Origin of the sequence: Paenibacillus sp. PastF-3 (genome assembly GCF_029893135.1) — a bacterium.
Lineage (GTDB): Bacteria > Bacillota > Bacilli > Paenibacillales > Paenibacillaceae > Paenibacillus_AQ > Paenibacillus_AQ nitricinens.
The window spans coordinates 57,672-173,014 of the sequence record NZ_JARXWM010000004.1 but is presented as its reverse complement, the minus strand read 5'-3'; the positions used below and the strand labels follow the sequence as shown (position 1 = coordinate 173,014).

The window sequence follows — 115,343 nt, the reverse complement described above, 5'->3', positions numbered from 1 at the left end:
CAAGTAGATACCTTAGGTGATTTATATGCTTATTTAAGTAGAACGTGAAGCGGGGCATGAGATAGTTCAGGGAATGGTATTCCTTGTTCATTTAGCGACCGCTCAATATAAAATCCATTCAGCAATGGAGAACAATCATCTTCAGTTCTCGGAGAACCAATAAGGTAGACCTTAAATTCAGATCCTAGTGCTGCTAGTCCTATATAATCAGCGACCGAAGGGATAGGTTCTGAATTAGGATGGGAATGAAATAAACCGATGAGTGTCGGCTCATTATAAAGCACATGAATCCACTCTTCAGGGTGGGGAATAAATGTGTGCAGCGGGTCTGGCGCTACGTTGCGCATAGGTACGTAAGTATCGATGAGCATGCCACCCGCTGCGGCAGCACCCAGCAGGACTCCACATGCTTCATGTGGATAACTGGACAGCAGGTGCTTCCCCAGTGCTTGCTGTACGGAATATTTCAGTCTTATAGGCTGGACATTTCCCTGTAATGCTGCCATTTGTTCACCCCTCTCTCTTCATTAGGGTTTCGTCGCTGACGAAACTCTCTTTTTTATTATAATCCATATATTTTTCCATAAAAATTGGATGGTTTGAAATTTAACCTGATGAGGGTACAATAGTAGAAAACTATTCCAATTGCAAAGGAACAGAGCGCTATGAAACCAAGCAACAAATTAAATATAACCGTATTACTCTTAGTTGTGTGTATTGCAGGTTTTGCTGTATGGCATAATCGTGAGCCGAAGGCTGAAGCTGTTTTTGGACAACAAGATGAGTCGCCGATGAAAGTAGGACCTAAAGCTGGACTGCTCGCGCCTTCATTTTCACTCCAAGGTACGGATGGGACTACCTATGTAGTAGATGGGCCAAGAGAGAAAGCAGTCATTGTTAATTTCTGGGCATCTTGGTGTGATCCCTGCAAGCTGGAAGCTCCAGAGCTCAACGCCATGGCTACTAAGTATAAGGATGTTCTAGATATTTACGGTATTAATGTGAGTAGTCAAGATTATAAACCCAATGCAGAACGTTTTATCAAGAAATACGGTCTTGTGTTCCCGGTGATGTTTGATATGAAAGATGAGGTGTATAGCAAATATAACGGAGCTGTATTTCCTACCAACGTACTTATTGACAAGAATGGAGTGATCTCTGAGATCATTCTGGGCGTTCTTAGTCCGGAAGAGCTGGAGGAGAAAATTATCAAGCTTACCGAATCGTAAAATTGATTCACGCTATCAAAATCGCAAAGGTTAACAAAATGGTTGTGTTGTACAAGGGTTGATGGAGGCTAAAATAAAATAATCAGGGAAATTCTCCCTAAAATACAGAGATTCTTCGTCATCCAACTCATAATTAGGGAAAACATCCCTATAATTTAGTTGTTTTGGTTGAAAATAACGAAATCACCCTGACTTTTAGGGAGGAATTCCCTGTTTCTGTTCATTTAGAGCGAAAATCAGCTATTTTTAGGGAGTTTTTCCCTGATCGCTTTAACGCCCACCGTACATAATCTATGGCTTTAAGTCAGACGTCGTTATACAGCCTATTTGATAAAAAAAGAAGCCACCCCATACGTAGAATACTACTTTTGGGAAGCTTCTTTTTTGTCTTACAAAAGTCTATAAGGGATTAATTAATGATTGACCAGGCCTCTTGGCTCGTTGCTGGTCGTCTTCTCATTCTCCAACGAGAGCTCATTGAGAAGTGCGTAACGCATACTGTCCACAAGCGCTTCCCAGCTGGCTTCAATGACGTTACCGGAGACGCCAACCGTACTCCAAGTGTCTGTGAAGTTCTTGGATTCAATCAATACCCGTACTTTGGCAGCAGTCTGATCCTGTTCGTCTATAACACGGACTTTATAGTCGGACAGATGCATTTCCTTCAGTTGCGGGAAGTAGGTCTGCAGCGCTTTACGCAGCGCGTTGTCGAGTGCATTGACCGGACCGTTACCTTCAGCAGCGGTATAAAGGTTCTCATTGCCAACCTTCAGTTTAACGAAGGCTTCAGATACAACTGGATGCTCTGCGGTTTTTTCGACTAACATCTTGAAGGATTCAAAGGTAAAGGTTTCATTCATCTCGCCTGTAGCTTCCCGAAGCAATAGCTCCAGCGAGGCATCGGCACCTTCGAATTGATACCCCTGATGCTCCATCGTTTTGATCTTCTCGATCACCCGGCGAGCTTGCTCGCTGCTTGGATCCAAATTCAAACCCATATCTTGCGCCTTGGAGAGCACATTGCTCTGTCCAGCCAGTTCAGAGACCAGCACACGTTGTTTATTCCCGACAAGCTCAGGAGCAATGTGCTCATAGGTCCGTGAATCACGCATGATAGCGGAGACATGGATTCCACCTTTGTGTGCGAAAGCTGCATTTCCGACATAAGGTTGATTTACCGGCAGATTAACATTGGCAACTTCACTAATATAACGTGCTGTGTTCGTAAGCTGCGGTAAAGAATCATCAGGAATACAGTGGTATCCCATTTTAAGCTGAAGGGTAGGGATGATGGAACATAGGTTGGCATTGCCGCATCGTTCGCCGTAACCATTAATGGTACCTTGAACTTGCCGTGCTCCGGCACCGATGGCGCTAAGGGTATTAGCTACCGCCAGCTCACAGTCATTGTGAGTGTGAATTCCGAGGTTTGCTCCAGGTAGCTGCCCAGCCAGAGCGGTAACAATCTCATGAATCTCAAAAGGCAATGTTCCACCATTGGTGTCGCACATGACAAGCCAATCTGCTCCGGCTTCCCGGGCTTTGGACAGAACGGCTGCTGCATACTCAGGATTGTTCTTGTATCCGTCGAAGAAATGCTCGGCATCAAAAATCACTTCAAGGCCTTGGCGTTTCAAGTAGGATATGGAGTCGCCAATCATGGCGAGATTCTCCTCAAGCGTAGTCTGTAATGCAGTGTGTACATGAAAATCCCAAGATTTTCCGACGAGTGTAGCAGCAGGAACCCCTGCATCAATCATACGTTTTAAATTGTCATCGTTTTCGGCCAAGGAATTCTTCCGCCGAGTGCTGCCGAACGCTGTGATTTTGGCGTTCAGATGAAGCTCCTTGACTCTTTTGAAAAATTCAATGTCTTTATTGTTGCTTCCCGGGATGCCACCTTCAATATAGTGCACACCCAGATCATCGAGCTTCTTGGCAATCTTCAGCTTGTCGTCAGCCGACAGACTGATGCCTTCACCTTGGGTGCCGTCGCGTAATGTAGTATCGAAGATGGAGATGGACTTAGACATGAGTGTCCTCCTAAAAGTTTTGTAAGCTTCGTCTTCCGGATTCACTTCGTGCAAAACTCACATCGGAAGCATTGGCAAGGGAAATGAATTTATATATTATAGCATTTTTACGCGGGAATGTAACAAAGAACTTTACAGCCTCTTAAGTTGACCTAACCGCAGCGGAGAGGTATTCTAAATTGGACAATAGAGACCCTGAGGATAAGAAGGTAGATATTGTGCAGAATGTTGATCAGTATTATCCAACGAGTGGCAGGGTCATCCTGCATGTGGATATGAATGCTTTTTATTGCTCGGTACATGAGGCAGAGGATCCTGACCAATTCAGAGGTAAGGCTACTGCGGTTGCGGGTAGCGTTGAATTGCGGAAAGGGATTATTGTTACTTGTTCCTATGTCGCCCGCAGATTGGGGATCTCGACGGGTATGCAGGTTCAGAAGGCGCTTCGTATTTGTCCATCGCTTATCGTTATTAAGCCGGACTTCCATTTATACCGCAAATATTCTAATGCGTTTATGCAGATTGCTTATAGCTATACACCATTATTGGAGGCAGTGTCGATAGATGAATGTTACTTAGATATAACTGGCTCTCGACAATTCGGTACGCCTATGGAAATTGCGGAAACTATTCAGCGCCGTATAATGGAAGAATTGGGCTTGCCATGCTCCATTGGTATTGCTCCAAATAAGCTCCTGGCGAAGATGGCTTCGGATTTAAAAAAGCCAAATGGTATTTCGGTGCTGCGGCTGCGTGATGTACCTAAGATTTTATGGAACAAGCCATGTAATGAAATGTTCGGTATCGGTGGAAAAACGGCAGAGAAGCTCCGTAAGCTGGGAATTTACAGCATTGGTCAATTAGCGGCGTCTGATGAGAAAATGCTGGTTGAGAACTTTGGAGTTATGGGCTCATGGCTAAAGCGTGCAGGGAACGGCATCGATCATGGGATAGTAAATCCTGAGCGAGAACAAAGTAAGTCGATCGGACACACCACTACACTGCCTCGGGATGTTATTGGCCTCGCTGAGGTACGCCCCATTTTGCTGAATCTAAGTGATCAGGTAGCGCGGCGCTTGCGAAAGCAAGGGCTTGTGGCTTCAGGTGTGCAGCTTACCATTCGGACGCCGGATATGAAGACCATTACTCGTTCGCGTCAGCTTGAGGCACCTTCAGAGAGTGGAGAAGATATTTACAAGTCTGTCTGTGATCTTTATGTTCGACATTGGAATGGCGAGAAACCAGTCCGACTGCTTGGTGTGACCTTGCAAGGATTAATCGCAAAAGAGGATTCTGCCATTCAGCTGGATTTGTTCGATTACGAACAGCAGCCTAAGAAAGAGTCACTGACCAAGGCTATGGATATGCTTCGCAATAAATTTGGTGAAAATGCAGTTTTGACCGCTGGGATGTTAAGTGACACCCATTCTGCAAGACTCCGTAATCATAAGGAACGAGGCACCTCACTGCAAAAGGATAATCTGTTGTCTGTTGAGTCAGATAAAGATTGAAAAAACGTGTCGAAATTGATACTATAGAATGCGTCAGAAATGCAAACGTATTGAAAATCAATTGAAATTGTATTCTTTTTATATTAATATGAGAAAAATAAGACGCTGGTTCAACAGCGCAGCATTGCTTAACGGGAGGCAGAGAAAAAATGGCTAAGTACACTTGGGTCGAAAAAGACACTTGTATCGCTTGTGGTGCATGTGGCGCAACGGCTCCTGATATTTTTGATTACGATGATGAAGGTTTGGCAGAAGTTATTTACGAAAATGACAGAAACTGCGGTGTGACAGCGATTCCGGACGATTTGTTTGATGATCTCCAAGATTCCTGTGATGGTTGCCCAACCGACTCCATTAAAATTGCGGACGAACCTTTTAACAAAGAAGGTTAATTACTCGATAAAGAGTAACGTGCGACACCAGATAAAGACATCTTCTGCGAACATTTTGTTCGGCTAGGGATGTCTTTTTTGCTGTGTCTGACCGATATTAATAAAGTAGGAATTATAAACTCTCGGAGGTTCCGATGAAGAACTCACAGCACCTCAAAGCATATGTACAGATGCACCCAGATAACAAAATGGCATGGTACTTGCTGGGGAAGGAATACTATAAGAACGGTCAACATGGAAAAGCTAATTATTGCTTCAATCAGGCTGGTGAAGTGTATGAGGCTTTCGAGCATAGTAAGGTACCTGCTGAAATGCTGCGCGAATACGAAGATGGATTGCTGCAAGCGAGTCGCCAGCGTGAGCGCGGCCAACAAAGATTGAGATACATATCACTGGCGCTAATGCTTCTTATACTGTTAATGGTACCTTCAGCAGTGGCTCCGGGTATTGGTGTTACAGAAGAGCAAGAAGTCCTTCAAGACACGGCGGCTCCAGAAGTCAAAGATCTGTCAGATCCAAAAGACTCCGTCCAAGAGCCAGTTATTGAGGCGAAAAAAGTGATGTATACAGCGCAGGAAAATGCAACTGAGGCTTCGCAAGGGAAGTTAATGGCGAAAATGCTAATACGTAAAGAACCTTTTGAAGCTGCTGCGTTAGGGATGGAGCGAGAGGGAAAGTGGCTACTCTGGAAAGAAAAGCTTCCGCTAAATTTCACACTGCAAAAGAATGGAAAGGGCCGGATGGTATATCAGTCTTACGATCCTAAGGTATGTGCATGTGAGCCGCCAGAGCAAGGGCAACTCGCCAAGGATGGAGCAGAATGGCAGGGTGAACAAGAGGAGCTTGCCACACTATGGAGTGCAATCCGGGCTTATCAAGATGCTAAAGGGAAGCTTCCAGATACATTAGCGGATTTGACGGGATCTTTTCCTGAGAACTGGATAGGTGGGACGACAACCGTCATGAAGCGGGAATTCAGCCCTCTTAAAGCGGTGGCTAAGAACAAGATGGCACCGGGAACAGAAGACATAGCGCAGCCTTCAAGCTCATCTAACGATGGTGTGAGGATTATACCGACAGCATTAAGTGTGAGTGGAAGTGTTGCGAGTGACGTTCCTTTTTTTGATCAGCCGCTAAGGGTCGTTGTAGATAAACAAAATCACCGATTGGCGGTAGTCAGCGGTTCTATTATTCTAAGAAATTATGAGGTAGGACTTGGCGGAGATAAGACACCAGAGGGCAATTTCGTGATTACAGATAAAGTAGTCAATCCAAATGGCCGAGATGATGGGGATTTCGGTAGCAGAGGGCTTCAGCTTTCAGACAGTAATTATGCTATTCATGGCACGAATGAGCCTGACAGTGTGGGGAAGGATGAATCCCTTGGATGTATTCGAATGGGCAGAGGAGATGTGGAGGAGCTCTTCGCGCTGATTCCTAAAGGTACAACAGTAGTGATTAGTAAAGGGGTTTTGCCTGAAAAGCAGCTTGTGCCGGCTAAACGCTTCAGCTCTACTGCTAAGCATGATCAGACCAACCCCCATAAAGTATACCACTGGCTGAATTAGTTTCCTGCAACGATAAACAGAACGATGATTAGAAGAATTAGTAAAGTTAAACTGACGCCGATCCACATTAGCGCTTTACGGTTAACTTCTTCTTTCTTTTGCTGCAAAGTTGGTGGTTTACGTTTAGTAGACATACTGGGCATACCTTCTTTCTCTCTTAATCGCTGATTACACCTATATTGTAATGCGTTTACAAGAAAATTACTATACTCTGCGTTATGTACGCAACATACTCGCACTGTAAAATACTTTTCTTTTGTTCAAGAAAAGGCTAAAATTAAGAAGAAACCTACAGAAACGGGTAGACACGTGGATTAGTGAAGTACCCCTTAAGGAGCGAGAACGGTGTTGTATCGTAATTTTGGTAAACCAATTTTTTTCAAGATTGATCCCGAGAAGGCTCACCATCTCGTCATAGGTGGATTGGATAAATCGTCATCCGTGCCAGGTGGAAGCGCGGCGCTACGTTTAATGTACGGAGTTCCTGAAACGGCGGATTTAGCGGTTGATCTGTTTGGCACGCATTTCCCGACGCCAGTTGGTCTTGCTGCAGGTTTAGATAAAAATGCCGATGCGGTAGTCGGATTCTCTTCGATCGGGTTTGGATTTATGGAAGTGGGCACGGTTACCCCTAAGGGTCAACCGGGTAATGATAGCCCTCGATTGTTCCGTCTTCCTTCGGATGAAGCGCTGATTAATCGAATGGGCTTCAATAATGAAGGGGCTGATGCTATGGCACAGCGTCTGAAGAAATTAAAGAATCGGAGAATTCCTATAGCAGTTAATATTGGCCGGAATAAGATAACTAGTAATGAAGCGGCTCATGAAGACTATCGTCAGTGCATCCGTACGCTTTATCCGTACGGTGATTTTTTTGTGGTCAATATCAGCTCGCCGAATACACCTGGTCTTCGCAATCTCCAGCATGGCAGTGAATTATCGTTCCTGCTGGCGCAAGTGAAGGAAGAAATGGAGATTCAGCGTAAAGCGACCGGGATTACCAAAAGCTTGTTGGTTAAAATAGCACCAGACGTAAGTGATGGAGAGCTGGAGTATATGGTTCAGACGCTGACAGAAGCTGGTATGGATGGTATTATTGCTACGAATACTACATTGAACCGTGATGGACTTAGTCATGAAAAGGCTAATGAGACGGGGGGCTTAAGCGGCAAACCGCTGCGGGACCGCTCAACGGAGATCATTCGCAGTATTTATAGCCAGACGGAAGGGAAGATGCCGATCATAGGATCAGGCGGCATTTTCACCAGTCAGGATGCGTATGACAAGATAAGAGCAGGTGCGAGTCTGGTCGAAATTTATACAGCTCTCATCTACGAAGGACCGGAGGTTAACCGCAAATTGCATGCCGGATTACGGCAGCTATTACGGCGGGATGGATTCAGTCATATCTCTGAAGCAGTGGGTGCTGATCATCACTGAAGGAGACGAAAGGACAGGAGGACGAAGGCGATGGACGGCAGGGACTGGGGAACTTTTTTGCTTCCATATGAACAGACTGTGGAAGAATTGAAAGTTAAATTCAAAACAATGCGTTCGGAGTTGAAGAAAAGAGAGGAATACACGCCGATAGAATTCGTAACAGGGCGTGTAAAGCGGCTGTCAAGCATTCTGGAAAAGGCGAAACGGCTGAATGTGAAGATGGAAGATCTGGAGACGGGGATTGAAGACATTGCAGGAATTCGGATCATGTGCCAATTCGTGGAGGATATCCGCAGAGTGGCCGAATATATCCGGGCCCGTAAGGACCTTGAAGTACTCTATGAGAAGGATTACATCACTAATTATAAAGAAAGCGGCTACCGCAGCTTCCATATGATTATTAAATATCCTGTGCAAACAGCGCTTGGCCAGAAAATTGTGCTCGCGGAGATCCAAATTCGTACGCTAGCTATGAATTTCTGGGCTACCATAGAGCATTCCCTGAACTATAAATATCGTGAGAGTCTGCCCGATGAAATGCGTGTTCGACTAAAGACGGCAGCCGAAGCAGCATCGATCCTCGACAGTGAAATGTCCAGTATTCGGGAAGAGATTCTGGAAGCACAGAAGACATTTGAGGAAAACTCGAATATGACCACTCAGATTCTCAAGGCTATTCATCAATTGTATTTCTATCACTTGGTGAATGAGGCTATAGATACGCAGGCTCGCTTTAACGAAATATGGCAGGTTCAGGATATGGAAGCGATGAAGGAACTTCTAGATCATGTGCGGGGACTTCTTTCCGCAGCTAAAAAGGATAGTTTGCCGGATGGCTTATGAACCATTGTACTTGGAATACCTAGTGTACTTTAATCGTGACAGGGATTATTTCGAATGTCACGAGGTACTCGAAGAACTGTGGCTTGCCCAGGAACGAGATCCTTTGTACAAAGCACTTCTCCAAGTAGCGGTAGGGTTATACCATTTTCGCAATCAGAATGTGCGCGGTGCAGCTATTATGCTGAGTGGTGCTTCTGCCAAACTGGAAGAATATCCAGCAGCGACACTCGGGATTAATCTGGCGAAACTCGTGGAGGAAGTGAAAGATTATGTTCGGCGCTTAGCATCATATGATGAGCGGCCATTTTCTTATTACGATCTAACCATAGAGATTATTGATCCAAGTCTAGCGGACCAAGTGGAGAATGCAGCTGTAGCTATCACACCAAATAACCCTCAACGACGTGGTCCTCAGAGACCGACATCCTTTCATCGTAAGTAAAAGATCCTCTATATATGAGTATTGTATAAGGGACACCCGTAAGGGTGTTCCTTGAATCTTTAAACACCTAAATTTTTGCAATACTATCAGGAGGACGGCATCATGGCGGCACAATTGCCCAGTTCTTTCAGCGAGCGTATGATGGCCATGCTGGGAACAGATTATAATCAATTTGCGGATTCTTATAAGGAAACCCCATACGGAGGCGTCCGTGTTAACACCTTGAAGATTTCCGTGGAGAGCTTAAAGGCTCTTTCTACTTTAGGACTGGAACCCATTCCTTGGTGTCCGACAGGATTTTATACAGAGAACGGGGCTAGACCTGGTAAACATCCTCACTACCACGCAGGTTTGTATTACATTCAAGAGCCGAGTGCGATGGCACCTGTGGAATTGCTTAATATTGAACCAGGTGATCGTGTACTTGATTTATGTGCCGCTCCTGGAGGTAAATCTACGCAGATTTCTGCCAAGCTGTTAGGTGAAGGATTCCTGGTTAGTAATGACCTTCATCCAGAACGGACTAAAGCCCTAGCCAAAAATCTGGAGCTTTACGGGGTTCGTAATGGTATTGTACTGAACGAAAGTCCAGATCATATCGCGGCTGCATTCCCGCTTTTTTTTGACAAGATCTTGATTGATGCTCCTTGCTCTGGTGAAGGGATGTTCCGTAAAGATGAAGACATGGTGAAGCAGTGGGATTCAGGTACACCTGCCAAATATGCTTCCATGCAGCGGGATATTTTACGTTCTGCTGCAACAGCATTGGCACCGGGAGGTACCCTTGTCTATTCCACCTGTACGTTTGCCACAGAAGAAAATGAAGAAATTATAGCGGAGTTTATTTCTGAACATCCACAATTCTCAGTGGTAACGGTAGGAGGTACAGGCTCATTCGCTCCTGGCTTTGGAGCACTCTCAGGTACAGCTAGACTGTGGCCGCATAAGGTGAAAGGCGAAGGACATTTCATGGCTGTACTGCAACATGGAGGAACGAAGCTTTCAATGGAGGAACGTGATCACTTAGAGGTCAAGTTTAAGGAATCTGCAAGAACTACTACTCCAAAAGGTGTAGCACATGTTAAATCATCCAATAAATCAGAAGGAAGACGGGGGAAAGAAGGGAGACCTTCTCACAAACCTACTGGGGGAGCTGACCGTGGTCGGCAAGGCTCTGTTGAGGAGCAAGCTTTGGCTCTGTATGGGAATTTTGTACGAGATCAGCTTGGGTGGGAACCTAAAGGATATCCGGTTCTGTTCGGTGACCATCTGTACATTTCTCCACTTCCTAAGGAAAGACTAAATGGATTAAAGACGATTCGTCCAGGATGGTATGTAGGACAAATCCGTAACGGAAGATTTATCCCGGGACATCCGATGGCTACAGCTTTGCATCCGGAAGAAAGCTGCCGAAGTGTCTCACTCTCCAGTACGAATCATGAAGCTATTTCCTATCTTAAAGGAGAGACGTTGTCGATTTCTCAAGAACGTCTCTCTATTAGAATAGGAAGTGCCCAAAAGGGATATGTTCTGGTCTGCATTGATGGCTACAGCGCAGGCTGGGGTAAGTGGCAGGATGGCATACTCAAGAACGAATATCCCGCAGGCTGGAGGTGGATGTAACAATGAGCCAATCAGGTAAGCCCGCCAAAAAACAACGATTAGATAAAGTGTTGTCCCATATTGGAGTGGGGTCGCGCAGTGATATCCGTAAACAAGCTAAACAAGGCTTAATATTGGTGAACGGGACAGTGGTAAAAGATAGTGGGTTTCATGTGGATCCTTATGCCGATAAAATAGAGGTAGGGGGAGAGGTTGTTACCTACCGTGAATTCGTATATCTTATGATGAACAAACCCCCGGGTGTCCTGTCAGCTACGGAGGACAAGCGGGATCGGACAGTTTTGGATCTATTAAAGCACGAATATGCACAGTTTGAGCCGTTTCCAGTAGGAAGGCTAGATAAGGATACTGTAGGACTGCTGCTGATCACTAATGATGGGAAGCTTGCCCATGAATTGCTGTCGCCACGTAAGCATGTCCCGAAAACGTACGAGGCAACCATCGAGGGCGATGTAGACGCGGATGATGTCGCGGCTTTTGCAGCAGGGGTGGAGCTAGAAGATGGCTACGTTACTTTACCTGCACACTTAACCATTCTTGGTAGAGAGCGTGGCGGCAAAGTGATTTCTCATATTTCACTTATCATCACTGAGGGGAAATTTCATCAGGTGAAGCGTATGTTTCAGGCGGTTGGCAAAAAAGTCACTTTTCTGAAACGTGTATCTATGGGAGAATTGAAGCTGGATGAAAGTCTGCCGCTGGGAGCTTGTCGGGAACTGACGTTAGAGGAACTGGCACTCTTAGGTACAGAATCATCTCAAGGATAATATAGAAAAAGAAAGACAAGGATGGTGGAGTATGAGATACAAACTGATTGCACTAGATGTGGACGGTACGCTATTAAATGATGATCACCACTTAAGCTCTGAGAATAAGGAAGCTATTGCTGAGGTTACACGTCTTGGCGGTCAAATCGTATTGTGTACGGGACGCAGTCCACAGAACTCGATTCCTTTCATGGAGGAAATGGGGCTGACCGGTTACGTGCTTGGTCACAATGGAGCAGCGACGGTACGAGTGGAAGATCGAGAAGTGCTGCATCAATATGGTATGGATGCACGTGGTCTTGACCCCTATATTGACTATTGCCGTAAGCACAATATTCATTATGATGTGAATACTGCTTTTGATATGTATGTTGATAATGTAGAGAATCTGACTAAAGAAGCTAATTATATGTATGAGCACTTCCGCATTGTGCCAGCGACGCTACCAGCCTGGGAAGATTTCCGTGAACCGGTTGTTAAGTTTACTGTATTTACACAGCCAGAAATCCTTGACGAAGCTGAACGTGAATGGCGTACTTGGGCTCCTGAGTACAATATTTTGCGGAGTGGTGAATTTTTCGTTGATTTGATGCATCCCGAATCTTCTAAGGGCAACGCATTAAGAAATCTCGCTGTGAAGCTGGGAATTCCGCAAGAAGAAGTCCTCTCTATCGGTAATTATTTTAATGATATTTCTATGCTTACTTATGCGGGGATGGGCGTGGCGATGGATAATTCTCCTATAGAGGTAAAAGCGGCAGCGAATGCTGTTACGGGTTCGAACAACGAGCATGGTGTGCGTGATGCACTGGTTAAATACTGTTTATCCTAAGTTCTTTTGAATTTGAAGAATAAGTTTAGATGCAAAGCATAAAGCGGGCTTAAATCCGTTTTATGCTTTTTTGTTATTGAAAAAGTCGGTTGTTCCACTACTCTTTGATTTGCAAATTTCATTTTCTCCTTCAATCTCTAATCATATTTGATATAATTGATAGATATTAATTCCAATATTTAGTTGATATGTAATTAGTAACATGATGGGATACGGACTCCGATAAGTTGTTAGCTTTTACTGATATGAATACGAAGGAGGGAAAGGATGAGGCGTACTTCTTATTATGTGTTATTAATTTTGATTATTCTAATAAGTGGATGTAGCGGTGGTAATCCAGATAGAAATTTAACAATGAATTATGATTTCGCTGAACCGTTTAGATTTCCATTTGAAGTGAATGAAGTTCGTACGGAAGTAGAAATGGATGATCCATATGCACTCCAACAATATGTATTTCATTATAAAAATAAGCAGACTACACAGGAAATAAAGTTAATTCTTAGTAAGGTTATTGATGATCCAGAGAATATATCAGAGGTAGGTAAGTCACCTTTTACACTAAAAAATGGTAAGCAAGCCTATTACGAGGAGGATGAGAATAGTCAATCCATTTGGTGGGAAAGTAAAGATGGTTTCTTGGCCCGCTTTGTTTATTATATCAACGGGTATCTTGATCCGTTAGGTGATTACAAATTGAATGATTCTGATTTAATAGACTTAGCTAATCAGGTTCAGTAATTTTATGAATGCACATCCGTCTAGGATTAAGCTATTGGAACCCATAGTAAAGCTTAAAGGGGTGAAATGTTATTCGAAGTTCTTTAATACATGTACTCCCGTTAATTCTCCTTATATTTCTGTTGGGATGTAATAATGACGGATATATGCTAAAAGGGGAAAGTGAAAGTTGGAAAGGTGACTATAGAGTTAGTGTTACAGGAAATAGCAGGAGTGGAAAATATACCTTTAACTATCAGAAAGATGATTGGAAAGATGTTGGTAAATACACTGTAACCGTCGGTAAGAACGAGCTCATTTTAGAAGAAGATGGTTTGTTAAACCGCTCAATAATAATCACGGATGATCAAATTAGTTCAATTCACGATCAAGAAAGTACTAAAGATGTAAGCATTGAATGGGACGGGAAAAAAGAAAAAATTGAATTAAGCAGGTAGGCGTAACATACGCCATTACTATCCCCAGGCACCATAGGATGTTTTATGGATCATAAGGCTTAGCTGATGGAGAGACTGTTCAACCCAAAAGCGTAACATGGAAATTATTCGTTAATACTAAGGTAGAACAGCGTTTTCAGCTCGATTCATGGCAGCAGCCAACTGGAAGCGAGGCCGTATAGAATATTTAAATATAAAGTTGACCTTCCAGTTTGGTGGCTTTTGTTGTAAGAATAGTAGTGTAAGGGTATTATTGGTAAGGTGCATATTTACATTTTTGAGAATTGATATTGCAATTCGTAGAATGATAGGGGGAGTGCGAATCATGTTATCATCCACAGAGCTAAGCAAGCTGAATGAGGCGAATTACAGGGAGGACCGTTTAGAGGCACTTAATCATTTTTATGAGGATCTCTGTGATCAGAAAGTGGCTGATGGTTATATTTATTCTCTTAGTCGTTATGGAAAAATATTTGTTAATGGAGCGGGGGGACGCTTCAGTTACGAAGAAGATAGCACCCAAGGAATGAAAACGGATACAATCTTTCGGATCGCTTCAATTACTAAGCTCTTTACGGCAACAGCGATCTGGCAGCTAGCAGATGACGGTAAGATTTTCATGGGGCAGCCAGTTAGTTCTATTCTTCCTGAGTTTGATGCCGATCCTTTTAAGCCGATTACAATTGCTCATTTACTGACGCATACCTCCGGCATCGCACCTGATCATGGCACTATAAGTGATACCTACTATAAAAGTGCATGGTGGTATATTTATGAATCAGAGCTCGGAAAAGAAAACTGGATAAAAGCCGGACTTTCTTATGGTATTCGTTTTCCGGTAGGCACGCAATGGATGTATTCCTCGTTCGGATACGTGGTTCTTGGTGCAATTATCGAGAAAATAACAGGTGTGTTTGCAGAAGATTACATAATGGACAACATTGTAAAACCGTTAGGCATGACAGATACTTTCTTTGATATACCGCCTGAGAAAGCTGGTAGGATCGCCATTCGTTCGGAAGAGGCTAAGGAATATCTTCAGAAACTTCAAGCAGGCGATCTAACCGATGAAGAAAGAAAGTCTGATGAGGAAATCAAGACTCCCGGGACTGGTGGGGGACTGTATTCAACCGTTAATGATCTACAAAAGTTCGGAATCATGCTGCTTAACCAAGGGGAATACGAAGGTGGTCATATCTTAAGCCGGATGGCTGTTCAGAAAATGACCAAGCGGTTTAATTCTGAGAAGCTTCCAAATTACGCATGGGGAGATGGAGGAGCAGATAGACCCTACGGTCTTGGGCCAGACCTTCGATATAATGAAAGTACATCTTATTCTGAAGGCACTTTTTTTCACGAAGGATGGGGGTCTTGTTCTTTGGTCGTTGATCCGGTAGAAAAGCTGATTGCCGTTTGGTATATCCCTTTTCATAAAAATATATGGGACGGTAGAGGGATTTTCGGCTCAAACAATGTGATCTGGTCCGGACTCGAATAAGAAAAAGATTATATGTTGTGAGATATCAAAGATAGGCAGGATGTGACTTATGTTTGAGAAGATAAAGCACCGCTTTCACGTTATGAGAGCGGTTGCTTTTGTTACTTATAAGGAATGGAGTGCGTACAGAACGCATTCGATGGTTTCTATTTTTGTAGGCCCGGTATATTTTCTAGTGCAGTATTATATATGGAGCGCTGTTTATAGCGGAGAATCCTCTATTAATGGGATGTCGCTCTCTCAGATGCTCTCTTATTTTTGCGCCACGATGTTGATCAACTACTTGACCATGGATTTTGCCGATTGGAACTTACAAATGCTCATTCGCACCGGGAAGTTCATTACGTTCTCTTTAAGACCAATGAATCATATGTTCTATGCATTGTCTCAGAAGGCAGGGCATAGGGTACTTGGGCTTCTATTTGAATTTATACCCTGCTTTATGATCTTCTTCTTTATTTTTCATATTGATGTTATACCCGCAAATTTACTATACGCAATTCTTTCTATAGCGATGGCGTTCATGATGAATTTTTTCATTCATTATAGTATTGGAATGGTCGCCTTTTGGATGGTGCAATCCTCCAGTATTCGTAACTTTTTCAGTCTTTGTGAGGGGATATTCTCAGGATCACTGATTCCATTAGTCTTTTTCCCAAAATCCTTACAGATGGCTTCCTTTTTCTTACCGTTTCAATATACGACCTTTCTGCCTGCAATGGTCTATACTGGTAGCTATACTTTAGCTGATATAACCTTACCTATTCCTCAAGTTTTGTTGTTACAGTTCATAGCTGTTATTATTGCCGGAATAGTCTGCCGGGTGCTGTATGCGGTATCGCTTAAGCATTTTACGGGGGTGGGCGCATGAAACGTATGTATCTAATCTACAAAACTTGTATGAAGGCGAATATTGCTTCTGCGATCACCTATCGTGTTAATTTTATTCTTAATAGTTTGATCATGCTCATAGGGAATGTGTTGTTTCCCTTAGTAACGGTGTTCATCTATAATTCGAATGCTTCATTTGAAGGATGGACCTTTAAAGAGGCACTATTAATTCAATCTGTGTTTATTCTGTCTACGGCTTGTGCCGGGATTTTTTTTAACGGAATTATGTGGAATACGATGTCCCATGTAGTCGAGGGTACGCTGGAAGTGGTATTAATTAAACCGACCTCGAGCTTATTTTTACTGTTGGCTAGATCTTTTGAATTCGAAAGTATCGGGCTTTTGGGTGGTGGGGTAATTATGTTCGCGTACGCTCTTAGTGGAATCGAAGGGGTGACTTTCAGCTCTTGGTTATTATTCCTGTTGTTGTTTGGAGCTGGGCTGCTGGTCATGTTCGGCGTGGCGCTTATCGTTGCAGCGATTTCCTTCAAATGGGTGGCGAATTCCCGCTTGCCGGAGATGTTTGAAAGTATTAAGTCTTTTGGGCGGTATCCAGGGACGATTTTCCCTAAAGCAGTCGTAGCCGTAAGTTCTTTTCTATTTCCGGTTTCCATGATTGCTTACTTTCCAGCATCTACTCTGATTGGACGATGGGATGCTTATTTTTTTATAGCGATTATCCCTTGTGTGTTATTTGCTGCCTTCGGAATTTGGCTCTATACGTACATGCTTCGTAGTTACAAAAGTGCCGGAGGATGAATTTGTATGAAGGAGAATTACATTGGACATTATTACCGTCAAAAACTTAACTAAGCAATATGAAACCTATCACCGTGGACAAGATGCAAAAAGCGTATTTAAAAGTCTGTTTCACCGTGAAAAATCGATAATTACCTCTGTAGAGGATCTTTCGTTCAGTGTTGGAAAAGGAGAGATCATTGGCATTCTAGGTCCAAACGGTGCGGGGAAATCAACGACGATTAAAATGCTGACAGGCGTTCTCTATCCCACATCGGGAGAAATAAATGTTCTTGGGTACAACCCTCATAAGCAGAAAAATCAATATGTAAAACAAATCGGGGTATTGTTCGGACAGAAATCGCAGTTAATTTGGGACATTCCTCCTTTGGATAGCTTTTATATGAACAAGGAAATATATGATATTCCCATGAATGATTTTCGTACAAGACTAGACCGGTTTGTAAGTATGTTCGAAATTGGCGATATTATCACTAAACCTACGCGAACCCTCTCTCTGGGGGAACGAATGAAATGTGAGTTTATTATGGCCATGCTTCATTCTCCGCCAGTGGTTTTTTTGGATGAGCCGACGATCGGGCTGGATGTTATAGCTAAACAAAGAATCAGAGAATTCATTAAGCAAATGAATCAGGAAGGCACCACATTTATTCTAACGACACATGATTTGGAAGACGTTGAGCGTTTGGTGCAAAGAGTACTAATTATTCATCAAGGTAAAAAAGTTTATGACGATAAGTTCTCCGAACTTCGACTTCATCTGGGCGCTAAAAAAGTGGTCAGGCTTTCTGCAGCTACAACGATTGGAGATATTGACCTGCCTGGGACTCTGATATCGGATAGAATATCGGATTACGAAGTGGAATTAGAAATCGATACTGAGCAGTGTAAAATGGGTGAGTTTCTTCATATTCTTAGCGAAAAGGTAGAGATTCTTGATATATCCATTAAGGAAATCCCGATTGAAAAGATTATTAGCTCTATTTATGAGATAGACAATGACAGTCTCAAGACTGAGTACGGATCATCTGCAGATTAAGTTCAAGCATGGACCATAACTTTTCGGTGATCTCTTTTGCAGAACAAGGATTGTTATGAGTAAACCACCATTCAATTACGCCGACAGTCGCCGAACTCAAAAATTGCACGGATATATCCTTACTTAACTCATCTAGGTTTAAATTGTTTTCTAAGAATTGTAATTTGATCTGATTATTTATCATATCTTGTAATTGGTTTCTAAAGGAGAGCAGCGTTTTGTTTCTTAATAAAGTCTTATAAAAGAGAGCATTCTCCTCCAATTGTTCCAGCGTGCGGAGTAATGATGACTTAGAGGGATTAGGTTCGGTTTCATCCTCCACTGCGGAGCAGCTTTCGATTAGTTGTTGGAGCTGAGCCGCCAGGCATTTATCCATCAGATCGTATTTATCCGCATAATGGGAATAAATCGTTCCGCGGTTTACATCAGCGCGCTCTGCGATTTCGTTAATTGTTATTTTTTCAAAATCTTTTTCAGCCATCAGTTGAATGAATGCATTCATGATGGCTGTTTGGTTTTTTTTAATTCTTCTATCCATGGTAATACTCCCTTTTTATTAAACAATATGTTGTGATCTGTTGAAAAACCAACAAAACCGATAAATCTAGCGATTGATACATACTGGAGATGTGCTAATCTGATTTTATCGAACAGTTGATTGTAAATCAACAAATGTCTAAAAAGGGATAGAGGGGTTACTATTATGAGAGTATTAGTTTTTGGAGCGGGAGTTTTAGGCAGCTATCTTGCGCATGTCCTAGTGCGTGGGGGAAACGATGTTACGGTGCTTGCCAGAGGGAAGCGTGCGGAACAATTGACGAAAGACGGACTTGTACTTCGTCATTATTTTCAATATAAAAACACTGTTGATGCTGTAAAAGTCATCTCTGAGCTTCAAACGGATGATCGCTATGATCTAATTTTTGTTGTTATGAAATACAATGATTTTCCAGCCGTCTTACCTACTTTAGCTAATAATCAGAGTCTGAATATAATTCTTGTGGGGAATAATGGCGATGCCCATGGGATGCAACAAGATTTACAGGAAATGAGCAATGTGAGGAAAAATATAGTCTTCGGATTTCAGCTTAGTGCAGGAATTCGTGAAGCTAGCGGTCGCGTTATCAAAATACACGCAGGAGGGCAAATGGTACTTGGCAGTCTAGACGGTGAGATTCCAATAAAGCCTTTACTGGAAAATGCGTTTAACAATGTTAAGTATAAGCTAACTTATCATGAGGATATGGATGCTTGGCTTAAAAGCCATATCGTGCCGATCGTGGCATTAAACTCTCTTAGTTATCTTCATGACGGGGATTTGAAAAAAGTATCCAAGGACAAAAAGTTATTAAAACAAGCTATTTCAGTCATGGATGAGGGATTTCAGATCATGGAGGCATTAGGGTATACGATCACGCCTGCAGGTCAAGTTAACGTTATTCGAAAACATAAACAGGCTGTATACTATGGCCTAAAAATCATTCATAAATTACCGTTTATGAAATTAGTAGATGGTTCTTTCAGCGAAATTGTTGCGATGTTTGATTCGTTCGATATTTTGAAGCAACAAGCAAAGGTTGCGACGCCCCATTGGGATCAACTTCAAAAACAAGCGATCTCGAAGTATAATGGATAGTCTATACGAATTGGCAGTAGGAATAAATACTCAGCTTAAAGGGCTACCGATGAGACGGTGGCTTTTTTAGCTGGGAGGATAGAAATGTTTAGCAAAAATGGAGGATTAATAAAGTGTGTTATGGAAATGTATAACAATCTTTGATCTGGAGGTATACATTCAATGGCTATATATTTTATGAGGCATGGAATAGATGATGAGGGCTTTCGTGGGGGGTGGAGTCAACGCGGACTTGTAGTAGAGGGATATAGACAAGCTGAACGGCTTGGTTGTTATCTTAAAGAGAATCAATCGAACTTAAACATCACTCGTATCCTTAGCAGTGATTTGCAACGTGCATTAGATACAGCAAATGAGATCGCCCGAGAGCTTAGCTTGCCTGTTGAAAGCAGTTCAAATTGGAGAGAAACAAACAATGGTGTAATCGCTGGAATGCCCCATGAAATCGCAAATGAACGATACCCGGGTCTTTATTTCTCGGCTTTAAGAATGGATGAAAGATTTCCAGGAGGAGAAAGTCCTCAGGAGTTTTTTACGCGAATAAGTTCAAGTCTCTCAAATTTATGTATTGAACTGGAGAGTACTGATCCAAATGAAAATGTAATTGTGGTCACTCATGGTGGCGTAATCAATGTTATATACCATATTTTAAAAGGGCTAACATGGACGAATAAGAATGCCCATTTCCCGACTTCATATACTAGTATTCATAAAATAGAGTATCAAGTAGATAAGTGGTTAGTTACAGCTGAAAATCTTACGGAACATATATCAAGTGATCAGGCTGCTGGTATGGGCAATTGATAGGGAGGTACAGATATGGGATTATTGAATACGCTGATCGATCAAGCTAAGAACCCGAGAGGGTTTGTGGGGAATATCATGATCAAGATCATGAACCAGGCGCATACTAGCATAACAGCGTGGGGGCTTAAAAAAATTCAGATTATAAACAACGCACCTATTCTGGACATAGGCTGTGGTGGCGGTCAAACTATACATATGCTTTCAAACCAAAATAAACATCAGGAAATCTACGGAATAGATTATTCACAACAAGCTGTGGAGACATCCATTCAAAAAAACAATAAGGCTGTAGCTGCGGGTAGGGTAAAGATTAGTCGGGGAGACGTATCAGCGTTACCATTCAACGATGGATTTTTCGGGACGATTACGGCTATTCAAACGCATTATTTCTGGCCCGATCTTGAACATGATATAAGTGAAGTATTTAGGGTGCTGAAGGCAGGCGGAACGTTTGTTATGATTTCCGAAATCTATAAAATCAATTATCACATGAAAAAATATACAAAAAATGATGAGATCGATCAGTTATTTCGGCAATTCGGCTTTCAAACGGTGAATATTCACGAGAACAATAAATGGAGATGCTATATCGGAAAGAAATAAAGCGGCCGCACCGCCCTAAAAAGGACGACACAGCCGCTTTAATTTCACCGTCTATTTAGTCGGGTTGGTATTAAACGAACAACGAACGGGAGATGATTACAAGCAAGATAAAAAGTACCAAGATCGCACCAGTCGAAGTGAAGCCTCCTCCAAATTCACCCATGATATATTCCTCCTTAACGTATGACTTATTCTCATTGCTGCAGCGGGTGTCGCAGCTTTCTGAGATAATGACATCATATGCCAAAGTGGACTAGATGAACTGGTCAATGGCCTATTGCTCGTCAATATGGGCTTTTAAGATGCGGAGTCCTTTAGGAAGATGATTCTTAAGTTGGCCTGCACTCGCTTTGCCCCAACTAATTGGCAAACCATCTAAAGTTACAAGTGTCCAACCATGTAATTCCACGGGCACAGGTAAGCTTTCGCCCCATAGCCAAGCATGAATTTCCAGCCCCCCACTACTGAGATCAAAACTACGAGTTACTTGTGTGTGTTGAATCGCCATTGCAAGGGCGTGAGCAGGCTCAATCCGATTTTTCTTCAAATGGGCAATATGTAGCCCGGCTCGTGGAATACGCAAACCATCCAGCAGCCCCGTATGGAGGTTGCCTTTAAAGGATTCAGGCAGCAAATAAAGGGATTCTCCGAACAGCAGAGGGACGCCTTGATATGAGAAACCAGGCAGTTCTACCGCTGCCCAGTCTTGGAATAACTGATACGCATCGCGAACGGAAGAATTAATTTTTAGGTTGCTTTTGCCTCGACGTTTATTGGTGCTGCGTTTGGCATCATCATTAACGTCGTTTTCGATGACACTTTGTTTACGTAGGAGTGCAACAAAGTGGCCTTCGCCTTTTTCTAAATGTGGCCAAAGGCGCTTGTGGGCAAGAAGTTCCATATCGGGGTATCGATCCGTCATTCGGGAAATGGTCTCTTCATTCTCTTGGCGGTTAAAGGTACAAGTAGAGTAGGCTAGAGTCCCCCCAGGCTTAAGCATCAGGTAGGCGTCTTGCAGAATGTCCCATTGTCTCGCTGCACACATAACCACATGATCAGGAGACCACTCTTGAACGGCTTTTGGGTCTTTTCGGAACATGCCTTCTCCTGAGCAAGGTGCGTCTAACATAATTCGATCAAAAACTTGCGGGAAGCGCGAAGACAGCTGTTCTGGCGTTGCACAGGTTACGAGGGTATTCATTATGCCTAAACGTTCTACGTTCTCTGCAAGGATTTTTGCGCGCTCTGGATGAATTTCATTAGAGATTAAGAGGCCTTGTCCTTGCATTAAACCAGCGATATGCGTAGTTTTACCCCCAGGGGCTGCTGCAAGGTCGAGAACGGTTTCACCGGGTTTAGGTGCCAGCATTTCAGCTGCGGACATTGCGGAAGGCTCCTGAATATAATATAGTCCAGCAGCATGGTAAGGGTGTCGACCTGGGCGAGCGGGTTCTTCATAATAATAACCATCAGGGCACCATGGGATAGGTTTTAAATCAAATTGTGAGACTGTGCGCTCTACTGCGACTTGACCTGCATCAGAGATACTTTTCAGTGGATTAAAACGAAGTCCCTGCGTTCGTGGTGCTGAATAACTTTCTAGAAAAGCATTTGCCTCTTCCCCCAGCATTTCTTGTATATATGCGGTGTAAGAGGCAGGCAGCTGTTCTTCCTTCATAGTTCATTCTCCTTTTTCTTAGTTGCTGTTTCATGTTTATACCGATAAAATCAAGGTATGGGGAACGTAATCGTACCTGAAATTCTACATATACACAACTATATCATAATTGCCAAGTCTTACTGTACGTAAGGCAATTGTAAAGGGGATGTACCATATGAATTTGCTGCAAGCGCTCTTCTTCCCGCCGGAGCAACCCGGTGGTGTATCATCCATGATCCCTTATCTTCAGGAGAGGTTCCGTTCAAGCCGCTGGGAAATGGATTTGTTTTGGTTACCTAAGCGGATTCGCAACAAGGGACATGAAGAAGTCATATTCGAGACCTTTGATTGGACCCAGTTTGGGGAAAGTCAGATCGTTCAGAAATATATTCAGACCTATCGTGATTATCTATGGTGGACTAAACTGCGAATGAGCAAGGCCTATGATCTAATCCATTCCCATCATCCAATTGCTGGTTTAGCGATGAAAAAAATATTTCCAGATACTCCGTTAATTCAAACCTTACACTCGAGTTATGAGCGAGAGCTGATTCTTAATGGAGCTATTTCTGAGGGTGGGCTTGAGCATCAGTTTCTTGTTTCGCTTTATCGTGAACTTGAGCATGTTAGTGATCGCTTAATGACCGTGTCACAAGCTTTTGCAGAGTATGTGGCACCTTATATTCTAGATCCTTCTAATATAGGAGTAATACCGAATGGTTTTGATGAAAAAAGGTTTAAGCCAGTTCCGCATGACAATGCTGTACCGCAGCTAGTAACTGTGACGCGCCTAGTTCCAGCCAAAGGCATTGATACTTTACTTAAGGCCTGTGCTGAGCTTAAAGATCGCGGCCATGAGTATGTCCTGCATATTATTGGTGATGGGCCTTCCCGTACGGATTTGGAAAATATGGCTAAACAATTAGGGATTTATAATGAAACGATTTTTTATGGATACACCCTTCATCCAGAAGAATTTATGCCATTCTTTGATATTTTCGTGCTGCCTTCTCGGGCCGAAGCCTTCGGATCGGTGTTTGCAGAAGCGGCGCTTAGCTGCCTGGCTTTAGTGGGGACGAATGTCGGCGGGATACCAGAGCAGATTGAAGATGGTGTGAATGGTCTGCTGGTCAGTCCGGATGATGAGATTGCTCTTGCTGACGCTTTAGAGAAGGTGATCTCCGATCCGGCTTATCGTTACGAGCTTTCTCGTTCAGCTTGGGATAAAGCGAAAAGCTTGTATTCGCTGACTCGTGTCGCGAATGAACTTAAAAAAACATACTTACAGTATCCCTCAGGAACGAAAGGGTGAGCAGCTATGATTCCATTTCGATTTCTACATGCTGCTGACTTACATCTGGATAGCCGTTTTGCTGGGCTGGCGCATATTTCGCCAGCCATTCGTTCTTATTTACGTGAGTCAACCTTCGCCGCCCTCGGGCGGCTTGTCCGCGTTGCCATCCAAGAGAACGTTGATTTTATTGTCATCAGTGGAGATGTGTACGATGTTTCTGACGCTTCCTTACAGGGTCAGCTACGATTTCAGGAAGCACTCAAGGAACTGGGTCAGCAAGGAATACACGTGTTTCTGATCCATGGCAACCATGATCCACTTGACGGATTGCGTCTGACTACAGAAATGCCAAAGCATGTTACCGTGTTTGGAGGAGAGAAGCCAGATCTCGCTACGGCTTACCGACGAAAAGATGGACAAGAAGTGGCTATTGTTAGTGGAATCTCCTATCCGACAGCGAAAGTTACGGACAACACTGCAGTGACCTTTTCTCGAAAGCCTGGCAGCCTTCTGTTTCATATTGCTATGCTGCATGGGAATGTAGACGGTGATTTGCTGCACGAGACGTATTCTCCATGCAGTCGTAGGGACCTTATCGAACGGGGGTTTGATTATTGGGCACTTGGACATATCCATAAACGAAGTGTATTGCATGAGAAACCAGCGATTGTGTATCCAGGCAATATACAAGGGCGCAGCATCAAGGAAACCGGAGCAAAAGGTTGTTATGTTGTGGATGTTGATGAAGCTGGAAGTACACTGTTAGAGTTTCATGAGCTTGATTATGTTCGCTGGCAGGTACGGGATCTGTCCATTGAGGGATTGAGTAATGAAGCAGAATGGATACAAAGGGTAGAGCAGGTGATTGACGATATCAGAGAGGAACTCCCGGAGCTGATGTCAGTGGTCAGACTTCGTCTGATCGGACGGGGGGACGTACATAAAGTATTAGCAGAAAAAGGAGCGGCAGAGGATCTGCTGTCTGAACTCCAGCGCCGTGAGACGATTCGGGCGGAACGTAAGGATTATAAGGGACTTGTCTGGGTGGAAGGATTTGCTGTAGAGTCCGGGTTAGCTATTGACCGGGAAAGGTTATTAGAGGAGGATAGCTTTCTTGGAGAAATGCTGCGAATTACAGAGCGTACGGAACATTCAGCAGAAGCGCTTGAAGAATTAATAAACAGTGCGCTTAAGCCGCTCATGGAGAATCAGGAGCTGCGACTGCTACTCTCGGTGACAAGTCAAGAGGAGAAGTTAAGTTGGCTTCGTAGTGCAGCGGAACAGGGGATTACCCTGCTCGGTGGAATGGAGGGTGCTCCCGAAGATGAGAATTGAACATTTGCAAATCCATGGCTTCGGACGTTTGTATAACCGAGAGATTGATCTATCGGAAGGAGTTACTATACTCTATGGACGGAATGAAGCAGGAAAAAGCACTACGTTACAGTTTATTCGTTCCATGCTGTTCGGAATTCCAAGTCGTGGTAACCCTACGGAGAGATATGAACCTATGCAAGGCGGATTACATGGGGGAATACTAAAGGCACGTGATAGTAATGGTGCCCTGTGGACCATTCGTCGCCATATAGCTGGTGGTGAGGGCTCAGGAAGAAATGAGAAGCTGAACATCACGGTTAACCATCCGAATGGAACCACGCAAGAGCTAGGGCAAGCTGAAATGGAGCGGTTTCTGCTTGGTGGTATCTCTCGGAGCATGTTCCATCAATTGTTCGCGGTTTCTCTCGATGAGCTGCAGGAGCTTGCTGCGCTTCAATCAGAAGAGATGGGCAGCTTTCTCTTTCACGCGGGTATGGGCGGTGGAGGAACGATCATGCGGGCGGAACGTCGATTGGTACAGGAAGCTGAGAAGCTGTATAAACCTCGGGGCAAGCTGCAGGAAGCTGCTAAAATCGTTCAGGCTATTGAGAAACTAGAGCGCCAGATGGCGGAGAGCCGCTCTTATCTTCCGCGCTATAACGGTAATATAGCTGCCTTAAAGGTTACGGAATCTGAGCTGGATCAACTGGAACAACAACGTAAGCTTACTGGAGACAAGCTTGTGATGCTTCGCAAAGCTCAGGATGTTCGTGAATTGTGGTTAAAATGGAGCGATGCGCAGCTCGAACTGCAGGACCTGCCAGTGATTACAACCTTTCCTGAAGATGGAGCGATTCGCTATCAGGCACTTGAAGGTGAGATTCGGAATGCCCAGGGAGCAGTAACTCGTGATGAACGTCTGCAAAGTGAGCTTACGGCTGAGCTGGCGCAGAATCCGCCGGATTCGTTGTTAACAGCGCAAGGGCCTGCCCTGGAGCGGCTGGACCGTCATCGGAGCAGCTATGAGAACCTGCGAGCGGAAAGACAGCGGCTAGAAGGTGAATTGACCGCGCTGAAAGAGCATTTGCAGCGAATTCTGCGAGGGATTGATGCCAGCTGGAGCGCGGCAGAGCTGACTTCATTTTCGGGTGCAGCGGCGGATCGTGAAGCTGGACGGAGGTTTGCGGCAGCGTTCGCGAGTTATGATCGCCGCATGGAAGCGGAGGGCGCAGCGCGGCAGACGCTTCGATCCCGCTTGGCCGCTGCCTCAGCTTCGCTGCAGGCAGCGGAACGGGCGCTGGCGCGTGAACACGCCACCGGCGCCGAATCCTTTGCGCAGCTGGCTCCGCGCAGCGCTAGAGAATTGCTGCAGCTGTGGGACGAGCTGCAGCAGGCGGCCGAGCGCTGGCGCGAAGCGCAGCTCAGCGCAGGGCCGCAGCGCGGCCCCGGCGCCGGAAGTGACGGCCCTGGCGCGCAGCGCATGGCCGCGCTCTACCGGCGCCTGCTGTGGGCTGGGGCAGCACTAACCGTGCTGCTGCCCACAGCGCTGTGGCTGACCGGTGCACCGCCGGTCAGCGCCGTGCTTGCGATCGGCCTGCTTGGTGCGGCCGATCTGGCCCTTTGGGCCGGCCTCAGCGGAGCGCGCCGGCCGGAAGCATCCCCGCCAGGGCATGGCGGGGATGTGGGCACTGCCGCAGCCGAGATGCTGCGGCTGCGGGGGCAGCTGCTCTCCGGTGCAGAGCCGGAGAGCACTATGCCGCCGGGCCGGCGATCGGCCGCCCCGGGGTCCAGCCCTGACGCAGGCGGGCTGGAGGCCTCCATGAGGGAGCTTCGCAGGCTCATGGAGGCTTGGTCAGCTTGGCGGCAGCGCATTGAACGCTATGCCGCCGAGCGGGATGCCTGCCGCACAGAGCTGGAGACGCTGGCAGCGCAAGAGAAGGTGCTCGAGGAAGAAATGAGCCGAGCGGAGCTGGCTTTCACGCAAACCGCTGAGCAATATGAAGAATGGCTGCGTGAGCGCAGATTGCCCGAAGGCTTGTCCCCGGAAGGGCTGACGGATATCTTCGCTATGGTGGAGCAGGGGAACGAACTGCTGCGCCAAGAGCATAAGCTCTCTTTACGACTGAAGGAGCTTGAAGAGGAGTGTACTGTGTTCGAGGAGGAACTGCTTGCTCTTATTCATGACTCAGGTACCGATCCTCTGGACGAGTCTGGCGTGGCGGCAACTAGCTTTGAGATGGATCCGCAGGATGGACAGCGACGATCTGCACTAACTTTACTAAGTTGGCTGGAACTTCGAAAAAGAGCTTGGGATGAGCTGAAAAAGGATCTGATTCGGCGGGAAGGTATTCATTCCCGGTTACAAGAACTACTGGAAGAGCTTAAAGAGAGCCATAGGGTATTAGATGAACTTAGAGAACAGCGTGACCAATTGCTACATGAAGGCGGAGCAATTGGTGGTGAGGATTTCCTACGCAGATCGGCTGGTGTACAGCGGCGTAGTGAGCTGAATAAATCCATTCGCCAGTGGGAGCTTGCTATGTTTGGAGGCTGGGAGGAAGAGCGAGTTACCGCTCTGCAAGTATTATTAGCTCATCATGATGCCTCAGCACTCCAGAAAGAGCGAACAGCAGCAGAAGAGCTAGCTGAACGGGAGGAAGAAATGTGGAACACCCTGCTGGAGCAACGAGGGAAGCTGCTACAGGAAAGGGAGTATTTGAAAGAACGCTGTATGGAGGACTCTGTTATTCAGCAATTGGAAGAGCAGAGAGCTGCTCTGCGAATCGTGGCTGATAAGTATGCGGTAGCTGCATTAACTGCTGAATTAATTGGAAGAACCCGCCGTATTTATGAACAGGAGAAGCAACCGCAGGTACTTTTGCTTGCATCTGACTATTTCTCCAAGCTGACCGAAGGGGAATACAAGAGAGTAGTTATAACTCTAGGTCATAAAGAACTAAAAGCGGAACACAAAGATGCTGGACTGCTGGACAGCGGTCTGCTCAGCCGTGGGACGGCAGAACAGTTGTACCTTTCCATCCGCTTGGCACTTGCTGAGACGATGTCTCGGCAAGTAACGCTGCCACTGCTGTTCGATGATCTATTCGTCAATTTTGACGACGCTCGTCTTCATGCTGCGCTTTCACTGCTTGGTGAACTGTCGGTCTCCCGCCAGATTGTGATGATGACCTGTCACAAGCATGTGGCGGAAGCGGCAGCACGAATCATTCCAACAGCAGCAGTTATTTCCGTGTAACTGGTTTTATGGATACAAGGCTGTTCCCTTTTCCGTTCGAACCCGATGAGGAATCGCTACGTGGTGGGGTAGACCATGGCGTACGTAGTAGCATGACAGCCCAGACCATCGACAAAGCTCCGAAGATCGGGTAGAAGATGGAGAGAAGTGAGCTAAAGCCAAACTGGCTCAGTAAATAACAGACCAACATTAGAATCGGCGTAATTAATGTGGGTTTAACAGGAATTCGTTGTTTAAGCTGCATAGTAACACCATAAATGTCGGCTACAAACGTACTGAAGATCTCACAAAAGATCAGAAGCAAATATATAGTTTGTACTACAGTACCCAACCGGATAGCTATGTTGCCCATAGGGATTTCAAATTGGAGAATACCCGGCATCTGTGAGCTCATCGCGAAATGTGCGGCGATCAACATAAAGCCGATTCCGGCACCACCAATAATACCGCCCCAGACAAGCGATTTTTCTTCATCAGTATGTCGCGCCATGGGCACTAATACGGCTTGAGCCATACCTAAATTGAAGGCGGTGTAGAGCAGCGGCGACATCCAAGCGCCAAATATAGTCCGATCTGTTTCTAGGAATAAGAACCGCTGAGCTCCTGGAATTTGAAAGGTATTAAAAATAATGATGAGTGACAGCGTAAGCATTAATGGGACGATCAGACTGTTCATTTGCAGAATACCGGAAATTCCCCGTTTAAGCAGAAAATAAGAACCAACCAGCGTCAGTATTAGCCCTGTTTGATAATGAAGTCCAAGATGCTCTTGAAATATAGCGCCCGCGCCTGCAAGCATAATACTGTTGACACCGATTAAGATGACCATCGTGAACAAACTAATGGTGCTTCCGACTTGGTCGCCGAAGAGGTGTCGGTTAAAGTCTTCATAAGACTCTGCTTCTATGCGCCGAGCGATGACCATCATTTTCGTACCCAGCCATATGAACAGTATAGTAGAGAGCAGGATGGTCAGGACTGCCCAGTGTCCGTAACGAGTGAAGAATTTTAATATTTCTTGTCCGGTGGCGAATCCGGCTCCTACAATGGTGCCAATGTAAGTGAATGCGATCTGTAATGTTCGGACATGTGATTTCATGGCTCCCCTCCTAATAGTTTTAAGAACAAAAGAAAAATCATAATGCGTGCTATGCAGGATTGCCTTGTGTACTCTGTATAGTACAGGTTATGATGAGGATCAGTAGGACATGACTTCCGTGATTCATTTGTACGGAACGTCTGCGATTATAAAGGGTATTGGAGGTTCAAAGTCATGGAAGTGTTGAAACAGCGGATTTTGGAGGAAGGTGTCGTCGTTTCAGATGAAGTGCTGAAGCTGGATGCACTGTTGAATCATCAGGTAGATCCACAGCTTACGATGGAAATGGGACGGGAGTTTGCCGGGAGGTTTGCGGACTGCGGAATTACACGTATTGTGACCGTGGAATCCTCGGGCATTGCCGTGGCATTTGCCACCGCATATGAGTTAAAGGTGCCGTTAGTTTTTGCACGTCGCAAAAAAACACTGTTAGCAGATCCGGACGCACTTTGTGAAAGAGTTCCTTCTTTTACGAAAGGTATTGTCACCGACATTATGTTGTCTCGGCAATTCATCTCTCCAGAGGATAAAATCCTCTTTATCGATGATATCATTGCTAATGGTGATGCTGCACGTGGATTGATTAAGATCATCGAGCGCTCTGGCGCTGAGCTGGTAGGTCTTGGCGTTGTAGTGGAAAAAAGCTTTCAGGCTGGAGCTCGGACAATCAAAGAACAAGGCATCCGACTGGAGTCACTCGTAAGAATTACTTCTCTGAGTGGTGGCACCATTGAATTTGGGGAATAACCCGTTTTAGAGATAAGAACAGGCCTAAACAGGCCTATTTTTCAAACAACTGCTTTTCACCCTATAGATTTTCCTTTATAATAAAATCAGACATAGGGAGGAGGCGTCACAATGGGGAAAGAACCGGTGACTGAGCAATTTTTTATTGATAAATTAACCGAGGCCAAGGATCACTTCGAGCGTGCGCTGGATTGCAAACACACGGAATTCGACGATCTGTATCCCTATATGATTGAACATCCTCAGTTTTTTTGGTACAAACGCTATGTAGCTTGGTCAGAGCTTCTGACAATTAAAGGTTTATGTGAGGAACTTTCCTTCCCTTGGAGGGAGAAATTCACTACAAACCAAGTGGAGTATCTGGAGCAACGTGTGATGTCCGCTAAAGTTCTTGATTTCTGGTTCGAGAAGAATGAAGCGCTGATATAAGAATGCTTTAGTAGACATGCAATTGGTCAATTACTTATACGAGGCCCAGATGATTTTTCATTTGGGTCTTTTTTCTTAATGAAAATAGGATAAGCTATACAGAGGGAGGGATTCATGATGATTAGCGATGAACAATTGGATGCGTACCGAATTTCCGGCGAGAAAATTCGTGTGGTCCGGGATGGCATAGAAAGTAACGATGTAAAAGGGATTGTTCTGGCTTGGGATGATTCGCAGGTAATGATACGTCGTCAGAATAGACGAGTAGTAAAGCTAGATCGGAATTATTTATTCCAACCCTTCAGCGAACCAAGGAAAGAACTTGATAATATATAGTTTCCGCAGCAGAACAGCTCCTTACCCAAATTGGGTGGGGGCTGTTCTGCTAACATCTATGCCTCTGACGGATTATATACTTAGAGCTAGCTGGGTGTCACTTTCTTCTCTGGAGAGTATAGAGAGCTCTGTGGACAGTCCCAGATATGCACGCATTCGCAGCATCATCTCTCTACGGAATCCTGGCCATAATATATTCAGTTCACCTTGATATCCTCTACAGGAGTACAAGGCCTCAACTCCTCGTTGATCTTGGCGAACGGTTGTGATCTTCAGATCATGCGAACTCAATTCGCGCGTAACCTCTTGGAGCATTAATGAGGTTTTCTTAGTGGCACCAGACACGAGCTCCATATAAAGCTGAGGGGTCTTAAACAGGCCGCTCTTGCTGATTACACGGCAGTCACGCTCGAAAACTTTATGAATAAACGTTAGCAGCAAATAGCTTCTGACAAGGGACAGTTCTTCTTTAGTAATATCTTCATCAACAATGGATGTCTTTAACTTCGTAGTCGCCATTATAAATCACCTCATTTATATTATGCGAACTTTTGTTCTCATTATACCTTATAATCGGAAGTAAAAGCAATAATTATCCATAAAATAATGATCGACAAGAAAATCTATAAAATATATTGACGCTTTAATCTCAGCATGATATGATATTTCTTGTGACCGCAAGATTGATATGTAGTCATTACGATGTGCGGTCGTGGCGGAATTGGCAGACGCGCACGGTTCAGGTCCGTGTGGTAGCAATACCGTGGAGGTTCGAGTCCTCTCGACCGCATCACTAGAAACTCCCTTGAGAAATCAAGGGAGTTTCTTTTTTGTGAATATAAGGTTGACTAACCAGTAACCCTAGATAAGGGAATAACATTTTCATTCTGGATGGAGCCTAGGTTCATAAGAGTTTTGTATAATACAGTGAACATACAGGTATATAAATAGGTATGTATCTGAGGGAAAGTCAGGGAGCATTGGAGTTGGATTTATTAAAGGAGAATTCAAGATTATAGGGAATTTCTCCCTATAATTATTAGAATTCAGTTATTTTCAATGAGTATAAGGAATTACTCCCTATAAATTCGGATAAAACCCCAAATACGATAAAATCCAATGAATTAAAGGGAGGAATTCCCTATATCCATCGATTTATGGACAAAAGCGTAAATTTAAAGGGAGGAATTCCCTATATCCGTGATTGAGACTGAGAAAAAGTAGAAAGTGAGGCATATATGCACCAGAATTGCCCCCGGAAATTCCCATAGTCGCCTCAGCCTACAAAATTACATTTATAAATAATACGGGGGTGGCTAACACCTTGATTTCTGCAAATTTGCATTAATTCTTACTTCAGAAGAAATCTTCGAGCCATCCGTGAGGATATACCTGTACATTCTCAGTTTTTGAACTTAATGAGGAAGATATCATGTACAAAAAGCTGATCATTTGCAGGCTTTCTCTAGTTCGGTGAAGGGTATGGGTGAATAAAGGTATATCATTTTGATTCTGAGATGTGAGCGGATGGTTCATGAAAGTTCTGATGATCATGGTATGACTTAGCTTAATAAATATCGAATTAACCCTAATAAAGCGAAGGCGAACAAAACTGTCCCAGCACCAATGCCTGTAATTGCACTGTTTGCGACCTTAAGTTTTTTAGATATGAACAGTGATACGATAGAGATTGCAACAAGAAGTGCTGCTAAAAGGTATAAACTGAAATCGTTAAACACACTTTTTAAGCCAATAAAATGAATCCCTACTATAAAAGAAATCCAAGGAGCAACGTAATCATTATACTTACATTTCATCAATATAGAAGCGCCAGCGCCAGCCAAAAATAATTCAACATAGACAGAAATTAGATAATTATCAAAAGAGGTCTTGTCATTTAATACGGAGGGAGCATCCCAGTTCGTCACACTTAAATAGACACCAATCAAGCAGATGAGAAGGGATACACCAGAAGCTACGCCAATATATTTTCGCCAGCTGGATCTGGGATTTTCTTGTGCCCAACCAAACCAACTAAAACTAAACATACCGAATATAGAAGCATACATGGCGTAATCCCTCACATAATCCATACAGTACCTCCTATAATGTTTAGATATTCGAGGCAGTGCCTTATACTGTAGACTTCCGAAGCATCCAAAACGATAAGAGTGCATACAAGACCGTCAAAGGCATGCTCCACAAGGCAATTTCAAATGCGGTATGGCTAACGAACCAATTAAATAGATCTCCCCACCAGTGATAATACGTCATTAACAATCCAGCGACGCTGTACACAATAAACATGACTGCTGCGAAAATGAATAGGCCACTTCTGCCGAATCTGCGGAAGATGCTGGAGATAACAAATCCCCAATAAAACATATGCAACATGATCACGAAATAGATCCACAGCTGCTCTAGGACAGTACCGTCATTCAAGTATGGCATATGAAAATAATGTAGCTGCACACCCCATCCAGGTGTTAATTTGGTTTCTACAATAGATAGCAGGAACAGAAGAAGTGAGAAGCCGGCACTTGTTATAACGGCCATTAAGGAGGTGCCGAAGAAATAATCTGTCCTCCGTATGCTTAAGCCCAAGGCAAAGGGGAAGGTCTGAACCAAAATGATGATACCTATGACAAACATATAAATAAAGATAGAGACTAGGCCACCGGTATACATTGGTTCTTGCATGAAACAAGCTATGACGAGATTGACGAGAAAACTGGACAATAATATGATCCAAGGCATAAATAACCAAAACCATTTATCCTTGTAGTGCATTTTTAATATCCCTGTCATATGGTTCATTGTGCTGCCACTTCCTTTCCTTGAGATCTTCTATTTGTGAGATGAACAATTAACTGTTGTAAAGAGATAGGGGAGATCTCCAGACCTAGCATCTCAGCGCGTGTTAGATCTGTTGAGTTTAAGCCAATAACAGTGGCAGAAAGTAATCCGCCAAAGGATTCACGAGAGATAACCTCTTTACCGGAGATTAAATCTTCCACCTTCGCAGTCGCACCGATCACCTTAGCGGCTCGCCCGCGAAGCGCTTCAGCGTCCTCATTGATAATCAGCTTACCGTTGTCGATAACAATGACATGCTCTAACAGCTGGCTTACCTCATCAATTAAATGGGTAGACAAGACAACTGTTCGTGGATATTCTGAATAATCCTCAATTAATCGATTGTAAAACAGGCTTCTAGCCACAGCATCCAGACCTAAATAGGGCTCGTCAAATATAGTTAGGGGAGCTCGGCTAGCTAGACCTACTACAATACCCACCGCCGAGAGCATACCTCTGGACAGCTTCTTTATTCTTCTTTTTAAGGGTAGATTGAAGTCTCTGATTAAAGAGTGGGCATAGTCCCGATCAAAGTTAGGGAAAAATAACGCAGAAACCTCTAGAACATCGATAATACGGTACGTATCTGGGTACTTTTGGCTTTCCTTAATGAAGCAAATCTGATTGAGTACGCGGTTATTCTCGTAGGGATGTTCCCCGAACACCTTCAGATCACCACTTGTAGCAAATAACTGTGCTGTAATCATGTGCATGATTGTTGTTTTCCCCGCACCATTTCTGCCAAGCAGACCATAGATTTTGTTCTTTTCTAAAGAAAAATTAATGTCTTGGATGACGGTTACCTTTCCGTACGACTTGGTCAGTCCCTTGATCTCAACGACTTCATTCATGACCGATTATCTCCCCTCTGAATCATCTTCGTTAATTGATCCAACGTAATTCCTAATTTCTCTGCTTCACGGATCATAGTTACAACATATTGCTCATAAAATTGTTCTTTTCTCTTTTCCATCAATACTGTGCGCGCTCCAGAAGCTACAAACATGCCGATACCTCGCTTTTTGTATAAAATTCCTTGGTCGACAAGCAAATTCACACCTTTCGCAGCCGTAGCCGGATTGATCTGGTAAAAAATAGCAAATTGATTTGTAGAAGGAACCTTTGATTCCTCCAGGAGTGTTTCTTCGATGATGTCATTTTCTATGCGTTCGGCGATCTGCATAAATATTGGTCGAGTATCATCCATTAAGCTTCCCATGTATTCACCGCCATGTTCATTGGTTAGTTAGTTATGTAATTAACCATATATGTAATGGACTTATTTGTCAATCATTTCTATGTGGATTTTTTGATCCTTTGAGCCCAAATCCAGCGAATTGCCGTATCAGCATAAATAAAAGGCAGTTCGGTCAAACCGAACTGCCTTTTATTTTAGTTGGATGTCTGCTATGATTTTGTCCTATTAGAAAACAAGAGAAGGGTGAACCTATGAATGGATATGGTCCGGATTTATTTAAAGGTACGGCAGTGTACTATTCAGAATATCGGCCGCAGTATCCTTCATCCCTTATTCGGTACTTAATTCAGAAGTTTTCGCTTAACGGAGAAGGCCGTCTGCTTGATTTAGGGTGTGGTACGGGTCAGCTGGGACTAAGATTTAGTGATTGGTTTGAAGAAATGATAGGTGTAGATACGGAAAGTGAAATGTTGGAAGAGGCTAATCGTCTATCAACACTCCATAGGGTAGATAACGTTAGTTGGATACTTGGTAGAGCAGAAGAGTTGCAGAACGACTGGGGTTCCTTCCGTCTTACCATCCTGGCCAAAGCCTTTCATTGGATGGATAGGACAGCCCTTCTTGAAATTCTACATCATAGTTTGATCGATAATGGTGGATTAGCGATTATTGATACTTTTAATGTAGGGCATGAGCCATTATCTTGGCAGCTTAAGGTAAATGAAGTAGTAAAACGCTGGTTAGGTAACGAAAGAATAGCAGGAGACAGCATCTATACTCATCCTAAAGAAAGACATGAGGATATTGTTGCGCGATCTAGTTTTAAGGATGTGGAAAGATTGATTTTACCGAGTTATTCAGTGACATGGACGGTGGATTCTATTCTTGGAAATTTGTATTCCACATCCTATGCTTCAAAGCGTTTATTTGGAGATCACTTAGAACAATTTGAAGCGGATTTGAAATCTTCTTTATTAGAAATTGAGCCTATGGGTAAATTTACTGAAGTGTTGTCAGTTTCTGTTATCACAGCTTTAAAGAAGGAAGCAAAATCACAATAAGAATCTCGCATTAATCTCACCAGAGCCAGCTGTGTTAGGTTTTAGTTTAAGAGAGAATATGTTCTTTTTCAGTATGCATTTTACTTGCTTAGGGGATAGAGATGGATTTCTCTGCAACAATTGAGCGATCACACCGGAGACTATTGGAGTTGAGACGCTGGTACCGGACAGTACAAAATAATTTTTAGCGATCCGCAAGTAAGGAAGCTCGCGATCTAGCTTGGAGTGAGGCGCACGAAGAGAAATAATGGTCTCGCCAGGAGCTACGAGGTCTGGTTTCTTTCGCCCTCCAGGTGCAGGTCCGCGGCTTGAATATGAAGTAATCCGGTCGTCCTTTTGTGTGAGTGTGCGGCGATCATCCACTGCACCTACGGTAATTGCAGAAGGACTAATACCAGGAGATTCTATCGTCCTGCGTCCAGGGCCGCTATTTCCAGCTGCAATCACAATAGTGAGTCCAGCCTTTATTGCTTTTTCTACGGCTTGGCACAGCGGATCGTCAGAACAAGGTGAATTTACCGTACCCCCTAATGACATCGAAAGGATACGTAGTTTTAGTCGCTTTCGATTCGCAATACACCACTCGATTCCTTTAATAATCGTGGAGTCATATCCGTCACCATTTTTATCGAGTACTTTAACACCGACGATCCCTGCCTCTGGAGCAGGGCTTTTGTATTTTCCTTTGCTCATCCATCCGTTGCCTGCCGCATCGCCTGCGATATGTGTTCCATGACCGTTATCGTCGTAGGGAAGTTTTCTGTGATTGATAAAATCTTTAAAAGCTACGATACGGTTACAGGGCTGAATCAGATCAGGGTGTCTATACACTCCTGTGTCAAGAATGGCAATGTTGATTCCTTTTCCGGTAAGTCCCTGTTTCTTTTGGACGGATGTAGAACCGATGGATGGTGTCGCTATATAAAGTGATGTTTTTTTAATTCCGTCTACATAGATTTTATCGATTCCATGCCAACTGCACATCTGTTTCAGACAGTTCATCGAAACTCGTGATGATACAGAATTTAGTATAGGAAGATGATGTTTGATAGGAAAGTCGTGTGATTCTAGATGTTTTTGTAATGACTTCAGCTGTGCCGGGGTCATTTTTTGTTTGAATTTAATAATGATAGGGATTTTAGCGGATGTACCGCGACGGACTTGGGAGTGTTGAATTCTTTTTCTTAGCGCCCTATGGATTCTTGAATTGTATTGCTCTAGCCACAATTGTCGGCTCATTTATTAATGGATCACCTCACAAGTGCATTATATGCACCACTGATCCAGTGGGTACGAATCTACGAATCTACGAAACTAGGAATAGATCATGCAGATTTTAACAATACTTGAATCTCATAAACCCACTGAAACATTCCGGTGAAAATTACTGACTGGATGACGAATGGAATTTCCGTATATTCGGCTTTAGCATACGCAGTGATATTCTGCATCGTTTCCATTCTCTGCTGCTCTGAGCAATAACCATTGAGATAAGTTCCTTTTGGTAAATCAAAAGCAAATGCATCTTTTGGCTCATCTCCAAGCTGTTGATGCAATGCATTCTGCAGTTGATGGAAACTTTCGAGGCTGGGTTTCTGTAGTGACGGAATTTTGACGATTGCTCTTTGTCCCGAGACTTTGGTTGAAAAATGGGTAGAGGATAGGGGAACATCAGATAAATAAGCATGGTTTTCGTATTGTTCTCGTAAAATTCCAAGTTGTAATTTCGTCTTTTTGAGCTGCTTAATTTCCTGTTCTATTTCCTCCTCCTTTGTTTTTAGAAAACTAATCATATAATCAAGATTATCATTCGTAAAAACATCTTTAATCTTATGAAGTGGCATATTCTTTTTTTTTGCAGAAGTTAATGACATCCAGATAAATTAGCTCTTTATCTGAATAATAGCGATAACCAGAGGAGGGATCTACTTTTGCAGGCTTCAGCAGGTCGATTCGGTCATAATGCCGCAAGGTCTCGATAGTTGTGTATCAGAACTGATAGCGGTAGCCATTAGAATAGTTACATTGGTTGGTGTGGTTTGTACTGTAATACTGATTATTTTTAAATCTCCCTTTATTTCTCTTTTTGTAAAAGACAATCTTCAGGTCATGAATACATCCAGTGAGATCATCACATTTTATAGCTTTAATTTTATCTTTGTGGGGGCCAATATTATTATTAATGCTCTGTATACAGCTATTAACATCCTAGAACATCCGCGATTTTGGCGATTTTACGATATGTCTTGTTGATAGGGAATTTCTTTATCCTTCCTTTAATATTGGGTAATATCGGCTTATGGCTTTCTTTATGTAGTGGCAGAAATAATCTGCGTCGTGGTAAGCTATGTTTGTTTGAACAAGACAAAGCAAAAGTGGAGTATCAACTAGTTATTCAGAGTGAAGAAGAGAGCAATAGATGATCCTTGAATTACCGTATCATGCAGGAGAGCGACTAGTGTTACGTTCCTCCTGCTGCCTCTATTATTGCCTTGAGGATGGCGAGAAGTGTTATGTATGTCCAAGGCTAACGGAAGAAGAACGAGAAGAGAAATAAGTGAAGATTCACTCCATTCTATAATTAAATATTTAGGTTTATTATGCATATTGACCACGTCCTTTAGATGTGGTTTTTTTGTTAATTTAAAAAAGTGAAAATTTCATTCAATACTGAATTCCTATTTATCTACAAGAAAGGTTGTCCTTTTTAATTGGGATGTTTAAGGCGTTTTTGCTGGTTTAAAATTTAAATAAAATTCTTGACACTTCCCAATGATAACCATTATCATAGGAATGGTAGATGAAAATGAAAATCATTATCACTACATGAAACGTATAATTATACATACTCGGAGGGATAGATTTTGAAGAAATTATTAGTACTTCTGGTGGTTGCAGCGCTTACTGCAATGACTGCATGTTCGTCCACCAATACAGCGGACAATCAAACCAAGAATGAAGCTGTAACGAATACAGCTGCTAATGAAACGAAAGAAGCAAATGCAGCGAATGCAACAGAAGCAGCGAAAACAGCGGATGCTGGAAAGGTGTACAGTCTGGAGAATGATGGTGTAGATGAAGCATTGTTCAATGAAGCATTAAGCCAGTTTCCAGCCACAGCTCCACAGCGAATTGTAACTACATCTGTCCCATTAACAGAAATGCTCTATTTGCTTGGAATCACACCAGTTGGGGTGCCAACCTCCACCAATCCAATCCCTGCTGACTTTGAATCGATAGATAAAATTGGCTCGCCAATGGCACCGGATCTTGAAGTAGTAACAAAGCTTGAGCCAGACTTGCTGCTGGGGGCAGAATCGCTTCGAAGCACGCTGGATAAGACACTGGAAGGCATGGACTTGCAAAAAGCATATCTACGCACAGAATCCTTTGAGGATTTAAAGCTTAGCCTTAAAGTATTAGGCACTTATTTTAATAAAAAAGATGAAATGAATACGGCTTTGAGTAAGATTTTGGATAAAGAGAATGAGCTAAGCAAATTAGCCGAAGGAAAAGAACTGCCGAGCGTGATGCTCGTTATTGGAACCGCTGATTCCTTCATGGTTATGAGTGAGAAATCTTATCTGGGTAGCTTGGTTAAGAAGCTTGGCGCTGATAATATCGCTACTTCTGTACTTAAAGTTACAGATACTTACTCTCCTATAAACATGGAAAACGTCGTAGCCGCTGATCCTGACGTTATTCTCGTATTGGCTTCAGGTGACCACGGAGCGACCAAGGACAAAGTTAAAAAAGAAATAGAGAAAAATGAAACTTGGACGAAGCTGTCCGCTTATAAAAACGACAAAATCCAGATTTTAGATTACAGTGTGTTCGGTGTAACTTCGATCATTAACGCAGAAACAGCCCTAACTGAAATCGCAAAATACTTCTATGAATAATTAAAGGAGACAGCAAGTGATAAATACATCTCGTAGCAGAATAGTTGTTATTGTAACGGTTCTATTAGCGCTCGTAGCCGCGATTATTGCTATCGGATTAGGCTCTGTATTCATTCCGGTATCAGACATACTAAGTACGATCTTTGGTTCATCGTCTAAGGCGGTGAATGCCACCATCATTTGGGATATTCGATTGCCGCGTGTGTTACTGGCGATGATCATCGGAGCGAATATAGCGATCTCGGGCGCACTGCTGCAAGCTGTGATGGGTAACCCACTTGCTGATCCTGGATTGACGGGTGTAACTAGTGGCGCGGCTGCATGTGTTCTTGTCATAATGCTTGCTGCACCACAGTATACTGAGTTCATTCCGATTGCCGCTTTTGTTGGAGGGCTGATTGCTGCCGGTATTGTATATGCATTAGCGTGGAGACGAACCGGTATTTCACCGATTACTATTATTTTATCTGGCGTTGCTGTGAATGCACTTTGCGGAGGACTCATTGGGCTATTAACAATCATGTACAGTGATAGACTTCCTGCAGCGGTTCAATGGCTTAACGGCAGTCTTGCGGCAAAAGGGAATAATGCGTTGATGATGGTCTTCCCATATGCGATTGCAGGTTGGATCTTATCGTTCTTTGCCATTCGTAAGGCAAATATCATTCGTCTGGGTGATCAGGTGGCTTCGAATCTGGGTGAAAATGTGAACCGAATTCGTATCCTGCTCTCCTTGCTGGCAGTATTTCTAGCGGCTATTTCTGTAGCAGCCATTGGAATGATCGGATTTGTCGGTCTAGTTGTACCTCATATGGCGAGATTGCTCGTGGGTTCAGATTACAAATATCTTTTGCCGATGAGTATGGCTCTTGGTGCGTTGGTTCTGTTAATTGCGGATACAGGTGGACGTACCCTGTTTGCACCCCTAGATATCCCTGCGGGTATCCTTATGGCTGTGATTGGCGGACCCTATTTTCTATACCTGATGAGAAAGAAGGCGTTCTAACATGTTTACTGTCGATTCCATTTCGATTCGGTATGAGCAGAAAAGCGTGATTAACAACTTCTCTTTTTCCGTAAAAAAAGGTGAGATCGTCTCCATTATAGGACCGAACGGCTCCGGTAAATCCACTTTGCTCAAAGCGGTATCACGGCTAATTCCTTATCACACGGGTACGGTCATACTCGATGGTACGGATCTGAAGACCATGAGCGCCAAACAAGTCGCACGAAAAATGTGCATGCTGAGCCAGAAAAATCAAGCACCGAGTGATATGACTGTGATCGATCTGGTCTCGTATGGCAGATATCCACACAAAAAGTGGTTTGAAAGATTAAACCAAGAGGATATGGACATTGTTCATTGGGCCCTTGAAAAGACACATTTGATAGAGTATAAGGACCGAGCAGTGGCTTCATTGTCAGGTGGAGAATCACAGCGAGCCTGGATTGCAATGGCTTTAGCACAACGCCCTTTGATCATGTTGCTTGATGAACCCACCACGTACTTGGATATTTCGCATCAGCATGAAGTGCTTGAGCTTGTTCGCGAGTTAAATCAAGATATGGGCATGACCGTAGTGATGGTGCTGCATGATCTCAATCAAGCTTCTGCTTATAGCGATAGTATTGTTGTAGTGCAGGCGGGTGAGAAGGCGATGTATGGCACACCCAATGAAGTCATGACAACCGATATGATAAGGGATATATACCGGATGGATGCGGAAGTCCAGTATGTGCCTACAGAGAAGAAACCTCGTATTCATTTGTTGAGTACCGTTCGATAGATTCATAGTGTCATTACACAACCTATTCATGGAGGGATTTTTGTATGAAGAAGCCAGTAGATGTAGAAAAAAATAAAGAAAACTACTTACAATTTATTAATAAACGCAAGAATCTGATTCTGAGTTTAATTGATGATGAAGGCAAGCCCTTTATTAGCTATGCGCCTTTCGTAAAGAAAGACGGCAAGCTGTATATTTATATTAGTAAGATTGCAGAGCACTATGGCTATATGGAAAATAATGATTTTGTGGATGCTTTTCTAATTGCGGATGAGTCTGAAACAAACAATAAATTTGCAACTGAGCGTGTGCGCTGGAGCTGTACCTCAAACAATATCGGCAATGATGGACATGAGGATATCTTTGAATTGTTTAATGCTGATCATGGTGAAGCTATGCTGAAATTGCTGCGCGGACTGGATTTTTCCCTTTTCGAACTGAATCCGTTAAAGGGTCGTTATGTTGTAGGTTTTGGATTGGCCTTCGATATTGATGTAGATGCAAATATATTTAATCACGTTGTTATTGATAAGAAGAAAGATGAAGAAGCAACAGTACAAGGGAGAAAATAGCCGATGACTATAACTTCAGTACTGCCCATCTGGCAAGCGGTTCAAGAGCGGTTTCATAAAATGGTGAAGGCATTGCCGGAAGAAGATTTAAATCTTAAATTAGGGAATTCATCCATCGGAGGATTGATTTCTCATAATGCCGAGGTAGAATTTATGTTTGCAGAGTGGTTCTTTGGCAGACCTAAACCTCAAGCCGACGATGCAGCATATACTACATTAAGTGAGCTGGTGGACCTGCTGACGTCTTCTAATGAGAATCTAATTGCAGCGATGCGGGAGCTTCCGGAAGATGCTTGGCATGAAAGCGTAGAGTCGTCTTTTGGCACATCAACTCCGCTTGAAGCAATAGGCAGACTTATGTATCACACAGGTATTCATGCTGGACAGATTTCTATGATTCAGAAAAATGCGGTTCGAAGTGAAGTGCTGTAAGGTAAAAGAGTAGAGTAGACATCGGGAAACGGCAGAAATGCCGTTTTTTTTGTGTGTGATACCCTCTGTATGATCTCGATTATCTAGATTTTGATATAATATAGGGAATCCAAGGGGGCGTAGATCATGACGGAGTACTTGCGAGGACAAATGGCCAAGATGGCAAATGTGAATATGGAAACACTGAGGTATTATGAGGAACTCGGACTAATTAGATCACCTTTGCGTTCAGAAGCTGGATACCGTCTTTATTCTGAAGAGGCGCTAAACCGACTAACGTTTATCCAAAATGCAAAGCTATGCGGGTTCACCCTAAAGGAAATTAAAAAGGCACTGTTAAAATCGGAAAGTAGTGGCATTAGCATAGATGATTTTGTAAACGTTGTAGATAAAAAAATAGAACGAGTCCGTAGTGAAATTGCAAAACAGGAAATAAAGCTCACCGCACTTGCAGAGTTGAGGAAAAATTTATTAGCCACGGATAAGCATCCAGGCGTGCAATCGACGCTAGAAATACTAAAAATGGAATCTTAACTTGACCTTGTAGTCTCCTACAGGCTTTACAATTCGAGAGGAAGAGATCTGTAGGAGGGATAATGAATATGGACAAAACGAGTATAGAACAGCTTGCAGCGATCAAAGACTACCTGAAACAAACCAATCGGTTTGAAAGTAAGTCTGTAGAGCATATCCGGCAAGAAATGGTTGAGGCGGCTGCGAATATGCCTAGTCATACGGATGTTACAGTCGAGCGGGTCAAGGTTGGGCCATTAAGCGGAGAGTGGATCATTCCTGTGGAAGCAGGTCCACCTGATGATAAAGTGATTCTTTATTTTCATGGTGGTGGTTTGATTGCAGGCACTTGTGAATTTTATCGGGATCTGGTATCACGAATTGCAAAAGCTAGTGGTATGAAAGTACTAATGATTGAGTATCGTCTTGCACCCGAGTATATCTATCCCGCTGCTAATGAAGATTGTATAGGGGCTTACCGGTGGTTGCTTGCGAATGGATATTCTGCCCGTGACATCCTGTTTGGGGGAGATTCTGTGGGAGCCAGCCTTGCGCTGATGACTCTGATTTCGTTGAGGGATGAGGGGAGGGAGTTACCAGCGGGTGCTTTTTTAATCTCACCTCATACGGATCTTGTCCATCTAGACGGAGAATCGTATCAGAGTCGTGCATCGCTTGATCCGACAGGTAGCTTAGAGGGAAATAAACGTATACTCGATGCATATGTAGGTAGTCGAACCGAGAGGGCTTCAATATTATCGCCGTTAAGAATGAATTTGCAGGGATTGCCTGATTTACTCGTTCAAGTAGGCGACCATGAGGTGCTTTTAAGTGATTCAACGAGATTGGCTGAACAGGCGAGAGTAGCGGGGGTTCATGTGGAACTGGAAATATGGGAGAAGATGTGGAGTGTTTTTCATTTCTTAGCGTACATGCTCCCAGAAGCAGAGCAGGCGATTTCGAAGATTGGCAAGTTTGTTAGGGCGAAGCTGGACGAGTGAGAAAGTAGATGAAAGTAATGAACCTTCTTGAGAAATCAGGGAGGTTTTTTGTTGTTGGGATATGGTAGGTACTCAGCGGCTGATGAGAATTGGATTGATTCAACAAATGACAAAGTAACGTTATTGTCAGTTCGTTTTTGAATATTATATGCTATGATAAGTACCATCAGAAATAGAGCGAGGGGAAATACCAATGTCGAATGATCTTCCATTATCTAAAGAAAACATTCTGGATGCGGCTGAACAAGTGCTCCGGCGTTTTGGCCCGGATAAGACTTCAGTTGTTGATGTAGCGAGGGTACTGAAGGTTAGTCATGGTACGCTATATAGACATTTTTCCAGTAAAGCAGCTTTGCGCGAATCGGTAACCGAAAGATGGTTGCATCAAAATATTTTAGCCCCATTGAAGGACGTTACGGAGCAATTTGATGGGAATGCCAAAGTGCAGCTACGTCTGTGGTTAGATACTTTAGTCCGCAGTAAACGAAGCTATGCTGTAGATGATTCCGAAATGTTTGCTATGTACGCCTCTGTAACTTTAGAAGCCGTAGATATGATTACCCAACACGTAGATCAATTAATTGGGCAACTCGCACGCATTCTTGAAAAAGGTATACAAACCGGGGAGTTTAAAGCATTGGAATCAGAGGTTACGGCAAGAGCTATTTTTAATGCAACATCACGATTTCATCATCCTGCTCACGCGAAAGAGTGGCAGTCGGGTTCGATTGATCAGGAGTTTGCCTCCGTTTGGGATTTGATGCTTTCCGGAATTTCGTCATAAATTGTTATAGCATAATTCATAATAGAAAAATGATGGACTAAACCTTTTGATGAAGATCGGAAGGTTTTTTTGCGTCTGGAGAACAATTATATTGAATGACAAAAAATAATAATTGTCACTTGTTATTTGCGGGTGTTCGATTTATAATCAGACCAACAAGAAAGACAAACGAATAGGGGGAATAAATGATGGAACAAAATTTGGTTGGAAAAGTTGCATTAGTGACTGGAGCTTCAAGAGGTATGGGACGAGAAATTGCGGTGAACTTGGCGTTGCATGGTGCGAAGGTTGTTGTTAATTATGCAAGCAGTTCAAGTAAGGCAGAGGAAGTTGTGAACGAAATTAAGCAAAAGGGTGGAGAAGCTATCGCTATCCGGGCGGATATCAGCCAAGTGACAGAGCTGGAACAATTATTCCAAGCCACATTGGAAGCTTATGGACAAATCGATATTCTCGTTAACAACGCAGGCATTATGATCACAAAGCCGATTGCGAGTATGACGGAAGAAGACTTCGACAAACAGTTCGCCATCAATGTGAAGGGTACCTTTTTTGCTTGCCAGCAAGCGGCTAAACATATGGGTGAGAACGGACGGATCATTAATTTCTCGACATCAGTGACAGGTCAGATGTTCCCAACCTACAGCGTTTATGCGGGAACAAAGGGAGCTGTGGAACAATTCACTCGTCAGTTAGCTAAAGAATTTGGACGAAAAGGAATCACCATTAATGCGGTTTCACCAGGTCCTGTTAATACGGAACTTTTTACAGTAGGGAAGTCAGCTGAAGAGATTGCAAATGTTGGGAGTATGAATTCTTTTGGACGGTTGGGTGAGCCTGAGGATATTTCAAGTGTAGTGCTGTTTCTAGCCAGTAAAGAATCACAGTGGGTTACGGGCCAGACGATTCGTGTGAACGGGGGATTTATTTAAGACAAAAGTCGATAGCATCTTTTTTTATAGCCAGTCTGAAGCAACACTCCTTAGAATAAAAGAATATACAAAAAGAGGAGTGAAACCATGACGCAGATCATATGTTCACCGACTAAATATATTCAGGGGTATGGCGAGATTCGTAAGCTGGGAGATTATTGTTTGCAGCTAGGATCGAACAGAGCTTTTGCGATTATAGATCCTTTTATTTTTTCCATGTACAAGGAGGATATCTTACACAGCTTTGAAGTGAACGATATTCCCCTTATGATGCGCGAATTCAAGGGTGAGTGCAGCCGTAATCAGGTGGATGAGATAGTGCTAGAACTTGGCCTGAAGGACGCTGAAGTTATCTTAGGAATCGGTGGCGGCAAGACCTTAGATACGGCAAAAGCAGTAAGCCACATGGCGGATCTCCCGGTAGTTATTGTACCCACAGTGGCCTCGACGGATGCACCTTGCAGCGCTATATCAGTGTTGTATACGGACGAAGGTGACTTCGACTGTTACCTTCCATTAAAAAGAAATCCTGATATGGTGATCGCAGATATCGATATCATCGCTAAAGCTCCTGCAAGATTGCTGGTGGCTGGAATGGGTGATGCTTTGTCCACCTATTACGAAGCAAGAGCTTGCCGTCAATCAGGAGCGGTTACTCATGCAGGCGGGACTAGCACAATCGCAGCGTTCTCTTTAGCACGTGCTTGTCTGGACACACTTCTTGCTGAAGGTGAATCCGCACTCCTGGATGTTAAACAGGGGATCATCTCTTCTGCAGTGGAACATATTGTTGAAGCTAATATTTACTTGAGCGGCGTTGGGTTTGAGAGTGGTGGGCTTGCTGCAGCCCATGCTATTCATAACGGACTGACCCTGCATGAGGGATGCAGGAATGTGCTACATGGTGAGAAGGTTGCCTTTGCTACGATCGTGCAGTTGGTCTTGGAGAAGGCTTCAGAAGATGAGATCGCTCAGGTCATTGCTTTCTGCAAAAAAGTCGGCCTTCCCGTTACACTTAAGGAGCTTGGGATTACCAGTAGCGAGATCGATAAATTAATGGTGGTGGCAGAAGCTAGCTGCTCCCAGGATAGCCCAATGAAGAATATGCCATTTGAAGTTCAATCTTTGGATGTGCTGGAAGCAATCCTTGCCACAGACGAGCGCGGGCATTAGCAACAGCTCGATTGTAAATTATTGCGAACCCTCCTCGTACATATTTAACCTTCGTGAACCAAACAATGAGAACAATTGTTTAAGACGAAGGAGGCGTTCCTCTTGATGAAGGACAGTCGAAAGGTTAAACGTTACTTACTGAATTGGCTTGCTGTTGCTGCAGTATTGATTACCACAATTGTTCCGGCTACGCCGGCTGTCTCTGCTGCCACGTCTAAAGACAACGCTACAACTACGCAGCTTGAAGAGAGTGCACCAAAACGTGATAAGGTCGCTATCATTATTGACGATTTCGGCAATGGCATGAAGGGGACAGATGAAATGTTCTCGTTACCGATAAAGCTTACTGTAGCCGTCATGCCTTTTTTACCTACATCCGTAAAGGATGCGACCCGCGCCCATGAACGCGGAGATGATGTTCTGGTTCATTTGCCGATGGAGCCGCGCCAAGGTAATCCTAAATGGCTTGGACCGGGAGCCATATTGGCCAAAATGTCCGATGAGGAAGTGCGACAAAAGGTTGAGGCAGCACTCGATAATGTTCCTTATGCGATCGGGATAAATAACCATATGGGTTCGAAAATTACCGGAGATGAGCGGATTATGGCAGTGATCTTATCTGTATGCAAAGAACGAGGATTATTTTTTGTAGACAGCAAGACCAACTACCGTTCCGTTGCTGGCAATATGGCTTATCGGATGGGATTGCCACGCGTAGAGAACCATATCTTTTTAGATGATACACATACAGCAAGTCATGTTCTGAAACAAATGGGTCTCGTCAAAGACATGGCGAAGGATCAACGATTTTGTGTAACGATTGGTCATGTAGGTGTATTTGGGAAAGAGACCGCCGCAGGAATCCGCAGCGGTATTGAACAGATGAAAGACAATGTTGAGTTTATAGGGATCTCTGATCTGGTTAAAAACGAGATGAAATGGAGCTCCCAACTTAAACTTCCATAAGATAAGCTACAATACCATCAGCGATGGCTTCAGCGATTTGTTGCTGCCCTTTAGGGGTGCATAACTTTGCGCGGTCAGTCGGACTGCTTACAAAACCCGCCTCAACGATAACCGTTGTGGCGGTTATTTTGTTGAGTAAATAAAAGGGCTTACCTGGTCGTGGATGAGCTTCGACATCATAAAGATTATTTAGCTGATGCTGAATGGACTTAGCAAGGATGAAGCTACGGCCCTCTTGACGGTACAATACAAGTGGACCATGTTTGGATGGGGAAGGCGCCCAGTTAATATGGATGCTTACCACTACAGTAGCAGGTAATGTCTCAGCAAGTTCTTTACGCTGTGCAAGATCCCGCAGATGTCGAGATTTACTACGCAGCCAGCGGTTCTCATCACTTGGGGCATAATCTCCATTGCGGTTTAAAGCAACGTCAAAGCCATCGCTACCCAGAAGTAGAAATAATCGACGTGAGATATCTAACGTGATATCTTTTTCAAGAATATTACCGTAGGAAGTTCCACCGTCGATGCCTCCGTGTCCCGCATCAATTAGAATCATACGGTGACCGTGACCTAATAAATGCTGACGGTCATCCTTCATCACGGGTTTCTCTGGTGTCGCAGAGGCTAAGGAGCTGCCCATAAACAACATTAGTAGTCCTAGGGTAGTTAAAGTGATTCGAAAGCCAAATATAGCAGCTGCTGTTCTGGGAAAGGGTTGTTTTCTCCAGTTGTTCAAGTGAAACGCCTCCTTGCAAGTGAATAACGTCTTCTGGATTCTTTGTTAGATTGTGCTTTAATAGGTAAACCTATTCGACAAATCAGAAGTCTGTAGTTTAGATCCAAGTGGAGTGGTGCACACTAAGACCATGGAACGGATGCTGATAATCTGAATTTACGTACATTTTAGGAGGTGTTAAAATGGCTTCCGGTGGCGATGAGCTTGTAAAGTATATAACGGAGAAGGTAGTCGTATATATCGAGGATCCGCGTGCCATTCATGCTCGCAGAGCGGCTACGAAGCAGCCGTGGTCACAGAAATGGTTCGGCATGCTCCCGCTTGGGTGGTCTATCTGGCGAAGCAAGTGGAGTCATGGCAAAAAAGAATAAACGTTTAAATAGCAAATAACCCTCCAGTGCCATTATTCATGGGTGGCAGTGGAAGGTTATTTGCGTTTGTTTAAATATAAGAATTTATATGCTTACGTTATAAATTATCCTTCTATTTCTCGCATAAACACTTACCGTCCTCATAAGGACGCCGAAGGCGTTTATGCTTGTGTTAACGATTATATCCGAGTGCTTTGGTCGTTCTGTTTGGGAGCTTATGCAGTGTTCCATTATTTTGTAGTGAAGCGAGTGGCAAGTATCGTTTTCCTTCAGGGCCTGAGGCCGCATATACGGTAGTTTTATTGTTCTCAGCTTGACCTTGAGAAGACTGCCAGCTCTGATAGCCTGTAATCATAAACGGTCCTCCGACTAGGTCATTTCGTCCGGCAGCCTGATAAGCGATGCTTTCCTTGGGTCTAATCAGAAGCGCGATATTGTCGCCGCTCACTGTAGTTAGTTTAGGAGCCGTCAGCCATAGGATATCTTCGTAAGGATCATCTGACCCTCCACTATTGAAGGCCGATAGCGGTGATACGTCAGGATTAAGATTAGTAATTACATCTGTTGCAGGAGGCTGCTCTTTAAGAACTTCTTCCGCCTTGCTTAGTGTCCAAGGTAAAATTTGCGGCACGGAAGCATTAATGTAAACCGTCTTTTCGTCAATGGTTATTTTCCAGACCGGTAGAAGCGGTGCATATAAAGCAGTAAGTTTTATTTGTCCTGAAAAAGATGATGTAATGAGACCCTTCTGCACCAAAAACTGGCGCAGATCATTTAAACTGTATGGGAGTCCATAAGTGCCGGCTCCATATTCACTTAGCATATATCCGCCTGTATCGGTGGCGGAAATGATCATGTATCCGATCCGCTCTTCGCCCTTCATCACATTTACAAGCCAGCCATGAGTACCTGGACCAAGGGGATAATATTCTATCCCTGCATCCTTCCAGGCTGTAAATGGAGCTTCTGCAGCGAGCTTGTTCAGTGTAGCCTTAGCGAATTCTTGGACCGTACTGGGAGAAGGTAAGGTACTCATCTTCAATACAGGAATTACATCCTGTGTGACTGACTGGATCACACTTACTCTGGCCAGCGCCAGCGCTGAAGGGGAACCAGAACTGGATACAAACAGTCCAAAGCTTAGAAGCAGGAGGAGGCATCCTTGTCCCGCAAGTTTCAGCCTCCGACGCAAACTTATTTTCATGGCGTCGATCACCTTTCTTTGTTAAGAAATGTCAGGAAAGTTAAGCTTTACTCTATTGTAGTGGACAGGCTATAAAAAGGCTGTTGCTTGCTGTCGCGCCTCAAGGCAAAAGTTCTCTTGTTTTTTTGCCTGCTTTTAGCGAGTAGGGTCGCATTCTATAGGCTTCGCAGATGAAACAGTCCGTAGGTTATCGCAGAAACTGCAATTTGGGGCTCATATTGCCAGATGGTCTCCTGCCGACGACGGTTATACTGCTCCTGAGTGCCTAAACGCTTTTCTTCATCAGGCTCTTTCAGCAGCTCTCCGTAATAAATATCAATGATAGCCAGCTCGATTCTAAGACGCTCACGTGCCTGTTCTGCCCAAGTGTAATCGAGTTCGGCCAGATGTGAGGTAAGATGAGCCTCTAATAAATCTGTAGCGACTGTCACTGTTAATTCATAAGGCTGAATATGGACGTTTTCTGGTAAACGGGGGATCATCTCCAGAGAGGCTATCTTAGCGTTGAAGTCATCAATGATGGTCCCTTTTGTCAGAGAGATTCCAAGATAATGCAGTTCTTCCCGTTTCAAATCGCAGCTCATCTCCACTTTATAGCAGACGCCGAGCCATGGTTCATAGGCTGCAGAGAAGAGTGTATTCCGCTGCCTGCTACCGGGATCTTCAAATAAGTAAAGGCATTTCCCTTCATCTTGGGCCGCACTCCAAATTTGCTGCAGGCGCTTGCTACCATAGATGATATCTTCACGTCTTATCATGCCAGGTCCAATGCGAGGCAGCGCTGGAACAATACCGAAGTAGCGGGCTAGGATGCTATCCTCTGGATTTGAGGAAGGGACATGAACCACATTATTTTCAGGTGTTGCTGAATCTAATAGATCCGCGCTGGCCTCAATATCGGTTGACGCATCTACCACTGGACTTCCGGTAATTGGCGGGTTCAATGCTCCGATGCTGCGATTTACCGCTGGCGGAACTTCTATAGCTGCCTGATTATCGTATTTTTCCGGATCAAAAACAAAGGTGAAAGAGAGTGTCTCCGGATCAACACCAGTACGCTCCACGAATCCCCAATAATAAGGTCGATCTGTAAGCATTTTGTCAGCTCTTGGTGATAGCTTTACAGTTACGTGAATGGGCGATACTTCAATAATGGAACATTCTGTAGCCTCCAGATAATCCATTACATGTTTACGTACTTCCTGTGAGTTGAGGGTCATGTCGCAGTCTCACTTTCCTTTTTGATACCCTGAGTCAACTCACTTAGGGATTCACCGATATGATCAAGCTCATTTCGCAGCTCTTCATCGGAGCGGGATTCGAGCATGATTTTGTATAAACTTTTCTCCAGCGATTCTTTCTTCTCAAAACGCTCCAGAATCACATCCAGCCCGCCAATGACCATTTCGAACATATTGATCTTCTCGTGTAGCAGATGAAGGATATGTTCTTCAATCGTACCTTGTGTGGATAAATTATAGATAACCACGTCATTTTCCTGACCTAACCGGTGCACCCGCCCAATCCGTTGTTCTACTCTCATGGGATTCCAAGGCAGATCGAAGTTGATCATATGGTGACAGAACTGCAGGTTAATGCCCTCACCACCAGCCTCAGTAGCGATCATGACTTGAGCACGACCGCGGAAGAGGTCCATCATCCAGTCCTTTTTACCACGATTCATCCCGCCGGAATAAGAAACACACATTAGCCCATGTTCGCGGAAATACTGAAGCAAATATTCTTGAGTCGCGCGATACTCCGTAAAAACGATGACCTTTTCATTCATTTCTTGAATGAGAGATAGTGTTGTTTCGGCTTTGGTATTGGTCTTAACCGTACGAAGTGTCTGCAATAGCTCCATCATCCGATCGCGTTTCGGCGAATCAGCGGGCAGCTTCTTGATCAGATTAACTAAAGTGATGAAGACGGCATCCCTACTGCTGCACACCTCACGCTGAAGCGTTACCAAGGAAAGCATGCTGCTAAGATTGCCGCCTGATTCCTGATACTGATCTTTAACAAAAGAAGTGACAGCGTCATATAATACTCTCTCTTCCTGTGAAAGAACTAGCGGGATATTACGGACTTTTCGTTTCGTAAAGTTAACTGGACCTTCGCCACGCCGATTACGGATCATCACCTTCGATAGCTCGTCCCTTAGCTGACCTTCATTCTTAGGTTGACGTTTATCAACGACGAAATTCGAAGCAAAATCACCCTGATTTCCTAATTGCCCCGGTTTCAGTAAAGTGATCAAATTAAATAGCTCGCCCAGATCATTCTGAACGGGAGTAGCGGTTAGGAGCAGGCAATATTTTTTGCGTAATTGCTGCACAAATAGATAATTGGTCGATTTCTTATTCTTCAGCTTATGGGCCTCATCAATAATCAACATGTCATATTCATTTTCCAGCAGCATTTCTTTATGAGGATCGCGCTTCGCGGTATCCATAGATGCGACGACAATCGCATTCCCCCAGGAATATGCTTTTTTCTGTGCAACAGCAGAGATGCCAAACTTGGCATTCAGCTCGCGGACCCACTGCAATACGAGGGAAGCGGGTACCAGAATAAGTACTTTAGAGACTAGACCGCGGACAAGATATTCCTTGAGTACAAGTCCTGCTTCAATCGTCTTTCCTAGTCCAACCTCGTCTGCAAGAATCGCGCGGCCCGACATCTCAAACAGAACCTTATGCGCGGTATCGAGCTGATGAGGAAGCGGGGATAATCCGGATAAATGCTTCATGCATTGCAGCTCATCGAAGCTTGTTACTAGACCCGTTTGTTCACCCTGCAAGGCAAGCTTGGACAGACGGTAGTCTCCCCACGGACCACCTTTATCTAGTTTAAGTTCTAGATCCTGCAGCCAATTCCGGTCAAAAGAAAGAGGAACAGGCAGTATAGGCGCTGACTTTCCACCTTTGTGAGGTAGAGAATTACGGAATAATTGCGTCATGGTACAGCCTCCTCAGATGCTAATTTATATCATCATTCGTAGGAGTAGTATGCTCTTAAACAAGAGAATTCATAACCTTCTATTTTTCTTGATAGCCTTTAAAAAAGAGAGTAAAAGCGAGAAAACGCGGCAAGGTTTGCGATATTTCGGCTGCTTGACTCTATTTTCGAAAAAGACCTTCGATACAATATGTGGTATAGTTTAAAAGCTGACGCACACAATATATTGTGACAAAAGCATGAAAATGTGATTTTTTTAAAGTGCATAGCTGCTATTTGTTATTGACAAGATGAACTTCCTACATACACCCGTAAGACGGAAGATAAGTGTAAGGAAGTTTTTGTTGTGGGTCACAAAATGTACGCCCACACCTGAACTGGAACTAATATTTACTACATTGCGGGAGGTTTTTCTATTGGGTAAAGTGGAACGTAAGCAACGCCTTGAAGGGCTAAGTGAAAAAATATTTTTGGATCGTTATGCTTGGAAGGATGCCGACAGCAATAATGCTAAAGTGGGCGATGTTGTACTCGTTCTGACAAAAGATGATCCGAAGTTTCCCACGAAGGAAGTCGGAGAGATCGTAGAACGTAACGAGAGAATCGTAACCGTGAAGACACGGAGCGGCGAACTTGTAAAATCAGATGTTGAAAAGCTGACGCTTAATATAGAAAAAACACCAGAGGAAATGTGGGATCGTCTATCTACAGCTATGGCTTCTGTGGAGAAGACGCCTGAGCTTCAAGAAGAATGGGCGGGTAAATTCCGCTCGATTCTGGATGATTGGAAGCTCGTACCGGGTGGGCGGATTGCGGCTGGTGCAGGCGCTAGTGAAGAATTAACATTGTTCAACTGTTATGTAATCCCTTCTCCAAAAGATAGCCGTGGCGGCATTATGGAGACGTTGGCTGAAATGACGGAGATTATGGCGCGAGGTGGCGGTGTAGGAATTAACCTATCCTCACTTCGTCCACGCCGTGCAATTGTGCGAGGTGTCAATGGCTCATCTAGTGGTTCTGTATCTTGGGGCGGTCTGTTCAGCTATACCACTGGACTAATTGAACAAGGCGGCAGCCGCCGTGGTGCACTCATGCTAATGATTAATGACTGGCATCCAGATGTAGAGGATTTCATTACCGTGAAGCAAACGATGGGTCAAGTGACGAACGCCAACCTTTCGGTATGTGTGAGTAATAGCTTTATGAAGGCTGTAAAAGAAGATCTAGATTGGGATTTAGTGTTCCCGGATACCACAGACCCAGATTACAACGATGTGTGGGACGGCGATCTAGACAAGTGGAAGGCTGCGGGCAAAAATGTTATTCATTATCGCACCGTTAAAGCGCGTGATGTGTGGCGCACTATTATTGAATCCGCTTGGAAATCCGCTGAGCCAGGCGTTGTGTTCATGGAATACTATAATCAGATGTCCAACAGCTGGTATTTTAATCCGATCATTTGTACGAACCCGTGCGGGGAGCAAGGACTGCCAGGCTGGGGAGTTTGCAATTTGTCCGCTGTGAACCTGTCCAAATTCTACGATGAGAAGAATCATGATGTAGACTGGGAAGATCTCGCGACTACAACGCGTTATTCTGTACGTTTCTTGGACAATGTTATTGATAAGACCCCTTATCATTTCCCGGAAAATGAAGCGAATCAGAAAAACGAACGCCGTGTGGGTCTCGGAACGATGGGTCTTGCTGAGCTGATGATCAAATTGAACATCCGTTACGGTAGTCCGGAATCTTTGGCGTTTCTGGACAAGCTTTACGGCTTTATGGCTCGTGAAGCATACCTTGCTTCTGCAGAGATTGCTGGTGAGAAGGGAGCTTTCCTAGCTTTTGACACAGAGAAATATTTAATGAGCGGGTTTATGAAAAATATGCTCAAAACGTATCCAGAGGTTGGTGAAGCGATTCGTAAACATGGCATGCGTAACGTTACAGTGATAACACAAGCACCTACAGGCAGCACAGGTACAATGGTAGGTACTTCGACAGGTATTGAGCCTTATTTCGCCTTCAAATATTTCCGTCAAAGCCGCCTTGGATACGATGAGCAGTTCGTTCCAATCGCTCAAGAATGGCTTGAAGCTCATCCAGGTGAAGAGCTGCCAGATTACTTCGTGACCTCGATGGATTTGTCAGCTAAGGATCATATCCGTGCGCAAGCAGCGATTCAACGCTGGGTGGATAGCTCGATTTCCAAAACTGCAAACTGCCCGTCTGACTTCACAGTAGAAGAGACGGCTGAGCTCTATGAAATGGCCTTCGATCTGGGTTGCAAAGGCGTTACGATCTACCGTGATGGTAGCCGTGATGTGCAAGTTCTGCAAACCTCGAAGAAAGAAGACAAAAAAGAAGCCGCTCTGGTTGCGGCAGAGGAAGCTACAACTACTGTAGAAGCAAGCACAAGTGTTGTAGCAGCAAGTCCAACGTCTCAAGTGACTACAAAAGAGGCAGATAAACAATACAAAAAACGTCCGCAGGTTCTGCGCGGCGCTACCTATAAAATCAACACACCTTTCGGCATGGCATATATTACGATCAATGATCTAGATGGTACGCCGGCAGAAATCTTCCTGAATGTGGGTAAAGCAGGCTCTGACGTCTTTGCGATGGCAGAAGCACTTGGACGTGTCTGCTCATTGTTCCTCCGTTATGGAGATCATGGCGAGAAGGTAGAACTGTTGATCAAACATCTGAAAGGGATCGGTGGGTCAGGCGCTATCGGATTCGGAGCGAACCGAGTTGAATCCATTGCTGACGCTGTAGCTAAGGCACTGGAATCACATGTGCTGAACAATGCTCATGATGATCATGTGCCTGCACCTATCGCAGCGACTCTGGAGCTGGAGGATTTCCATGAAGCGTTGAACGCGGAGTTGAAGGCGAGTGTTCCTGCGGCAGCTTCTATTGAAGATGGTCAAGGCGGACATGGCGCGCATAACCATACTTCTGCTTCCCGTGACCTTTGTCCTTCTTGTGGCGGTGCTTCGCTGATTAATATTGAGGGTTGTAAGACTTGCGGAAATTGTGGGTATAGTCGTTGCGGGTAAGTAATTGACATAGAATAATTTGAATAACTTAGTGTGATTTTTTATTTTAAATGAGAAAAATTCGTTTTAAACGAGAAAAATTTTGTATTAGAACTAAGTTTTTAAGCCGGTAAGCCTTTCTGTTAAGGTTTATCGGCTTTTTTATAATAAGCCAAACAGAAACATGAGTTGTTGTTGGTTTGTCACTGAATATAAAGTACGAAACGGATAACCTGCTCTTAGTTGCAAGATTTAATACATCTAGAATAATATTTGGAGAATTGCTTTTGAAAGACCTTCTAATGGCAATCCCTTTGCCAATGGTGAAAAGGCTATGGATACTATTCCTTCCTCCTTCAATACATCCTGCAACCCATTTTCTATCCATCTATCGAGCATTTCTACATTGCTGACCGAGCCAACCTCGTCACTGCCATATTTAGCCGTACAGATGAGGATCGGAGCCGTCTTAAATTGGCCGGAGGTACCATTATTAAAGATTTTTTCTGTACGAATGTCGATAAAATGAATATCGTCCCATACGCCATTCCCTTGGTCATGATCCACGCTGTCACCCCGATAGTCCTGAATCACGTCAATATTGATAAATCAATATCGCTGACCGCAGCTCGTCCTTGTGTGCCTACCTAGCTACTCTTTCAAAAGGTCTTTGCACGAACCGCGTGACCACTACCATGAAGATTAGAGGTTATGCTTCGTGCAGCACCTACTCTTGCGGCCATTCCCGTTAGCTCCCAGCCCCCTTGCCCATTCTTCTAAACAAGCATACGGTAATCATGAAAACATCCGCCAAGTAATTGCAGTGGAATGCCCTGCTGAATGAGGAAGCTTCCTCCGATACAACATTGACGAATAATCGATTCCAGTCGTGAGGCTGAGACCTTCCGAGGGGCTATGATACGGCGATCCTGCCGACGGCCTTGGATATCAAAGACGCCTTGTTTATTCTTCATTTTCTCGATTCTAAGAAAACCACGTCCACCCGTACCGTTAGCCGGTTTGATATAGACTACTGGTGTCTGTTTTAGCGGTACTATATAGATGTGGAAAAATATTCAAAAGATTCTCACCGCAGTAATAACCAAACTATCGTGTTGTTTATTACATGTGTTTGTAACCAGCTTTACGATCTATACAGCTTTTCTAAGTAATTTGAACTCAAAAGGTCTAATGAAAAGGGTTGTACTTAACTTCTACTTTGTTCTTTGGTCATAAACTTTAAATCAGTTCAAATAAATTATCTAATCTTGACTTGGAAGAGGGGTTTTCTATTAGTTTTCGCCTTGAAATTCCCGATGATTACATTATAAGGATATTTAGTGTTTTAATTTAAATTAATCTACATAATTTCAGGGGTGGAATATAGGTGCTTGAAGTAAGAAGAAAATCTCGATGAAGGGTGATGATACCATTAGAGCATTAAGTGAACGAATGGAAAAGGGGGACGAAAGATGAAATCATTCAAGACAGGACTACAAGCCATTCTTTATGTACTACTGGTGGTTGGAATGCATCTGATCTTAATCTATTTTTTAAAGATAAGAATAGAGGGATGGGGAACGGAGTTATTAAATATCTCATTTAAGGTATACTTCATACCTCTTTTATTATGTTTAATTAATTCTTTTTTATTTATAAGGACTCAGAGGATAAAGTACAATACCATTTGGTTTTTGGTAACTATGTTATCCAGCCTCTTACTTCTTTTATTATTCAATGCAATGCAAGATGACAGTGATAGTGAAGATGGAGTTGTCGTTTCTATTGAATGGTTTCCAAAATATCAAGTGGAAATGCTCTTTCTGCTTCCTTGGAGTATTTCTATTATACAATTTATCTTAACTCTATATTATCTAATCAAAATAAGAAAAAATCTAATCGTAAGAAATAAAAAAGGGGGAATGTAATAGGAAAAGAATATTTTCATTAAGTAATCAGCTTTAACTACATTTAAACGAATGTATATTATACATAAATGATGTATGAACCACAAAAGTGCCTTTTCTCGCCTAAAATGAAATATTAGTGGTGTTCGACTAAGCTTTTAAACACAAAAACACGCGTACTTGTCTAACACAGGTACGCGTGTTTTTGATATTCCACTATGATAGGTATTATTTTTACATATCTAAATTTTTGAATGCGTAAGGCAATAAATCCCTTAAACTCAGCTCTAAGATTTCTTTTTTCTCATTGGTTAAATAGACAGGCATGTCGGGCAAACAGAATTCCGATAATACTTGTCTGCAGATACTGCATGGCGGCAGAAAATCCATTGTGTCACCTGCTACAGCTATAGCCTGAAAATCACCTTTAGTATAGCCCTTTGTAATAGCTGTGAAGATTGCTGTTCTCTCTGCACAATTAGTAGCACCAAAAGATACATTTTCTACGTTGACTCCATTAATAACATTTCCATCTTTAAGTAATAAGGCTGCTCCAACTGGAAATTTAGAATAAGGGGCATAAGCAGCTTTCATTGTGTTACGTGCGCTTTCCATTAATTCTTCTTTATTCATAATACTCACCCTTTTTAAATAAGAATGAACCTTTCGGTCCCCTTATCGCCAACTTTAAGGTTGGCAGGACTTCTAATATTATAGTCAGACCCAATGGTTGTCAACATTAAAATCTAGAAGTTTCGCCTCCATGATGTACTACTCGATAAGTACCAATAGGGAATTATAGCTTTAAAATATAACTAGATATAGTAAATATAAGTTATACATATTAAGCCTGCCATGGTAGCCTTAACTTAAAAGAGACGTGTAGAGGAGTTTTTTAATTTGGGAGCGGCAGGGAGTACATTTAAACAAAAAATATTGAGCAAGAAACCTGGTATTTTAACATATGGGATGACACCACCGAAGGCAAGCCATTCACCAGAAAAGATATCAGAAATTGCACAGAAACAGGTTGAAAGACTTCAAAACGTTGATTTAGATGCTTTAATTCTTTACGACGTCCAGGAGGAAGCAGAAAGAGTTGATCATGAAAGACCTTACCCATATTTACCAACGATTGATCCGGCTATCTATGGTGATAAATATCTAAGACAAGTAGAGGTCCCAAAAATAATTTATCGGTGCGTCGGTAATGATACAAGAGCTTCGTTCGCGGATTGGATTAAGACTAACGAAAGTGAAGACAGATTTTCCGTGTATGTGGGCGCTTCATCAAGTAAGCAAGAGGTGAAATTGAATTTACCAGATGCTTATAAGCTAAGCAAACAGTTAAATAGTAATTTGAATTTTGGAGGAGTTGTCATTCCTGAAAGACATATAAAAAAGAATGATGAGCATATACGGGTTGTCGAAAAGATTAACAATGGATGCAACTTTTTTATCACTCAGGCAACTTATAATGTAGAGGCATCAAAGAATTTATTGTCTGATTTATATTATTACTATACAAATAAGGGTTTTGAAATGGTTCCTATTTTATTTAATCTTGCACCATGTGGCACAGCGAAAACATTACAATTTATGAAATGGTTGGGGATCAGTATCCCGGGATGGTTAGAAAACGAGTTGAAATACTCGAACGACATTTTGGATAAATCCATTCAGCTATCTCAAAAAATATTTGAAGAACTATTTGAGTTCGGGCTGGAGAAGGGAATTCCAATTGGATGCAGCATTGAAAGTGTTTCAACAACTAAGTTGGAAATTGAAGCATCCATTCAGCTTGCTAAAGATGTAAAGGCATTTCTAGATAAAAAGCTGTTGAGTCCAGAGAGTAGATGATTTATTGTTTTAAGGAAATTAGAAATATTAACGTTATCGCATTGAATAAACTACTAATGAGGAGCTTACGAAGGGTTTTTAACTATTCATTGAGCCGGTAATCCTTTCTGTTAAGGGTTACCGGTTTTTTATTAGTTAATAGGGACATAATCATCATCTCAATAGCTGGTCTAGTGCCTTTCTTGCATTATTGTACTGTCGGTGGTGAGAGATTCTGTACAAGCTACTAGATTTCGGCTACGATTCTTATATAACAGACTGACTGAATGGATGGTAGAAATATGTATTATAAACTGTCAGAAGCATCACCAATCACCATCGGACTGCTAGCACATGTTGATGCCGGCAAAACCACCTTCGCAGAGCAGCTCCTATACCATGCTTCCGGAATTAAGACTCGGGGGAGAGTCGATCATCAGGATGCCTTTTTGGATAGTCATGAGATGGAGCGGGCACGGGGCATAACGATTTTTGCTGACCAGGCGGTGATGAAATATAACGAACAATCGTATCAGCTCATTGACACACCGGGGCATGTCGATTTTTCAGCTGAGATGGAGCGCGCTTTACAGGTCATGAATTATGCGGTAGTCATCTTAAGTGCTGTGGAGGGCATTGAAGGGCATACCGAGACGGTCTGGCAATTGCTACAGGAATATGGCATACCCACTTTTATATTTATTAACAAAATAGATCGTACCGGTGCTGACGTCCAGCGTGTACTAAAAGCGTTAAGGCAGCAATTTTCGCCGGATATGTTGTATTTGGCAAAAGGTCTAGAACAGAGCATGCTGCCTGAAGAGGTCATTACCGCCGTTGCTGAGCGAGATGAAGCCTTGATGGAGGCATATCTCGAAGACAACATTTATCCTGAGCAGGTATTGGCTACGCTGAAACAAATGGTTAAAGAACGGGTGGTTTTTCCCGTTATGAGTGGAGCAGCTCTATTGGATCAGGGGATTGCGGAATGGATGCAGACGATGCAACTACTAATGGAATCGACTTATGAAGTTAACGCAGTGTTCGGGGCACGAGTATATAAGGTGCGTCATGAGCTGCAAGGCACGCGACTGACTTTTATGAAGATATTAGCTGGAAAGTTACGGGTACGGGAGGATCTCTGCTATAGAACTTCAGAACATGAGGAGTTAAGCCAGAAAATCACTTCTATTCGTATCTATCATGGGGGGAAATATACTTCATGCGATGAAGCCTCCGCGGGACAGCTTGTTGCCGTTACGGGCCTAACTGATGCAGCCATTGGACTGGGTATAGGTAATCATTCAGATCAAGTAGAATCCCGTCTTGTGTCAGCGTTGAAATCCAAAGTTGTATTCAATTTGGGGATATCATCCAGAGAAGTGCTGCGCTATTTCATGATCCTGCAAGCCGAAGACCCTACGCTGCAAGTGACATGGGAGGACAAGCTGGAGGAGATTCATGTTCATGTGATGGGAATGATCCAGCTAGAGGTACTTCAGCAGGTGGTGTTAGACCGTTTCCAGTTCAAGGTATCGTTCTCCAAGCCAGAGATATTATACAAAGAGACGATCGCAGACATTGTGATTGGTTGTGGGCATTTCGAACCTCTTAAGCATTATGCAGAGGTGCATCTCCGGCTTGCGCCTGCGAAACGTGGTGAGGGAATTACCTATCGCAGTACATGCCATGTTGAGCAGCTCAGCACAGGGTATCAGCATCTCGTCGGTCAGCATTTACTTGAAAAGGACCATCGTGGAGTTCTTACCGGCTCTCCCGTCACCGATCTGCATGTAACGCTTTTAACCGGGGCAGCGCATCAGAAGCATACGCATGGCGGTGACTTTCGGGAGGCGACACTGCGGGCACTGCGGCAGGGATTGGAGCATGCGAACAAGATTCTACTGGAACCTTATTATCAATTCAAAATCAAAGTCGATGCGGAGCTTATCGGACGCGTAATGTCTGATATACAGCTGGCTCATGGTGAATTTGACCCGCCAGAAATGCTAGGTGAATCGATGTTTATTCAGGGACGTGCGCCTGTCGCGACGTTCATGCATTATGCAGTAGAGCTTGCTTCATTCACGAAGGGCAAGGGAGCAATCTCGATGAAGTTAGGCGGTTATCAGCCATGTCATAACCCAGAACAGGTCATCGCAAGAATTGGATACGACCGCAGCGCTGATCCTGAGTACACCTCCAGCTCTATGTTCTGTGCAAAGGGAGCGGGATATAGCGTTCCTTGGGATGAAGCGCCTTCGTATATGCATTTGGAGATTCAGGAATAGGAATGCGCAGTCTAGGAATTATCCTTCATCCCAATATTTCTTTGTCCCCATTCAACAACGGATTCAATTAAAGGCACTAATTCTCTTCCAGATGAAGTCAGAGAATACTCAACTCTTGGTGGCACTTCGTTATACTGCTCCCGATGAATGATTCTATATTCTATAAGATCCCTCAGTGCGTTGGTTAAGGTAGTCCCTGTTATTCCATGCAGTCTTCTTTTTAACTCGTTATAGCGTATGTTGTCGTTCTCACTAAGAATGGCTAGGATCGGGAGGTTCCACTTTCCGCTGATTACATGGAATGCGAAGGTTGCAGGACATAATTGATCAAGTCTAAATTCGTATTTCATACATAACTCCTCTCCAATAGTATTATTTAAGATACTTAGTATTAAAAATGAACGTACTTGTTTGAATTTGTATTGGTATTATAATACTCCCATACAAAGAACTTCTACAAGAGGGCACTTTCTTTGATTCTCCAGCGAAAGGTGATTGATATATGAATAATTCAAATATGATGTGTGACCTTAAAACCGGTGTCTGTGGGCCAGGGGATGAAGAGCAAATGGAAATGATCGACTTTAATCTACAGTCCCCCAAAATCACACTTTACTATGCAACAGATCCGATCTGTTCCCACTGTTGGGCACTTGAGCCGGTACTCAATCGTTTTATTCTGCAGTATGGTCAATATTTTAACGTGAAGACGATTATGGGTGGTTTGCTTTCTAGCTGGCATGGTTTTACAGATGTCTCCAATGGCATTCAACAGCCTTCAGATGTTGCGGAGCATTGGAGAGAAGTCGGTTTACATTCACGTATGCCTATCGATGGTTCTTTGTGGAAAAACAATCCGATTCTTTCTTCGTATCCGCCATCTAGAGTATACAAGGTTATACAAAATATATATCCGGGTAAAGAAAATGAGTTTTTGCGTCAGGCAAGAGAAGCTGTATTCGCCTTCAATCAGAATATTGGAGAGGAAAAAACATTAGTTGATATAGTCCACAACATTGGGCTAAATGGCGAAGAAATAGTGGCGGATGCTGCTCTTGGATCGGCACAAGATTTGTTAGAGCAGGATTTTGAGTTAGCAGGCAGACTTGGTGTACGTGGATTTCCAACCATTATCATGGTGAATGAAGAAAATAAAGGTGTTAAAATTGTGGGGGCACGATCATTAGAAGCCTATGTCGAAGGACTTCAACAAGTTTACAATGGAGATGTAAAAGCTGAAAATGTTCCATCTCTCTCTGAACTTATCAAAGAAGGAAACATTTTGTTCTATAAGGAAATTGAAGTGTTGTATGATATTGAATCTGGTGATATGGAGTCATTTATAGCCACGGAAATGATAGAGGGGTCATACAGTATTAAGCGTATTTTAGGTGAATCATACGTTGTATCTTAATGATAATGAAAGAAGCCAGTAACCCAAAGAACTTTGGATTTACTGGCTTCTTTGGCATTCGCGAGGGTGGATTTGAGATCGCGAGTGCCAAACCGAAAAATAAGCTATTAATTACAACATAAAAAATAGAATTTGATAAGCCAAGCAGGAGGATAAAATAATGGAAAATGATTAATAAAATAACGGAATTATATTGGGAAGCACCCGTCAACAAGCTAATGGGAAGGTATTCGAGATTTCTTCCGGTAATTCTGAGGCGTCAATCCAGTCTCATTACGAAAAACTGATGAAAAATAGCTCGCACTTTGAAATCCGCAGTTCATTGCAATTTCACTAATCGATCGATTAGTTCCCATCAGCATCTCGGAGCTCTTTTGAATACGATATCGCATCAGATAAGTATTAGGCGTTTGGCCAATGTACGTGCCAAACAACTCGCAACATTTGCTCCTGCAAACAGACCCAGCGGTAGCGATGTCATTCAGGGTCACTTTAAGGTCAAAATGATGATGAATAAATCCCGTCATTTTCCAAACGGCAATCCATGACTGGTCATCATTTATCTGCCCAGGAACCCTCTGTATATGATCTCCGACGTCTGCACAAAGTGAAGTAGCCAGTGAAAGAAGACGTAGTGGCTTGCAAGGAGTGCTGTTCATTTCTTCATAAATCCGATGTAAGGAATGCAGGATTTCCTTTCCCCACGTGCTTTGTGGAGTAATCATAATATAGTCTTCAGTATTAGAACCGAATTTCTCATCCCAATATACTTTGCCTACATGTGTGCTTATTCCGAGTAGTGAAGGATGGACAGCAACGACTATGAATGTACAATCCAATTTTTTAGTGGAAAAACCGTAATGCATACGCTTGCTATTAACGAATATTCCGTTACCACGTTCAATCAGCACAATTTCTCCGTTTACAAAATACTCCATCTTCCCATCTAGCACTAAAATAAATTCCAGGTCCGGATGCCAATGGCATGCTGCTGCATATTTATCGAAATGATTCAGTGCTCCTTTTCGTACGTATAGCGGAAAATCAGGAAGATTATAATTTAGTTCTTCCGATAAATCGGAGAATACTTCCAGTTCTACACTCACAATCACATCTCCCTCAAACAAAATACGATTTTAATAGAATTATATTTGATTTCGGTGGATAGGACTATATAGAAAATATACAATTTTGATATTGCTCGACAATAACACAAAATCCAATAGATTTTATAAGGAGCCAGAAACATGACAATGAGAGAACGTATTGCCTCCGGGAAACTATTTACTGATTACTGTGAAGGACTGCCTGAAGACAGATTAAAGGCAAAAAGAAAAATGCATGCCTTTAATTTAACAACGCCAGATGATCTAGATAAGCGTACACAACTCATGCAAGAGATATTTGGAAGAGAAACGAAGGCGTGGATCGAACCACCCTTTTATTTTTGCTATGGTACAAACATTGAGATTGGTGATGGAACGTACATTAATTTTAATTGTAACTTTGTGGACGACACTAAAATTATTATCGGAAAAAATGTTATGTTCGGTCCATCTGTAACGATTGCTACAGTGGGACATCCAATCCATCCAGACTACAGAGGATATATGTATGCTGATCCGGTGAAAATTGAGAATAATTGTTGGATCGGGGCGAATGTTACAATTTGTCCTGGGGTCACGATTGGAGAAAATACCGTTATTGGTGCCGGCAGTGTTGTGACAAAAGATATTCCGGCTAACTCCATTGCAGTGGGCAATCCATGCAGGGTGATGCGTACCATTAATGAACATGACCTAAAATACTATTACAAGGACAAAGAGATCACTAAAGAAGATCTGGATGAAGAAGCACGCTTGAGATGAGAGATAAGCAATTCAATCGCCAATTACTAAATTTGGTCATTCCGATTGCTTTACAAAACCTCATTTCATCGTTAGCCGTTACAATAGATATATTCATGTTAGGTTTTGTAAACCAGTCTACAATGTCTGCCGTATCGCTGGCTGGGCAAATTACATTTGTTTTAACACTGTTTTATATGGGATTGGCTGCAGGAGTGGGGATTTTGACTGCTCAGTATTGGGGAAAGAAAGATTTGATGACCATTGAACGGGTTTTTAATATCGGATGTACGATGTCTATTATTATATCCGCTATCTTTTTTGCAATATCATTGTTGGTGCCGGATCAATTAATGAGTTTTTTCACAAATGACGACATGTTAATTCGATATGGATCGAGTTTCTTGCGAGTGATCTCGTTCTCCTATCTAATAAGCGGAATATCCCAAATGTACTTTAGTGTAATTAGAAGCATGGAAAATGCCCGTGTGAGTGCCTGGATCAGTTCTATGTGCCTTATATTGAACATTCTCTTGAATGTAATAAGTATTTTCATACTTTATCCGGGTCATTCAGAAAAGGCTATAGTGGCAGTTGCTTTCTCTACAGTTTTGGCACGTATCGTTGAATTTGGTTGCTGTATCATCCACTCGATCAAATCAAATATAAAGTTTAGGTTACCTTTACGTGACATGGTTCAGCGTAATTTGATTAAGGATTTTTTGAGGTATACACTACCTGTCCAAGGAAATTATATGGTTTGGGGATGCGCATTAACTGTGACATCTGCAATTATTGGACATGTCAATGCAGATATGGTCGCTGCAAATTCAGTAGCCTCGGTCGTTAAGAATCTGGTTATTGTATTATGTGGAGGTATTGCAAGTGGTGGTTCCGTGCTTGTTGGTAAATATCTGGGCAATGGCGAAATTGAAATGGCTAAAAAAGCTGGAAAAATATTAAATGTATATGCTATCTTGTTTGGCATCGTTGCAGGTATCACTTTGCTAATACTGAAGCCTATAGTGTTTGTGCTTGTCAATTTGGATGATCAAGCACAAATTTATTTAAGTGGAATGCTTCTTGTCTGTGCTTATTGTTGTCTTCCGAAATCGATAAACTCCACGACAATTGGAGGAATATTTGTTGCTGGAGGGGATTCTAGATTTGGCTTTTGGTGTGACACGATTGTAATGTGGGGCATCATATTACCATTAGGATATATGAGTGCGTTTGTGTGGCATCTCTCCCCTATAACGATATTTATTATCCTCAATTTAGACGAGGTTATTAAAGCCCCGATTGCCTTAATGCGTTATTTTAAATTTAAATGGCTTAACGATATTACGAGGGATTATGTTCGAAACTAAAACATATAGTGACGGAAGGGAGATTTATATGAAAATTGAACATATTGCTATGTATGTTCAAGATTTAGAGAGCTGTAGACAATTTTATAGTCAATTTTTTAATGCTGAGTCAAATAGACAATACCATAATCCCAAAACGGGATTAAGAACCTATTTCCTCACGTTTGAGGGCGGCGCGAGATTGGAGATTATGAGCAGACCGGATATGGTAGAAGGAGTTCATGATCTCTTGCGGACGGGCTTAACTCATTTAGCTTTCAGCTTAGGCAGTAAGGAACAAGTCGATCTGCTAACCAAAGAATTGGCAGAGGCGGGCTTTAGAACGTTAAGTGGGCCACGCACCACAGGTGACGGATATTATGAAAGCAGTATTTTAGGGCCGGAAAACATTCAAATTGAACTTACTCTCTAAAAACTAAAAGAGGTGAACCTTTTGACAGAAGAAGAGCGAATATTCAAAGGGATATTATACAATCCAGGTAACACAGAACTAAAGCGTATAAAGCTTCTCGCCCACAATTTGAGCAGCCAATATAGTCGAACATTTGAGGATGAGACAGAGGAGCGGGAAGCGATATTGTCACGGTTACTTGATAGCATAGGTGAACATAGTTTTATCCAGGGTCCCATTTTTTTTCATTATGGTGTTCATACAAAAATTGGTGATCATTTTTTTGGAAACTATAACCTTACAGTCCAGGATGATGCACAGGTTACAATAGGTGATCATGTGAGTTTTGGACCTAATGTAACCATCGTTACACCTGTTCACCCATTCGTTGCCTCCGAGCGCAGGCAAATGCTTGATCAAAATGGTGATGCTGCGTCTTTATGCTATGCTAAGCCTGTTAGCATTGGTAACGATGTTTGGCTCTCAGCAAATGTAACGGTATGTGGAGGTGTTACGATTGGTGATCGATGCGTAATCGGTGCAGGTAGTGTCGTGACCCAGGACATCCCAGAAAATTCTTTTGCTGCAGGTGTACCGTGTAAAGTAATCCGTAAAATAACCAATTTGGATAGCATGCGCCATAAACCGGAAATACTTTCAGATTGCGATATAATCGAGTAGAAATGTAACATCCTGAACCATAGACCAGATTTTTGATTATTTGTAACAAGACATGTGACAGGTTATAATTTAATTGGTATGACTAAGTAATCGTTGCTTAACGACTAATAAAGGAGTTTTAAAATGTACAGAACAGTTCAAGATTTTCTAGGAGATTGGGCAAGTGCTTCTGCAGGGACAATTCGTGTTCTTGAATCGCTTACCGATGATAAATTAGATCAGGTAATTGTGGAAGGTCACAGCTCATTGGGATGGTTAGGTTGGCATTTGGCAACCTGTCCGATGTTCTTTGGGGGTCAGGTAGGATTAACACTTACTCCAGTAGGCAATCCGAAGGAAGTTCCAGCTCAAGCGAGTGTGATTGTTGAGGCTTATAAGAATATTGCGGCTAATATTGCTTCTGAAGTAGAGAAATTAACGGACGAACAAATGGTTGAGAGTGTGCAGACCTTTGCTGGATTAACGCCTCGTGGTGCTATGCTTAGATCGCTGATTGATCATCAGACACATCATCGTGGTCAAATGACAGTTCTCTTACGTCAAGCAGGTCTTCCTGTACCAGGCGTAATTGGTCCTACTAGAGAAGAACAAGCTCAAATGAAATAATTACGGGTACTTGCCTCTGGTGATAGCTTACCGAATAGGGCTGGTATTACGAACAAAAAATCTCGTTCCCCAGACCTTTGTCTCGGAAACGAGATTTTTTGTTGCCGGATGGAGTCGTATCTATTATTGCGTAGGATTGCAGCTTCCTTTGCTGGGTTCGGTGATCACTTAGTGACCTGTTTCAATTTGTTGCATGTATTCTCTGGGAGAACTCCCCGTCACTTTCTTGAAGACCTTACTGAAATAGAAGGCACTTTCATAACCAAGTTTTTGTGAAATTTCGTAAATACGCCCATCTCCTCGTGCCATCATTTCCTTGGCTGCAGTGATTTTGGTTTCCGTGATATATTCCACATAGTTGACCTTAGCGACTTTGGAGAACAGATGGCTCAAATAGTTGGGACTGAAATTAAAGACATCTGCCACTTGGTTCAGTGAAAGCTTAGTGCCGAGATTTCTTTTGATGTATTCCTGGACATTTTTGACGATTTGTTCTTTATAGCTTTGTCTTCGAGTAGAGAGAATTTCCGAGCAGCCGTCACGGAACTTAACCAACCAGCCGGCGATTTCTTCAATTGTATGCATCTGATAGATGGACCGGTAACCTTCCGGCTCATTTTCGAAGATATGCTCGACAATGTTTTCTCCATCCGCAAGAAGCGAAGTAGCCATATATAGAATATTGCAGGCAGCATCGGTAGCGGGTACCAATAAGTCAGGCCGGTCTTCGAAGATTTCGATCATTTTGGAGATGATGGTGTACAAAGCAAGGGTATCTAGTTCTTCAAAAGCACGGCGGATCTCCGAACGAGATTCGGAGAAATCAAAGAGTGAATGCTCCTGCTCAAGTGATTCACCTTCTGCAAAGAAAACAAAAGACCGTTCTTTCACGGCAATCGGCAATGCCTTTCGGGCTGCTAGATAGCTCTCCCGCAGCAAATAAGGGTCTTCGACTGCAAACCCTATTGCACCAATAATCGTTACATTGAAATAGTTATGTAGTACAGATGCCATGTCTTTAAGTTGCTTCTCAATGTCAGACATCCAGTTACGGGGATCTACTCCGGGGACAGGCAGAGCAACGGCAAAATTGCGCAAGTCCAGACTGGTTACATAGCAGGGCTTTATAGAAGCCAGTGTGTCCTTTGCCATTTGTACTGTACTTGAACATAAGGCGACCAGCTTATCCCCACGGGGTGGGACAGTGTCCGGTCCTAGAATCCGGCAAGTGCATACGAGGTAGGCGGGCTCGGACAAATCTAACGCCAAATCCTCAATCTGCAGAAGGTACTGGTTCTTATTCTCGAACAGGTTGTTGAATAGACGAATGAAGAATTTATCACGTTGCGCCTGAAGATTGCTGCGGTGAACAAGTTTAGGGTAGCTTTCCATCGTCTGGTAGCTTTCAAGAAAGGAGATCGCCTTTCGAATGGATTCGGCCAGTGCTTCCGGTGTGAGTTCCAGCTTTACCAGATAATCGGTGGCCTGTACCTCTATGGCTGCGCGCGCGTATGGAAATTCTTCATAACTGGTCAACATAATGAACAATGGAAGACGACCATATTTTTGGCGTACTGAAGCGGCAACCTCCAAACCGCTTTTTATTGGCATTTTAATATCGCTGATTACAATGTCCGGGCGGAGGGTGTCAATCATTTCTTCTTCTTGGGCACCATTGTGCGCGATGCCTACAATCTCTATATGATATTGCTCCCATTTCAGCATAGACTGCAAGCCGATACAGACTAGAGCTTCGTCGTCGGCGATTAATAATTTGATCAATATGACCACATCCTTGCTAGATTTGCCAATCTACTCTTTTTGCATATAGGGTAGAAGGATTTTCATTCGGGTATATCGGCCCAACGCACTCTCAATCGAAAGACCGTAATTCTCCCCAAAGGCTAGCCGTAAACGCTCATTTACACTACGGAGTCCAACGTTCTCGAACACACCCTTAGCTTCATCCTCCGCATCACACAGAATGGTAGAGATTTGTTCTTCTTTCATGCCAATACCGTTGTCTTCAATTGTGACCAGGATATCGGCAAAACCGCTTTTCTTCACCGTGATCAGTATATCTCCTCTACCTTTGGGCTCGATGCCATGGAAGATAGCATTCTCAACCAGGGGCTGTAGCGTGAAACGGGGAATCAGGCCGGAGAGCAGTCCCTCATTCTCAATTTCCATCACCATCGAGACCGTACTGCCATACCGGTATTTTTGAATCAGAAAATAGTCATCAAGAAGGCTTAGCTCATCTTTTAACGGCATTAGCCTCCGGTTGTCTTTGGCAATGCTGCGCAGCAATCTGGAGAGTGAGGTAGTCATTTCTGCAATGCCGGTTGCATTCTGAATCGTAGCCATCCATTTGATCGAATTCAGTGTATTGTATAAAAAGTGGGGATTAATCTGACTCTGTAACATCCGGTATTCCAACTCCTGTTTCTGCTTCTCGTCTGCAAGTTGACTATCCATGAGTGCAACAATGTCCTGAGACAGTCGGTTGATCCCCCGTCCGACATCACCGAGCTCACTATTCCATTCAATATTGCGGTCCAGTAGGAAATTGCCCTGGGCAATCTTATCAATTCGCTTCTTTAATTTCTCTACCGGGAGACTGATGGTACGGGTTAAGTACAAGGTAATAATGCCGCTTAAGACGATAACCAATAAACAAACGCCGAGCATGACTAGAATCCATATATTTGTTTTGGGTGCGAACAAGTCATTAGGTAATGTCTGAGACAGAATCACACCGCTGCGTACGGGATAAGAGACCAGGATTTGGCTTTCTTCCTCCTCCAGCTTAATCATGGACAGCTCGGTTTGTGGTCCAACAGGTTTCTCATTGGTATAGGATACCGGTTCATAAGGTTGTGTAATGGAAATTACTTTATCGCCAATGATCTGATAATGATGGTTGCCGAGCGTTAGCAGCATTCGGGAATTCTCTGGCAGGGAATAACCCTTCAGTTTGTCGGTAATTAAGGAAGTATTAGCGAGTAAATAAACCGTTCCAATCCGGGCAGCACCATCTCCGTAAATCGGTAGAATAAATGGGATTCCGTTCGTGGTGGAGAGCGGGTCCTTGATCACTTGTTCCCACTGCTCCACAGCATCTTTGTTAAGACCGGGAATTTGACCGATATTGTGAACAGTAAGTGGAATAGAAGTACTGACGGAATTATCCAACTGGAGGAACTTTCCATTGTTACCCGTCACAATCAAGCGGCGGACATAGCTATTGGAGCGGTTGATCCGAAAATCCTCCTGCATGGCGTTAAAGACATTAACAGCATCCTTGGCACTTGCCTTTGGAGATACAAAATAATCAGTAAGTAATGTATTGGTGGACGAGTTGGTGCTGCTGGTCATCGCCAAAGAGGACAGATTAATCAAATCTTGTTCAATAATATGGGAAACCAGCTGAAGGTTGAACTCGGTCGCCTGAATGGTTGTTTTACGCTGATAATAGGTGATCAATTCATAGCTGAAAAAAGACAGCAGAGCGGCGATTAGTAGCGCGAATAGAGTCATGATGAGAATAATACGGCTTTTAATAGTGGATTTTCTTACCGTTGTGAACACTCCTCTACGAAATGCGGAAATATATAAAGCGGTTTCAAAAATATCCTTGAATAAATGCATGTGTAAAGTGAATCTTCTATTTATAATTTATAATATGCTTAACTAGTTTACCGATATCCATATTAACAACATAGCATATTCCTGCAATTCCATACAGTGGACGGCAGAGGAGCTGAGAAATTTACATGTTTTAAATAGGATTTTACAGGTTTGAAGCAAGGAGGAAAAGAAGAACAAAGAAAAGTGAATGAACTGAGTTTGAAAATACATGCCATTCTAGATGGGAAAGTCTTAAACTTTGAAATAGATCGGATGAGCCGATCAGTGTAAACAATCAGAAGGAAAAGGGGATTTTTATATGAAATTGAAAAGATTCTATGGCATGACTTTCGCCACAATACTCTCCCTAAGTGCGCTGGCCGGATGTTCCGGTAATAACAACACCGAAGGTAGTGCTGCAACAGCTGCTCCACAAACGAGCAATTCTGCAAACGCTTCCGCTGAACCGAAACAGGATCCTGTGACCTTGAAATGGGCATTGTGGGATTGGGAAGCCACAGCATACTACCAGCCGTTGATCGAAGCCTATAAAGCTGAGCATCCGAATGTAACAATCGAATATGTCGATCTTGGTTCCACGGACTATATGACCATGCTAAGTACACAGTTGTCCGGCGGTGCCGATCTGGATGTTCTTACGATTAAGGATATTCCTGGATACTCAAACCTCGTGAAACAAAATCACTTGGAGCCGCTCAAGGGTTTTATGGGCGACAAAAGCATTGATCCATCCGTTTACGGCGGTACCGTAGAACAGATCGAAGTGAACGACGAAGTGTATGCGCTTCCTTTCCGTAGTGATTTCTGGGTCATTTACTACAATAAGGATTTGTTCGACAAAGCAGGAGTGGAGTACCCGAGCAACGATATGACATTTGACCAATATGATGAACTAGCTAGAAAAATGACCTCCGGCAGTGGTGCTGAAAAAGTATATGGAGCCCACTACCATACTTGGCGGAGTGCAGTTCAATTGTTCGGTATTCTAGACGGCAAGAACAACGTTGTTGGTGGCAACTATGATTTCCTGAAGCCAACCTATGAACGGATCTTGAAAGAACAGGAAGATGGAATCGTTATGGATTACGCCACACTGAAGACTTCAAGTACGCATTATTCTGGTGTATTCTACAACAATTCCGTTGCGATGATGAACATGGGCAGCTGGTTTATAGCGACTCAAATTGAAAAGGTGAAGAGCGGCGAGTCTCAATCAACCCACTGGGGGATTGTGAAATATCCTCACCCGGATGGTGTAGAAGCAGGCACAACCCTAGGTACAATTACTTCCCTGGCTGTAAATCAGAAATCTAAAAATAAAGAAGCTGCCCTTGATTTCATGAACTTTGTGACGGGTGAAGAAGGTGCCAAAGTCATTGCTTCCACCGGAACCATTCCAGCGATTAAGAACGATGAAGTTATCCAATCCATCACATCCATTGACGGTTTCCCTGCGGATGAGAACAGTAAAGCAGCACTGACTACGGTTCAGACGTATCTGGAAATGCCAATGCATGAAAAGAGTGCAGATATTGAAGTCATCCTGAACGAAGCCCACGATAACATTATGACCAAGAACGCTTCGATCGACGAAGGTTTAAAGGATATGAATACTCGCGTACAGCAGCTCTTGAACAATTAACCTGAAGAGAGTTGGTGAATTCTAAGGGCGGGTGTATGCCCGCCTTTTATAGAAGGTTTGGAGGAGAAAGCATGCAGAACGAAACCATATTGGGTACAAAAAAGATCCCTAAACGACATTTGTCTAAAGGTGTCCGGGAAAACCTGGTAGCTTACAGCTTCATTGCGCCAAACTTTATCGGATTTGCCGTGTTTACGCTGGTACCCATGTTCTTTGCCTTTATTCTTGCTTTTGTGAAATGGGACGGGGCCAATCCAATGAAGTATATCGGACTGGACAATTTCACCCGGCTTATCAAAGATACAACATTTCACAAAGCATTATGGAATACCATTGTTTACACTATTGGCGTAGTACCGTTCACTATGATTGTGGCGCTCGCGCTGGCCATTCTGCTTAATCAGAAGATAATGGCCCGTAATTTCATGAGAACCGTATTCTTTTTCCCATATGTAGCTTCATTGGTAGCTGTTGCTGCCGTATGGAACTTTATCTTTAGCCCTACGATGGGTCCGATCAACAATATTCTGCATACCCTTACCGGCATCCCACTGGAGGAGCTTCCCCGCTGGGCAGCGGATAAACACTGGGCGATGTTCACCGTAATACTGTTTACGGTATGGAAAAACATGGGGTATTACATGGTCATTTACTTGGCAGGTCTTCAGGGGATCAACCCTGAATTGTACGAGGCTGCTGAACTTGATGGAGCCAATGCATGGAGAAGATTCCGCAATGTGACGGTCCCTCAGCTGGCGCCTACCTCCTTCTTTGTGCTGATGATTCTAGTCATCAATTCATTCAAAGTCTACGATATCTTTATCAACCTATTTGCCGGCGCTGATAACCAGCTGAACGATTCTACAAGGGTTATGGTTTATCAAATCTACAATACGGCGTTCCGTTCGCTTGATTACGGATATGCCAGCGCCATGGCCATTGTATTGTTTCTGCTGGTACTTGGCATCACCATCGTCCAGTTCCGCGGCGAGAAGAAATACGGACAATAGGAGGATTCAAAAGATATGGTGGGTACAAATAAAGGAATTAGAATCGGCACAATGGTGCTAGTGTATATTTTGTTATTTGCGACAGTGCTCTGTATGCTTGTTCCATATATATGGATGTTGTCTTCTTCACTCAAGCTGAACAAGGATGTGTTCTCGTTTCCGATGCAATGGATTCCGGCAAATCCGCGCTGGGAGAATTTCGTGGATATCTGGACCCGAATTCCGCTGGACCGCTTCATTTATAACACAGCGAAATTATCAATTATCGTAACGATATTGCAGCTACTGACTTCAAGCTTTGCTGCTTATGCGTTCTCCAAACTGCAATTCAGAGGGAAAAATGTATTATTCCTTGGATATATCGCTACGATTGCGATTCCTTGGCAGGCATATATGGTGCCGCAATTTATCTTGATGCGTTACATGGGACTTAATAATACCCATCTGGCAATCATTCTATTGCAGGCATTCTCGGCTTTCGGAGTATTTCTGATGCGCCAGTTCTATCAGGGAGTCCCAGATGAATTATGCGAGGCGGCCCGAATCGATGGCTTGAGCGAATATGGGATTTGGGCGAGAATCATGCTGCCGTTATCTAAGCCAGCCTTGTCCACATTGACGATCTTCACCTTTGTTGCCACATGGAATGACTTTTTGGGACCAATGATTTATTTGACGGATACAAAGCTTAAGACCATTCAAATTGGACTCCGAATGTTTATTTCGCAATATTCCGCCGAATACGGTCTAATTATGGCTGCAAGTGTGGTTTCCATTATTCCGGTTGTGATTGTTTTCTTGGCACTTCAGAAGTATTTCGTGCAAGGCGTCGCAGCATCTGGTATTAAAGGCTAGATAGGTTGAACCTGGCAGTTGCAGTCTTCGCATGCTGCCAGTTTTTTTAGCTTACCTATGAAATGAATGCGCTTTCTCGTTGTCTTTGCCGTTGACAAATTCCAGCATGGAGTATACCGAAAAGCTATTTGCAGCAAAAAGGAGGATTAGAGAATGAACAGAAAGTACGCCATTGGAAAAAAGTTAATCTCAATAATGATGACCACTGCGCTCGTAGTAGGAATGTTTCCGGCATTCCATATGCCAACTGTATTTGCGGCAACAATGGATCCGATCTTCGCAGCTGCCCATATGGGCGTGCAGACATCTGCAGAAACTACTTTGCCTGCTAGCATTGATATTGGAGGCCAGTCTGCAACTGTGAAATGGAATATTGGCGAAGATACCTTTGCCGTACCTTATGACACAGTGTCAGTAACTGGTACAGCGAACGGAGAACCGGTTGTTGCCAGCGTAGAAGTTATCCCATCTTCAAACCATCCATTGGTTTACTTTGTGGATAGCGGCAGGGGGGGAGATTCCGTAGGAAATGTCCCTACTGCTTCGCCGCTGTACGAAGCAGTCAAAACGCTGACAGGTAGCTTGCTAATCAACCAGTCACCGGATCAGAAATATGTCAGCGGAACGACAATCTGGGGATTTGATGATTCCATAAACAAAGTGAAAAACTCCAAAGACGGGGGACTTGCCGATCCTGCAACTGATCCATCTATATGGACAGTAGGACTTCGTGCCGACCCTACTAGCAATCATATTGTATATAAATTAATGGCTCCAGAAGCTGGAACCTATACACTCAGTAGTGGTTTTCATGATTGGTATGGCAGCCGCACTCGAGTAATACAGCCTCAGATCGAATATAAGGATACAAATGGGGTAACAAAGACGATATCGTTTGCACCATTCAATACTAATGTCACTCAGCTTATTTCCGGCGAATTCACTATTCCCGGTGATATCGACGCTAGCAGTCCTATGACATTAACCTATGCCTATGTTTCCGGTGAGAAATCTATCTTGAGCTGGTTCGCCATTGCTAAGGGCGGGATTCAGAAAGAGATCGAAGAGGCTCGGCAGACCGCAGCTTCTATGGTCAAGGTTCTGCTCGACGGCAACGATATTAAAGCAGACAATGTCAACGGCCTCACGTTCAAGGGATTTGGCGTACTGAGTGCCAACAGCACCAGTGCCCTATTGATGGATTATAAGGCAGAGCATCCGGATGCATACATGGAGATGCTGCGGATTCTGTTCGGTGGAGATCATCCCATTATGACGCATGTAAAAATCGAGATGGGCAATGACCGCAACAATTCTACCGGTCCGGACCCGGCTACCATGCGTACGGCCGATGAAGAAGCCAATGTCACCCGGCATCCCGGATTCCAGCTTGCGGCAGACGCCAAGGCTACTAATCCGAGTCTCAAGGTCAGCATTCTGCGATGGAGTGCTCCGGCCTGGGCAAGCAACAACGATAAAATCTATACCTGGTATAAAAAGACGATTCTTGCCGCTTACCGAGAGTATGGTTATATGGTCGACTACGTGAATCCTCATATCAACGAGCATTCGCCGGATTTGACATGGACCAAACAGTACGCTGAGCGAGTTAAAACAGATAACGAAGGTTTTGCAAGTCCAGAGGAGCAAGCGCTCTATAACCAGATCAAGGTTGTGATCTCTGATGAAGTAGGGATCGGTTCCTTTGGCGGCAGTATGGTAAGCGACGCTTCACTAAGGGATGCGGCTCCGATCGCCGGATATCACTATAACACTGACGACGACAGCGCAGGGAATTTCAAAAAGCTCGCGGAACAATATGATATTGAAGTATGGAACAGTGAGGCGCAGTCAACCTTCAGTAACTCTGCTTTCCGTCCCAACAATAATGTGAAAGACCCTACAGTGGAAGGAACCGGCATCGGCGGTGTTGGCAGTCCGCTGGAGATGAGCAATACGATTATTAAAGGATTCGTCAATTCCCGCCGGACGCATTTTATTTATCAGCCAGCCATCGGTTCATTCTACGAGGGTGGACAATATTCATTTAAGGAACTAGTTAGCGCACGTGATCCGTGGTCGGGCTGGATTCACTATGATGCAGGTCTTGTTACACTGCAGCATTACAGCTGGTTCGCAAATCTGGGCTGGGAGAACGAGAATAATACGGCAGGGATTTGGAGAGCGGTTCCTAAGGCTAGCTCTACGGGGGCAACAGGCACTAACCCTGTCAGCGGCCGCAACGGTTCTCCTAGCTATATGACTCTTGCTGCACCTGATAAGAGTGATTTCTCGACCGTTATCGTAAATGACAGCGAGTATGCTAAAACCTACAAGCTACAGACAGTCAATATGGGTTATACGGACAATCCATCACTGGAAGTGTGGGAGACTCGTGCGGCAGACGCGGGAAAAGCTTTTAACAGCAATTATATGAAATATCTCGGGGATATCGTTGCTGATGGCAGCGGGGTTTATACCATTCATGTCAAACCATATTCGACAGTGACTGTGACCACTTTGGAGAATAAGGATAATGAGGCATTTCAGACGCCGATACCTGTAGAAGGCGACCGCACCGTGCTTGATACCGATGCAACGGGCAGGGTGCAAAATACCACAGACAATATCCTGTATGCGGATGATTTTGACTATTCCAATCAATCCGTTGTGAAAATCGGGGCAGGCGGGCAGAGTGTGGGCACCCAAAGTTATATAGAATCCCGTGGCGGCTCTAAAAGTGTGATACCGCGCTATACGCATGACCGTAACGGCGCCTTCGAGGCTTATCTTCCGGACGGGACGGACAACTATGTTCTGCGCCAACAGCTGGATACCGAAATGATGGGGCTAGGTGGCACTTGGAACGGTGGAGACCCCGTAACAGCTATCGGTGATAACCGATGGACGAATTACAAGGCCAGTGTAGATGTTTCATTCGAGACGAACAATACGCAGGGCGGAGCCAATTATGCTGCGATTGGTGCACGGTATCAAGGAGGTGGGAGTTCTCACACTATAAACGGCACACCTTATGTGCTGAAATTCTGGTTTGACGGAGGCTGGCAGCTGCTGGTCAATAATAGTGCAGTAGCGAGTGGCAATGTAGTGAGCGGTTCCGGTGGAGTTAAGCTGGCTGGATTCAACGCCGCACATGATGCCTGGCATAACATTGCCGTTCAAGTTGCAGGCGATAAAGTGACTGCTTATCTGGATGATGTGAAACTGGCCGCTTATGCAGATCCAAATCCAGAATTGTCTGGACGGGTAGATTTAGCCAGCGGATATTATCATGTTCGCTTCGACAATTTGAAAGTTGAGACGGTTGACGGCTATGCGCCGTACTATTCCGAACTACTGGATAATCTTGAAATGTATGACCTGGCAGCTACACCTAACCCTAAATTGCAATACAACGGAGTGTGGAGTCATCAAAATGGTGCCGGTATGTATATTTACCAACGTTCCTTATCCACTAGTCAAGATGCGGATGCAACGATGGAATATTCTTTTGAAGGCACTGGGCTAGATATTCTGGGACCGAATAATGGCTCGGCTAAGTTAGAAGTGACTGTTGATGATGAAATTGTCATGCTGTCAGCCGATACGATGGCCTCTAAAGAACTTTACCAAACGTACACGCTTCACGGACTTAAATATGGACAGCATAACGTTCAGATAAGGGTATTAAGCGGCACTTTGCTTGTGGACGCGGTGGCAGTTGTTTCCGGTGAAGTAAAAGGTGCTGTAGATACAGCAACGCTGCAAGCCGCAGTAACCGCTGCAAAAGAAATTAACAAGCTGGATGAGTATCCTGAGAGAGATTGGCTGCTTTTTGCCACCGCACAGCGTGCCGCAGAGGAAGCGCTGGAGAATGCGGTTGACTACAGATTGGATCAAGAAGGAGCCATTCATCTTGCGGGACGTCTCACTTCCGCTCAGAACCAGTTGACTACAGGGGATGTAAGGGAGCTTGCGGCTCCTCAGGATACTGCCACTTCTGTCGGTAAACTGCCGACTCTTCCTGATAAGCTGGAGGCTACCCGTGAAGACGGATCTAAATTACTTGTGCCAGTGAAGTGGAATGTAGGTGCAGTTAGCTTCAACACGCCGTATGAAAGGGTAGCTGTAACTGGTACTTATGGCAATCTAAAAACCACTGCTTATGTAGAAGTGGTGCCAGAAGGTCTCGTATACTTTTTGGATGTTGGTGTTTCGGCGGATGGTGTCACACCACCCTATACGGTGATCAAAAATTTCGTGGGTGACAGCCTCCTGAATAGCACTGCGGATCAACTATCAACAGGTGCTATGTGGGGTCATACCAATACAGGAGCAAATTATAATCTCAAGGGGCTCGGAGGTGCCGTGGTTATTACGGATAAAACTCAGACAGGTGTCTACAGCTCGAATACAAAGAATACACCTCTGATCTACACCCTCCCACTAAACGCAGGGAAGTACACGATTACATCATTCCATCGGGACTGGTGGAATATGAGCAACCGCACGATGGATATTACGCTTAGCTATATGGATGCTGAAGGGAAGACAGTGAACGAAACGGTTAAGACCGGTGTACTCGCAGGTCCTAACGGTGTCAAGGTCAATCATGACTTCACACTACCCGTGAGCGGTGTCGTGAAATATGCGATAAACAACACGAACAGTCAGGCATCTGTGATCAGTTACTTAGCTGTGGCGAAGGACAGGGTCAGCATTGCCAATGAGCAAGCTGTGAACGAGGCCAAGAGTATTATAGAAGGCGCTGCATACAGCGTGCAGAAGACAACTGCTATCAGCGAGGACAAAGTCCGGACTTGGCTGCTCCAAACGATGAACGGCTTGATCGGGTTCAGTGATACAGGGGTTACGATAGGTGACATCACCCTATCTTCGTTCCAGGAAGCCACGGATGATACAGCCGGCAGCTTCAGCTTCACAGTATCGCTGGGCAAGGGCGAGGCGAAGGCGGAAGCTGCTGCCAGCGGAACGATTAAGCTGCCGGAGCCGGATCGTCTTCAACCGGTGATTACCCTGAATGGTGAGACTACTGTTAATCTGCCGATAGGATCTGAATATACAGATGCCGGAGCCTCAGCGTATGACGACGAGGACGGTGACATCACAGACCGCATCACTACAACGGTCAGCAGTGAAGTGTATGGTCTAACTGAATTAGATACGGCGAAAGCGGATATCTACACTTTCCATTACAATGTCAGCGATGCTGCAGGCAACGCGGCTACTGAAGTTACCCGAAAAGTAATCGTATCGGAAGATCCGGATGTATTGAAGCCGATCATTACCCTGCTTGGTGAACCATCTGTTCAACTGGATAATGGTGCTAGCTATACAGATGCTGGAGCCACAGCAGTAGATGACCGCGATGGCGACATCACAGAACGTATTACAGCTACGATTACGAAGGATGGAAACAGTATCGAAACGCTAGATACTACAGTGGAGGGTACTTACATTTATCATTATAATGTGAGCAATTCCGTAGGCAACGCGGCAGCAGAAGTCACTAGAACAGTTACAATTGCCGAAGCTCAGCAACCGCCGACTTCAACACCAACGGCAGAACCAACACCGACAGTTGAACCCACAGCAAGTCCGGCGCCAACACCTGCACCTGCAGTGACCCCGGGCCCAGTGTCAACAACAGCGCCGACGATATTACCAACATCAACACCGCTGACGCAAACCACACGGATTCTTGACAGAGATGATTTTACCGCTCCGGTTGGAGGGGTTATAACGGTTCAGCTTAACGAAACTACAGATTCCGTACTGCTTCCTGAGGGGTTATCAGAACTCATCGGGGTAAATACGCTACGTCTCGTATGGCCTACGTTAACTATTCAGCTGACTCCGGAAGCGCTGAAGAGCATCCAAGAGAAAGCTGGGGGAGATCAAGCAGATGGGGCACGCCTCAAGCTCTCGGCCGGGAAGGTATCAAGAGCTGTCGTGGAACAGCTTATGAATAACCCGGCTGTCAACCGTTCGGTTCAGTTAACTGCTACAAGCGATGTAATTAACTTCAGCTTGGAAGGTATAGGTGTGGACGGTACTGCCATTCCGATCCCCCGTTTTGACAAGCCATTGACGATTACCTTCACCGTCGATTCGGATGCCAATACCGATTTGCTCGGCCTCTACTATATCGCCGGGGACGGAGCTCTTGAGTTTATGGGAGGAACGCTAACTACTGGAATATGGAATGCGGAAATACAGCATTTTAGCCAGTTTGCGGTCCTGGAATATGACAAGGTTTTCTCGGATGTCAGTGCAGATAGTTGGGCTAGTAATGTTATTAAGACCATGGCTGCCAAACATATTATGCAAGGCATTTCTAATACCGAATTTAATCCACAGGGGAAAGTGACAAGAGCACAATTCGCGACCATGATTGCAAGAGCGTTAGGGTTAGAGGCAGGAGGTCATTCGACGTTCGTTGACGTGGACTCCAAAGCCTGGTATGCCGAAGCCGTTGCAGCTGTAAGCGAAGCGGGCATTGTATTTGGCCGCAGTTCGGATACTTTCGCACCGGATCACAGCATCACCCGTGAGGAAATGGCTGTGATGATCGTCAGGGCTTATGAATATTTACATGGCAGCAAGGTAGAAGAAGTTTCTGCGGGCTCGTTCAGTGATTATTCCCAGATTCATGATTGGGCACAGAAGTCAGCAAGGATTGCTGAGCAGACGGAGCTCATTAAGGGACGCGGCAATAAGCAATTCGCGCCTCAAGAGCTGATGACCCGTGCCGAAAGTGCACAAGTCATTGCCAATCTGCTGGGGCATTTGTAAGGCCCATACTTCTATGAACCTGGCAGCTGCTGTAGCGGGCTGTCAGGTTCTTTATAGTTTCAGATTACAATTGCGGAGCGTTGATAAGTGGCAAGATCAGCTTTTTTTGCCGTATTTTCCAGGTGGAATGCCCGTGATGTTCTTGAAGGTACGAATGAAATTGGCATAGTCATTGAAGCCGGATAGATAACAGGTATCGGAAACGGAGTTTCCAGCGGTTAAGAGCTGTTTGGATAACGCGATCTTTTTCAGCAGGACGTAACGGTAGATTGTTCCTCCGGTCTGTTGCTTGAACAGGTGACTAAGATAATATTTATCGACGTTCAACTCCCCGGCGATCTGCTCAAGCGATAGATTTAGATGGAGATGGTTATCAATATAGCTCATGGCTGTTTGAATATGTGAGGAAATAATGCTAGGTATAGTGGGAACGTTACGGCTATATAGCTCATTAATGAGGACAAGGATCTGAATCAGATATGTAAGGGCCAAAACCTCGCTGCCGTATTGAGGGTTCTCCAAGGATGCAATCAGGCAGGAAGCAAGCGCCATATACTCTGCAAGCAGCGCTTCATCCATTTGAGCCAGATTATACTCTCCGTTCTGACGGTTCTGGAAGCAGGCGAGCAGATTTGTAGTTGCGGTACAGAAGGGATATACAAGTGGAGCTTTGAAATGAATAGTTAAACGTTCGTAAGGCTCCGGAGATAGATTAATGATTTTATGAATCTCGTGATTGTTGAATAAGAGCACATTGCCCCGCTGAAGCGGATAGCTATATTGATCCACAAATCCGTTCACCGTGCCGCCTAAAAATAGGAAGATTTCAAAGTGATCATGAATATGAAAATCTTTGGTGGGTGAGATCGGTGAATTGCCGATGCCCGCCAGTATGTCGCCTTCGAACGGCTGATAATACTGGGCATGTTTCATCGAGAGAGCCCCTTTCAAATTGATCGCAAGATACGCAATAAATGATCATAAATCGCAAAGACATTGCAATAACATAACACTAAACTATAGAAGAAGATTACGCAATCAACCAAGTATATAGCTGGTCAGAACAAGAGTAACGGGAACCTGCATCTGCTGAATAGACGCAACTGGAAGGGCGGTATTGTGTATGAATGGTACGAAACAGCGTAAATATTGGCTGGACACGATGCTAAAGATCGGGGACCCAGTGCTTGACGCTTTGTCGCAGAGAAAATTAAAGGAACGGCTACCTACGGAGTTTAACAGTGACAGGAGTTCATTTGCGCACTTGGAAGCATTCTCTAGGTTATCCTGTGGAATGGCTCCCTGGCTAGAGCTTAAAGGGCTGGAGGGTGAAGAAGAAGTGCTCAGGGCTCGTTATGTCATATTGATGCTGGAATGCATCGATGCTGCTGTTGATCCATCATCGCCTGACTATATGGATTTTAAGTCCGAAGGCCAACCGTTGGTCGATGCGGCATTCCTCGCTCATGCTTTGGTGCGTGCACCGAAGCGGCTTGCAGGGCAGCTGAATGAGCGGGTGAAAGGTAATTTAATAACAGCTTTGAAGCAAACGCGCCGGACAGCGCCTAGCGGCAGCAACTGGCTGTTATTTAGCGCAATGGTCGAAGCAGCTTTATATATCCTCGGCGATTCAGAATATGACCGGATGCGCGTGGGATATGCGATCCATATGTTTATGGATTGGTACAAAGGGGATGGCATATACGGGGACGGTAAGGATTTCCACTGGGATTATTACAATAGCTTTGTCATTCAGCCGATGCTTGTGGATTTGGTTACACTCTTTGAACGGGAATCGGAGCAATATTCAGAATTGAAGCTCTTGATTGTAGAGCGGGCACAACGATACGCAACGGTTCTGGAACGAATGATTGCGCCAGACGGTACGTATCCGTTCATCGGGCGTTCCATCGTTTACCGTTTTGGTGCATTTCAACTGCTATCCCAAGCGGCGCTGCAGCATTTTCTGGAGGATGCGCTATTCCCCTCACAGGTACGCTGCGCCTTGACTGCTGTAATTACACGGACTATGGGGTTTACGGGGACATTGGATGAGGCCGGATGGCTACGTCCAGGGGTATACGGCTACCAGCCGGAGCTTGCTGAGAGCTACATCAATACGGGAAGTCTTTATTTATGCGCTTCGGTATTCCTTCCACTGGGGCTACTGCCTGCAGATCCTTTCTGGGCAGGGACAGAATTGAAATGGACCGCACAAAGAATTGCAGCCGGTGAGGATGTTATGAGAGATCATGCCTTGAGTAGATAGAGGTGGATCTGATCTAACTGGGCAAAGGGAGGAAGAAAGCATGAACAGACAGGAGCTTTTCGAAATTGTCCAAGTGCTGAAGCCGGCAAATCTGAGCTTGTATTATCCGAATGGAGCTTCGGATGCTTTTTGGAAACAGGCAGCCTCTTCAGAGACGTTAAAGGAAGATATCAGCGAAATCCGTGCAGAGGCTCTAAGAATAGACGGGCAGCCTATAGCGGAGCTGACGGATACGCTATTTTCAATTTTTGCGCGCACGGGTTCGAGGTTGGAGTATGAACGGGTATATTTTGAACGGAGAAGAAGGCTGAACACATATGTGTTTATGAGCTTGCTTGAGCCGGATGATCTCAGACTTCTGGAGAATCTGGAAAACATCCTGTGGTCTATATGCGAAGAGTACACATGGTGCCTGCCAGCCCATCTTCCTTTAGATCATCATTCAGTGAATATCAATCAGTTTATTGATCTGTTCTCCTCAGAGACCGCTTTTACCCTTAGTGAAGTTTTACTTCTACTGGGAGAACGACTTCCGCTGCTTCTTCAATCCCGAATCAGACATGAAGTAGAGCAGAGAATACTTCGACCTTTTATAGTACATGGTCCTTATGAATGGGAGACCGCACGTCATAACTGGGCAGCAGTGTGCGCAGGGTCGATCGGGGCAGCCGCCTTATTGATGTTGGATGATCCTGCTGCGCTGACGAATATCCTGCTGAAGACAGAGCGCAGCATGAGCTACTATCTGGAAGGCTTCGGGGAAGATGGGGCCTGCCTTGAAGGTCTGAGTTACTGGAACTACGGATTTGGCTATTTCACGTATTACAGCGATCTTCTCCGGGGTAGAAGTGAGGGAAGAGTAGACTGGTTTGCAACGGACAAAGTGCGGAGCATTGCTCAATTCCAGCAGAAATGTTTTCTTGGGAGCAGCTTTGTCGCTAATTTCTCTGACTCTGAGCCTCAAATTCACATTCATATGGGACTGTCTCATTATTTAGCTGATATCTATCCAGATGTCGAATGTCCACCTTCTGAGCTGCGTGCTCCTTTCACAGAGGATCACTGTAGTCGCTGGGCCCCGGCCTTTCGAAATCTGATTTGGAGAAAGACCAGTGATCTGGAAGAGAACCAGGATTGGAAAGCGGCCAGCTATTATCTTCCTGATGCGGCATGGCTCGTTTCACGATATATATCCGGAGGAAGCTCGTTCGGCTTCGCGGCGAAGGGAGGGCATAACGCTGAACCTCATAATCATAATGATCTGGGACAGTTCATTCTGTTAGGTGGAGGCGAAATCTATGCAGCTGATCTCGGCAGTGGAGAGTATACGGCTGAATATTTTGGAGCTGGCCGTTATCAATATGATTGTAACGGCTCGCAGGGACATTCGGTTCCGATCATCGACGGCCAGTATCAACTGGCTGGCAGGAAGCATAGTGCTACAGTTCTGTATGCCTCGGCTGGGGTGGAGCGGGACGAGTTGAAGCTAGAGCTGTCTCAGGCATACGAAGCGGAAGATCTTCAATCCCTGATCCGCTCTATGGTTTGGTATAAAGAGCAGCGTCCTCGTTTAGAGTTAATGGACGAGTATCGGTATAACGGTAGGCCGGAGAGCTTTACGGAGCGGTTCGTAACCTGGCGTCGTCCAAAGATACTTCGATCTGGTGTCGTACTGCTGCCCGGAACTGAAGTAGGCGGTGTGGAAGTGACTTATGATATCCAGGTCGTAGAGCCAGAAATTACCGTACGTGAGTACCAGGATCATTTTGGCAGGAATACGGTCTGGCATACGCTCGACTTTCATGCTCTTCAACCTGATTCTGAAGGGAAATTAACATTTACCTTTCAATTTATATAAAAGCGAACCATTCGAAGAAGGCGGTGTTTGAAATGAATATAACGGAAAAACAAACTTGGGTGGATGAAGCTTGGAACAAGGCACTTGAAAAGACAAGATGTAACAGTCGAAAGATCGGTGCAGAATTTCCACACGCGAGTCAAGGTGGTAAATACTTGCTTGAGGCACCGAACTGGTGGACAGCAGGGTTCTGGCCGGGAATGCTCTGGCAGTTTTATTCTGAGAGCGGGGACGAAAGTCTTAAAATGATCGCGGAACGCTGCGAAGAGAGACTCGACGAGGTACTGGACGGCTACGTTAAGCTGGATCACGATTTAGGCTTCATGTGGATTCTTACCAGTGTGGCAAATTATAAGTTAACGGGTAGTGAAGCGTCACAAATTCGGGCATTAAAGGCGGCCAACTACCTGGCAGCCCGCTTCAATCTGAAAGGACATTATATTCGGGCTTGGAATCCATGGAGTGAAGGGGAGGACAACAGCGGAGTTGCTATTATCGACTGCTGTATGAACACCAGCCTGTTATTCTGGGCTTCCGAGACAACAGGTGATCCCCGCTATCGTCATATCGCAGAGGCGCATATGGATACTGTACTGGAGCATTTTATCCGGCCGGACGGCTCCGTGTACCACATCGTTAAATTCAACCCGGAGACGGGTGGAGTGGTAAAGAAGCTTGGAGGACAAGGCTTTGCGCCTGAATCGGCTTGGTCACGGGGCACGGCTTGGGCTATTTACGGCCTAGCGCTTGCCTATCATCATACGGGAAAGCAAAGCTACTTGGATGCAGCCAAGCAGGTAGCGCATTTCTTCTTGACCCGACTGCCGGATGATCACGTTCCACATTGGGATTTCCGTGCTCCCGTTGAAGTAGGCGAGCTGCGTGATAGCTCCGCCGGTTCCTGCGCGGCAAGTGGTTTGCTGCTGCTTGCCGACCAGGTGGATGATTCGGAGTCTCATGTGTACCGGAACGGGGCTATAAGAATAGTGGAATCTCTCTACAAAAATTATGGCAGTTGGGACAATGCGGACGAGGAAGGGTTGCTGCTTCATGGTACAAGTAACTACCCTGAGGACCGGAATATAGATGTTCCGCTTATCTATGGTGATTTTTTCTATGTCGAAGCATTAGCCCGGATTAAATCCGCAGGGCCGTTCTTTTGGGAGTAGGGGTGATTATGATGAACAATGAGAAATCACTTTCTCGGATCGGCGGTAACCCGCTGAAGACCCGTGAGGATCTGGTGATCGCCCTTGAGCAGCTTACGGATCCGCTTCGGCCGCACTACAGCAGAGGCAGCGCACGACTTGAAATCGGTAGAACCGGGGCGAGCTATTCGGCAGCAACTGCTGAAATGGAAGGTTTCTCACGGGTGTTATGGGGGTTGGTACCCCTGCTCATTGGTGGTGGAGACAGCGAACTCTGGGACATCGTGCTGGATGGTATTCGGCATGGCACCGATCCTTCTCATGAAGAATATTGGGGAGAGGTAAAGGATTACGACCAGCGTTTGGTCGAAATGGCGGTCTTCGGCTTCGCATTGGCAGCCATTCCGGAACGGATTTGGTTGCCGCTTGCTCCGAAGGAGCAGGATCAATTATACCGCTGGCTGAATCAAATAAATGCCCATCCTTGCTATGACTGTAATTGGCTGTTCTTCAACGTTCTAGTCAATGTCGGATTCCGTAAAATCGGCCGTTCCTACGACGCAGAGCAGCTGGAAAACAATTTGAAGCGCATGGATGATTTCTATTTGGGAGAGGGCTGGTACAGCGACGGAATTAATGGCCACAGCGATTATTATGTACCTTTTGCTATACATTACTATGCGCTGCTGTACGCAAAGCTGATGAAGCAGGAAGACCCCGAACGTTCCCGTGTGTTCAAAGAACGGGCTCGATTGTTTGCTGTCGATTTCATCGGCTGGTTCGCACCCGACGGCTCCACACTTCCTTATGGACGTAGCTTGACTTACCGCTTTGCCCAGTCGGCATTTTGGAGCGCCGTTGCCTATGCAGATGTTGAAGGATTTCCGGCTGGCGTGGTGAAAGGTCTGGTGCTGCGAAATCTGCGTTGGTGGTTCAGCCAGCCGATTGTTGACGCCGATGGCGTACTGACCATCGGATATACTTACCCGAATCTGGTCATGGCGGAGAATTACAATGCTCCCGGTTCTCCGTATTGGGCGTTAAAGACTTTCCTGCCGCTGGCTCTAGGGGCGGATCATCCGTTCTGGAAGGAAGAGGAACTGCCGCTACCGGCCATTCCGGCTGTCATGGTTCAGAAGCCTGCACATCTTGTCATCGTCCGCGAGCCCGCTTCCGGTCATGTGGCAGCCTTCAACAGCGGACATTTATACACGAATGAACATACCCATACCTCGGCCAAATACGAAAAATTCGTGTATTCAACAGGCTTCGGCTTCAGCGTGCCCCGCTCCGAATGGGGGCTCTCCCAAGGAGCGTTCGACTCTATGCTTGCGCTGAGCGAGCGCGGAGACAACTTATACCGGGTACGACGCCAGAATATAGAGTCTGAGATTATAGACAACGTCCTTCGTTCCGTCTGGAAACCGTGGGCCAATGTCGAGGTTCAGACTTGGGTTATCGCCGGACTCCCTTGGCATATTCGGATTCATCGAGTCGAAAATGGACGGTCGCTGGATACCGCGGAGGGTGGATTCGCACTTGGCCAAGAGAATGAAATGATATCGAAGATTGATGGGGCTGTTGCGATGGCCTCCACTGCTTGGGGAACTAGTGGAATCAAGGATTTGCTAGGCTGCCGGAAGGGTGAGCTGGTTTGGCCGAATGCCAATACGAATCTCCTTCGCCCTCGGACGGTCCTGCCGATGCTGACGACCACCCTTCTGCCGGGCATTCATTGGCTCGCGTCGGCTATATTTGGTTCACCTTCAGAGGAGGCTTTGGATATTCAGGCTGATCAAGCTAATGACGTCTTCAAGCATTCACCTGAGCAAGATTTGAAAGTTAAGCTCAGCGAGGGAGCGTTAACCATTGTCACTCTTTCTGGGAGAGAAATTGTCCTTAATTTACAATAAATTGTTTAAATATTTCTCACATTAATTAAAAAGTCACAACAGCTCTGATGCAGAACTACTGCATTAGGGCTGTTGTTTTTATGTGAATTTTCATGATTTTATCTTTTAATTTTTGAGTTTTTTATCAAATGTTTTCTTAGATGGACAATTATGCTATAGTACTCTATCTAGTCATTTACAGAAGTATTGATTTATCAGACGATGGATAAACTGTCTTTTGGCAAAACTAGAAATACCGGCATCTATAGAAAGATAAGAAAGGCAGGAACTCCAAATGGACAACAGCAGTCTGGTCACGTGGATACTTTCTTTTGTTATGATTATAAACATATTGCTTTCTGCAGGTTTTTTATTTTTCGAGAGGAGAGATATTGGTTATACGTGGGCGTGGCTTATGGTATTTTATTTCATTCCCATTTTGGGCTTTATTGTTTATCTGTTTCTTGGCCGTAATTTAGCAAAAAAGAATTTCTTTGGCCTTTCAGTGGAAGAAAGGAATTATCTACAATCAACTGTAGACCATCAATTGGCTACATTAAAGGATCAACGCAAGGATCAGAGCTCTTTGTTAACGAAGTATGCTGATTTAATTCATATGAACCTTGTTTCATCGAATGCGCTAATGACAACAGATAACGAGATAGCTATTTTTAACGATGGTAAACAAAAGTTTGATTCTTTATTTAATGATATTAGAAATGCCAAAAAAGAGGTCAACATTCAATATTACATCATCCAGCCTGACGATTTAGGAACAAAATTAAGAGATGAATTAACTAAAAAAGCCAAAGAAGGCGTAAAAGTGAGGGTTCTCTATGACGAAATCGGCTCCAAGAGACTTTCTCTTAAGTTCTTTAGAGAACTACTTTCTGCGGGTGGAGAAGTAGAGGTGTTTTTCCCATCACTGCTTAGACCGATAAATTTTCGAATGAATAATCGAAATCATAGAAAACTATGTATTATTGATGGAGAAATTGCTTATATTGGTGGATTTAATGTGGGAAATGAGTATTTAGGGATAGTTAAAAAGTTTGGCTATTGGCGGGATACGCATTTTAGAATGAAGGGAAATTCTGTTAATCAAATTCAAGGCAGATTTATTCTGGATTGGAAGCATGCCCGGAAACAGCATCAGGTAAGCTTCGATCAATTTTCCTTTACCACTGAAGGAAGTGTCGGATCAAGTCCTGTTCAAATTGTGTCTAGTGGTCCCAACTCGCTAGTTGAACATCTTAAAAACATGTATATTAAGCTTATTTTAAATGCCAAACGGAGTGTATATATTCAGACGCCATATTTCATTCCGGATAGCAGTTTTATGGATGCATGTAAAATTGCACTCCTATCCGGTGTGGATGTACGGATTATGATTCCAAATAAGCCTGACCACCCTTTTGTTTACTGGGCAACTTGGGCGTATGCAGGTGAATTATTGAATTATGGGGCAAAAATTCTTTTATATGAAAATGGTTTTTTGCATGCTAAGACGATTGTAGTTGATGAAGAATTAGCATCTGTTGGGACAATGAATATTGATTCCCGGAGCTTTAGACTTAATTTCGAAGTTAATGCGATTGTATATGATGAGCAAGTGGCTAAACAGCTTCAAGAATTATTTGTTGAAGATAGCCAGTTAAGTACAGAACTTACCCCTGAACGTTATAAAGAAAGATCCTTAATGATCAAATTTAAAGAGGGCGTTTCTCGTCTATTCTCATCTATCTTATAAACTCCCGAAACATACCTCTGTACAAAAAGGCGAATTGTAGTTTTGAGGATTCACAGTTCGCCGCGGCATATGGATTCTCTAATCTCTATGCTTCACACGACACCCTGTTTTGATTTCATGCACTTTAGATTGTATGTGCGACCGTATACTTTTGCATATCTGACAATTCGGTCAATCATACGGGTGTCTTTCAGCTTAGTAAACGGGCATGGATCAGGAGCGGTATTCACTTCCAAGATCCATGGCTTGAGACGTTGATCTAAGGCAATATCTACACCGATTTCCTGAAGGCCAGGATAGACAGTGCTAAGCTGTCTGGCCGATTTCACTCCAATTTGCTTCAGGGATCGGATCAATATTGTACAATTCTCTGCGCTTGTGTAGGCTTTCGATAATTCCTCAACCGGATAAATCGTTCCTCCTTGACTCCCGTTTGTAACTACTTTGCGAGGATGCGCCACGCGTCCTGCAACCCCTGTTGCTTCCCACCCACCCTTAGAATTTCGTTGCACCATTACCCGGATATCGAAGGGGCGGCCATCGTACACCAACAGCCTGATCCCCTTTTGAACTAAATAGGACTTCCCTTGGGCTTCTCGTAAGATGGCTCTATATGCCGTGTCATAATTAGAATATTTGTGTACGTGGGTACCGGACTGGTAGCTGTATAGTGCACGAGTGAGTTCAACCCGTATCACGCCCTGTCCTAATGATCCGCAGCAAGGCTTAATATACACCATCTTATATTTGTGTAGCATTTCATAGAGAGTGTTCTTATCCATTTTTCTTGTAAGCGGGACATGTTTATTTAACGCTTGATTTCTAACCAGCACCCTTGTCTTCGTCAGCTTATTGGATATTCGACTGATCTGATTCATCATTCTGCCCCTCCGTCTTAAAAGATCCATAGGCTATATTACGGAAATGCCTTAGCTTTTGATTGGGCAACTACCAAATCGTAGAACACACTGAAAGAATTCGACATATGATTATGGTAGGTATTTATCTATGGGCTGCGGCATGCGGTCAACAGGAGGCGGCCATCATGCTGCTCGACAAAGAAAAATTACAGGATAAGTTGCTTAAAGTAATTGAGGCATTTCCCTGGTATAGGGGGCTGATCGGCGGCGAAAGAACGAATTATAGCTTAGAGACACTTCCGCTTATGACGTCGACAACGCTAGATACCTATTATTATAATCAACCCTTTGATCCTTCTTTGACCGTATATAGGACGTCGGGTACAAGCACTGGCCGTCGAAAAGCCATTCTTTACTCTAAGGAAGACGATAAGCACTATATAGATATTAAAACGAAGCTGTACGGTGATCTTATTGCGGGAAGTGGATGCGTTAGCGCTTTGGCGGACATGGGTACTGGGCATGCGGCGAACACTGCGTTGTCCATTTTTGAGCGGTTAGGATTGCAACATTGTTCAATTGCCTTTGAATTGCCAATCGAGCAGCATATTGAACAACTTCAAACCTTCAAGCCTGACCTGCTTTACACTATGCCTTCCATCCTTGATCATATCGTTCATGCTACTAAAGATCTGCAGGCTTTTGGAATCCGTAAGATTATTTTGGTTGGGGAAATCGCCTCATTAGGGTGGCAGCGGAATATGGCCCGTCTGTTCGGTCTTGAACCGCGCGACATCATTGATACGTATGGCTCTATTGAAATAGGCACGATTGCTTATTATTCACATGATCTTGGCAGGTATATTTTTGCTGATGGGATTTTTGCAGAAGCGATCGGGGCGCAGGAGATTGGCGAAGAACTAAGTCCGCTTAGTAATGATGAAAGTGTTCTTGTTCTTACTTCTATGGTTCGCACAATGCTGCCAGCTATTCGTTTTGTTACCTATGACGTTGTAAGGGACTTTAGGTCTGTGATGGTAGATGGTGTGGAGAAACAGAGCTTTAGTTCCATCGTCAAACGGGTGGGTCGGGAGCTGAAGCATGGGGAGAAAATCAGCCTGTACGATATCGAACAGGTCGTATACCGACATATCGAAGATGCGATCATTCGGGTCAAAGTGAGGAAGAACGCGCTGAGCGTTTATATCAAAAGTAAATCTGCGGATAACACCATTGTCCCGAAGATCAAAGAGGAAATTAGGGAATGCATTCCGGAAATCGGCATGATGATTCGAAACCATCTGCTGGATGATATTGAGGTCATTATAGTAGGGAAAGACGAGCCGATGGACAGTGGAAAGGTTAAGAACAAAAAGCTATATTACCAGAAAGATAAAGATCGCGCAGAGATGGACGTCACTGACGGTATTTTGTCGACGATCGGAAATACACCCTTAATCAAGCTGAAGAGCTTGTTCTATAAAAGTGAGTTTGACGTCTATGCAAAAATGGAGCTGATGAACCCGGGAGGAAGCGCCAAAGATCGTCCCGCCCTGCGGATGATCCAAGAGGCGTGGAAGGAAGGAACAATAGGTCCGGGAACCACGATCATTGAATCGAGCTCTGGAAATATGGCGATCAGCCTGGCCATGATTTGTAAGTATTTGGGGATGCGTTTTATCAGCGTTATTGATCCTAGAACCACGGAAACGAATCTACAAATTCTGAAGGCGTTGGATGCCAAAATCGACTATGTCACTGATCCCGATCCCGTAACAGGGGAGTTTCTTCCTGCTAGATTGAAACGTGTGCAGCAGCTTTTGGCGGAAATATCAGGCAGCTACTGGCCGAATCAGTATGCGAACGTAAATAATTTTTTAGCCCACTACCATACGACAATGAAAGAAATCGTGACTGATCTTGAACAAGTGGATTATTTATTTTGCAGCGTTAGTACATGCGGAACCATACGGGGTCTTGCGGAATACGCAAGGGATAGCGGACTTCGGACCAAGATCGTGGCTGTCGATGCAGAGGGAAGCGCGATTTTTGGAGGGAATAAGAGTACACGGCGCTTTCCGGGACTAGGTGCCGGCATCGTGCCACCTTTCTGCAGAACAGATCTAATCGACCATATCGTGCATGTCTCGGATTCAGATATCGTAAAGGGTTGCCGGATGTTGGCGCAGAACGAATCCATCCTGGCTGGCGCATCGTCCGGGGGAGTCATTGCCGCCGTTAAGCAAATGGAGCCAGAATTGACTCCGGGAGCTGTCTGCGCAGTCATTCTGCATGATAAGGGAGAGCGTTACCTCGATACCGTATATTCTGACTCATGGATTCTGAACCAATTCGGTCAGGAGCTTTTGGCTGAATGTGGCGATTGCCCAGAGATGTAAGAAAGGATATGTTTCATAAGGAGGTCACGGTATGCTGTACTTAAATGATCGAGATATACGGGCAGTAGGTGTTGATTGGCTTATTCTTGTGGAGGCGATAGAAACTGCTGTGGGTATCATCGATTCAGGTGATTATGTGCAGCCGATAAAGCCTTACCTAAGGTATAAGAGTCCACAAAACCGGATTATTGCAATGCCCGCTTACGTAGGGGGAGAGGTGAACGCAGCAGGGATAAAGTGGATTTCCAGTTTCCCGGATAATATTCAGGCTGATCTTCCTCGCGCGCATAGCATCATTGTATTGAATGAACCAAGTACAGGCCAGCCTTCAGCCGCCTTGAACTCTCCGCTTCCCAGTATCATTAGGACGGCTTCCATCAGCGGACTGATGATTCGTTCCTTTTTGCTGGCGCGTTCAGTGGAGCGGATTCATCTAGGCATTATCGGCTGGGGACCAATTGGGCAGTATCATTGTCAAATGGTTACGGCTTTGTACGGGGATCGAGTCGAACGTATCCGGATTTTCGATATCAAGGGAGTAGACTTATCAGGAATCTCATCTCTCTTTAGAGATAGGATGGAAGTGGCTAAGACGTGGGCGGACGTTTATCAGCATTCGAATATCTTTATTACTTGTACTGTATCCGAACATCGGTATATCGATCTGTATCCTGAAAAAGGTAGTCTTCTGTTAAATGTTTCACTGCGTGATTATAAGCCGGAGGCGTTAGCTTCGTTAAAAGCCATTATCGTCGACGATTGGGATGAAGTGTGCCGTGAGAATACGGATATTGAGCAGCTTCATTTGGAGCAGGGGCTCACTCGTGCTGACACCCAGATGATTACCGATGTCGTCTTACGCCACAGCCTAGCTGAATTCGGCGAAGATGAACCGATCTTCTTTTGCCCGATGGGGATGGCCGTCTTTGATATCGCTACAGCGGTGTATTACGTAAACAAGGCGAGGGAAAAAGGGATAGGGACCGAGCTGGAGTAAGGAGAGCAAGAATGAGAGCAATTCTGTCCATATAACAGCGATAACCCGCATATTGAGCGGGTTTTTCATTATGTTATGCACTAGTATATTGGTTTCATATGGATATGTTTGCAACATGGAATGCAGTCTATTGTGATTTGTTGATTAAAGGTTATAACCGAAGCCTAGAATAGTAAAGCACTTATCCTGATCTTCGGGCACCATTTTGATTTCTATTTGATGCTCACTGCTAGCTTCGTTTTGATATAGAATTACCGGATTGCAATGTGTCCAGTTGTTCACGTGAGGATCAGCAGTAACTGCAAGGCTGCCGTCTACGAAGATATCCGCCTTGCCGAATTCGCTGCTGCCGGAATCCTTGTATACGAGGATGAGATTTTTACTCGTTATTGTCAGCTTGAAGCTTTCTTCTCCAGACGCTCTTGAATGCATCCAATTATGAGGGAATTCCGGAGTACTGTGAGAGTCAGCATTCATTTCTACCCGCTGCAAATCGGTATCGATCCCCGAAAATCCACCTACTTCGATCTTACCTGCGTCAATATAGTTTTTTCGATCCAGCAGGAGGGTTCCTGCAAAATCATTCCCGATAACCGGTCGTTGATCCAATAAGATCTCATCTTCATTCATTAGTGATTTATGGGTTTCGGTGAATAAATAAGCGAGACAATCAGCCATTACCCGGTGACCCTCATTTGTCGGATGATAGATATCATAGAAAAATTGCCGTTTAGAGATGATGTTGCCTTCAGCTTTACTCAGGCGGAACTGCTCGGATACGGCATCCTTTACACTAACCATAGGAAGATTATAATGGCGGCCAATGGGGGAGAGTCGATCCTGCAGGTTCCAGTCATTCATAAACACACTGAACAGAAGGATTACGGCAGGCTGATGATCGGCGGAAAGTATTTTTAAGCATAAGCTTTCAAAACAATTTCCTTTCGTTTCATCTCCTTCATCGTTTACCGCAAATTCCACTACCACGATATCTGGTGTTACGGAACCGTCTCTAAGAATATCTCTTTCATAACGGATGACGCCAAGCTCGGAGGGTGTCCCGCCGACCCCAGCCTTCACAAAGTGGATGTTCTCACCACCATTTGTGCCGAATAAGTCTTTAAAGCTTAAATACGACTGATAGGCATAACATTCTGTGGGTATCGGCTTAGCACCGGCTCCTTGAGTAATGGAACCTCCAATATAAGCGATCGTGACTTCCTCGCCCTTTATAGCCTTATTTATGGCAGCTTTTAATCTTTTATTATTGCCAGCGTGCAACAAGGATTGCGTAATGATCTTTTGGTACTCATTCGATTCAAAAGCAACCGGCGGTTCAAGGATTAGCTCTGGAACAGAATAACCGTCATGCAAATAAAAAATAACACTCGCAATCGCCAGTTCGCCTGCATTATTAAATTCAAACGCAAATTTTCCGAGCACATCATCCTCTTCAGAACCCGGACAATCTGCTAACCTCAAAATAACCTCTGAACCATCGGAGGGGCAGGGTACACGTAAATGACTGCCGGATTCATATTTACTGGTTTTTCCCCAGTGCTGCAATAAAAAAATTACAGGATCTTCCTGAGCGTTAGCCCTTCTGACGGATATTCCGATACTATGGACTAATTTGCGAAATCCTGTACTGCTCCCCAGAAGCTCCAGAATTGCTGCATCTGTGACGCCGCCTATAAATTTGGTCTTGTCGATCAGATAGCTGCCTTCCAGATAAACTTCTTGTGACGGTTTCCCTTCGGCTCTTGCTGTTGCTTCAATGGCTGCTTCATACAGCACAAAAAAGCCGTTTCTACGATCAGCCGGGTCCTTTGGAGCCTTCGGACCTTCAATCTGTTCGCCTGCAATGAATTCGTTATTCTTTTCCATATGGATCATCCTCGCTTTGTAAGGTTCTCTTATTATGGATGCGCTTGCAAATGAAATGATTCTGCTACAGGGAATACCTGTTAACAGTAACATCAAATATCTAGATTGTTCAACCAATAAACAAAGTTTCATTTAATAATTACAAAAACTTGCTAGTTTGCACATGGAAGTTGAAATCGCTTACTTATATAATGTGCCTAGTCATACGAAAATAGGATGCTTAAGGGGAGAATAATCATGCCTACGCAGGAAATAAACCTTGTGAAGCAGGGCAAAGCTGTCAAGATTTACGTGGATCCCAAAGGGAAGGATTATGCCGGTTTGCGGCGCGTGGCTCAATCTTTTGCAGCAGATATTAAACAGGTAACTGAGGTAGAACCTGAGATATATACAGAATTGCAGGAATTGGATGGAACAGTCATAATCGCTGGATCGATCGGCAGTAATGAGCTTATCGATCGTTTAATTGCGGAGGGAACTGTGGATGTGTCCGCTATCCATGGGAAAAGGGAATGTTATCAAATTCAGGTAGTTGAACGTCCGACAGTAGGAGTGGACAAGGCGCTCGTCATTGTGGGGAGCGATAAACGCGGGACGATGTACGGGATCTATTCCATTTCTGAAAAAATTGGCGTTAGTCCGTGGGAATATTGGGCAGATGTTGTACCAGAGAAGAAAGCAACCTTGATCCTGTCTGATAGCCAGCTACATAGGATCTCCAAAGAACCTTCGGTTAAATACAGAGGGATTTTTTTGAATGACGACTGGCCGTCCTTAGGCTCTTGGGTAACTCAAAGATTTGGTGATTTTAATGAAGATTTCTATGACAAGGTGTTTGAACTAATTCTTCGATTAAAGGGGAATTATTTATGGCCAGCGATGTGGAGTGCCGAATTCAGCCTTAACGGTAAAAGCAATCCAATCGCCAACGCCCAGCACGCACAGGAATACGGCATTATAATGGGAACCTCCCATCATGAACCTTTATTTCGGGCAGGCAGTGAATGGCAGAAGGTATATAACCAATATGGAACAAGTAACTTATGGGATTTTGCCCGAAACAAACAGGCCATTACGGATTTCTGGGAAGATGGAATCAAACGGAATCGGGACTTTGACAATTTAATTACATTAGGGATGCGGGGAGAAAGTGATTCTGCGCTGGAAGGCTCCGACCAGGAGAATATTGACCTGCTGAAGGATATCATCCTTACACAAAAAGACTTATTAAAGAAATATAATCTTGAGCACGCGCCCCAAATTCTAGCCGTATACAAGGAAGTAGAGAAGTATTGGTATGGCACTGCTGAGGTTGAAGGCTTGAAGGACTGGGAAGTCCTGAATGAGGTTACGATCCTGCTGGCTGATGATAACTTTGGCAATCTCCGCAAAATCCCAACGGAACACGAACGTGATCGGAGTGCAGGGTGGGGGATGTATTATCATTTTGACTATCATGGTGGTCCGCATTCCTATGAATGGTTAAATACGATTCCGCTGGAAAAGGTTTGGGAGCAAATGTGTATGGCATTCGACTATGGCATCCGTGAGGTATGGATTGTGAACGTCGGGGATTTGAAGCCTATGGAATTGCCCATTTCCTACTTTATGGATTTGGCCTATGACTTTGAAGCTTGGGGTACTGGAGCGATTAACCGGACTGAGGAATATACCAAACGATGGGTAGAGCAGCAGTTCGGATATGCACTGGAACAAGAGACATGCCTGGGCATCGCGCAATTGCTGAGTGATTATACCCGAATAAATGGGCGCCGCAAGCCGGAGATTATTTATCCGTCAACCTTCAGTCCAATCCATTACAATGAGGCACAGAGAGTGCTAAAGCAGGCGATTAGGATGGAGAATGCCGCTGACCAATACTATGCTCTTATTCCTGAATCATTAAAAGATGCGTACTACCAGCTTGTATATTTCCCTGCTGCTGCCTCAGCCAATGTGCTCAAGATGCAAATATATGCTGGACTTAACGAGCTATATGCTGGACGAGGCAGTGTATTGGCAAATACTTACGCTACTCTGACTCATGAAGCCATCGAAAGGGATAAACAGCTGGAAAAGGTTTATAATAGCGGAATTTCAGAAGGGAAATGGAAAGGGATGATGAGTTCCCCTCATGTCGGGTATATTCACTGGAATGCAGAAGGGTGGAAATATCCAGAGGTGAGCACGTTGATTCCCGCTAAAGGCTCTATATTGATTGTTGATATTGAAGGTACGGAGCAAGCGTATGTTGCGGGTACAGCGAATCTTCCGGTTTTTACAAATCTTCAAAAGGAAAATTATTGCATTACAATCAGCAACGGTGGAGAAGCGGGTTTTGAATATCAGGCAAAAAGCAGTGTAGCTTGGATCAAGCTTGAGAAAACATCGGGGTGGATCAAGGCTGGGGAGTCTTTACAGGTTTTTGTAGATTGGGAAAAGGTTCGCGAGACATCGACGGGTGAAATTACGATCTGTGGTGCCGGGGGCACCATTAAGGTGAATGTAGCTGTGGACTGGACTGACATTCAGGGTGTGCCAGCGATGACCTTTATCGAGGCGCATAATAGAGTGGCCATTGAAGCGGAGCATACCTCAAGCCGTGTTGCACAATCAGGGGTGGAATGGAAGACCATTGCTAATTATGGGCGTTCTTTATCCTCGGTTAAAATGTTTCCGGATGCTGTATCGTTTGAACAACCGGAGTGTGCACCTTATCTGGAATATCAGGTTTTAGTACAGCAGGCTGCAGATTACAGCTTAACCGCGTATATTGCTCCAACGAACAACCTGTCACAGTCCAGTGGATTAAAATATGCGATAGGCTTCGATGCGCAGACGCCAGTGATTATGGATGCTCTACCTACGGATTTTGCGGGCGGTAATCATGATAATGAACCGTGGTGCCGCGGGGTTATGAATAATATCCATACCGTGACCACCATTCATGCTTTAACGAAGGGTATCCATACCCTCCGCTTTTACGGATTGGATGCGGGCCTGGTCCTGCAAAAGCTTGTGTTGTCCGCTGCGGAGCTTCCGTATTCCTATTTGGGTCCAGAGGAGAGCTTCTATAGTAGGGGGACGCACTAATTCATAGTTAGAGCTAATTGAAGGGCAGAATCCACGAATGGTTCAGGGTCCTCCGTTATTTCAAGGCAGATGACGGAGGATAACCCTTGATATTTTTGAAAACATTACTGAAGTAGGCGACATCTTGATAACCACAGTGCTCTGCTACTTCGGACACATTGAAGCCACCTGCGGACAGAATCATCTCGGCATTGTTCACCCGTACTTTATTTATGAATTCCTTATAGGTGGAACCGGTGTTTTGCTTGAACAGCTTGCCAAGATATACAGAATTTAAGGCAACCAAATCAGCTAGTTCCTTGATCGTAACTTCCTCCGAATAATGATCCATAATATAGGTCATTACTTTTTGGATTCTCAGATCGATCAGAGGTGTCTCCTGATGGTGGGTTATGCTTAACAGGCGATATACGATCAGTTGAAAAATGGCTCTAGCCTTCATTTTATAAAAAGGCTGTTTGCCCATCCATACATGCGAGAAATCTTTGATGTCCGCTAGGATCTCTTTAGTTCTCCAATTTTTGGTTACAGTCTCAAAAGGGAGCTGCACATGATTGTCCTCCCCCTCCCAGAAGAAATTAAACGCAAAAGAACGCATGGGTGCCTCCTTAAAGGTCTGCGCTTCCCGAATACTTCCGGAAGGTGCATAGAGCATATCACCAGCTTCAACCGTAAATTTCTCCCCATTAATAAAATAGTTCGATTTCCCTTCCACAATGAAGGTAAGGTCATGGAAATCTATTTTGCTCCTCGTTATCTCCCAATCCGGGAAGGATCTGCGGTCGACGAACAAAAAAACATTCGGAACTAGATTCTCATATTTGCCAATGTCCATTTCAGCCATTGCTCCTTCCATATAACTAGAGCCGCACCAATACCGTTTGTATATTATACCGAAATGAAACCTATAACGAAAAGACTCTTTTAATCATTGGGAATGCCGTACGCCATGCATAATGAAATCCTTGAATTGTCGGTCCGTTGCCCGGTCTTCCTCCGTAACCATACCGCCCCGCTGATGCGTAATAATAACGGCTTTTTGTAAATACATGAAATACAGGTGGGTAGACTTCTGCAGAATGTTCAGCCACTTATTTTTTTCCTCTGGAGCCACTGTTATTGTGTCAAGCAGTATAAGTCGCGAATACCAGCCTTCCATAGCCTTCTTAAAGTCAGGCAGTTCTGCAGGATTCTTAGAAAGCGTGCTGTAGTAAACTCCAAAAATGGCATCATAGTAAATCAGTGACTCCTGATGATCTCTTAGCGCCAAATATTTATCCAGAATGTTCTCTAGTGATTGTACCGGCTGTTCAAAATCAAAATCAAACAGCAGCTGGCCAAACATCCGCTCCAGGTTAAGGACATAGATTTGAGCGGCTAATTCTTCTTTGTCCTTATAATGATGATACAAAGTGCGCCGGGAGACCCCGGCTTGTTCTGCAATTTGAGCCATATCCGTACGTTCAATACCTTGAGCACAGAACAAGCTGAGCGCTGTATCCTTAATGATCTCCCTCGTCATTTGCATCTGCTTTTCACGCAAATTCATTAATTTTCTCTCCTGCCTTGTGCGAATATTTCGCTAATTCTGTGCTATTTCTGAGCTGGCTTCGACGTCATGAGGAACTTGCTGCCCACGGAATAGGGTTTCTGATGGTTGACCGCATCACCTAGCCATTTCAGAAGCTTCACACCATCTTGTTCAGCCTGAAAGAAGGTCTCTCTGGTTGCGAAAGTGTGCGGGGTTGTACCCGTCTTTACATTTAACCCATAGTCGGTCAGATAGTAATAATAATTAGGTAAAGTGGCAGCCAAAGAAGATACCGATTGCCGCATTTCCTGTGACCATTCATTAATAATGCGTTGATCTCTGGGCCCCTTGTAATCGTTGATGTTATTCTGAAAGTGGATCAGAATCTCGTCAAATACCGAGTAGGATTGCAATATTACCGCATTCGCAGGCAGTAGATGACCGTTCGCTTTAAATGCTGCCCCGATGATATCCGCTTCAGGGGTATACCCAAAGTTCTTAACGAAGTCTGCCTGCCATTCCTTATTCACAACATTTGGCCACTTGTCTGATTTCAGGAAGGAACTGTCTGAATATTGGAAGATCTCGGAGTCTTTGTAATGAGAGGCGATCTCCGGAGCCCAGAAGGCGGACCCGAATCCACCAGCACTTTCACCTGCAATTAGCAGTTTTCCGGGCTTTTCCACGTTGGCATATATCCAATCAAGGCTGCTTCGCACATTATTGCTGCCGTTATAACGCATTGTAAAGGTGCTGTCATCCTCTCTTTTATATTCAACCGTGCGGTTACCGATATGGAAATCACCCGTCGAATAGGGAAGGTAGACCACATTCCATCCATGAAAAGGATTGCCAGGGTTATCCGTATCCATCATGCCTCTCAGCAATGTCAGCATATAGAAGGGGATATTGGGGAAATAGTTGCCCGTATCTCCACCTTTAATGAAGTTCATGAGCTTGATTGGGTGCGCAGCGCTTTGGGCATCCCAGCTGGCCCCTCCACCGGAAAAGAAGATGATCCAGTTATTAGTCTCACCCTTTTTATTCCACATAAAATACTCTGATCCATCACTTGAAATGACATTTCCGTCCAGCTTGACTTTATTCCACTCATAAGGCTTCACTTCCGTGATTACGGGGGTGGCGGTGGCCGGTCTCTTGATCACAAAAGCGCTAATCGCAAGAATAGCAATCAAAGCAAGGCTCAATAATCCAATGCATGTGAATATCGTAATTTTCCCCATTCTTCTCATATACATCTCTCCCTTAAATGGAGTATACGCTACGTTAACTCATTGCGCAATGTGTATACTTAAATTCAAAATAAACAATCATAATCGAAAAACGGGGTGTCCTCGCAGCCTTTTATACATGGCTACAGGGACACCCCGATGTTGTATGTTACTTCATTTAATTAGATTCTACACTTCGATTTCAAATGTTCTAATCTCGTAAGGATCAAGTACAAAGGTAATGACAGGTTCAGTGTGAACCTCACCTTCAGGACGTTCCATTAAATTACACTCTTGCCATGAAATAATGTTCAAGTCGCTCATCATATCAATCTGCTGGCGGCTTCCGGAATAGTCGTGAACACGTACGACTAATTTTTGGCCATCTTCAGATTTCTTAAGGGCAGATACCATAACTGTATTCGTAGAAAGACGAATCATGGACTTTGTTTCCACTTCAGCTTGCCCCATGGTGCTCCGCAGTGGATTGTTGATAGACCAGGCTTGACGGACGGTATCACCTTGTAGCCAATCCCCAGTATGAGGCAGGATAGAGTAGGTGAATGAATGTTCGCCTTGATCCGCATCAGGGTCAGGGTGTGTTGCCGATTTGATTAGGGATAAACGCATCACATTATCCTTGATATCGTAGCCATATTTGCAGTCGTTCAGCAAGCTGACGCCATAACCACGATCTGATAAATCTGCCCACTGATGACCCACAGTCTCGAATCTAGCGTAATCCCAGCTAGTGTTCCAATGTGTTGGCCGCTTAACATTACCGAACTGGATATCATAAGTGGCTTCGGTAGCTCGTATCGCAACAGGGAAGGCTACTTTCATTAGCTGTTTTTTCTCATGCCAGTCTACGTTCGTCACGAAGTCGATACGACGATGCCCAGCGTGTAAGATCATTTGCTGTTTAATCGTGGAATCCATATAGCTCCATGTGAATTGCACAATACAACGCAATGAACCATTTTCTATGACTTCAATGCTAGTGCAGTCGATCACTTCGCGCATTTTTTGCTGATAGTAGATGTCAATGTCCCAAGCTTCATGTGCTAATGGTTTATCCTCAAACACTTGGAACACATTACCGTGACTTCCATTAGCTAATACTTGACGCTGTTCGTATTTATCATAGATGGATGACAATTGACCTTTCTCGTTCCACACTATTTCAAGATGAGGCGTTGAAATTCCTGATTCACTTAGCTTGAATGGAGTGCTTAGTGGCTCAGAATTCACATCTGTCACGAAGGAGATGGTGGTGTATCCGAGAGAAGGAATGTCGGACACTTCAATGATCCAACGGTCACCTTCACGTTGAGCTTGAAGTTGTTTACCTTCTGAACTTACCCAATGTCCTGCTTCCATCCCAGTCTCTACTGCGATTTCTACAAGCTCAGTGACTTCCCAAGAAGCATTGTTCCAGATGGTATATTTACCGGCTTCACTTCCGTTCACTAGTGCCTTCGTAGATTGTTCCCATACAGATTGACCAATGGCTTCGGCTTGAGCATATTCAATCGTACTGTCTTCATACACTTCACGGATCGAAGAGCCAGGGATAATATCATGGAATTGGTTACGCAAAATAATTCTCCAGCCCTCGTCTAAGTCGGTCTGACGATAGTTCGACCAATCTTCAGACACCACACTTTGCAGTGCGTTTAGCCATTCCGCCTCGCGGTATAGCAGTTCAAGCTTGCGGTTCATCCGCTTATTGTAGGCTTGGCTAGTGTACGTGCCGCGGTGATATTCTAAGTAAAGCTCACCATCCCATACATGGACATAACGATCTGTATTAGCAACGGTTTCTTGCAGATTACGGAAGTAATCTCCTGCTGTTCCTGTTTCAATCTTCGGTAGTCCTGGGAGATCGCTCAGTCTACGGCGCATCTCTAGCATTTCACGGTTAACCCCTCCGCCGCCATCACCATATCCGTAAGACAGTAATAAATTGCGATTCACTTCTTTGTCCCGGTACGTATCCCAAATCCCTTTTACAGTCTTAGGAATGATGCGGCCATTATAGGTGTAGAACCAAGAATCTTCTTCAGACCAAGGCTCAGGTGTTGTAATGAAGTGTGTTAATACTTCAGTGCCGTCAATACCACGCCATTGGAAGGTATCATGTGGCATGCGGTTGTATTGATTCCAGCTAATTTTCGTGGTCATAAACGTATTAATTCCTGATTTTTTTAGAATTTGTGGCAAGGACCAGCTGTAGCCAAATACGTCCGGCAGCCATAAATAATCACATTCAACACCAAATTCATTTCGCAAGAAGCGAGTCCCATATAGCAATTGACGGACAAGAGACTCACCTGAGGTTAAGTTACAATCCGCCTCTAGCCACATGCCACCGCCAGCTTCCCAGCGTCCTTCAGCTACACGTTCACGAATCTTCTCGTAGATTTCTGGATAATCGTTTTTGATGTATTCATAGAGCTGAGGTTGAGTCTGTAAAAAAGTATAGTCAGGGAACATTTCCATCAGACGGAGTACGGTCGAGAAGGAACGCGCACATTTCTCACGGGTATGCTTCAATTGCCATAACCAAGCTACATCAATATGGGTATGACCAATACAGGTAACAGTAACTGGCGAAGACTTTTCCATTTTATTAATTTCATCACGCAAATAATTACGAGCTTCCTCGATCGAAGCGTAGAAGACCTCTGAACCTGGACGAGACCAGTCAATCAGAAGAAACGAGCGGTCTACTGTACTTAGCAGCTGTGTATATTCTGGTGTTTTTGAATCGAGTACGTTCAGCGTCTCAACTACAGCAAGTGCAGTAAAGTAGAAATCATCCGTTGCATCGTCCAGCCAACAAATTTCTGCCATACGAATGCCATGGGTTTGATCTTTTTTAGGACCGCCACCTTCAAGTCCCGACCATAAACGGAAGGTAAGTGGAAGCTTCGTACCTACCGTTTCATCCGGCAAGAACACTTCTGTATGATTGGAATCTACGCCTTGATAGGGTTTACCATTGTAAAAGAATAAAGATTCAAAGCCGGAGTTGTTTCCGGCACCCGTCTCGCCAAAATCAAATCGACCCAGTACCCTGCGTCCTGCCCAAGAGGCGGGTACGTCTATCTGTGTCGTTAGCCATAAATACAAATCGCGGCCTTTCCAGGTATCGCCAACCTGTAGTTTAGACCATTCTCCATCCACTGGTGGCTCCGCTGCAATTTCACCTTGTTCGTCAATCATAGAATTGAAAAAAGGAATGTGTATTCGATCCCGGTAACGATATTCGGAAATCTCGTTTAGTTGGGAGTTGAGTTTACGTTTGGTTAGAAACATGAGTAATAGCCCTCCATTATCTTGATGGGGGACGAGGATTATAAGACTTATAGGGTAATTACAGGTTTGTTTGGGGGGTAGAAACCAACTATAGACGATTTTAAGCGAGATGTAAACTCATGATAAAGAAAAAGTATGCGGGGAAGAAAGATTTACATCTAAAAATGAATGCGCTCCCATTGCACAAAAAGAAAGGTGGTGTTAAGCTTCTAATCCTAAAGGTCTAGATTTTGAAGGAAGGTGAATTTGTTGAATATAAAGAAATTTTATCAAAATCATTTACGAAAAAAACTGTTTAATAAAATTTTAGCTATATATTCATCCATCATCATTATTACGCTCATTGCCTCTTCCATTACCGTTTATAAATACTATGAACAGACGATCACGCGTCAACATGTTGATGCTAATCGAGAGGTATTGGATTACGTGAGTTTATATATGAATCAGCAGTACGAAGGGATCCAATTGGCCATCCAGCAAATTTATAGTGATGCTTCTGTAAGTGAGGATTTGTCCTACTTTTTGCAACATGATTATGGAGATTATCTAAAATATCGTTTAGATCAGTTTGCTGAGATTGGGAGCTTCGTACCCCATACATTCGATACTTACTTCAAAACATATTTGAATCAGAAAAGTGGTATTTCTGACGTTATCTTATACAGCACTGAGAAAGAATTTTATTATTTATATAAAAATAATACACGACAGCTCTACAAAAGAGATATAGATATTTCAGAGCAAAAATCACCCATACCCAAGAATGGTTGGGTTTCGCATGAGAAAAAATTATTACTTAAGGAAATAAGGGAAGACAATAACAATTTGTATACGATGACTAGGGAGCTTAAAGATCCGATTTCATTGAAAACGATCGGTATGCTCATTATAGATTTTGATGCTGAACTTATTTCAAAATGGCTTGGTACGAAAGGTACAGAGAATAATGGTCAAGTGTTGGTTCTAACACCAAGCGGTGATGTCATATATGATTCCTTAGGAAGGTATATGGGACAGCAGTATCCGCATATCGCTGGTCTTTATTCAGACAACTGGACTGCACTGGATGGATTATCCAAAGTTAACTTAAATACAACGAATAGCTCAGGTCTTATTGTGGCAGGGATCATTCAGAAGTCGCAGGTCAATAAAGAAATGGTGGTAGTACGAAATTGGATTATCGGGATAACGGCAGCACTTATTGTTGCGGCAATGTCCATTACATACGGAATCATTTTACGTTTCTCTAAAAAAGTGAAGATCATTGTCAAATCTATGAAGCGCTTACAGGAAGGCGACTTAAGTACACGCATTCACCTTAACCGAGAGGATGAATTGCAGCTCATTGCCAACAATTTTAACTATATGTGTGAAAGACTAGAGCTGTATATTAATAAAGTTTACATTTCAGAAATTACGCAAAAAAATGCAGAACTCGTTGCTCTTCAATCGCAGATTAATCCGCATTTTTTATATAACACGCTTGAAGCTATAAGGATGCGGGCTATTTCGCAAGGTGCGAAGGATGTAGGTCAGATGATTTACATTTTATCTACGTTATTCCGAACGATGATTAAGAAAAGTATGGTTGTTACCATCGCTGATGAGATTGAATATTGCAATCTATATCTTGAGCTGTTTCAGATTAGGCATAAAGATAAGCTTCAAATCGAGTCGCGAATAAGTCCAGTGGCTATGAATTGTTCTATTGTTAAACTGCTGATTCAGCCGGTCATTGAAAATTATATTGTTCACGGATTCAGGCCCGAACGCTCCGATAACCTAATCCGCATTGAAGTCACTGAATCTGACGGCAGCATTCAAATTGCTATTAGAGATAACGGGAATGGGATTATTCCCAGCAAGCTAACGGAACTTCAAAAAACACTTCAAGTCAGTATGCGAATGGATGCACCACCTTCCTCGCTTGGACTATGTAATGTGAATGAGCGAATTAAGCTTTATTATGGGGTTGAATATGGATTATCGATTGCTAGTGAGATAGGTGTAGGAACATCAGTCATCATGAATATACCAGTGGTAAGGGAGAGTACTAAATAATGCACAACATACTTATTGTGGATGATGAACCTCTTATTCTTGAAGGATTACGTTCAGTGATCGAATGGGAAGATTATGGACTAAGAATCGCTGGGCAAGCGAGTAATGGGGAAGAAGCTTTAGAATTTTTGCATAGCCATAACGAAGCCATTGACATATTAATTACAGATATTACGATGCCAAAGCTTACGGGACTTGAACTCATTCAACAAATTAAATCTTTTGATTCAAAAATGAGATTTATCATCTTAAGCGGCTATGAACAATTTGAGTATTTAAAAGCTGGAATGAGTCTTGGCATTGAGAATTATATTCTTAAACCCATTAACATAAAAGAATTGGAATCGACCATTGAGCAAATTGTTGAGGTCCTCAATCATGAGGATGTTGAACAATTTCATGCGAAGGAGGATCAGCAAGTTTTACGTAACAATATTCTAAATCGTTGGGTCACAGGAAATATAGACAGACAGGAGCTATTGCATCGTTCAAACGTCTTAAATATTTCTCTGGACTGTTCATGTTTTACGGTGGCTGCGATTCGGCTTATTACGGAACATGAAGAGGATGAGGGTCAACTGCACCCTAATCAACTTATGGAAGAATGTTATCGTATCGCTGTGCAGTCCGTAGCAGAGCGCGGAACAGTTATTGTTTTTATAGATATGGAAGGTGATCTTGTTCTTATTGTTGCGGAGTCGGCTGAAGATGAGAACAAAGAAGAAATGTATTGCATGCTGCAACAAGTGCAATGTGAGATTATGCTTGAATTAGGAAAGTCTGTCTGGATTACGATAGGAAGTAAGGAATATACTTTTCAAGAAGTACCACAAAGCTATAAAAAAGCGAAAAGTTTATATGTGGATCATCTCATGCTGCCGGGCTACCCGATTATAGATGTGGACCAACTGTCGAAGATGGTGTTACATGAGGAAAAGCTCGAAATTGATTATGAAGCATTTACTAAACTATTATTATCTGGAGAGCGTGAGGCGGCAAATCAATTTATTGCAGAAACGTTCCAAAAGCTGTTCGGATGTGGCGTAATTACACGCATTGATAATTACAACGTGGCGATTGAATTAATGTTGATCGCTAAGAATATGGAGAAGAACTGTAATTTCAGTGCGGTGTTTAATCCTTTGCTACGCATCCATACCATTGAGCAGTTACTTCATCATGTACAGGAAAGTGTGAATGAAACACTGGACCAATTATCGCTAGTGAGTGATGAACTCAGTCCGAATATGAGATATATGGTGGATCAAGTGAGCAAACATTATAGAGAAGAACTATCTCTGAAGACGCTCAGTCAGCGAATGAATATGCATCCTACTTACTTGGGACAGCTATTTCAGAAGGAGATGGGGCGAAGCTTCTCTGATTATGTGAATCAATTCCGAATTGAAAAAGCAAGACAATTGCTGCTTCAAACTACGTTATTAACCAATGAAATTGCAGCTGAAGTAGGGTATCTAGATCCAGCGTATTTTTATCGCCAGTTCAAAAAATCAGTAGGCATATCTCCAACAGAACTTCGAAAGATGTATAAAAAAGAAAAGGCGTAGGATTTAGGAAATGTTCCCGGGTGTCACGTTCAAGTGGAGGGTTCACGAACGTTGGTCACGAGAATGTTTCCTTTTTTTTGTTCAAATCATAAGTCGATCTTTAATTTTTACATATCATTCTGGAGTTTTTCAACTTTATGAAACCGCTTTTATAGCCCAGAATAAAAGATAGTTAAAGGGGCAAGGAAATAAGATCGAAAGGGTATTACGGGGATTGTTTGGGGATAGAGAAGGGGGATGTAGAATAGTGTCTGCATTTTTCAAAAGCTTAAATAAGGATAAAGTACTGTGGTTTATGGTATTACCAGGGACAATATGGTTCCTAATTTTTTGTTACTTACCGATGTTCGGAACCATTATTGCATTTAAGGATTTCAAGATTCATCGGGACGGTTTCTTTGCAAGCGTTTTAAATAGTAAATGGGTTGGCATTGAAAATTTCAACTTTTTGTTCTCGACGGAGGACGCCTATATTATTACAAGAAACACGATACTGTATAACTTGGCGTTGATCTCTCTCGGTTTAGTTCTTGCGGTGGGCATTGCGATCACCTTGAATGAACTTGTGAACAAACGGACGGCCAAAGTTTATCAAACGGCGATGTTTATGCCTTATTTCCTTTCTTGGGTAATTATTAGTTTCTTTACATTCAGCTTCCTAAGTGTAGATAAAGGGATCTTGAATCAAGTGATTACGTACTTTGGAGGCGATCCTGTTTCCTGGTATGGGGATACTCGCTTTTGGCCATATATCCTAATTTTCATGGGGATTTGGAAATCAATTGGTTATTCAAGTGTTGTTTACTTAGCGGCTATTGCGGGTATCGACAAGTCCTATTATGAAGCGGCTATGATTGATGGGGCCAGCAAATGGCAGCAAATTAAGTTTATTACACTTCCCTTGCTTAAACCTTTAATGGTAACGCTAACTATTCTTGCGATTGGTGGTATTTTCAGATCTGACTTCGGTCTATTCTATCAAATTCCTCGGGATTCCGGTGTTCTATATTCCGTAACGAATGTTATCGATACTTATATCTATCGAAGCATGAGTACGACAGGAAACCTAGGGATGAGTACAGCAGCGGGTCTATATCAATCAATCGTCGGATTTATCATGGTAATTGTAACGAATTCTATTGTGAAAAAAATCAGCAAAGAAAACGCGATATTCTAGGAAGGAGTCAATTGACGTTATGGAAGTATTCAAACGTAAGCCGAAAGAAGTCGACAACAACGCCATTACTCCTTTTTGGAATGTGGTACTCAATATTGTGATAGGAATTTTCGCTTTTACCTGTGTGTTTCCGTTCTTGTTTGTCATAGCCATTTCTTTTACAGATGAGAAAGTCCTCGCTTTAAATGGATTTAGCTTAATTCCAGAAAAATTTAGTATGGCGGCATATCAGTTTGTTTTTAACACAGGAGATCAGTTATTTCGTTCCTTTGGAGTCACCTTACTTGTTACTGTACTAGGTACGCTCATTAGCTTATTTCTAATTACAACTTACGCCTATGTTCTTTCTCGAAGATCATTCCGCTATCGTAATTTTTTCAGCTTCTTCGCCTTTTTTACGATGTTATTCTCAGGCGGTATGGTTCCAAACTATATCGTAGCAACGCAGTTTTTACATTTGTACAACACGATCTGGGCTTTGATATTGCCAATAGCGATGAATGCATTCTTTATTCTAGTAATGCGGACCTTCTTCCAGACTTCAGTGCCTGATGCACTTATTGAGGCAGCTAAAATTGACGGTTCAGGGGAGTTTCGGACGTTCCTGCAAATTGTACTTCCGATCTCTTTACCAGGGATTGCAACGATTGGATTGTTCTGTACGCTGGGCTATTGGAATGATTGGTTTAATGCGCTGCTGTATATAGATGATGCGAGTCTTGTACCGCTCCAAGCGATGCTGATGCGAATCCAGAATAATATGGAGTTCGTCATTCAGAACAGTATGCAGATGGGATCAAGCTTTGAGATTGCTGCGACCTTGCCGACAGAAACCGTTCGTATGGCGATGGTTGTACTGGCGACCTTGCCTATAGCACTAGCGTATCCTTTCTTCCAAAAATATTTTGTACAAGGCTTAACCGTAGGCTCTTTAAAAGAGTAACGTTATTATGATGTATTTATTCGAATCGCTAGTACTAGGAAACGATATAAATAAAAAGTTAATTAATCTAAAGGGGGAAAATAGAAATGAAAGCGAAAAAAAGTTTAACGCTGGCTCTTGTAGGAACAATGCTTTTGTCTGGCCTTCTTGCTGGATGTGGTTCGAATAATAATACAAATGCTGCTAAAGAAACAAACAATTCAGCGGCTGCAGGGAATTCAGCAGAGAATACATCGGGATTAAAGCCATATGAGCTGAAGATGTATTTAATTGGTGGACCTCAAAAGGATTTGGATCTTGTACTAAAAGAAGTTAATAAATATACCCAAGAAAAAATTAATGCGACGTTGAACATTACGATGTTCGATTGGGGCGATTACGATAAGAAGATGCAAGTCATCACCGCTTCTGGTGAGCCTTATGACATTGCCTTTACCTCTTCTTGGACAAATGATTTCCGCCGTAACGCAGCTAATGGTACCTTCTTGGGTCTGAACGATTTGCTAGATAAGTATGGAAAGGAAACGAAAGAAGTTTTGGACCCTCGTTTCTTAGAAGGAACTAAGATTAAAGGTGAGATCTACGGTGTTCCTGTAAATAAGGAGCTTGGGCAGCAATGGGTATGGCGCTTCAATAAGAAATATGTTGATAAATACAACATGGACATTTCCAATATTCGTACATTGGATGATCTAGAGCCACTTCTTAAAACAATTAAAGAGAATGAGCCTGCGGATATTACACCGCTAGCTGTTCCTAAAGGCTTTAAACCATTCATGCCATTTGACTATGTACTAGGTGATGAGTTACCTATCGGGGTCTATATGGATTCCACAGATGGCAAGGTTGTTAATATTCTGGAGACACCTGAACTTGCAACATCGTTAGATACGATGCGTAGACTTTACACAGCAGGTTACTTACGTCCAGACGTTGCAACGCTTGAAGGCATTGATAACATTAAGACAGGTAAATGGTTTGCCGATCGCGAAATCACACAGCCTTATGCAGAAAAAGGTTGGTCTCGTTCAGCAGGTTATGAAATTGTAACTTCGCCTATGCATGAGCCTTATGTATATACACAATCCGCCGCAGGTTCGATGCACGCTATTTCCGTAACCTCAGGTGATCCTGAACGGGCTATGATGTTCTTGAATCTTTTGAACACAGATAAGTACTTACGCAACTTGCTCAACTATGGTATTGAAGGCACTCATTATAAGAAAATCTCCGAAAATGTCATTGAAGATCTGCCAGCTATGCAAGATAGCTATGCAATGCCAGGCTTCACGCTTGGAAATATGTTACTGACTTATCTGCATGCAGATGACCCTGCTGATAAATGGGATGCTTTCAAGAAGTTTAATGATTCTTCAAAAGAAGCCCCTACCTTCGGTTTTGCATTTGACCCTACACCTGTAAAAACAGAAGTAGCAGCCATCAACAACGTAACTAAAGAATTTATGCCAGCGCTATACACAGGTTCTGTTGATCCTAAAACATATCTGCCAAAAGCAACCAAGAAATTTAAAGAAGCTGGACTGGAAAAAGTCATTGCTGAAGTTCAAAAGCAACTTGATGAGTGGAACCAGACAAAGAAATAAGCTTTGAACGTAACAAAACGCCTACGATTAATCTAAAGGTAACACAAATAGGATTAGTGGAGACGGGCAGCTATGCTGCCCGTCTCTCTATCTATACTCATTTTTATCAAGAGGAGTGGGAATATGGAACAATTTAGACTGCCAACGATCTCAATGCCGAAGCTTCCGCTTCCACAAGCGATTCAAGAGGTGTTGAACGAAGCAGAGGAGAAATTAGCTCATCGGCCTAAACTACTGCAGCTCTTCAAGAACTGCTTCCCGAATACACTTGAGACAACGACTAAGCTCATGGATGATGGAACAACATTCATCATTACTGGTGATATCCCTGCTTCCTGGTTGCGGGATTCTGTAGAGCAGGTTATGCATTATGTGCCATTTGCGAAGAATGACCCGGATCTTCAACGTATCATTAGCGGTCTAATTAAACGACATATTCAGTATATACATATTGATCCGTACGCCAATGCGTTTAACGAAACAGCAAATGACTGGCATTGGAGCACTAGCGATATTACGGAAATGTCCCCTTGGGTGTGGGAACGTAAATTCGAGATCGATTCTCTCTGTTTTTCTATGCGTCTGGCTTATGCCTATTGGAAAGAAACGGGGAAGACTGATATATTCGACGCCGGATTTAAGGCAGCAATGGTCAAAATATTCAACTTATTTAAAACTGAACAGCGCCATAACGAATTATCTCCATAC

At 43.8% G+C, this 115,343-nt stretch carries 99 protein-coding genes, 1 tRNA gene and 1 pseudogene (2 of these 101 cut by a window edge); 68 read left to right on the top strand and 33 right to left on the bottom strand.

What is annotated here, in order from left to right; translation table 11 throughout:
• A protein-coding gene (locus tag M2444_RS10375; protein ID WP_280786899.1) for an exonuclease domain-containing protein crosses the window boundary here: on the top strand, positions 1-48 show its end. Its footprint begins 702 nt before the window's first position; the window shows 48 of its 750 coding nt (coding positions 703-750); the start codon falls outside the window, past its left edge; the stop codon is at positions 46-48.
• Here M2444_RS10375 and M2444_RS10370 read toward each other — a convergent pair.
• Complete coding sequence (locus M2444_RS10370; protein ID WP_094872284.1) at positions 30-506, bottom strand: M67 family metallopeptidase; 477 nt, start codon at positions 504-506, stop codon at positions 30-32. The two genes, M2444_RS10375 and M2444_RS10370, sit on opposite strands and share 19 nt — an antisense overlap.
• A gap of 159 nt (positions 507-665) precedes the next feature.
• Here M2444_RS10370 and M2444_RS10365 point away from each other — a divergent pair, with 159 nt between their 5' ends.
• Positions 666-1,229: a TlpA family protein disulfide reductase gene (locus M2444_RS10365; protein ID WP_094876140.1), complete on the top strand. Its 564-nt coding sequence runs from the start codon at positions 666-668 to the stop codon at positions 1,227-1,229.
• A 413-nt stretch (positions 1,230-1,642) separates the two neighbouring features.
• Here the strand turns inward: M2444_RS10365 and cimA are convergent, their stop codons facing one another.
• Positions 1,643-3,262, bottom strand: coding sequence for a citramalate synthase (gene cimA, locus M2444_RS10360; RefSeq protein ID WP_094872287.1), 1,620 nt, complete (start codon positions 3,260-3,262; stop codon positions 1,643-1,645).
• 179 nt (positions 3,263-3,441) lie between these two features.
• On the opposite strand from cimA, the gene M2444_RS10355 reads away from it, so the two are divergent.
• The 3 genes from M2444_RS10355 to M2444_RS10345 all read left to right on the top strand — a co-directional run bounded on the left by M2444_RS10355 (position 3,442) and on the right by M2444_RS10345 (position 6,733).
• A complete protein-coding gene (locus tag M2444_RS10355; protein WP_373455811.1) occupies positions 3,442-4,773 on the top strand; it encodes a DNA polymerase IV in 1,332 nt (443 codons plus the stop codon).
• 149 nt (positions 4,774-4,922) lie between these two features.
• The gene (locus M2444_RS10350; RefSeq protein ID WP_042186857.1) at positions 4,923-5,165 is read left to right on the top strand and encodes a ferredoxin; all 243 of its coding nucleotides are present in this window, start codon (positions 4,923-4,925) and stop codon (positions 5,163-5,165) included.
• 134 nt (positions 5,166-5,299) lie between these two features.
• Positions 5,300-6,733, top strand: coding sequence for a L,D-transpeptidase family protein (locus tag M2444_RS10345; protein WP_094876139.1), 1,434 nt, complete (start codon positions 5,300-5,302; stop codon positions 6,731-6,733).
• Here M2444_RS10345 and M2444_RS10340 read toward each other — a convergent pair.
• A complete protein-coding gene (locus M2444_RS10340; RefSeq protein WP_167348489.1) occupies positions 6,730-6,867 on the bottom strand; it encodes a hypothetical protein in 138 nt (45 codons plus the stop codon). The two genes, M2444_RS10345 and M2444_RS10340, sit on opposite strands and share 4 nt — an antisense overlap.
• Positions 6,868-7,078: 211 nt before the next feature.
• On the opposite strand from M2444_RS10340, the gene M2444_RS10335 reads away from it, so the two are divergent.
• From M2444_RS10335 to M2444_RS10280, 12 genes are all read left to right on the top strand, one after another.
• Complete coding sequence (locus tag M2444_RS10335; protein WP_094876138.1) at positions 7,079-8,173, top strand: quinone-dependent dihydroorotate dehydrogenase; 1,095 nt, start codon at positions 7,079-7,081, stop codon at positions 8,171-8,173.
• 30 nt (positions 8,174-8,203) lie between these two features.
• A complete protein-coding gene (gene yjbM / locus M2444_RS10330) occupies positions 8,204-9,016 on the top strand; it encodes a GTP diphosphokinase (RefSeq protein ID WP_042126350.1) in 813 nt (270 codons plus the stop codon).
• Positions 9,006-9,458, top strand: coding sequence for a DUF309 domain-containing protein (locus tag M2444_RS10325; RefSeq protein WP_094872292.1), 453 nt, complete (start codon positions 9,006-9,008; stop codon positions 9,456-9,458). Before yjbM ends, M2444_RS10325 begins: the two co-directional genes overlap by 11 nt.
• A 102-nt stretch (positions 9,459-9,560) precedes the next feature.
• The gene (locus M2444_RS10320; protein WP_280786898.1) at positions 9,561-11,081 is read left to right on the top strand and encodes an RsmB/NOP family class I SAM-dependent RNA methyltransferase; all 1,521 of its coding nucleotides are present in this window, start codon (positions 9,561-9,563) and stop codon (positions 11,079-11,081) included.
• A 2-nt stretch (positions 11,082-11,083) separates the two neighbouring features.
• Positions 11,084-11,848, top strand: coding sequence for a pseudouridine synthase (locus M2444_RS10315; protein ID WP_094876136.1), 765 nt, complete (start codon positions 11,084-11,086; stop codon positions 11,846-11,848).
• Positions 11,849-11,879: 31 nt separating this feature from the next.
• On the top strand, positions 11,880-12,680 hold the full coding sequence (locus M2444_RS10310) for a Cof-type HAD-IIB family hydrolase (protein WP_094872297.1): 801 nt from the start codon (positions 11,880-11,882) through the stop codon (positions 12,678-12,680).
• Between the two features lie 267 nt (positions 12,681-12,947).
• Positions 12,948-13,421, top strand: a complete 474-nt coding sequence (locus tag M2444_RS10305; protein WP_280786897.1) for a hypothetical protein — start codon at positions 12,948-12,950, stop codon at positions 13,419-13,421.
• A 146-nt stretch (positions 13,422-13,567) separates the two neighbouring features.
• A complete protein-coding gene (locus M2444_RS10300) occupies positions 13,568-13,858 on the top strand; it encodes a hypothetical protein (RefSeq protein WP_094876134.1) in 291 nt (96 codons plus the stop codon).
• Positions 13,859-14,183: 325 nt separating this feature from the next.
• Positions 14,184-15,356 (top strand): serine hydrolase domain-containing protein, encoded by a 1,173-nt coding sequence (locus M2444_RS10295; protein WP_179281673.1) that lies wholly within the window; start codon positions 14,184-14,186, stop codon positions 15,354-15,356.
• A 49-nt stretch (positions 15,357-15,405) separates the two neighbouring features.
• Positions 15,406-16,227 (top strand): ABC transporter permease, encoded by an 822-nt coding sequence (locus M2444_RS10290; protein ID WP_094872305.1) that lies wholly within the window; start codon positions 15,406-15,408, stop codon positions 16,225-16,227.
• Positions 16,224-17,006, top strand: a complete 783-nt coding sequence (locus M2444_RS10285; protein ID WP_280786896.1) for an ABC transporter permease — start codon at positions 16,224-16,226, stop codon at positions 17,004-17,006. The genes M2444_RS10290 and M2444_RS10285 overlap by 4 nt, the downstream gene beginning before the upstream one ends.
• A gap of 22 nt (positions 17,007-17,028) precedes the next feature.
• Entirely contained in the window at positions 17,029-18,045 is a 1,017-nt protein-coding gene (locus M2444_RS10280; RefSeq protein ID WP_256989927.1) for an ABC transporter ATP-binding protein, read from the top strand.
• Here M2444_RS10280 and M2444_RS10275 read toward each other — a convergent pair.
• Entirely contained in the window at positions 18,014-18,583 is a 570-nt protein-coding gene (locus M2444_RS10275) for a TetR/AcrR family transcriptional regulator (protein ID WP_094876132.1), read from the bottom strand. The genes M2444_RS10280 and M2444_RS10275 overlap by 32 nt on opposite strands.
• 165 nt (positions 18,584-18,748) lie before the next feature.
• Here M2444_RS10275 and M2444_RS10270 point away from each other — a divergent pair, with 165 nt between their 5' ends.
• The 3 genes from M2444_RS10270 (at position 18,749) to M2444_RS10260 (ending at position 21,091) form a co-directional block, all read left to right on the top strand.
• Entirely contained in the window at positions 18,749-19,681 is a 933-nt protein-coding gene (locus tag M2444_RS10270; RefSeq protein WP_094876131.1) for a ketopantoate reductase family protein, read from the top strand.
• A 162-nt stretch (positions 19,682-19,843) separates the two neighbouring features.
• Complete coding sequence (locus tag M2444_RS10265) at positions 19,844-20,485, top strand: histidine phosphatase family protein (RefSeq protein ID WP_280786895.1); 642 nt, start codon at positions 19,844-19,846, stop codon at positions 20,483-20,485.
• A 15-nt stretch (positions 20,486-20,500) separates the two neighbouring features.
• Complete coding sequence (locus M2444_RS10260; protein WP_280786894.1) at positions 20,501-21,091, top strand: class I SAM-dependent methyltransferase; 591 nt, start codon at positions 20,501-20,503, stop codon at positions 21,089-21,091.
• A 70-nt stretch (positions 21,092-21,161) separates the two neighbouring features.
• Here M2444_RS10260 and M2444_RS10255 read toward each other — a convergent pair whose 3' ends face one another.
• On the bottom strand, positions 21,162-21,254 hold the full coding sequence (locus M2444_RS10255) for a YjcZ family sporulation protein (protein ID WP_218832587.1): 93 nt from the start codon (positions 21,252-21,254) through the stop codon (positions 21,162-21,164).
• A 111-nt stretch (positions 21,255-21,365) separates the two neighbouring features.
• On the bottom strand, positions 21,366-22,769 hold the full coding sequence (locus M2444_RS10250) for an RsmB/NOP family class I SAM-dependent RNA methyltransferase (RefSeq protein ID WP_280786893.1): 1,404 nt from the start codon (positions 22,767-22,769) through the stop codon (positions 21,366-21,368).
• 157 nt (positions 22,770-22,926) lie between these two features.
• Here M2444_RS10250 and M2444_RS10245 point away from each other — a divergent pair, with 157 nt between their 5' ends.
• The 3 genes from M2444_RS10245 to M2444_RS10235 are packed head-to-tail and all read left to right on the top strand — an operon-like array spanning position 22,927 to position 28,618.
• Positions 22,927-24,063, top strand: coding sequence for a glycosyltransferase family 4 protein (locus tag M2444_RS10245; protein ID WP_094872315.1), 1,137 nt, complete (start codon positions 22,927-22,929; stop codon positions 24,061-24,063).
• A gap of 6 nt (positions 24,064-24,069) precedes the next feature.
• Positions 24,070-25,380 (top strand): metallophosphoesterase family protein, encoded by a 1,311-nt coding sequence (locus M2444_RS10240; RefSeq protein ID WP_280786892.1) that lies wholly within the window; start codon positions 24,070-24,072, stop codon positions 25,378-25,380.
• Entirely contained in the window at positions 25,370-28,618 is a 3,249-nt protein-coding gene (locus M2444_RS10235) for an AAA family ATPase (protein WP_280786891.1), read from the top strand. The genes M2444_RS10240 and M2444_RS10235 overlap by 11 nt, the downstream gene beginning before the upstream one ends.
• Here M2444_RS10235 and M2444_RS10230 read toward each other — a convergent pair.
• Positions 28,605-29,717 (bottom strand): YkvI family membrane protein, encoded by a 1,113-nt coding sequence (locus M2444_RS10230; RefSeq protein ID WP_094874797.1) that lies wholly within the window; start codon positions 29,715-29,717, stop codon positions 28,605-28,607. The genes M2444_RS10235 and M2444_RS10230 overlap by 14 nt on opposite strands.
• 174 nt (positions 29,718-29,891) lie before the next feature.
• Between M2444_RS10230 and M2444_RS10225 the strand changes: the two genes are divergently transcribed.
• The 3 genes from M2444_RS10225 (at position 29,892) to M2444_RS10215 (ending at position 31,229) form a co-directional block, all read left to right on the top strand.
• Entirely contained in the window at positions 29,892-30,464 is a 573-nt protein-coding gene (locus M2444_RS10225) for a xanthine phosphoribosyltransferase (protein WP_076283133.1), read from the top strand.
• A 111-nt stretch (positions 30,465-30,575) separates the two neighbouring features.
• Entirely contained in the window at positions 30,576-30,893 is a 318-nt protein-coding gene (locus tag M2444_RS10220) for a hypothetical protein (RefSeq protein WP_036689410.1), read from the top strand.
• Positions 30,894-31,010: 117 nt separating this feature from the next.
• The gene (locus M2444_RS10215) at positions 31,011-31,229 is read left to right on the top strand and encodes a hypothetical protein (protein WP_094876126.1); all 219 of its coding nucleotides are present in this window, start codon (positions 31,011-31,013) and stop codon (positions 31,227-31,229) included.
• A gap of 72 nt (positions 31,230-31,301) precedes the next feature.
• On the opposite strand, the gene M2444_RS10210 is transcribed toward M2444_RS10215, so the two are convergent.
• Entirely contained in the window at positions 31,302-31,748 is a 447-nt protein-coding gene (locus M2444_RS10210) for a YhjD family protein (RefSeq protein ID WP_094874795.1), read from the bottom strand.
• Positions 31,749-31,935: 187 nt separating this feature from the next.
• Between M2444_RS10210 and M2444_RS10205 the strand changes: the two genes are divergently transcribed.
• Positions 31,936-32,019: transfer RNA gene (locus tag M2444_RS10205), tRNA-Leu, on the top strand.
• A gap of 772 nt (positions 32,020-32,791) precedes the next feature.
• Here M2444_RS10205 and M2444_RS10200 read toward each other — a convergent pair.
• Genes M2444_RS10200 through M2444_RS10185 form a run of 4 tightly spaced genes read right to left on the bottom strand, consistent with a single transcriptional unit; the run spans position 32,792 to position 35,304 of the window.
• Positions 32,792-33,322 carry a hypothetical protein gene (locus M2444_RS10200; RefSeq protein WP_094875039.1) on the bottom strand — a complete coding sequence of 177 codons (531 nt, stop codon included), beginning with the start codon at positions 33,320-33,322 and terminating at the stop codon, positions 32,792-32,794.
• Positions 33,323-33,362: 40 nt separating this feature from the next.
• Positions 33,363-34,046 carry a hypothetical protein gene (locus M2444_RS10195; protein ID WP_094869449.1) on the bottom strand — a complete coding sequence of 228 codons (684 nt, stop codon included), beginning with the start codon at positions 34,044-34,046 and terminating at the stop codon, positions 33,363-33,365.
• Positions 34,043-34,936 carry an ABC transporter ATP-binding protein gene (locus M2444_RS10190; protein ID WP_280786890.1) on the bottom strand — a complete coding sequence of 298 codons (894 nt, stop codon included), beginning with the start codon at positions 34,934-34,936 and terminating at the stop codon, positions 34,043-34,045. Before M2444_RS10190 ends, M2444_RS10195 begins: the two co-directional genes overlap by 4 nt.
• On the bottom strand, positions 34,933-35,304 hold the full coding sequence (locus M2444_RS10185) for a GntR family transcriptional regulator (protein WP_280786889.1): 372 nt from the start codon (positions 35,302-35,304) through the stop codon (positions 34,933-34,935). The genes M2444_RS10190 and M2444_RS10185 overlap by 4 nt, the downstream gene beginning before the upstream one ends.
• A gap of 230 nt (positions 35,305-35,534) precedes the next feature.
• On the opposite strand from M2444_RS10185, the gene M2444_RS10180 reads away from it, so the two are divergent.
• On the top strand, positions 35,535-36,344 hold the full coding sequence (locus M2444_RS10180) for a class I SAM-dependent methyltransferase (RefSeq protein WP_094875040.1): 810 nt from the start codon (positions 35,535-35,537) through the stop codon (positions 36,342-36,344).
• On the opposite strand, the gene M2444_RS10175 is transcribed toward M2444_RS10180, so the two are convergent.
• From M2444_RS10175 to M2444_RS10165, 3 genes are all read right to left on the bottom strand, one after another.
• Positions 36,336-37,346 carry a S8 family peptidase gene (locus M2444_RS10175; protein ID WP_280786888.1) on the bottom strand — a complete coding sequence of 337 codons (1,011 nt, stop codon included), beginning with the start codon at positions 37,344-37,346 and terminating at the stop codon, positions 36,336-36,338. The genes M2444_RS10180 and M2444_RS10175 overlap by 9 nt on opposite strands.
• A 323-nt stretch (positions 37,347-37,669) precedes the next feature.
• Entirely contained in the window at positions 37,670-38,218 is a 549-nt protein-coding gene (locus M2444_RS10170; RefSeq protein WP_280786887.1) for a hypothetical protein, read from the bottom strand.
• Positions 38,175-38,315 (bottom strand): MerR family transcriptional regulator, encoded by a 141-nt coding sequence (locus M2444_RS10165; protein ID WP_280786886.1) that lies wholly within the window; start codon positions 38,313-38,315, stop codon positions 38,175-38,177. Before M2444_RS10165 ends, M2444_RS10170 begins: the two co-directional genes overlap by 44 nt.
• A gap of 893 nt (positions 38,316-39,208) precedes the next feature.
• Between M2444_RS10165 and M2444_RS10160 the strand changes: the two genes are divergently transcribed.
• From M2444_RS10160 to M2444_RS10110, 11 genes are all read left to right on the top strand, one after another.
• Complete coding sequence (locus M2444_RS10160) at positions 39,209-40,246, top strand: ABC transporter substrate-binding protein (protein ID WP_280786885.1); 1,038 nt, start codon at positions 39,209-39,211, stop codon at positions 40,244-40,246.
• A gap of 16 nt (positions 40,247-40,262) precedes the next feature.
• Positions 40,263-41,252: a FecCD family ABC transporter permease gene (locus M2444_RS10155; protein WP_052404239.1), complete on the top strand. Its 990-nt coding sequence runs from the start codon at positions 40,263-40,265 to the stop codon at positions 41,250-41,252.
• A gap of 1 nt (position 41,253) precedes the next feature.
• Positions 41,254-42,033: an ABC transporter ATP-binding protein gene (locus tag M2444_RS10150; RefSeq protein ID WP_094875046.1), complete on the top strand. Its 780-nt coding sequence runs from the start codon at positions 41,254-41,256 to the stop codon at positions 42,031-42,033.
• A 44-nt stretch (positions 42,034-42,077) separates the two neighbouring features.
• Complete coding sequence (locus tag M2444_RS10145; RefSeq protein WP_280786884.1) at positions 42,078-42,605, top strand: HugZ family pyridoxamine 5'-phosphate oxidase; 528 nt, start codon at positions 42,078-42,080, stop codon at positions 42,603-42,605.
• 3 nt (positions 42,606-42,608) lie between these two features.
• Complete coding sequence (locus tag M2444_RS10140) at positions 42,609-43,037, top strand: DinB family protein (RefSeq protein WP_280786883.1); 429 nt, start codon at positions 42,609-42,611, stop codon at positions 43,035-43,037.
• A 126-nt stretch (positions 43,038-43,163) separates the two neighbouring features.
• Positions 43,164-43,571: a MerR family transcriptional regulator gene (locus M2444_RS10135; protein ID WP_280786882.1), complete on the top strand. Its 408-nt coding sequence runs from the start codon at positions 43,164-43,166 to the stop codon at positions 43,569-43,571.
• Positions 43,572-43,639: 68 nt separating this feature from the next.
• Complete coding sequence (locus M2444_RS10130) at positions 43,640-44,551, top strand: alpha/beta hydrolase (protein ID WP_179283557.1); 912 nt, start codon at positions 43,640-43,642, stop codon at positions 44,549-44,551.
• A 193-nt stretch (positions 44,552-44,744) separates the two neighbouring features.
• A complete protein-coding gene (locus tag M2444_RS10125) occupies positions 44,745-45,335 on the top strand; it encodes a TetR/AcrR family transcriptional regulator (protein ID WP_094869435.1) in 591 nt (196 codons plus the stop codon).
• 188 nt (positions 45,336-45,523) lie between these two features.
• On the top strand, positions 45,524-46,267 hold the full coding sequence (locus M2444_RS10120; RefSeq protein WP_280787048.1) for an SDR family oxidoreductase: 744 nt from the start codon (positions 45,524-45,526) through the stop codon (positions 46,265-46,267).
• 87 nt (positions 46,268-46,354) lie between these two features.
• Positions 46,355-47,440, top strand: a complete 1,086-nt coding sequence (locus tag M2444_RS10115) for a glycerol dehydrogenase (protein ID WP_280786881.1) — start codon at positions 46,355-46,357, stop codon at positions 47,438-47,440.
• Positions 47,441-47,545: 105 nt separating this feature from the next.
• Positions 47,546-48,406: a divergent polysaccharide deacetylase family protein gene (locus tag M2444_RS10110; protein WP_094869432.1), complete on the top strand. Its 861-nt coding sequence runs from the start codon at positions 47,546-47,548 to the stop codon at positions 48,404-48,406.
• Here the strand turns inward: M2444_RS10110 and M2444_RS10105 are convergent.
• Positions 48,393-49,145, bottom strand: coding sequence for an N-acetylmuramoyl-L-alanine amidase (locus tag M2444_RS10105; RefSeq protein WP_256989766.1), 753 nt, complete (start codon positions 49,143-49,145; stop codon positions 48,393-48,395). The genes M2444_RS10110 and M2444_RS10105 overlap by 14 nt on opposite strands.
• A gap of 182 nt (positions 49,146-49,327) precedes the next feature.
• On the opposite strand from M2444_RS10105, the gene M2444_RS10100 reads away from it, so the two are divergent.
• Positions 49,328-49,516 (top strand): YqzE family protein, encoded by a 189-nt coding sequence (locus M2444_RS10100; RefSeq protein WP_076283115.1) that lies wholly within the window; start codon positions 49,328-49,330, stop codon positions 49,514-49,516.
• Between the two features lie 172 nt (positions 49,517-49,688).
• Here M2444_RS10100 and M2444_RS10095 read toward each other — a convergent pair whose 3' ends face one another.
• The 3 genes from M2444_RS10095 to M2444_RS10085 all read right to left on the bottom strand — a co-directional run bounded on the left by M2444_RS10095 (position 49,689) and on the right by M2444_RS10085 (position 53,682).
• Entirely contained in the window at positions 49,689-50,720 is a 1,032-nt protein-coding gene (locus M2444_RS10095; protein ID WP_280786880.1) for a hypothetical protein, read from the bottom strand.
• A gap of 155 nt (positions 50,721-50,875) precedes the next feature.
• Positions 50,876-51,940, bottom strand: coding sequence for a YqhG family protein (locus M2444_RS10090; protein ID WP_094869430.1), 1,065 nt, complete (start codon positions 51,938-51,940; stop codon positions 50,876-50,878).
• The gene (locus tag M2444_RS10085) at positions 51,937-53,682 is read right to left on the bottom strand and encodes a DEAD/DEAH box helicase (protein WP_094869429.1); all 1,746 of its coding nucleotides are present in this window, start codon (positions 53,680-53,682) and stop codon (positions 51,937-51,939) included. Before M2444_RS10085 ends, M2444_RS10090 begins: the two co-directional genes overlap by 4 nt.
• Before the next feature lie 415 nt (positions 53,683-54,097).
• On the opposite strand from M2444_RS10085, the gene M2444_RS10080 reads away from it, so the two are divergent.
• A complete protein-coding gene (locus M2444_RS10080) occupies positions 54,098-56,743 on the top strand; it encodes an adenosylcobalamin-dependent ribonucleoside-diphosphate reductase (protein ID WP_280786879.1) in 2,646 nt (881 codons plus the stop codon).
• Between the two features lie 240 nt (positions 56,744-56,983).
• On the opposite strand, the gene M2444_RS10075 is transcribed toward M2444_RS10080, so the two are convergent.
• A complete protein-coding gene (locus M2444_RS10075; protein ID WP_280787059.1) occupies positions 56,984-57,289 on the bottom strand; it encodes a hypothetical protein in 306 nt (101 codons plus the stop codon).
• 92 nt (positions 57,290-57,381) lie between these two features.
• Positions 57,382-57,780, bottom strand: a pseudogene (locus tag M2444_RS33460) (YheC/YheD family protein).
• Positions 57,781-58,194: 414 nt separating this feature from the next.
• On the opposite strand from M2444_RS33460, the gene M2444_RS10065 reads away from it, so the two are divergent.
• Positions 58,195-58,650, top strand: a complete 456-nt coding sequence (locus tag M2444_RS10065) for a hypothetical protein (RefSeq protein ID WP_280786877.1) — start codon at positions 58,195-58,197, stop codon at positions 58,648-58,650.
• 213 nt (positions 58,651-58,863) lie between these two features.
• Here M2444_RS10065 and M2444_RS10060 read toward each other — a convergent pair whose 3' ends face one another.
• On the bottom strand, positions 58,864-59,262 hold the full coding sequence (locus tag M2444_RS10060; RefSeq protein WP_280786876.1) for a cytidine deaminase: 399 nt from the start codon (positions 59,260-59,262) through the stop codon (positions 58,864-58,866).
• A 267-nt stretch (positions 59,263-59,529) separates the two neighbouring features.
• Between M2444_RS10060 and M2444_RS10055 the strand changes: the two genes are divergently transcribed.
• Together M2444_RS10055 and M2444_RS10050 are read left to right on the top strand one after the other, a co-directional pair.
• Positions 59,530-60,489, top strand: coding sequence for a methylenetetrahydrofolate reductase (locus tag M2444_RS10055; protein WP_280786875.1), 960 nt, complete (start codon positions 59,530-59,532; stop codon positions 60,487-60,489).
• Positions 60,490-60,770: 281 nt separating this feature from the next.
• Positions 60,771-62,759, top strand: coding sequence for a TetM/TetW/TetO/TetS family tetracycline resistance ribosomal protection protein (locus tag M2444_RS10050; RefSeq protein WP_280786874.1), 1,989 nt, complete (start codon positions 60,771-60,773; stop codon positions 62,757-62,759).
• Between the two features lie 11 nt (positions 62,760-62,770).
• On the opposite strand, the gene M2444_RS10045 is transcribed toward M2444_RS10050, so the two are convergent.
• A complete protein-coding gene (locus M2444_RS10045) occupies positions 62,771-63,109 on the bottom strand; it encodes a winged helix-turn-helix transcriptional regulator (protein ID WP_280786873.1) in 339 nt (112 codons plus the stop codon).
• Positions 63,110-63,261: 152 nt separating this feature from the next.
• Here M2444_RS10045 and M2444_RS10040 point away from each other — a divergent pair, with 152 nt between their 5' ends.
• On the top strand, positions 63,262-64,173 hold the full coding sequence (locus M2444_RS10040; RefSeq protein WP_280786872.1) for a DsbA family oxidoreductase: 912 nt from the start codon (positions 63,262-63,264) through the stop codon (positions 64,171-64,173).
• Between the two features lie 215 nt (positions 64,174-64,388).
• Here the strand turns inward: M2444_RS10040 and M2444_RS10035 are convergent, their stop codons facing one another.
• Positions 64,389-65,279 carry an AraC family transcriptional regulator gene (locus tag M2444_RS10035; protein WP_094869396.1) on the bottom strand — a complete coding sequence of 297 codons (891 nt, stop codon included), beginning with the start codon at positions 65,277-65,279 and terminating at the stop codon, positions 64,389-64,391.
• A gap of 141 nt (positions 65,280-65,420) precedes the next feature.
• Between M2444_RS10035 and M2444_RS10030 the strand changes: the two genes are divergently transcribed.
• The 5 genes from M2444_RS10030 to M2444_RS10010 all read left to right on the top strand — a co-directional run bounded on the left by M2444_RS10030 (position 65,421) and on the right by M2444_RS10010 (position 69,068).
• Positions 65,421-66,041, top strand: coding sequence for a sugar O-acetyltransferase (locus M2444_RS10030; protein WP_280786871.1), 621 nt, complete (start codon positions 65,421-65,423; stop codon positions 66,039-66,041).
• Positions 66,038-67,390, top strand: a complete 1,353-nt coding sequence (locus tag M2444_RS10025) for an MATE family efflux transporter (protein ID WP_280786870.1) — start codon at positions 66,038-66,040, stop codon at positions 67,388-67,390. The genes M2444_RS10030 and M2444_RS10025 overlap by 4 nt, the downstream gene beginning before the upstream one ends.
• A 28-nt stretch (positions 67,391-67,418) precedes the next feature.
• Positions 67,419-67,802, top strand: a complete 384-nt coding sequence (locus M2444_RS10020) for a VOC family protein (RefSeq protein WP_280786869.1) — start codon at positions 67,419-67,421, stop codon at positions 67,800-67,802.
• Positions 67,803-67,814: 12 nt separating this feature from the next.
• Positions 67,815-68,462: a sugar O-acetyltransferase gene (locus tag M2444_RS10015; RefSeq protein WP_280786868.1), complete on the top strand. Its 648-nt coding sequence runs from the start codon at positions 67,815-67,817 to the stop codon at positions 68,460-68,462.
• A 123-nt stretch (positions 68,463-68,585) separates the two neighbouring features.
• Entirely contained in the window at positions 68,586-69,068 is a 483-nt protein-coding gene (locus tag M2444_RS10010; RefSeq protein WP_094869392.1) for a DinB family protein, read from the top strand.
• Between the two features lie 168 nt (positions 69,069-69,236).
• Here the strand turns inward: M2444_RS10010 and M2444_RS10005 are convergent, their stop codons facing one another.
• Together M2444_RS10005 and M2444_RS10000 are read right to left on the bottom strand one after the other, a co-directional pair.
• Complete coding sequence (locus tag M2444_RS10005) at positions 69,237-70,850, bottom strand: response regulator (RefSeq protein WP_280786867.1); 1,614 nt, start codon at positions 70,848-70,850, stop codon at positions 69,237-69,239.
• A gap of 30 nt (positions 70,851-70,880) precedes the next feature.
• Positions 70,881-72,719 (bottom strand): sensor histidine kinase, encoded by a 1,839-nt coding sequence (locus M2444_RS10000; RefSeq protein ID WP_094869390.1) that lies wholly within the window; start codon positions 72,717-72,719, stop codon positions 70,881-70,883.
• A gap of 298 nt (positions 72,720-73,017) precedes the next feature.
• On the opposite strand from M2444_RS10000, the gene M2444_RS09995 reads away from it, so the two are divergent.
• The 4 genes from M2444_RS09995 to M2444_RS09980 all read left to right on the top strand — a co-directional run bounded on the left by M2444_RS09995 (position 73,018) and on the right by M2444_RS09980 (position 83,042).
• Positions 73,018-74,361 (top strand): ABC transporter substrate-binding protein, encoded by a 1,344-nt coding sequence (locus M2444_RS09995; RefSeq protein WP_280786866.1) that lies wholly within the window; start codon positions 73,018-73,020, stop codon positions 74,359-74,361.
• Positions 74,362-74,432: 71 nt separating this feature from the next.
• On the top strand, positions 74,433-75,371 hold the full coding sequence (locus M2444_RS09990; RefSeq protein WP_094869388.1) for a carbohydrate ABC transporter permease: 939 nt from the start codon (positions 74,433-74,435) through the stop codon (positions 75,369-75,371).
• Between the two features lie 15 nt (positions 75,372-75,386).
• Positions 75,387-76,226 (top strand): carbohydrate ABC transporter permease, encoded by an 840-nt coding sequence (locus M2444_RS09985; RefSeq protein WP_094869387.1) that lies wholly within the window; start codon positions 75,387-75,389, stop codon positions 76,224-76,226.
• 153 nt (positions 76,227-76,379) lie between these two features.
• Entirely contained in the window at positions 76,380-83,042 is a 6,663-nt protein-coding gene (locus M2444_RS09980) for an S-layer homology domain-containing protein (RefSeq protein ID WP_280786865.1), read from the top strand.
• Between the two features lie 96 nt (positions 83,043-83,138).
• Here the strand turns inward: M2444_RS09980 and M2444_RS09975 are convergent, their stop codons facing one another.
• Complete coding sequence (locus M2444_RS09975) at positions 83,139-83,975, bottom strand: AraC family transcriptional regulator (RefSeq protein ID WP_280786864.1); 837 nt, start codon at positions 83,973-83,975, stop codon at positions 83,139-83,141.
• A 190-nt stretch (positions 83,976-84,165) separates the two neighbouring features.
• Between M2444_RS09975 and M2444_RS09970 the strand changes: the two genes are divergently transcribed.
• The 5 genes from M2444_RS09970 (at position 84,166) to cls (ending at position 91,959) form a co-directional block, all read left to right on the top strand.
• On the top strand, positions 84,166-85,311 hold the full coding sequence (locus M2444_RS09970) for a DUF2264 domain-containing protein (RefSeq protein WP_280786863.1): 1,146 nt from the start codon (positions 84,166-84,168) through the stop codon (positions 85,309-85,311).
• Positions 85,312-85,351: 40 nt separating this feature from the next.
• Positions 85,352-87,169 (top strand): heparinase II/III family protein, encoded by a 1,818-nt coding sequence (locus M2444_RS09965; protein ID WP_280786862.1) that lies wholly within the window; start codon positions 85,352-85,354, stop codon positions 87,167-87,169.
• Positions 87,170-87,201: 32 nt separating this feature from the next.
• Positions 87,202-88,338 carry a glycoside hydrolase family 88 protein gene (locus M2444_RS09960; protein ID WP_280786861.1) on the top strand — a complete coding sequence of 379 codons (1,137 nt, stop codon included), beginning with the start codon at positions 87,202-87,204 and terminating at the stop codon, positions 88,336-88,338.
• An 8-nt stretch (positions 88,339-88,346) separates the two neighbouring features.
• Positions 88,347-90,230 carry a DUF2264 domain-containing protein gene (locus M2444_RS09955; protein WP_481857492.1) on the top strand — a complete coding sequence of 628 codons (1,884 nt, stop codon included), beginning with the start codon at positions 88,347-88,349 and terminating at the stop codon, positions 90,228-90,230.
• A 274-nt stretch (positions 90,231-90,504) separates the two neighbouring features.
• Positions 90,505-91,959, top strand: coding sequence for a cardiolipin synthase (gene cls / locus M2444_RS09950; protein WP_280786860.1), 1,455 nt, complete (start codon positions 90,505-90,507; stop codon positions 91,957-91,959).
• A 92-nt stretch (positions 91,960-92,051) separates the two neighbouring features.
• Here cls and M2444_RS09945 read toward each other — a convergent pair whose 3' ends face one another.
• Positions 92,052-92,840, bottom strand: coding sequence for a YheC/YheD family protein (locus M2444_RS09945; protein WP_280786859.1), 789 nt, complete (start codon positions 92,838-92,840; stop codon positions 92,052-92,054).
• A 104-nt stretch (positions 92,841-92,944) separates the two neighbouring features.
• Between M2444_RS09945 and sbnA the strand changes: the two genes are divergently transcribed.
• Together sbnA and M2444_RS09935 are read left to right on the top strand one after the other, a co-directional pair.
• Positions 92,945-95,218, top strand: a complete 2,274-nt coding sequence (gene sbnA / locus M2444_RS33455) for a 2,3-diaminopropionate biosynthesis protein SbnA (protein ID WP_306440447.1) — start codon at positions 92,945-92,947, stop codon at positions 95,216-95,218.
• Between the two features lie 31 nt (positions 95,219-95,249).
• The gene (locus tag M2444_RS09935; RefSeq protein WP_280786858.1) at positions 95,250-96,215 is read left to right on the top strand and encodes a 2,3-diaminopropionate biosynthesis protein SbnB; all 966 of its coding nucleotides are present in this window, start codon (positions 95,250-95,252) and stop codon (positions 96,213-96,215) included.
• A 144-nt stretch (positions 96,216-96,359) separates the two neighbouring features.
• Here M2444_RS09935 and M2444_RS09930 read toward each other — a convergent pair whose 3' ends face one another.
• A complete protein-coding gene (locus M2444_RS09930; RefSeq protein WP_280786857.1) occupies positions 96,360-98,102 on the bottom strand; it encodes an SGNH/GDSL hydrolase family protein in 1,743 nt (580 codons plus the stop codon).
• A 237-nt stretch (positions 98,103-98,339) separates the two neighbouring features.
• Between M2444_RS09930 and M2444_RS09925 the strand changes: the two genes are divergently transcribed.
• Positions 98,340-101,195, top strand: coding sequence for a glycosyl hydrolase 115 family protein (locus M2444_RS09925; RefSeq protein ID WP_280786856.1), 2,856 nt, complete (start codon positions 98,340-98,342; stop codon positions 101,193-101,195).
• A gap of 55 nt (positions 101,196-101,250) precedes the next feature.
• Here the strand turns inward: M2444_RS09925 and M2444_RS09920 are convergent, their stop codons facing one another.
• The 4 genes from M2444_RS09920 to M2444_RS09905 form a co-directional block, all read right to left on the bottom strand.
• Complete coding sequence (locus tag M2444_RS09920) at positions 101,251-102,030, bottom strand: helix-turn-helix domain-containing protein (RefSeq protein ID WP_280786855.1); 780 nt, start codon at positions 102,028-102,030, stop codon at positions 101,251-101,253.
• A gap of 93 nt (positions 102,031-102,123) precedes the next feature.
• Positions 102,124-102,744, bottom strand: coding sequence for a TetR/AcrR family transcriptional regulator (locus tag M2444_RS09915; protein WP_094869373.1), 621 nt, complete (start codon positions 102,742-102,744; stop codon positions 102,124-102,126).
• Between the two features lie 44 nt (positions 102,745-102,788).
• The gene (locus M2444_RS09910; RefSeq protein ID WP_280786854.1) at positions 102,789-103,979 is read right to left on the bottom strand and encodes a pectin acetylesterase-family hydrolase; all 1,191 of its coding nucleotides are present in this window, start codon (positions 103,977-103,979) and stop codon (positions 102,789-102,791) included.
• A gap of 168 nt (positions 103,980-104,147) precedes the next feature.
• Positions 104,148-107,279 (bottom strand): alpha-mannosidase, encoded by a 3,132-nt coding sequence (locus M2444_RS09905; protein WP_280786853.1) that lies wholly within the window; start codon positions 107,277-107,279, stop codon positions 104,148-104,150.
• Positions 107,280-107,528: 249 nt separating this feature from the next.
• Between M2444_RS09905 and M2444_RS09900 the strand changes: the two genes are divergently transcribed.
• The 6 genes from M2444_RS09900 to M2444_RS09875 all read left to right on the top strand — a co-directional run.
• Positions 107,529-109,343: a sensor histidine kinase gene (locus M2444_RS09900; RefSeq protein WP_280786852.1), complete on the top strand. Its 1,815-nt coding sequence runs from the start codon at positions 107,529-107,531 to the stop codon at positions 109,341-109,343.
• On the top strand, positions 109,343-110,911 hold the full coding sequence (locus M2444_RS09895; protein ID WP_280786851.1) for a response regulator: 1,569 nt from the start codon (positions 109,343-109,345) through the stop codon (positions 110,909-110,911). The genes M2444_RS09900 and M2444_RS09895 overlap by 1 nt, the downstream gene beginning before the upstream one ends.
• Before the next feature lie 295 nt (positions 110,912-111,206).
• The gene (locus tag M2444_RS09890; protein WP_094869451.1) at positions 111,207-112,088 is read left to right on the top strand and encodes an ABC transporter permease; all 882 of its coding nucleotides are present in this window, start codon (positions 111,207-111,209) and stop codon (positions 112,086-112,088) included.
• 19 nt (positions 112,089-112,107) lie between these two features.
• Positions 112,108-113,031, top strand: a complete 924-nt coding sequence (locus M2444_RS09885) for a carbohydrate ABC transporter permease (protein WP_094869368.1) — start codon at positions 112,108-112,110, stop codon at positions 113,029-113,031.
• A gap of 86 nt (positions 113,032-113,117) precedes the next feature.
• Positions 113,118-114,635, top strand: a complete 1,518-nt coding sequence (locus tag M2444_RS09880; protein WP_094869367.1) for an ABC transporter substrate-binding protein — start codon at positions 113,118-113,120, stop codon at positions 114,633-114,635.
• Positions 114,636-114,758: 123 nt separating this feature from the next.
• Positions 114,759-115,343, top strand: partial view of a glycoside hydrolase family 125 protein gene (locus M2444_RS09875; protein ID WP_094875083.1) — the 5' end (the start) only. 735 nt of this gene lie beyond the right edge of the window; 585 of the gene's 1,320 nt are visible here — the first part of the coding sequence; the start codon lies at positions 114,759-114,761; the stop codon falls past the right edge of the window.

Bases quoted from the DNA above. Each gene is read 5' to 3' on its own strand.
- M2444_RS10190 (WP_280786890.1), bottom strand. From the start codon at position 34,936: ATGAATGAAGTCGTTGAGATCAAGGGACTGACCAAGTCGTACGGAAAG.
- M2444_RS10050 (WP_280786874.1), top strand. From the start codon at position 60,771: ATGTATTATAAACTGTCAGAAGCATCACCAATCACCATCGGACTGCTA.
- M2444_RS10145 (WP_280786884.1), top strand. From the start codon at position 42,078: ATGAAGAAGCCAGTAGATGTAGAAAAAAATAAAGAAAACTACTTACAA.
- M2444_RS10180 (WP_094875040.1), top strand. From the start codon at position 35,535: ATGAATGGATATGGTCCGGATTTATTTAAAGGTACGGCAGTGTACTAT.
- M2444_RS10290 (WP_094872305.1), top strand. From the start codon at position 15,406: ATGTTTGAGAAGATAAAGCACCGCTTTCACGTTATGAGAGCGGTTGCT.
- M2444_RS10345 (WP_094876139.1), top strand. From the start codon at position 5,300: ATGAAGAACTCACAGCACCTCAAAGCATATGTACAGATGCACCCAGAT.
- M2444_RS09910 (WP_280786854.1), bottom strand. From the start codon at position 103,979: ATGAGAAGAATGGGGAAAATTACGATATTCACATGCATTGGATTATTG.
- sbnA (WP_306440447.1), top strand. From the start codon at position 92,945: ATGATTATGGTAGGTATTTATCTATGGGCTGCGGCATGCGGTCAACAG.
- M2444_RS10135 (WP_280786882.1), top strand. From the start codon at position 43,164: ATGACGGAGTACTTGCGAGGACAAATGGCCAAGATGGCAAATGTGAAT.
- M2444_RS09985 (WP_094869387.1), top strand. From the start codon at position 75,387: ATGGTGGGTACAAATAAAGGAATTAGAATCGGCACAATGGTGCTAGTG.
- M2444_RS09965 (WP_280786862.1), top strand. From the start codon at position 85,352: ATGAACAGACAGGAGCTTTTCGAAATTGTCCAAGTGCTGAAGCCGGCA.
- M2444_RS10150 (WP_094875046.1), top strand. From the start codon at position 41,254: ATGTTTACTGTCGATTCCATTTCGATTCGGTATGAGCAGAAAAGCGTG.
- M2444_RS09995 (WP_280786866.1), top strand. From the start codon at position 73,018: ATGAAATTGAAAAGATTCTATGGCATGACTTTCGCCACAATACTCTCC.
- M2444_RS10310 (WP_094872297.1), top strand. From the start codon at position 11,880: ATGAGATACAAACTGATTGCACTAGATGTGGACGGTACGCTATTAAAT.
- M2444_RS10065 (WP_280786877.1), top strand. From the start codon at position 58,195: ATGAAATCATTCAAGACAGGACTACAAGCCATTCTTTATGTACTACTG.
- M2444_RS10270 (WP_094876131.1), top strand. From the start codon at position 18,749: ATGAGAGTATTAGTTTTTGGAGCGGGAGTTTTAGGCAGCTATCTTGCG.
- M2444_RS09925 (WP_280786856.1), top strand. From the start codon at position 98,340: ATGCCTACGCAGGAAATAAACCTTGTGAAGCAGGGCAAAGCTGTCAAG.
- M2444_RS10125 (WP_094869435.1), top strand. From the start codon at position 44,745: ATGTCGAATGATCTTCCATTATCTAAAGAAAACATTCTGGATGCGGCT.
- M2444_RS10230 (WP_094874797.1), bottom strand. From the start codon at position 29,717: ATGAAATCACATGTCCGAACATTACAGATCGCATTCACTTACATTGGC.
- M2444_RS10325 (WP_094872292.1), top strand. From the start codon at position 9,006: ATGGCTTATGAACCATTGTACTTGGAATACCTAGTGTACTTTAATCGT.
- M2444_RS10260 (WP_280786894.1), top strand. From the start codon at position 20,501: ATGGGATTATTGAATACGCTGATCGATCAAGCTAAGAACCCGAGAGGG.
- M2444_RS10185 (WP_280786889.1), bottom strand. From the start codon at position 35,304: ATGGGAAGCTTAATGGATGATACTCGACCAATATTTATGCAGATCGCC.
- M2444_RS10320 (WP_280786898.1), top strand. From the start codon at position 9,561: ATGGCGGCACAATTGCCCAGTTCTTTCAGCGAGCGTATGATGGCCATG.
- M2444_RS10200 (WP_094875039.1), bottom strand. From the start codon at position 33,322: ATGGATTATGTGAGGGATTACGCCATGTATGCTTCTATATTCGGTATG.
- M2444_RS10340 (WP_167348489.1), bottom strand. From the start codon at position 6,867: ATGTCTACTAAACGTAAACCACCAACTTTGCAGCAAAAGAAAGAAGAA.
- M2444_RS10130 (WP_179283557.1), top strand. From the start codon at position 43,640: ATGGACAAAACGAGTATAGAACAGCTTGCAGCGATCAAAGACTACCTG.
- M2444_RS10020 (WP_280786869.1), top strand. From the start codon at position 67,419: ATGAAAATTGAACATATTGCTATGTATGTTCAAGATTTAGAGAGCTGT.
- yjbM (WP_042126350.1), top strand. From the start codon at position 8,204: ATGGACGGCAGGGACTGGGGAACTTTTTTGCTTCCATATGAACAGACT.
- M2444_RS10090 (WP_094869430.1), bottom strand. From the start codon at position 51,940: ATGACCCTCAACTCACAGGAAGTACGTAAACATGTAATGGATTATCTG.
- M2444_RS10115 (WP_280786881.1), top strand. From the start codon at position 46,355: ATGACGCAGATCATATGTTCACCGACTAAATATATTCAGGGGTATGGC.
- M2444_RS09955 (WP_481857492.1), top strand. From the start codon at position 88,347: ATGATGAACAATGAGAAATCACTTTCTCGGATCGGCGGTAACCCGCTG.
- M2444_RS10110 (WP_094869432.1), top strand. From the start codon at position 47,546: ATGAAGGACAGTCGAAAGGTTAAACGTTACTTACTGAATTGGCTTGCT.
- M2444_RS09885 (WP_094869368.1), top strand. From the start codon at position 112,108: ATGGAAGTATTCAAACGTAAGCCGAAAGAAGTCGACAACAACGCCATT.
- M2444_RS10140 (WP_280786883.1), top strand. From the start codon at position 42,609: ATGACTATAACTTCAGTACTGCCCATCTGGCAAGCGGTTCAAGAGCGG.
- M2444_RS10010 (WP_094869392.1), top strand. From the start codon at position 68,586: ATGTACAGAACAGTTCAAGATTTTCTAGGAGATTGGGCAAGTGCTTCT.
- M2444_RS09980 (WP_280786865.1), top strand. From the start codon at position 76,380: ATGAACAGAAAGTACGCCATTGGAAAAAAGTTAATCTCAATAATGATG.
- M2444_RS10365 (WP_094876140.1), top strand. From the start codon at position 666: ATGAAACCAAGCAACAAATTAAATATAACCGTATTACTCTTAGTTGTG.
- M2444_RS10100 (WP_076283115.1), top strand. From the start codon at position 49,328: ATGGCTTCCGGTGGCGATGAGCTTGTAAAGTATATAACGGAGAAGGTA.
- M2444_RS09920 (WP_280786855.1), bottom strand. From the start codon at position 102,030: ATGGACATTGGCAAATATGAGAATCTAGTTCCGAATGTTTTTTTGTTC.
- M2444_RS10225 (WP_076283133.1), top strand. From the start codon at position 29,892: ATGGAAGTGTTGAAACAGCGGATTTTGGAGGAAGGTGTCGTCGTTTCA.
- M2444_RS09935 (WP_280786858.1), top strand. From the start codon at position 95,250: ATGCTGTACTTAAATGATCGAGATATACGGGCAGTAGGTGTTGATTGG.
- M2444_RS10305 (WP_280786897.1), top strand. From the start codon at position 12,948: ATGAGGCGTACTTCTTATTATGTGTTATTAATTTTGATTATTCTAATA.
- cimA (WP_094872287.1), bottom strand. From the start codon at position 3,262: ATGTCTAAGTCCATCTCCATCTTCGATACTACATTACGCGACGGCACC.
- M2444_RS10255 (WP_218832587.1), bottom strand. From the start codon at position 21,254: ATGGGTGAATTTGGAGGAGGCTTCACTTCGACTGGTGCGATCTTGGTA.
- M2444_RS10265 (WP_280786895.1), top strand. From the start codon at position 19,844: ATGGCTATATATTTTATGAGGCATGGAATAGATGATGAGGGCTTTCGT.
- M2444_RS09890 (WP_094869451.1), top strand. From the start codon at position 111,207: ATGGTATTACCAGGGACAATATGGTTCCTAATTTTTTGTTACTTACCG.
- M2444_RS10120 (WP_280787048.1), top strand. From the start codon at position 45,524: ATGGAACAAAATTTGGTTGGAAAAGTTGCATTAGTGACTGGAGCTTCA.
- M2444_RS10175 (WP_280786888.1), bottom strand. From the start codon at position 37,346: ATGAACTGTCTGAAACAGATGTGCAGTTGGCATGGAATCGATAAAATC.
- M2444_RS10170 (WP_280786887.1), bottom strand. From the start codon at position 38,218: ATGTCATTAACTTCTGCAAAAAAAAAGAATATGCCACTTCATAAGATT.
- M2444_RS10095 (WP_280786880.1), bottom strand. From the start codon at position 50,720: ATGAAAATAAGTTTGCGTCGGAGGCTGAAACTTGCGGGACAAGGATGC.
- M2444_RS10235 (WP_280786891.1), top strand. From the start codon at position 25,370: ATGAGAATTGAACATTTGCAAATCCATGGCTTCGGACGTTTGTATAAC.
- M2444_RS10195 (WP_094869449.1), bottom strand. From the start codon at position 34,046: ATGAACCATATGACAGGGATATTAAAAATGCACTACAAGGATAAATGG.
- M2444_RS10025 (WP_280786870.1), top strand. From the start codon at position 66,038: ATGAGAGATAAGCAATTCAATCGCCAATTACTAAATTTGGTCATTCCG.
- M2444_RS10210 (WP_094874795.1), bottom strand. From the start codon at position 31,748: ATGGCGACTACGAAGTTAAAGACATCCATTGTTGATGAAGATATTACT.
- M2444_RS09945 (WP_280786859.1), bottom strand. From the start codon at position 92,840: ATGATGAATCAGATCAGTCGAATATCCAATAAGCTGACGAAGACAAGG.
- M2444_RS10275 (WP_094876132.1), bottom strand. From the start codon at position 18,583: ATGGATAGAAGAATTAAAAAAAACCAAACAGCCATCATGAATGCATTC.
- M2444_RS10315 (WP_094876136.1), top strand. From the start codon at position 11,084: ATGAGCCAATCAGGTAAGCCCGCCAAAAAACAACGATTAGATAAAGTG.
- M2444_RS10030 (WP_280786871.1), top strand. From the start codon at position 65,421: ATGACAATGAGAGAACGTATTGCCTCCGGGAAACTATTTACTGATTAC.
- M2444_RS09970 (WP_280786863.1), top strand. From the start codon at position 84,166: ATGAATGGTACGAAACAGCGTAAATATTGGCTGGACACGATGCTAAAG.
- M2444_RS10285 (WP_280786896.1), top strand. From the start codon at position 16,224: ATGAAACGTATGTATCTAATCTACAAAACTTGTATGAAGGCGAATATT.
- M2444_RS09960 (WP_280786861.1), top strand. From the start codon at position 87,202: ATGAATATAACGGAAAAACAAACTTGGGTGGATGAAGCTTGGAACAAG.
- M2444_RS10240 (WP_280786892.1), top strand. From the start codon at position 24,070: ATGATTCCATTTCGATTTCTACATGCTGCTGACTTACATCTGGATAGC.
- M2444_RS10250 (WP_280786893.1), bottom strand. From the start codon at position 22,769: ATGAAGGAAGAACAGCTGCCTGCCTCTTACACCGCATATATACAAGAA.
- M2444_RS09915 (WP_094869373.1), bottom strand. From the start codon at position 102,744: ATGAATTTGCGTGAAAAGCAGATGCAAATGACGAGGGAGATCATTAAG.
- M2444_RS10350 (WP_042186857.1), top strand. From the start codon at position 4,923: ATGGCTAAGTACACTTGGGTCGAAAAAGACACTTGTATCGCTTGTGGT.
- M2444_RS09895 (WP_280786851.1), top strand. From the start codon at position 109,343: ATGCACAACATACTTATTGTGGATGATGAACCTCTTATTCTTGAAGGA.
- M2444_RS10245 (WP_094872315.1), top strand. From the start codon at position 22,927: ATGAATTTGCTGCAAGCGCTCTTCTTCCCGCCGGAGCAACCCGGTGGT.
- M2444_RS09930 (WP_280786857.1), bottom strand. From the start codon at position 98,102: ATGGAAAAGAATAACGAATTCATTGCAGGCGAACAGATTGAAGGTCCG.
- M2444_RS10300 (WP_094876134.1), top strand. From the start codon at position 13,568: ATGCTAAAAGGGGAAAGTGAAAGTTGGAAAGGTGACTATAGAGTTAGT.
- M2444_RS10220 (WP_036689410.1), top strand. From the start codon at position 30,576: ATGGGGAAAGAACCGGTGACTGAGCAATTTTTTATTGATAAATTAACC.
- M2444_RS10000 (WP_094869390.1), bottom strand. From the start codon at position 72,719: ATGCATTTATTCAAGGATATTTTTGAAACCGCTTTATATATTTCCGCA.
- M2444_RS09975 (WP_280786864.1), bottom strand. From the start codon at position 83,975: ATGAAACATGCCCAGTATTATCAGCCGTTCGAAGGCGACATACTGGCG.
- M2444_RS09990 (WP_094869388.1), top strand. From the start codon at position 74,433: ATGCAGAACGAAACCATATTGGGTACAAAAAAGATCCCTAAACGACAT.
- M2444_RS10215 (WP_094876126.1), top strand. From the start codon at position 31,011: ATGATTAGCGATGAACAATTGGATGCGTACCGAATTTCCGGCGAGAAA.
- M2444_RS10045 (WP_280786873.1), bottom strand. From the start codon at position 63,109: ATGAAATACGAATTTAGACTTGATCAATTATGTCCTGCAACCTTCGCA.
- M2444_RS09880 (WP_094869367.1), top strand. From the start codon at position 113,118: ATGAAAGCGAAAAAAAGTTTAACGCTGGCTCTTGTAGGAACAATGCTT.
- M2444_RS09905 (WP_280786853.1), bottom strand. From the start codon at position 107,279: ATGTTTCTAACCAAACGTAAACTCAACTCCCAACTAAACGAGATTTCC.
- M2444_RS10060 (WP_280786876.1), bottom strand. From the start codon at position 59,262: ATGAATAAAGAAGAATTAATGGAAAGCGCACGTAACACAATGAAAGCT.
- M2444_RS10040 (WP_280786872.1), top strand. From the start codon at position 63,262: ATGAATAATTCAAATATGATGTGTGACCTTAAAACCGGTGTCTGTGGG.
- M2444_RS10370 (WP_094872284.1), bottom strand. From the start codon at position 506: ATGGCAGCATTACAGGGAAATGTCCAGCCTATAAGACTGAAATATTCC.
- M2444_RS10085 (WP_094869429.1), bottom strand. From the start codon at position 53,682: ATGACGCAATTATTCCGTAATTCTCTACCTCACAAAGGTGGAAAGTCA.
- cls (WP_280786860.1), top strand. From the start codon at position 90,505: ATGGACAACAGCAGTCTGGTCACGTGGATACTTTCTTTTGTTATGATT.
- M2444_RS10295 (WP_179281673.1), top strand. From the start codon at position 14,184: ATGTTATCATCCACAGAGCTAAGCAAGCTGAATGAGGCGAATTACAGG.